The sequence below is a fragment of the Pseudomonas sp. NPDC087612 genome, from assembly GCF_044743505.1.
Classification (GTDB): Bacteria; Pseudomonadota; Gammaproteobacteria; order Pseudomonadales; family Pseudomonadaceae; genus Aquipseudomonas.
Window position 1 is genome coordinate 543978 of record NZ_JBIUWO010000001.1, and the last position, 112973, is coordinate 656950.

Below are 112973 nucleotides of genomic sequence, written 5' to 3' on the forward strand. Positions count from 1 at the left end.
CGTACGTTCACTGACCGCCAGGCGCTCGGCGATCTGTGCGTAATTCAGGCCTTCAAGTTGCGACCAGAGAAACGCCCGACGCACCGCCGCCGGCAAACCGTCGAGCAGTTCGTCCAGGGCTTGCAGGGTTTCCAGCAGCAACCAACGCTGCTCTGGCGAAGGCATCAGGGCCTCGGGCAGGCTGGCCAGAGCCTCGAGGTAGGCACGCTCCAGGCTGCGGCGCTTGTGGAAATTGACCAGCAAACGCTTGCCGACGGTCAGCAGATAGGCCCGTGGCTCGCGTAACTCGCTCAGCACCTGGGGGCTTGCCAGCACGCGCAGGAAAGTATCCTGGCTGAGGTCGGCGGCATCCCAGCGGTTGCCCAGGCGCTGGTACAGCCAGCGCTCCAGCCAACTGCGATGCTCTCGGTAGAGGCCCTGCAGGGTCTGCTCGGTGGGGCCCGCCGCTTCGCTCATGTCAACGCACCTGGATGGATTAGACTCAAATGAGATTGATTCTAATTAATACCCTGATGCAAACCAAGCGCTATTACATGGCTTTTATCATCTGCCAGCGTTGCCGCACTTCGCGCACGGTACTGGCCGACACCCCGCGCAGCTCGCGCGGATAGTCCACCTGGGGGTTTTCCTCGAAGCGTGTGGCGCAGAACTGGCCGTTGCTGGCACGCAGGATGTAGCCGCTGTCCTGGCAGTCTGCCGAAGCCAGGTACAACACCCCCGGCACGACCCACTCGGGCTTGAGGTCTTCGGGCTCGCCCTGCTGGCCCCACATGCGCGTGCGCGCCACCGGCGAAATCGCGTTGACCGCAATCCCGTGCTCGGCGCCCTCGGCGGCCAGGGCGTTCATGATCCCCAGTTGCGCCATCTTGCCGGCGGCGTAGGCACCCAGGCCGGTTTGTGCATGGCGCAGGTACATGGCCCGGTCCGAGGTAGTGAGCACGATACGCCCGCTGCCAGACGCCTTGAGCGCCGGCCAGGCGTGCTTGCTCAACCACAGCGGCGCGTGGACGTTGATGGCCAGGGCGCGCTCGATGAATACGCTGCTGCAGTCTTCGATGTTCTGGTAACCGACCCAGCCGGCGTTATGGATCAGCGCATCGAGGCCGCCGAACGTGTCGAGCACCTTGCTGATCAACTGTCGGCACGCTTGCTCATCGCCAAGGTCGGCGCTGTGACCAATCACCTGGTGGCCTTCATTGCGCAACAGTTCGGCGGCGCCCTCGGCAATCGAAGCATCGTGGCCACAACCTTCGCGGTCGGTGCCAAGGTCGCTGATTACCACCTGCGCACCGGTTTGTGCCAGGGCGCGGGCATAGGCCAGGCCCAGGCCACGGGCGCCGCCGGTGATGAGTACGGTTCTGAATGGGGTCACAAGCAGTCTCCTGATGGCCGTTCAGCCTAGCCAGTGAGCGCTGCAAAGTTGAATACTATCGAACAGGGTCGCCGATATCCGTGGGATATCGGCGGCTCCCGGGCACTACTCGCTGCGGCGCGCCAGGCCGGAGACGATGGCAACCATCAGCAAGCTGATACCCCAGCCAACCAGAATTTCGAACCAGATCAGCAGGCGCACGAAATGCTTCCAGCCAAATGATGTGAACTCGTCCCAATACCCTTGCTTGGGTGTCGGCACCAGCGGCGCCCAGTCCGACTCCTGCTGCAGGTCGACCAGGGGCATCAGTACATCCAGGGAATAGGCCAGGGGGCTGAAGCCGGTGTATTCCTCACGCAGGGTTTGGCACAGGTACCAGTTGCCTTCACCACGGTAACTGGCTGGGAGTGGACTGCCTGGATTTAGCTTGCGCCAGGCATCTGCGCGATCAGGCCGACATTCAAGATAACTGTCGCTTTGGAACACTATCGGATTGCTGGGTGCGAACACCCCTTTTTGCAAAGCCGCATACCAGTAGATACCCCCGCAGAACAACCAAATGCAGACAAACCAGATCAACAGCTGCATGGGCCTGTAGCCAAAACCGGTCAGCTTTCCGTAAAGAAAATGCAAGCCTCTACCAAAGCCGGAATACAGGGTGCGGACCCAAGGATACCAGTGTGCCGCAGGTTGGCTGACATGGCCGATTTCTCGTAGTTTCTGTTCGTAGGCAATACCCATTTCCCGCGCTTGCTCGGTATGCCCCATTTCCCCCAGTACTTTCTGCAAATGCCGCCAGGGCTGCGGGCGAAAACTGCTCTCGGCATCCATCACATCCCCAACCCGCCGCAGGGTCGGAACTTGACGACTCAACCAATCAGCCCTGAACACAGGGCAAACAGGTGCTCGTGCAGAAAGGGCTTTATAGACCAGGCCGTTGAGCGCTATGTGTTCCCCCCAGCTATTCTCGTCATCATCCAACTCCCCTACTCTGGCCCCCACGAAAGAGGAACTGCAAAGCTTCCTGGCAATGTTACGCAGTGCCAGAGTGCCTTCTATCTGTGCGCCATCAAGGATCAGCGCTCGCCCTTGCTCTGCGCTCAGGCAAGCCCCCTCGCAATTGAAGTCGCCGGCAATTCTGGAACGGGAGAAGTTTACCGAGCGCCGTGCATCAAACCCTTTCCCCAGGTTGACTGTCCCGGTAATCACCGCACCGGAGGCAATGAGAGAATGCCCCTTGTCACCCTCGAGAACAGCGTCCCTGGCGATCAGGTCACCTTCAATTTGTGCGCTATTGAAGCGGACCAGACCTTTTGCCTTGAACCCGCTGGTGAGCAATGCATTTCCAGTCAATACAAGATTGCTGGCAGTCAGGGCAACGCCTCCATTGCCGTCAAATTCAGCCCCCCTGCAGTTGAATTGCCCGATGATATGCGCGGCAATAAACCGTACCTGTCCCACCATCACGCATCCATCGACCAGAAACACTCCTCCGCGGACGACTATTCCGTCCGCAGACAATGCAGTTCCGTGAGTAGACTTCAAGTGGCCCCTGCAGCTCAGTTGCCCTTCGATACGCGCGCAAACCAGACGGACTGCGCCGTTCGCGGTGAATCCCTCACCGATGGTGATATCGCCTTTGACCTGCAGGCCATCGGCGCCCAGCGCATACCCACCGCGACCGTCCAGCCTGGCCCCGGTGAGCTGGAACTGGCCTTCGATCCTGGCCCCGAGACAACGGATGGTCCCCTTTGCATGAGCAGCCTGTGTCAGAAACAGGCTACCGTTGATGTGCGCAGAGTCCAGGATCAATGCTTCATTGCCCTTGCCGTCAAACTTGGCATTGGAGCAATCCAAGGCACCTTGGGTTTTCATCGAAACGCATCTGACCGTTCCCTTAGAGCGAAACCCTTCGCTGAAGTACACATCCGCATTCACGGCAACCTGATCGAGGACCAGGGCAACCCCGCCCTTGCCATTGAATCGCCCCCCTCGACAGTTGATCTGCCCAGAGACACGCGCCCCTTCAAATGACACGCAGCCACGGCTTTTAAAACCGTCGTCCATTGATAGCGCGCCCCGTACATCCACCCGATCGGCCAGCAAGGCATCAGCGCCATTGCCATTCAGGTCGGCGCCGCTCAAGCAAAAGCCGCCACCGATCTGGGCATCTTCAAGATCGATTCTGTCACTGGAGCGAAACCCGCTCAGATCCAAGGCACCGCGTGTGATGAGTCGGTCTGCCCGCAGGCCCGGGCTTTGACAGTTGGCCAGTACCAGCGTCCCGCAAACCTGGGCGTCGGTGAAATCCGGGGCGTGCTCAAACAAGCAATCCTCCAAATTCAGTGGATACGCCAGCGTAGTTCCGCTCAGATCCAACTGCCCCTCGATGCACACGCCCTCAAGACGAACACCGCGTTCATGAGCCGGTGCAGCAGCATCCCCACCCAACAACAGGAATCTGAGTAGTTCTGCGCGTACGCACTGGCCATCTTCAGCACTGACAGGACGATGCTCGAGAATGCGGACAACCTCACCGTCGCGGCACGCTGCCAATAAAGATTCCTCCGCCGAGTTCAAATCGACGAAATCGCTCAGCGACCTCCCTGTAGCTTTCATCAACCCTCTCTCTGCACCGGCCAAAATAGACAGATGTTAGAGAAACCCTCGCATGCCATCAATATGACACTCTTGCGAGTGAGGCATAATCGCAAACTGCTCTGATTCAAGGACACGCTCCGTGATCGAAACCCGCCTGCTGCGCCAGTTCATCGCCGTGGCCGAGGAGTTGCACTTTCACCGCGCCGCCGAGCGCCTGCACATGGCCCAGCCGCCGCTGAGCCAGGCCATCGCCCGGCTTGAGCAGCGCCTGGGCTTTGCCCTGTTTACCCGACACTCCCGAGGCGTGGCGCTGACGGCCGCCGGCGCGAGCTTTGTGCATACCGCGCGGGCGACTCTGGCAACCCTGGAGCACGGCATCGTCCAGGCACGCCAGGTCGCCGAAGGCATCGCCGGCCAACTGCGTATCGGCAGCCTGGCGCTGGCGGGCTATCCGCTGCTGCTCAACGCGCTCAAGCAGTTTCGCAGCGACTGGCCCAAGGTACAGCTGGAGCTGCAGCAGGGGTCGTCGGCGCAGTTGGTCGAACAGTTGCTCGATGATCAACTGGATATTGCCGTGGTCCGCCAATTGCCACTGATGAGCGAACGCCTGAGCAGCCGTTTGTTGCTGGAAGAAGAAATCTTGCTGGCACTGCCGAGTGAGCATCCGCGCGCTGGCGAAGCGGCTGTCAGCCTGGCGGATTTTGCCGAGGAAGATTTTGTCTTCACCCCACAAGCCCTGGGCGCAGGCTATCACCAGCAACTGCTCGACCTGTGCCAAAGCGCGGGTTTTTACCCGCGCATCAGCCAGCAGGCGGCGCAGCTGCAAACGCTGATCAACCTGGTCGGTTGCGGCTTCGGCATCGCCCTGGTGCCGGCCGCAGCCGCCCAGGCCAATGCCCAGCCAGGGCTGCGCTTTTGCCGCTTGCGCGAGGCCAGCCCGCGCCTGGGGCTGTACCTGATGTGGCGCAGCGACGATCCCTCGCCGCTGCCGGGGCGCTTTATCGCGTTGACTGAAAACGCGGGCACTGACCTTCGAGCCGATAACGCAGGGTAACCAGCTGGCCACTGGAATCCTCGAAGGTCATCAGCATCGGCGCCGCTTCGCAGCCGCGGGCCATGGGCGTCTGTTCGATCAGACGGGCGACATCCACAGATTTGCCGTAGGTAAAGTCCTGGATAGTGGGGACGCTCTTGCCGGTTCTTGCTGCATAGGCCTGCACTGCCTGCTCATGGGCAACCAGACGCGCATCCTTTACCTCTGGTGCCGAAGCCTGCGCGCTTTGGCCGGCCAGCAGAACCACTGCGGCCATTACCAAACCTTGCATGCGCTTCATTGGCGGGTACCTCGAATGAAGTGAAATGACAACAGGAACAACGGTTTCGAGCTTACGCCGCTAATGGTATTCCAGCTACAAAGTGATACCGAGGGCCTGACGCAATTGCTCACCGCGGCTGTCAGACGCGGCGCTGACCAGGGCGTAGTTGTAGTCACCTCGCGACCAGTAGCGGGCCTGCAACTGGCCGTCGGTGCGCTCACCACTGGGCATGCGCACGTAGTGCTCACCCGGCGAGCGCAAGAACAGGCTGACCCGCTGACCCTGGGCGTCCTCGAACAGCAGCAGCGCCGCCGGCCCCTGCTCGTTGCTCAGCAGCCGCGCGCCCACCGGGGTGAAGCCGTAGGCCGAGAGGTCCGGCAGGTTGCCGACATGGGCAAAGTGCTGGCCCAGCCAGGCCTGCAGGCGCGCCGGGTCCTGGGCGCTGAGGTCGAGGGCCTTGGCGTCGGCGAACAACCGATGGGCCTGCACGGCATCAGCCATCGGCGGGTTACTGGCCAGCAGAATCGCCTCGCGCCCTTGCCAGCCGCCCAGGCCGCCGATGCCCAGGGTAACCAGCAGCACCGCAGCACTGGCCCAGCGCCGCTGGCGCCGACGGCGCAGCTCACGGCGTACGTTGGCCGGGTCCAGGCGCGGGTTGGGCGCCTGCCCGGCAAAGCCGGACAGCGCCGCGCGCAACTGGCGGGCATCGTTGCGCCAGGCTTCGACCCGCGCCGCCTGTTCGGGGTTGGCCGCCAGGTACAGCTCCACCGCCCGGCGCCGCTCGCTGTCCAGGCGCTCGTCAACATAGGCGTGTAATTCGTGATCAGACGGGATCAAGCTCATTTCAACCTCCGCAGCGCCGCGGGCGGGGTGTTGCCCTCGGCCAGTTCGCGCATGGCCGCACGGGCGCGCGACAAGCGTGACATCACCGTGCCAATCGGCACATCCAGGGCCAGCGCGGCCTCCTTGTAACTCAGGCCTTCGACGCTGACCAACAACAATAAGGCGCGCTGCTCGGTGGGCAACTGCGCAAACGCCGCCAGGCCCGACTGGGCAACAACGATGTCTTCGGTGTTGCTGCCCGCCTCCTCGCCACGGCCGAACCAGGCCAGCCAGCGCGCCTGGCGGCGTTCGCGGCGTTTGCCGTCGATAAACTGCCGGTACAGGATCGAGAACAACCAGGCGCGCAAGCTGCCCTCTTGCCGCTGTTGCCTGCGGCGGCTCAAGGCGCGCTCGACGGTGGCCTGGACCAGGTCATCGGCGCTGCTGGCCTCGCGCGTCAGCCACAGGGCGAAGCGGCGCAGGCGCTGAAGCATTTCGCGCAATTGTTCGTCGTCTAGTTCGTTCATTGCCGCAGTCTTGGCCTGTAGGCGATCAGTGTACGAGGCAGACGCTGGCGGTGAAGAATTATTCCCGGGCGTTGGAATAAATTTCTGCGACCGGCGTCGTACCGGCTCATTCACTGACCCGGATCACCGCCATGAGCACTCCGTTACACGGCCGCCCCCGCGCTCTGCGCCTGGCTGCCATTGGCCTCGGGCTGGCGGCCCTGGCCGCTGGCTTTGCCTACACCGCAGGCTGGATCGGCGCCGAACGCCTGAGCCCCAAGCGCTTTATCGACACCTTCGAAGACCAGGCCGGGCACTATCCCGGCTACCGTAAGAATCACGCCAAGGGCCTGTGCGTCAGCGGCTACTTCCAGAGCAGCGGCGCGGCGGCCAAGCTGTCCACCGCGCGGGCATTCAGCCAGGCCCGGGTGCCGGTGATCGGCCGCTTCGCCATCGGCGGCGCCAACCCCCACAGCGCCGATGCCAGCGTGCCGACCCGTAGCCTGGCGTTGCAACTGAGCAGCGACGATGGCCAACTGTGGCGAACCGGCATGAATACCCCGCCGGTGTTGGCGGTAGGCACGCCCGAAGCCTTCTACCAGCAGGTACTGGCCATAACCCCGGACCCGGCCACCGGCAAACCGGACCCAGCGCGCCTGCAGGCGTTTTTCGCCGCCCATCCGGAAAGCGCCGCCTTTCGCCAATGGGCCAAGGACTACCAAGCTTCGGACAGTTTCGCCAACTCAAGCTACAACAGCATCAATGCCTTTGCCCTGATCGACGCCGCTGGCAAGGCCCGCTACGTGCGTTGGAGCCTGCTGCCGCAAACGCCGTTCGCCGCATTGCCGGCCCAGGTCGATGATCGCGACTACCTGCAACACGACCTGCGCCAGCGCCTGGGCCAGGGCCCGCTGCGCTGGACCTTGCAACTGACCCTGGCCGAAGCCGGCGATGCCGTCGATGACCCCAGCCAGCCCTGGCCCGCGCAACGGCCCACGGTGAACGCCGGCACCCTGGTGATCGACCAGGTCGATGCCGCGGAGCAAGGCGCCTGTCGCGACCTGAACTTCGACCCGCTGATTCTGCCGAGCGGCATCCGGCCGTCCGCAGACCCGATCCTCGCAGCCCGCTCGGCGGCCTACTCGGAATCCTTCAACCGTCGCGCCCGTGAAGCCGCGCAGCTGGGAGCCCGCCCATGAAACCTGTTGCCTTCCACCCCCTGGCCCGCGCCGTGCACTGGCTGATGGCCGTGCTGATCCTGGCCATGCTGTTTGTGGGCGTGAGCATGGTCAGCGACCTGTCGCCGCGCCATACCTGGTTGATCAGCCTGCACAAGGCCATTGGCCTTGCGCTGTTGCTGCTGGTGATTGTGCGCATCGGCCTGCGCCTGAGCCTGCCGCACCCGCCGCTGCCCGCCGACGTGCCAGCACCGCAGCGCTGGGCGGCCAAGGCTTCGCACCTGTTGTTGTACGGGTTGATGCTGGCGATGCCGCTGCTGGGCTGGGGCATGCAGTCTGCCGGTGGCTACCCGCTGCCGTTGCAACTGCCGGCGCTGCTGCCCCACGACCTGCAGCTGTATGCCCTGCTGCGCCAGGCCCACGCTTGGCTGGCCTATGTGCTGTTTGCCACCGTGCTGGTGCACCTGGGCGCAGCGCTGGTGCACGGGCTGATCCGCCGTGATGGCGTGCTGCGCAGCATGTGGCCGGGGCCGCTACCCAAGGATTAATATATTAATTATTTTTCATTCCTGGCCATTTCCACCCTAAAGAGGTCTATTCAAAAATAAAGATAATATGTTAACAATATAGACAGAGACACCTGGCACCCGCCACACACAACAACAACAAAGGTAGCCCTAATGCTTCTGCCCCGTTCGCTGACGGTGAGTGCCGGCCTGTGCGCCGCATTCACCCCCTACCTGGCCCAGGCCGAGTTCATCAAGGACAGCAAGGCCAGCCTTGAGACGCGCAACTTCTATTTCAGCCGCGACTTTCGCCAGAGCGGTGCGCCGCAGAGCCAGGCGCGGGAGTGGGCCCAGGGTTTTATCCTGAAAATGGAGTCGGGTTTTACCGAAGGCACCGTAGGCTTCGGCCTCGATGCCCTGGGTGAGCTGGGGGTCAAGCTCGACTCCAGCCGCGACCGCCGTGGCACCGGCCTGCTGCCCTTTGGCGCCAGCCAGGAGCCGGTCGACGACTACAGCGAGCTGGGCCTGACCGCCAAGCTGCGCGTCAGCAAGACCACCCTCAAGCTCGGCACCCTGCAACCGATGCTGCCGGTGGCGGCGATCAACGACGTACGCCTGCTGCCCTCGACCTACAGCGGCGGCCTGCTGACCTCGCAAGACATCGACGGCCTGACCTTGAACCTCGGTCGCCTGGAAAAGCAGAACCTGCGCGACTCCTCGAGCAACGACGAGATGAGCTATGCCGGGGTCGAAAGCAACCACCTGGACCTGGCCGGCGGCACCTACGCGATCAACCCGCGCCTGGCCGTCAGTTACTACTACGCACAAATGCAGGACATCTACCGCCAGCACTACGCCGGACTGGTCCACGACCTGCCCCTGGCCGAAGGCATCAACCTGCGCAGCGACCTGCGCTACTTCGACACCCGCGAACAGGGTAGCCACGACCTGCGCGCAACCTCACGGGTCGATGGTGGCAAGATCAACAACCGCTTCTTCAACGGCATGCTGACCCTGGGCGTGGGCGCGCACAAGTTCGGCCTCGGTTACCAGAATCTTTCTGGCGACGGCGATTTTGCCTACCCGGGCCTGGACCCTTATTCGGTCAACCTGGTCACCGTCAACGTCTTCACCAAGGCCGAGACCGATGCCTGGCAAGCGCGCTACGACTACAACTTCGCCGCCCTCGGCCTGCCGGGCCTGAGCTTCATGACCCGCTACGTCAACGGCAGCCATATCGAGACCGCCAGTGTCAGCGGCGGCAAGGAATGGGAGCGCGATACCGACATTGCCTACGTGGTGCAAAGCGGGCCGCTGAAGAATGTCAGTGTGCGCCTGCGCAATGCCACCTTCCGCTCCAGTGGCGGCTTGACCACCGATATCGACGAAAACCGCCTGATCGTCGGCTATACCCTGGCCCTCTGGTAACCACGGGTGGCGGCAGTGTGAAAACAACCCTTTATTAGTTTTTTGGGAATGCTTATCATCTGCATCATTTTTTCGGGATGCAGCCAGGATGAGCGCACCGCCGTCACCGCCCAATGCCGAGCTCGGCCAGCTCTACCAGCACCATCACGTGTGGCTGCAACACTGGTTGCGCCGGCGCCTGAGCTGCCCGCAGCGCGCCGCCGACCTGATGCAGGACACCTTCGTGCGCATCCTCGCCTCGTCCGAGGCGCTGGAACTGGTGCGCCTGCTGCGTGAGCCGCGCAATTACCTGGTAACTGTGGCGCGGCGGGTGATGATCGATCATTTCCGCCGTCAGCAACTGGAACGCGCCTACCTCGAAGCCCTGGCCGCGCAGCCGGAAGCCGAGCAGATCTCCACCGAAGAGCAGGTGTTGATTCTGGAAACCCTGCGGGAAATCGACCAACTGCTGGCCGGCTGTGGCGCCAAGGCGCGCAAGGCGTTTCTGATGGCCAACTGGCTGGGCATGACCTACGTGGAAATCGCCGCTGCCTTGGGCGTGTCGCTGACCACGGTGAAAAAATACCTGATCAAGACCACCGAGCGCTGCCTGCTGCTCGCCTTCGATGCCCAGCCATGACTGACCGCGAACGCCAACGCCAGGCCCTCAAAGCCGCTGCCCGCTGGCATGTGCAACTGGCCGCCGGCGATGCCCCGGCCGAGCTGCAGCAGGCCTGGCAGGTGTGGCTGGCCGGCGCCGCCGAGCATCGCTGGGCCTGGGCACGGGTCGAGCAGTTGCAGGGGCGCCTGGCCAGTGTGCCGGGGGCGCTGGCCTTCGACACCTTGCAACGCAGCGAAGCCCAGGGCCTGCCCCGGCGCAGTGTGCTCAAAGGCCTGCTGCTGGCCAGCGGCCTTGGCCTTGGTGGCTGGGCCAGCTACCGCAGCCAGCCGGCGCAGCAGTGGCTGGCGGATGAGCACAGCGCCACCGGCGAAATCCGTCACCTGCGCCTCGCCGATGGCAGCCAATTGGTGCTCGACACCGCCAGCGCCGTGGACATCCGCTTCGACGATCAGCAACGCCTGATTCGCCTGCGCCACGGGCGGATTTTTCTTACTAGCGGCAAAGACGGCCGCCAGCGCCCGTTGCGGGTGGAAACCGCCGAGGGCCTGGTCGAAGCCCTGGGCACACGCTTCAGCGTTGATCAGCGCGAGGCCGCCAGCCGGGTCGAAGTGTTCGAGCATGCGGTGCGCATCAACCCGCGCCAGGCCCCGGCACGACGACTCGAGGCCGGCCAGCGCTGCCAGTTCGACAGCCATGCGGTGCAGGCCGCGCAGGCCGTCGCCAGCAGCGAAGCGGCCTGGACCGGTGGGCACCTGATCGTCGAGGACTGGCGCCTGGGCGAGTTGCTCGACGAACTCGGCCGCTACCGCCCTGGGCTGTTGTCCTACTCCAGCGAGCTTGAAGGGCTACGGGTTTCCGGGACGTTCTCGCTCACCGACAGCGATGCGGCGCTGTCGGCCCTGGCCACCTCGTTCAAGCTCAAGGTGCGTCGTTACAACCGCTTCTGGGTCAGTGTCGACCTGAGTTGAATTTTTTCAGCCAGGGGGGTGCCTGTTTTTTTTCGTTCGTCCGCCTCTGTAGGAAATAATCTCATTTGCGAACGAAGAGGATTTCCATGCAACCCCGCTTCCCCCGTGCCCCCCTTCCCCAGTTGATTGGCCGCCATCTGCTGGCTGCCGCCCTGGCCCTGCCCCTGCTGCCCATCACTGTTGCCCAGGCGGCAGAGAGCGACAGCGCCAGCAGCGGCCAGGTCTTTGCCATCGAAGCAGGTTCCCTGAGCCGGGTGCTGGGCAGCTTTGCCGCAGCCGCCGGGGTCAACCTGTCGTATGACGCGCAGTTGACTGCCAGCCTGCACAGCCCGGGCCTGCAGGGCCGCTTCGGGGTGCTCGAAGGCTTGAGCCGGATCCTCACCGGCAGCGGCCTGCAGGCTTACCGCCAGGCCGATGGCAGCTACTCGCTGCGCCCGCTGCCGGCCAGCAACGGTGCGCTGGAGCTGGGTGCAACCACCATTGGCGCCAGCACCTTGCAGGCGCCGATGGAAACCACCGATAGCTTCACCGCGCGCCAGGTCAGTTTCGCCAAGGGCGAGCATTCGCTGCGCGAAACGCCGCAATCGGTGACGGTCATCACCCGCAAGATGATGGATGAGCAGAACCTCACCACCCTCGAACAGGTGATGGAGAAAACCCCGGGGATCACCGTGCACGATTCGCCCATGGGCGGTAAATACTTCTACTCGCGCGGTTTCATGCTCGCCGGCCAGTACCAGTACGACGGTGTGCCGCTGGACCTGGGTGGCAACTATGTACAGGCCAACAGCTTCGCCAGCGACATGGCTTACTACGACCGCGTCGAAGTGCTGCGCGGCGCCGCTGGCATGCTCAAGGGCTCGGGCAGTTCCGCCGGCGGGGTCAACTTCATTCGCAAACGCGGGCAGGAAAAGGCCGCCACCAGTGTCAGCCTTTCAGCCGGCTCCTGGGACAACTACCGCGCCCAGCTCGACACCGGCGGCCCGCTGAACGAATCCGGCAGCCTGCGCGGCCGCCTGGTGGTCGCCGGCCAGGACCGCCAGTACTTCTACGACATGGGCAAGCGCGACGACCAGGTGGTCTACGGCGCCCTCGACTACGACTTCAACGACGCCACCACCCTGGGCATCGGCGCCGCCTACGAGAAGCTCAATGCCACCCCCTGCTGGCAGGGCCTGCCACGCTACAGCGATGGTTCGGACCTGAAACTGTCGCGTTCCACCTGCCTGGGCGCGACCTGGAACAGCTGGGAAAGCCAGCGGGTCAACCTGTTCGCCGACCTTACCCACCACTTCAACGACCAGTGGCTGCTGAAAGTCGCCGCCATGCACAGCCACAACACCCAGGACATGCAGTACGCCATGACCCTGGGCAGCGTGCCGGTCGGCAGCACTTCGGCCAACAGCCAGCTGTACTCCGGCGTGTTCGACTACGACCAGCACGACTACGGCATGGATGCCTACCTGGACGGCAAATTCACCGCCTGGGGCCTGGAGCACGAGCTGATCGTCGGCGCCAACGCCAGCCGGGCCAAGGGCAGCGACAGCTACGCGCTGATCAACATGACCCAGCTGATGGGCGTGACCATGAACCCCTTCGCCCCCGACCGCGACATTCCCAAGCCGCCAGACAGCCTGTACCAGACGGCCTCCTACCGTGGCGGCCCGCTGCCGGTGGAAAGCGACACCCGGCAGATCGGCACCTATGCAACCTTGCGCCTGAAACTGGCCGAACCCCTGACCCTGGTGCTTGGCAGCCGGGTCAGCTGGTACCGCAGCCAGCGCGACTCCTACACCCAGGCCTGGGACTACTGGCAGCACGACCGCAGCCAGGAAAACGGCCAGGTCACACCGTTCGCCGCACTGATCTACGATCTGGACGAGACCTGGTCGGTGTACGGCAGCTACGCCGACATCTTCCAGCCCCAAGGCACTTACACCGATGCCCAGGGCAGCCCGCTGCAGCCCAAGACCGGCGCCAACTACGAGCTGGGGATCAAGGGCGAATGGCTCGATGGCGGCCTGAACGCGGCGTTCAACCTGTTCCGCACCATCGAGGCGCACCGCGCCGAAGCCGATTACGACTCGGTGTGCGCCGGCTCCTCCGACGGTTACTGCTACAGCGACAAGGGCAAGGTCCGCGCCCAGGGCTTCGAAGCCGAGCTCAGCGGCGAGCTGGCCGAACGCCTGCAGGTGCTGGCCGGCTACACCTACACCGAGCTTGAGTACCTCAAGACCAACAGCACCAGCCAGGACGCCACCTTCACCGCCAGCTACGTGCCACGCCATTTGCTGCGGGTCTGGGCCGACTACCAACTGGACGGCCCGCTGCAACGCTGGAGCCTGGGCGGCGGGGTCAATGCGCAAAGCGACAACCACTACCAGGACCGCGCGGCGAAAACCGAACAGCCCGGCTATGCGATCTGGAACGCGCGCGTGGGTTACAAACTGGACGACAACTGGAGCATTGCCGTCAACGGCAACAATCTGTTCGACAAGCACTACTACTCCAGCGTCGGCGCCCTGGCCTGGGGCAACTTCTACGGTGAGCCGCGCAACTTCATGGTGACCCTGAAGGGCGATTTCTGAGGCCGGCAATTTGCGGTCGACGCCAACCGATGATAATCGTTATCATCTTTTGACGGTCGTCGACCGCTTTGCCCCTCACCTGCCCCGGATAGCCCATGACCACCGCAACGGACCCTGCCGTGCTCGACCATAGCGAGCGCTCCCCCTTTGACCTGCGCCCGCTGCTGGCGGCGAACATGGCCTGCACCATGGCGATGATGGCGTTCGTCTCGTTGATCGGCCCGATTGCCCGCACTCTCGGCCTGGCCACCTGGCAAGCCGGCGCGGCGGTAACGGTTGCCGGGGTGATCTGGATGCTCCTGGCCCGCCCCTGGGGCCGTGCCAGTGATCGCCTGGGGCGGCGCAAGGTGTTGCTGCTCGGCACCGCGGGTTTCACCGTCGCCTACTGGGCGTTGTGCCTGTTCATCGATACCGCCTTGCACCTGCTGCCCAGCGCCGCCCTGGCCTTTGCCGGGCTGGTGCTGGGCCGCGGCCTGATCGGCGCCTTTTACGCGGCGTTGCCGGTCGGTGGCGCGGCGCTGATCGCCGACAATATCGAACCCCGGCACCGCGCCCGGGCCATGGCTTCGCTGGGGGCGGCCAACGCTTTCGGCCTGGTCATCGGCCCGGCCCTGGCGGCGGTGCTGGCGCGCTTCAGCCTGAGCCTGCCGTTCTATGTAATGGCGGTGCTGCCGATGCTGGCGTTTGTGCTGCTGCTCAAGCTCAAGCGCCAGGAACTGCACCTCAAACAGCCGCCACGCCCGGTGCGCCTGGCCGACCCGCGCCTGCGCCGGCCACTGCTGGTGGCCTTCGTGGCGATGCTCAGCGTGTCGGTGGCGCAGATCACCGTCGGTTTCTTCGCCCTCGACCGCCTGGGCATGGCCCCGGCCGATGCTGCGCAAACCGCTGGCGTCGCCCTGACCATGGTCGGCGTGGCGTTGATTCTGGCGCAGATCCTGGTGCGCAAGCTCGAATGGCCACCGCTGCGGATGATCCGCGTCGGCGCCAGCATCGCCGCCGCAGGCTTTGCCGCCAGCGCCCTGGCCACCAGCGCCGTGGGCCTGTGGGCGTGCTTCTTTTTCTCGGCCTGCGGCATGGGCTGGGTGTTCCCGGCGTTTTCGGCGCTGGCGGCCAACGCCATGGACGCCTCCGAGCAAGGCGCCACGGCCGGTTCCATCGGCGCCGTGCAGGGCCTGGGAGTGGTCATCGGGCCGCTGGCCGGGACCCTGATCTACGCCGTCGATCCGCGCCTGCCGTACCTGATTGTCGCGGCGCTGCTGTTGTTGGTCGGGCTGTGGCCGCAGCCGAAAAAGCCCGCCTAACAGGTGGGCCGCTAAAGCCGGTTCGAATGTGTTTTAATGCCTCGCCCAAAATTTTTGACACATAAGGCGGCTATGGACACGGGGACACGACTCAAACTGGTGCGTGAACGCAACAAACTCTCCCAACGGGAGCTGGCTCGGCGCAGTGGCCTGACCAACTCGACGATCTCGCAGATCGAGCAGAATCGCGTCAGCCCTTCGGTCAGTTCCCTGAAAAAGCTGCTTGAAGGCATTCCGATGTCGTTGGCGGAGTTCTTCAGTTTTGACGAGCCGATCCGCGAAGAACGCTTTGTGTTCCGCTCGACCGAACAGCCCGACCTGGGCAACAGCGGCCTGCGCATGCTGCTGGTCGGGGCCAGTGTCGAAGGCCGGCAAATGCGCATGTTGCGCGAGCTGTACGCGCCGGGCGCCGACTCCGGCGAGCCGATCGTGCACGCCGAGGGCGAAGAGTGCGGCCTGGTGACCCGTGGCACCATCGAATTGCGGGTCGATGGCCAGGTCAGCATCCTCAACTCCGGTGACGGCTACTACTTCCCCACCACCCTGCCCCACAGCTTCAAGAATATCGGCCAGGATGAGGCCGAGATCATCAGCGCCAACACCCCGGCGAATTTCTAGATTCGGGGGCTGCTGCCAACCCATCGCCGGCAAGCCGGCTCCCACAGTAGATTTGTGTACACCGGAACTGTGGGAGCTGGCTTGCCAGCGATCGAGCGCGAAGCGGTCGCAATCTTGGCCCTTTACATCCAGCCCAGCCACTGCCACCAGGTCGCGGCAAACACCAGCATCAGCCCATAGCCGATCAAGGTCACCAGGATCCCCACCCGGGCGAACTGTTTGGCGGTGAAGGTCTCGGTGCCCAGGCAGACCATGTTCTGCGGCGCGTTGATCGGCAAGATAAAGCCGTAGCTGACCACAAAGCCCAGGGCCATGGTCATGCCCAGGCGGCTGAAGTCCCCCGGCAAGGTCTGCAACACCGCAATCAAAATCGGCAGCAGCGCCGAGGTCAGGGCGGTGGCGCTGGCAAAGCCCAGGTGAATCAGAATCAAAAAGGCCGCAAGGATCGAGAACACCCCCAGGGTACCCAATTGATCCAGCCCGGTATGGGCCACCACTTGCGCGCCCAGCCATTGCCCGGCCTGGGTGGTAAGCAAGGTAGTACCCAGGCTGATGCCTACCCCGAAGACAATCACCGTGCCCCAGGGAATGCGCGCCTGCACATCTTTCCAGGTCATCACCCCTACCCGTGGCAGCAGCAGGATCACCAGCCCGGCATAGGTGGTCGAAGTGGTGTCAAAGTGATGCAGCTTGCCCTCGGTGGCCCAGGCCAGCAGCAGCAATAGCGACACGCCCAACAGACGTTTCTGCGCGCCGGTCATCGGTCCGAGCTCGGCCAGGGTCTTGCTTACTGCCGCCTTGCCACCCGGAATCGCATCGCTTTCGGGCGGCAGCATTTTCAGCACCAGGACGATCAGCACCACCGACATGATCACTGCCCACGGCGCGCCAGCGATCAGCCAGTCGATCCACGACACCCGCGCACCGAGCATCTTGTCCATGAAGCCGACGGTCAGCAGGTTCTGCGCCGCGGCAGTCTGGATGCCGATATTCCAGATGCTGGTGCCCTGGGCGACGATGATCATGATCCCGGCAGCGATGTTCGAGCGTTTGTCGACACCAAAGGCAGCGATCACCCCCATCATGATCGGCACCACGCAGGCACTGCGCGCAGTGGCGCTGGGCACCACCAGGCTGAGCAGCACGGTGACGGCCACCGCCCCCAGAAGGATGCGCCGGGTGCTGACGCCGATGCTCGACAAGGTCACCAGGGCGATACGCCGGTCCAGCCCGGTGTGGGTCATGGCCGCGGCGATGAACAAGGCACCGACTACCAGGGCCAGGGCACTGTTGGAAAAACCGGTCAGGGCCAGGGTGATGGCGGCCGAGGAGCCGTAGATCACCGAAGGGTCGGCCACCGTCGGCGCCGTGCCGAGCAAAAAGGCCATCAGCGAGGTAATCATGATCGCGCTGGCTTCGTACGACACCGCTTCGCTGATCCACACCACCACGGCAAAAGCCAGAATCGCCAGCACCCGGTGGCCGGCCACTGGCAAGTCGGCGGGCATCGGCAGCAACAGCACCCCGACCAGTGCTGCGATACCGACCAGCAGGCCAATCGGCACGCGGGCTCTGGCGGTTTGTGAGACAGGCACATTGGCCGGCGAATTCATCGGTAACTCCCTTTAGAACATGTGCGGCCATGATCGCGCAGATCGCTTTTGCGCAGACTGATACGCATCAATGCCCCGAATTCGAGGCATTGTCCGACAAGATGTAGTGCCTTGAAAAAAACACTACAAAACCTGTTGACGCCGTTCGTCGCCCCTTGCATGATGAGGTCGTCTCCCCGATCGGGGGTACTGGCAAGGGTGTTCCAGGCAGCTCGACAGATCCATGAGCTGTGTGCGGATGGGTACTGCCCAAAAGGCAGCGTGTAGAAGCCCCCAGTTGTGACGCTGCTGTAGCAGCTTTCATTTAACGCTACATGTTATGCGCCAAGTGCGAACAAACAACGAATGATCAAGGGGGCTTTATGATGAATCTGAACAATCAACCGACTGTTGAAGAACTGGCCCGGCTGTTCGCCGCGCGCAAGGACACTCTCGACAGCCACATCCTCTGGGTTTGCAAAACCGGTGAAGTTCACCTGGACAGCCTGGAAACCATGAGCGACGAAGCCGAGTTCGAAGAACGCAAGCCGAACATGCGTGCCCGCCTGAAGATGTACCGTCGCGGCCAGGGCTACGTTGGCAAAAAGGCCGCCGCCGACACTCAATATGTCGGTCGGGTTCTGCAGACCCTGCAACGCGAGTGGGCTGCGCTGCAGAACAAGCCTGGCGTCGCGGTGATCGACCGTCTCTGCTAAGGGTCGCTGGGGTGCGGCACTGCCCCAGCCACGCTTGAGCCCAATCCACGCGGAGAATGTCCCTCTTTGCGCCAAGAACCCGCTTATGACCCACCCCACTTTCGGAACCGACGATGCATCCTACCAGGCCGCCGGAGGCATCGACGGCCTGCGCCGCCTGGTCGATGACTTCTACCGCTTGATGGATGAAAACCCCGAGGCACGGACCGTGCGCCAGATGCACCCGCAAAGCCTGGAAGCTTCGCGCGACAAGCTGGCGTGTTTTCTCAGTGGCTGGCTCGGCGGCCCGCGGCTGTTCAGTGAGCGCTATGGCCCGATCGCCATCCCGGCCTTCCATGCCCAATGGCCGATCAATGAAAGCCACAGCGCTATCTGGTTGGGCTGTATGCAACAGGCGATTACCCTACAGGGGTATTCTGCAGAATTTGCCGAGTACCTGTTGCGCCAACTGCGCGTGCCGGCCGAACGCATCGTCCAGGCCAGCCGCGCCCGTCACCCTCAGGCCTGACGGCGCAGCGGCGCCTTCTCCAGCGGCAAGGCACCGGTGGCCAGCGCCCTGGCGCGGTCAACGCCCCAGACCATGGCGCGGGTCATGGTCTCGCCGGGGCGATTGTCGTGGTACTCCTCGACCAGCGCCTTGCCCTGGCGTGTATAGATGCCGAGGAACAACTGAGTGGCGCCGGTGCGCGACAGCCTCACCTGAACGTCGATACTGGTGCCGTCGCTGAGCTGTTCGTCATGGCTGCGGCTGTGCAGTTGTGCGTCAGCCCAGTTCCAGTAGGTCTCTTCCCTGATACGCATCGAATGGCTCCTGTATTGATGGCGGCATTAGTAAGGCACACAACCCGGCATCAGGCGAGCGCCAGCCGCGCAACCTTTGCGCAAGGTCAAACAATGCAAAAAAAACCCCGCCGTTGGGCGGGGTGGTGGTCGATTCGTTTACTTCTTCGCTGGCAAGCGCGGGGTGAACTTGCCCTTCTTGCTGCGCTGTAGCGCGTTCAGGCGCACCTGCGCATCATCCAGCGTCATGTTGGCAAAGCCCAGGCGATAACCACTCTGGCCACAGCGCACCACACTGTTGATGGGAAATTCGTCGCCCTGGTCCTCAATGTAGGATTCAATCATGCCCCAGTCTCCCTCCGATGGCGGACCAGTACCGGCAAGCAGATGATTGCCCAGAAAAGTACTGACCCTAGTGACTCTGAGACTAGCCGGTCATTTGTGGACCGCACGGGCAAGAACAAAAAAGCCCGACCAATGGCCGGGCTGTTTTGTCGCACCCCTGGCGTTTACCTGAGCTTCACCGCGGTACCGGTCACGAACACCACGACCATGCCGCCACGGGCCGAGGGCATGCTGATTTCATAGTCCAGGCCGACCACCGCATCGGCCTGCAGGCTGCGCGCGCGGGCGCGGATTTCGTCGGTGGCCTGGATGCGCGCTTCTTTCAACGCACTTTCCAGGGTTTGCGAACGGCCACCGAAAAAGTCGCGGAAACTGGCGAACATATCGCGAACCACGTTGATACCCTGAACCGACTCGGCGCTGACCACATCCAGATAGGCGGAAATTTCCCGGCCTTCGATGGTCCCTGTGGTGGTAATGATCATGCTGCTCTCCTTCGGCCTTGCCTGTCAGCCGCCCGCAGTTGAGCGGGCGGAAAAAGCGCGATGGTAACAAAACCGCCGGCTGCTGCGTGGCCATTTATACAAGCAATAGGTTGTGTAATACATGCCAGCCACCTAGACTCCCCTTCCATTGCCGCCTTACTTGCGAAGGAGTCGCCGATGAACACCGCCCACCCTCAGCCCGCGTCATGGGCCGAACTGCTCCACGGGCGCAATGCCCTGCGCTCGATCGCCCTGGCCGGCGGCGTCGCCCTGCATGCAATCAACGTCTATATCGTCACCACCATCCTGCCCACAGTGATCGCGGATATCGGCGGCCTGGCCTTTTATGCCTGGAGCACCACGCTGTTTGTCGCCACCTCGATCATCGGCTCGACCCTCTCGGCGCAATTGATCGAGCGCCTGGGCGCGCGGGCGGCCTTTCTCCTGGCCCTGGCGGTGTTCAGCCTGGGCTCGGTGATCTGCGCCGCCGCGCCGAGCATGCCGGTGCTGCTGATCGGTCGCAGCGTCCAGGGCCTGGGCGGCGGTATCCTGTTCGCCCTGAGCTATGCCCTGATCCGCTTGATCTTCGATGAGCGCCTGTGGCCCCGGGCCATGGCCATGGTCTCGGGCATGTGGGGCGTGGCCACCCTGTGCGGGCCGGCGGTTGGCGGTATCTTTGCCCAGGGCGGCCACTGGCGCTGGGCGTTCTGGTCACTGTTGCCGGTGGCGGCGCTGCTGGCGCTGATCGTCATCAACCAGTTGCACGGCAAGGTGGCTGCCAGCACCCGGGCCACTCGCCCACCCTATGGCCTGATTGCTTGCCTGGTCGCCTCGGTGCTGGCGATTTCTGCCGCCAGCCTGGCCCAGCAACTGCTGTGGAACCTGCTCGGGATTGGCGCGGGCCTGGCCATCGCAGTGCTCATCGCCCGCCTCGACCACCAGCCCGAGCGCCGCTTGCTGCCTTCTGGCGCTTACTCCCTGGGCACCCCTCTGGGCAAGTTGTATGCGGTGATGTGCCTGTTGATTGCGGCAGTGACCACGGAAATTTTCGTCCCCTACTTCCTCCAGGCCATTCACGGCCTCAGCCCGCTGGCCGCCGGCTACATGACCGCGGCCATGGCGGCGGGCTGGACCCTGGCCGCGCTGTGCAGCGCCAGCCGCACCGGTGAGGCCGCCGAGCGCATGATCCGCGTCGGCCCGGGCATTGTCCTTGCGGCCCTGCTGGGGCTGGCGTTGATGACCGGCCAGCAGGCCTGGCTGGGCAGCACTGGCGGCCTGGCCGTGTATTGCCTGGCGCTGGCCGGCGTGGGCCTGGGAATCGGCCTTGGCTGGCCGCACCTGCTGACCAAGGTGCTCAGCGCCGCGCCACCCGGTGAAGAAAACCTGACCTCGGCATCGATCACCACCGTGCAGCTCTACGCCACGGCGCTGGCGGCAGCCCTGGCCGGGGTGGTCAGCAACAGTGCCGGGCTGGTCGAGCCGGGCGGCGTCGCTGGCGCGCAACAGGCCGCGACCTGGCTGTTCGCGGTGTTTGCCATCGCGCCACTGCTGACCTGGCTGTTGGTCTGGCGCCTGACTGGCACTGCACCCAAGGTCATGGCCCGATGAGCCTCAGCAACCTCGATAGCACCTCAAGCGCCGAGCGCATTCTGTTCTTGCTCAAGACCCGCGGCGCGTTGAAAACCACCGACCTGGCCAGCCTGCTGCAGATCAGCTTCGAGGCCACGCGCCAGCACCTGCAGAAGCTGCAGGCCGCCGGGCAAATCAATGGCATCAGTGTCCCGAGCACTGGCGCCGGGCGGCCTTCGCAAAAGTGGATGTTGACCGACGCCGCCCAGCGGCGCTTTCCCGACACCCACAGTGTGCTGACCCTGCAACTGATCGACAGCGTCGAACAGGTGTTCGGCGCCGAGGGGGTCGACCAGCTCATCAGCCGCATGGAAGCCAGCAGCCGCGCCGAATACCAGCAGGCCTGCAACCAGGCCCAGGGGCTGGAAGACAAAGTGCGGGTGCTGGTGCAACTGCGTGAGCGGGCCGGCTACATGGCCCAGATGCAGGCCTGCGGCGACGGCTGGCTGATCATCGAAAACCACTGCCCGATCTGCGTGGCCGCCAGCCGCTGCCAGGGGTTTTGCCGCTCGGAGCTGCAGGTGTTCCAGGCCGCGCTCGGTGAGCAGGCGCAGGTGGAGCGCTGCGAACACCTGCTGAGCGGTGATCGGCGTTGTGTCTACCGGGTTATGCCGGCGTAATCACCCATTGCTAGGCCATCCGCGCCAGCAACAACTGGCGCAGACGCGGGCCGAAGACGTTGATCAACAGCCCGGCCATCACCAGCAGCGCGCCCCAGCCTTGCAGCGGGGTCAGGCGCTCGTCCAGCAGCAAGGCCGAAGAGCTCAGGCCCACCACCGGCACCAGCAACGAAAACGGCGCCACCTTGCCGGCCGGGTAGCGCGACAGCAGATGGCTCCACAGGCTGTAGCCGAGCATGGTGGCGATAAACGCCAGATAGGCCAGCGCCAGCACCGAGCTCCAGCCGATGCCGCGCAGCGAGCTTTCGATCCGCTCGGGGCCTTCCAGCCACCACGACAGCGCCAGAAACGGCAGCGGCGGTACCAACCCGCCCCAGATCACCAGGGCCACCAGGTCCACCAGGTCGATATTGCCGAAACGCCGGGTGATGATATTGCCCATGGCCCACATCGCGGCGGCGCACAGGGTCAGCAGCAAGGCGAAAAACGGCACGCTGGCGCCGTTTTCGCTGCCGATCAGGGCCAGGCCGCCGGCGGCCACCAGCAGGCCCAGTACGCTGGCCGCGCGCAGCCGCTCGCCGAGGAAGATCGCGGCAAAAAACAGGGTGAAGAACGCCTGGGATTGCAGCACCAGCGACGCCAGCCCCGGCGGCATGCCATTGCCCATGGCCTCGAAGAGAAAGGCGAACTGGCCCAGGGAGATGGTCGCGCCGTAGGCAATCAGCCAGCGCCAGGGCAACTGCGGGCGCTTGACCAGCAGCACCGCCGGAAACGCCACCAGGGCAAAGCGCAAGGCGCCCAGCAACATCGGCGGCAAGCCATCGAGGCCGACCTTGATCACCACGAAATTGACGCCCCAGGCGACAATCACCACCAGCGCCAACAGCAAATCCTTTAACGGCATGCTTCCCTCAACGGCTTTGTAATATTTCGCAACAGCATAACCTTATGCACGAAATCATCGCAGCATCCATCGCGACGGATGGACGCCGCAAAGCCGACACCTCCACTTGACTGTATTTGTATAGACATGCTCATATCTGTTTCAGTCGCCCGCCTGCGTTCGGCTGGCGACCCGACCGCGACAACACAACAATAGGCGGAGATCCCGAGCAATGACCCAGGCCAATGCCTCGCGCAGCAAGCCCCTGATCGAGCGGCGCTCGATCGACTACATCCCGGAAAACGAACGACACGGACGCCTCTACAGCCAGTTCACCCTGTGGCTGGGTGCCAACCTGCAAATCACCGCAATCGTCACCGGGGCCCTGGCCGTGGTGCTCGGTGGCGATGTGTTCTGGTCGCTGATCGGCCTGCTGCTCGGGCAACTGGTCGGCGGCGCGGTCATGGCCCTGCACGCCGCCCAAGGGCCGAAACTCGGCCTGCCGCAGATGATCTCCAGCCGCGTGCAGTTCGGGGTGTACGGCGCGGCCATCCCGATTGCCCTGGTGTGCCTGATGTACCTGGGCTTCACCGCCACCGGCACGGTGCTCTCGGGCCAGGCCATCGGCCAGTTGCTGAGCGTCAGCGACAGCGCCGGCATTCTGATTTTCGCCGGGGTCATCGTCCTTGCCACGGTGTTCGGCTACCGCATGATCCACTGGATCGGCCGGGTGGCCAGCGTGCTGGGAATCATCGCCTTCGTCTACCTGTTCAGCCGCATCATGGTCATCAGCGACATCGGCCAGTTACTGGAGAACCGCCACTTCAGCTGGGCCTCGTTCCTGCTCGCGGTGTCGCTGTCGGCGTCCTGGCAGATCTCGTTCGGCCCTTATGTCGCGGATTATTCGCGCTACCTGCCGAGCAACACCTCATCGTTCAAGACTTTCCTCGCCGCAGGCCTGGGCTCGGTGGTCGGCGCCCAGGCGTCGATGGTCCTCGGGGTGTTTGCCGCGGCGATTGCCAACGGCCAGTTCTCCGGCCGTGAAGTGGCCTACATCGTCGGCCTGGGCGGTACCGGCGCCACCGCCGCGCTGCTGTACTTCAGCATCGCCTTCGGTAAGGTGACCATCTCGACCCTCAACTCCTACGGCAGCTTCATGTGCATCGCCACCATCATCAGTGGCTTTCGCGGGCACATCGAAGTCACCCGCCGTCAGCGGCTGTTCTTCGTCCTCGCCATCGTTGGCGCTTCGACGTTGATCGCCCTGCTCGGCCAGCATTCGTTCCTGGCCGCGTTCAAGTCGTTCATCCTGTTCCTGCTGACCTTCTTCGTGCCCTGGAGCGCGGTCAACCTGGTGGACTACTACTTCATCACCAAGGAGCGCTACGACGTGCCGGCGCTGGCTGACCCCCACGGCCGCTACGGGCGCTGGAACCTGCCTGGCATCATCGTCTATACCATCGGCGTGCTGGTGCAGATGCCGTTCATTTCCACCAAGCTCTACACCGGCCCGATGGTTGCCCACCTGGGCGGCGTCGACCTGTCGTGGATCATCGGCCTGATCGTACCGAGTGTGCTGTATTACCTGGTCGCACGGCGCAAGGCTGCCGATGCCCCGGCGCAGATGATCCTGCCGCAAACCAGCCAGTCCTGAAACAAAAAGGCCGAGCCCCGTCACCGGGGCTCGGCCTGTTTTTGTTCCTGCCCTTCATAGCTTGGCGATCGACACCTCGGTGGATTTGACGAAGGCAATCACTTCGCTGCCGACCCGCAGCTCCAGCTCGTGCACCGAGCGAGTGGTGATCACCGAGGTGACGATGCCGGCGGAGGTCTGTACGTCGATTTCCGATACCACCGGGCCTTCGATGATCTCCTTGACCGTGCCTTTGAACTGATTGCGTACGTTGATCGCCTTGATGGTCATGTGCTGCTTCCTCGTCCTGGGGTGCACTGCCGCGCAGTGCTTGAGGTGCAGATTGCGCTCGAGCGAATAAAATTAAAAAGAATAAATACTTACGAATATAGAACAAAACGAAATATACAAATCGACATATCGAAAGACCTACAAGTTATTTATTTTCAGTTTTTTAGATCCTTTAGCATCGGTACCAATCCTCATCGAGCAAGTGAGCGCCACCTTTGCACCGCACTCCATCGACCCCTTTGCACATCGCCCGGGAACTGGCCAGCGAGTTCGCCCGCAACGCCGTCGAGCGCGACCGCCAGGGCGGCACGCCCAAGGTTGAACGCGATGCCATCCGCAGCAGCGGCCTGCTGGCCTTGAGCATCCCTCGCGAGTTCGGTGGGCTGGGCGCCAACTGGAGGCAAACCTTCGAGGTGGTTCGTGAATTCGCCCGGGTCGACAGTTCCCTGGCCCACGTGTTTGGTTTTCATCACCTGATGCTCGCCACCGTGCGCCTGTTTGCCACGCCCGCGCAGTGGCAGCCATGGTTCGAACTGACCGCGCGCAAGAGCTGGTTCTGGGGCAATGCCCTCAACCCGCTGGACACCCGCACGGTGGTCAAGGACCGTGGCAGCTTTCGCGAGTTCTCCGGTAAAAAAAGCTTCTGCTCCGGCGCCAGCGATTCAGAGATGCTCATCGCCTCGGCGGTGGACGAGAGCGCCGGCGGCAAGCTGTTGATTGCGGCGATCCCCAGCGGGCGCACCGGCATCACCCTGCACAACGACTGGCACAACATGGGCCAGCGCCAGACCGACAGCGGCAGCGCCAGCTTCGAACGGGTGCGGGTGGAAGAAAGCGATCTGCTGCTCGACCCCGGTCCCTTGAGCACGCCGTTCGCCTGCCTGCGGCCGCTGATTGCCCAGCTGCATTTCGCCAATATCTTCCTCGGCATCGCCGAGGGCGCTTTCGAAGAGGCCCGGGATTATGCCCTGCGCGAGTCGCGGCCATGGTTCAAATCGCTCGCCGAACAGAGCAGCGCCGACCCGTATGTACTCAAGCATTTCGGCGACTTCTGGGTGCGCCTGCAGGGTGCGCGGCTGCTGGTTGACCAGGCCGCCCAGGAGCTGGACCAGGCCTGGGCCAAAGGCGCGGCGCTGAGCGCCGAACAACGCGGGCGCCTGGCGGTGAGCATCGCGACCGCCAAGGTCGCCGCCAGCCGCGATGGCCTGGAGATTTGCAGCAAGGTGTTTGAAGTCACCGGCGCCCGCGCCACCCAGGCCTCGGTGGGCCTCGACCGGCACTGGCGCAACCTGCGCACCCAGAGCCTGCACGACCCGCTCGACTACAAGCTGCACGAACTCGGTGAATGGGCCCTGCGCGGGCAATTGCCGACTCCGACCTTCTACTCATAGTGTGACCGCCATGCAATTGTTGACCCTACCGCCCTCCCCGGCCCTGGCCACCTCGATCCGCGCCACCGCGCAGGTGTTCGAAGACCCCAAGTCACGGGCCTTGCTGGCGCACCTGCAGCGGGTCGCGCCGAGTGAAGCCAGCGTGCTGATCATCGGCGAGACCGGCACCGGCAAAGAGCTGGTCGCCCGGCACATCCACAACCTCAGCGGCCGGCGTGACAAGCCTTTCGTGGCGGTCAACTGCGGAGCGTTTTCCGAGTCGCTGGTCGAGGCCGAATTGTTCGGCCACGAAAAAGGCGCGTTCACCGGCGCCCTCAGTGCCAAGGCCGGCTGGTTCGAAGAAGCCAACGGCGGCACCTTGTTCCTCGACGAGATCGGCGACCTGCCGATGCCGATCCAGGTCAAGCTGTTGCGCGTGCTGCAGGAGCGCGAAGTGGTACGCCTGGGCTCGCGCAAGAGCATTGCCATCGATGTGCGGGTACTGGCCGCTACCAACGTGCAGCTGGAAAAAGCCATCAACGCCGGGCACTTTCGCGAAGACCTGTACTACCGCCTCGACGTCGTCAGCCTGGAACTGGTGCCACTGCGTGAACGCCCGGGCGACATCCTGCCGCTGACCCGCCACTTCATCCAGGCCTACAGCCAGCGCCTGGGCTACGGCCAGGTCAGCCTCAGCGGCGAGGCCGAAGCCAAGCTGCGCAGCTACGGCTGGCCGGGCAACATCCGCGAGCTGGAAAACGTCATCCATCACACCTTGCTGATCTGCCGTGACGGCGTGATCCGCCAGGAGGACCTACGCCTGTCGAACATGCGCATCGAACGCGCCGACGACAGCCCCGGCAGCGATGATTCGGCGGAAGGCTTGCTGGCGCGGGCTTTCCAGAAACTCTTCGAACAACCTGGCGGCGCCTTGCACGAGAAGGTTGAGGACGCACTGTTGCGCGCGGCCTACCGCTTCAGTCATTACAACCAGGTGCACACCGCCAACTTGCTCGGCCTGAGCCGCAACGTCACCCGCACCCGGCTGATCAAGATGGGCGAGCTGGCGGTGAATCGCCGGCAGCCCGGGGGCAGTACCCAGGGCGAGCGGGTGCTGAATTTGTCGATCTAATGGCCTTATCACAGGCCCTGCACCCATCCTGTGGGAGCGGGCTCGACCCGCGATCGAGCGCGCAGCGGTCGCAGTCCAGTCGAGAAAAGCTCAGCGGTAGATCTCACTCCCCGCATCCGCCGCCAGCGTGCGAAACACCAGCGCCGAAGCCATGCACAGCAGCGCCCCGACGCCAATCACCAGGGCGATATCCGCCACCGTCACTTGCTGCTCACCTTTCAAGCTCATCAACACACTGAGCAGTGAAGCAGCCACCCCCACCGACAAGCTCATGGTCAACTGCACCGTCGCCGCCGACAGGCTGCTGGCGCGGCTGTGCAGTTCGGCGGGCACGTCGGCATAGCTCAGGCCACCCATGGCGCTGAACTGCAAGGAGCGGATCAGGCCGCTGGCGAACAGGATCAACACCACCAGCCAGTACGGCGTGTCGAGGTTGAAACTGGCGCAGGCGCCCAGGCTCAAACCGGTGAACAACGCATTGATACTCAAGGTGCGGCGAAAGCCAAAGCGGCGCACGATACGCACCGCCAGCAGCTTGACCACAAAGGCACCGACACCCCCGGTGAAGGTCAGCAAACCGGCATGCAAAGGGCTTAAACCAAAGCACAGCTGGAACAACAACACCATCAAGAACGGCTGCGCCGCCGTGCCCAGGCGAAACAGGTTGCCACCCCAGAAACTCACGGCAAAACTGCCTACGCGCAAAGGCGAAAAGTCCAGCAGCGGCTGGGCGCAACGCCGGGCATGGCGCACATAGAGCAGCGCTGTTATTAGCCCGATCAGCAGCAACAGCAGCACCCAGCGCCGCGCCAGCAAACCATGGCCGAGCGCCTCGAAGCCGAACACCAGTGACGCCAGGGCCACACTGGCCAGCAGCAAGCCGTGCAGGTCCAGGCGTTGCTGGCTGTCGCCGGGGTAATCGGGAATATGCCGCAGCACCAGGTACACCCCGAGCACGCCGATGGGCAGGTTAACCAGAAAAATCCATTGCCACGACAGCAGCGTCACCAGCAGACCGCCCAGCGGCGGCCCGAGCATCGGCCCCACCAGTGGCGGGATGGTCAGGTAGGACATGTTGCGCAGCAGCTGCTCGCGCGGCGACCAGCGCAGCAGGATCATCAAGCCCACCGGCACCATCATCGCCCCCGCCGCGCCCTGACACAGGCGCGCCAGGCACAGTTGCAGCAACGACCCGGCCAGGGCGCAAGCCAGCGACGACAGGGTGAACAACACTATCGCCAGCACGAACACCCGCCGCGGCCCGTAGCGGTCCGCCGCCCAGCCGCTGACCGGCACTGCCAGGGCCGCGGCGAGCATGTACAGCGACACCACCAGGTTCATGCGCACACTCGGCGCGCCGAACTCGCTGGCCATCTGTGGCAATGCGGTCATGACCACGGTAGAGTCGATCAGCTCCATCAGCAACGCACAGCCGATGATCATCGGTACCCGCCGTGATTGCCCGGTGCTGTGGGTCAACAGCGGCGCCTGCAAACTGCCCACCTCAGAACAAGCCCGACGTCGGCGGCGGCGTGCCGGTCAGTTGCCAGGCACCCACCGCTGCGGCCTTCCAGTGCCGCGGGTTGTGGTTGGCGACCGTGCGTGCGTTGCGCCAGTGGCGGTCGAGATTGTGGCTGCGGCCGGTGGTCGAGGCGCCGCCGACGTCGAACAGCAACTCGGCAGCCTTGAGCGCGGACTCGGCGGCAATGTACTGGGCCTGGGCCACGTCGATGGCGGCCTGGTCAACCTGATGTGGATCAAGCCCGCTGGCCCAGGCGCGGTCGATCGACGCCGCCGCGCGCAACACCACGGCTTCGGCGGTAAAGGCACGGGCGGCGATCTCGCCGACGCTGAGCTGCACGTAAGGGTCATCCACCGAACGCGCGGCGCTGCTGTGCTTGATCGGCCGCGCATGCTCGCGGGCAAAGCGGCTGGCGTCGTCCAGCGCATTGCGGGCGATGCCGGCCTGCACCGTGGCCAGAAACAACTGCAGGAACGGCGTGACGATGGTGCGCTTGCCCTCCTCCACCGTGCGCGTGCGGATCTCGTCGGCGTACACCACGACATTATTCAGGCGCGTGGTGCCGCTGGCAGTCAGGCGCTGGCCCATGGCGTCGAAATCGTCGAGCAACTCCAGGCCCTGGCGCTCGCGCGGCAGCACGAACGACACCGGCTGATCGTTTTCATCCAGAGCCACGGCGCTGACCCAGTCGGCGTACAGGGAGCCGGTGCTGTAGTACTTGCTGCCGCTGGCGCGGTAATGCTCGCCGTCACGCACGATGCGCGCACTGATCGCGCCATTGGCACCGCCCACTTCCCAACCGGCATTGCCTAGCACCGCGCCTTGCAGGTAGCGGGCGAACCAGCGCTGGCGCTCGGCCTCGGCGCCGTCGGCGGTTGACGACAACAAGCCTTCGACAAAACCGAAGCCAGGGCGCAGCGCCTGGGCGACGTTGGAGTCCACCGAGGCGATGCGCAGCAGCAGGCCGATCACATCGCTGACACTGCCACCCGGGCCGCCATATTGCTCGGGTATGCGGCAGGTGTAGAGCCCGGCCTGGGCAATCTGGCGTACCGCTTCATAGGGCAGCTGGCGTTCGCGTTCACGTTGCGCGGCGCCGGCGGCAATCAGCGCCAGCAGGTTTTCGGTATTGCCTTTGAGGTCGTCGAGGTTGCGACGCTCAATCGGGGGGACTGCGGATAAACCAGGCATGGACTTTCCTTGTGCAAATCAGGCGATCAGATCGCCAGGCGGAGAAATTCGAAACTGACCTTGCGACCGCTTTCCAGGTGTGGAATGGCGTCAAGCAAGGCACGGGTATAGGGGTGTTGCGGACGGTCGAAAACATCGCGCACGGCGCCGCTTTCCACCGCCACGCCGTCTTTCATCACCAGCACCTGGTCGCTGACGTGGTTGATCACCCCCAGGTCGTGAGAGATGAACAGGCAGGCCAGGCCCAGGCGCTGTTTTAGGTCGTCGAGCAGTTCGAGGATCTGCGCCTGTACCGACACATCCAGCGCCGACACCGGCTCGTCGCACACCAGGATCTGCGGCTGCGCGGCCAGGGCGCGGGCAATGGCGATGCGTTGCCGCTGGCCGCCCGACAGCTCGATCGGGCGCCGCTCCAGCAGGCTTTCGTCAAGGCGCACCAGGGTGAGCAACTCGACGGCCTGCGGGCGCCACTGCGCGCGCAGGTGCCCGGCTACTTGCAGCGCCTCGTACAACACCCGCTGCACGGTGTAGCGCGGGTCGAAGGAGCTCAGCGGGTCCTGGAACACCACCTGGATGCTGCGGCGAAGCGCGCGTTTCTCCTGGTCATCGAGTTGCAGCCAGGGCCGGCCCTTGATCTGGATCGCGCCGCTGTCGGGGGTTTCCAGGCCGAGGATCATCCGGGTCAGGGTGGTCTTGCCCGAGCCCGACTCGCCGACAATGCCTAAGGTGCGGCCCTTGTGCAGCTGCAGCGAAACCTTGTCGACCACGGTGCGCAAGGCGCCGTCCGGGCCCTTGAAGGCCTTGCTCAGTTGCTGCACCTGCAACAGCGGCGCGCTGGTTTCCACCACCGGCGGCGCCACGGCCGCAAGTTTTGCTGCCTGCGGCCGGCGAAAATGCACGGCGGCACCGGCCTTGAGCAGGTACTGGGTGTAGGGGTGCTGCGGGTCTTGCAGCACCGCCTCGACACTGCCCTGCTCGACGATCACGCCGTTGTGCATCACTGCCACGCGGTTGGCCAGGCGCGAGACCACCGCCAGGTCGTGGCTGACAATCAGCATCGCCGTGCTGTCGCCGCGCAGGGATTCGAGCAGGCTCAAGACCTGGGCCTGCACCGTGGCATCCAGCGCCGTGGTCGGCTCGTCGGCAATCAGCAGGCGCGGGTTGCAGGCAATCGCCGAGGCGATCAGCGCCCGTTGGCGCAAGCCGCCGGAGAGCTGCCAGGGGTACTGGCGGGCGCGCAGCTCAGGTTCCGGCACGCCGACCGCGCGCAGCAGTTCCAGCACCCGCGCCTGACGCTGCTCGCGGTTCAGTGCGCTGTGCAGTTGCAGCGGCTCGGCAATCTCCTTGCCGACCGGGCGCAGGGGGTCGAGCGAGCCCAGGGCGTCTTGCATGACAAAGCCGATTTGTGCGCCGCGCACCCGGCGCCAGGCGCGCTCGTCGAACTGGCGCAGGTCCTGCCCGGCAAAGGCCAGGCGGCTGGCCTGCAACTGCGCATGGGCTCCGGTGAGCCCGGCCAGGGTGCGCGAAGTGACGCTCTTGCCCGAGCCCGACTCACCCACCAGCGCCAGGCATTCGCCCTGCTGCACGGTGAAGCTGATGCCCTTGAGCACCGGCACGCCCTGGCCGAAGCGCACCTGCAAGTCGCTGACCTCGATCAGCGGCGCGGGGTGTTGAAGAACAGCGTTCATAGGCGTTTACCTTCGTTGCGGCGCAGCAGTTCGCGGCCGATGGCGGTGATCGAAACCACGGTGAGGGTGATGGCCAGGGCCGGCCAGGCCACCAGCCACCAGGCGTTGGCCAGGTAGTTGCGGCCGATGGCGAGCATGCCGCCCCATTCCGGCTGCGGCGGTGGCGCGCCAAAGCCAAGAAAGCTCAGGGCGGCGCCGGCAACGATGGTGCTGCCGATGCCGATGGTGGCGAGAATCAAAATCGGTTTGATCGCATTGGGCAGCACGTGCCGCCAGATCACCTGCCGTCGTGGCAGGCCCAGGGTCGTGGCCGCCTCGACGTAGCCGGCATTGCGCACCACCAGGGTTTGCGCGCGCACCAGGCGCGCATAGCGCGGCACGCTGGCGATGCCCACGGCGATGATGGTGTTGAGCGCGCCCTGGCCAAAAAAGGTGATGATCACCAGCGCCAGCAACAGGTCGGGAAAGGCCAGCAGCACATCGACCAGGCGCATCACCGCGCCGTCGACCAGCCGTGGGCCGAGGCCGGCCAGCAGCCCGAGCACGGTGCCCAGCAGCAATCCCAGCGCCGTGGCACTCAGGCCCAGTACCAGCGACGGGCGCACCGCGTAGACCAACCGCGCGAGGATGTCGCGGCCGTTCTCGTCAGTGCCCAGCCAGTGCAGACTACCCGGTGGCTGGAACGCCTGGCGGGCGTTGGCATCAAGCGGGTCGGCGGCCACCAGCCAGCCTGGCTGCAGCGCCGCCAGCAGCAAAAAGACGACGAACAGCGCCGCCAGCACCAGCCCCGGGCGCACCGCCAGTGGCCGGCGCCTGGCAAAACGCGCCGGGGCCGGGATCAGGCCGCTGACCGGCAGCACCGCTGCCGTTGAATTGATCGGCGCCATCGGGCACCTCCATGAACTGAACGTTAGGGAGCCGGGTTAGGGATCTGCCGGTGGATCTGCTCGATGCGCGCCAAGGCTTCGCTACCCAGCTTCACCTGCAATGCGCCGAGGTTGTCGGCCAGTTGCGCCAGGCTGGTCTGCCCGGTCAGTGCGCTGCTGACAAACGGCTTGTTGATCACATAGGCCAGGGCCAGTTGCGCCGGGCTGATCGAAAGCTCCTGCGCCAGCGCCACATAGGCAGCGATGGCCTGATGGGCGCCGGGGCTGTCGTAGCGGTTGAAGGTGCGGTACACCGACGACAGCCGCGAGCCCTGCGGCAAGGCGCCGTTGAGGTACTTGCCGGTCAGGGCGCCGAAGGCCAGCGGCGAATAGGCCAGCAAGCCGATGTTGTCGCGCTGGCTGAACTCCGACAGGCCGCCCTCGTACAGGCGGTTGAGCAGGCTATAGGGGTTCTGGATGCTGACGATGCGCGGCAGGTTCTGCTCACGCGCCTGGCGCAAAAACTCGGCCACGCCCCACGGGGTTTCGTTGGACACGCCGATATGGCGGATCTTGCCGGCGGCGACCTGATCGGCCAGCACCTGCAAGGTCTCGGCGATGCTCACGGTTTCGCGGTCATCCTCGACATAGGGGTATTCGCGCTGGCCAAAAATATTGGTGGTGCGGTCCGGCCAGTGCAGTTGGTAGAGGTCCAGGTAATCGGTTTGCAGGCGCTTGAGGCTGCCGTCCAGGGCGGCGACGATATTGGCCCGGTCGTGGCGTGTAAGCCCCTCACGGATATGCGCGCCGGCCCCCGGCTGGCGTGCCGGGCCGATGATCTTGCTGGCCAGCACCACCTCGGCACGCCGCCCGCTGTTCGCCAGCCAGCTGCCGATGAAGCGCTCGGTGCTGCCCCAGGTTTCGCCATGGGTCGGCGTTGGGTACATCTCGGCGGTATCGATCAGGTTGATACCAGCGGCCAGCGCCGCGTCGAGCTGGCGGTGGGCATCGCTTTCGCTGTTCTGGTGGCCCCAGGTCATGCTGCCCAGCCCCAGCACGCTGACCTGAATGTCGCTGTGGCCCAATCTACGTTTGATCATGCTCGCTCCGTATCGAAAGTAAAAAGGCTCAAACCGCTTCGGCGGCGCGCCGGTACTGGCTGGTCGGGTACGGCAGGCCCAGGTGCTCGCGCAAGGTGCTGCCCTGGTATTCACGGCGGAACACCCCGCGTTTTTGCAGCAGCGGCACCACCTGGTCGACGAACACCTCGACGCCGGAGGGGAACATGTCCGGCATGATGTTGAAGCCATCGGCGGCGCCGGCACGGAACCAGTGCTCAAGGCTGTCGGCGACCTGTTCCGGGGTGCCGACGATCAGCCGGTGGCCAACCAGGATGCGCCGCGACAGTTCGCGGATGGTCAGGTTTTCGCGCCGCGCCAGGTTCAACTGAGCTTCAAGGAAACCGTGGGAGCCGCGCTCGAAATCCGCCACCGGGCCAATCCGTTCCCAGGGCAACGGCGCATCCAGCTGCAGCTCGCTGACCGCCAGGCCCACCCGCGCCGCCACCTGGTTGATCAGCCCTTCTTCGCCGTACCAGGCGTTGAGCTCGTCGAAACGCGCCTGGGCCTCGGCCTCGCTGCTGCCGATTACCGTTGACAACCCCGGCATGATTTTCAGGTGCTCGGGGTTGCGCCCCCACTGGCGGGCGCGCTGTTTCATTTCCTGATAGAACGCCTGGCCGTCGACCAGGGTGGTCTGGGTGGTGAAGATCGCATCGGCATAGCGCGAGCCGAGGGCCTTGCCGCCTTCGGAAGACCCGGCCTGCACCAGCACCGGCCGGCCCTGGGGCGAGCGCGGCAGGTTGAGCGGGCCCTTGACCGAGAAGTGCTCGCCGACAAAGTCGATGGCATGCACCTTGGCCGGGTCGGCAAAACGCCCACGGCGGGCATCGCCGATCACCGCGTCATCTTCCCAGCTGTCCCACAATTTAAGGGTGACATCGATGAACTCATCGGCCCGGGCATAACGGTCGACGTGCCGCGGCGCACCGGCCAGGCCGAAGTTCTGCGCGGCGGCATCACCGGCATTGGTGACCACGTTCCAGGCCGCACGGCCGCCGCTGATATGGTCCAGCGAACTGAAGCGCCGGGCCAGGTTATACGGGTCGTTATAGCTGCTCGAAGCGGTGGCGATCACGCCGATATGGCGGGTGGCCAGGGCTACGGCGGTGAGCAGCACGGTAGGTTCCAGGCGCCCGGCCGGATGCTGGCCAACATCGCCGATCAGCGCCGGGCCGTCGGCGAGGAAGATCGCATCGAGCTTGCCGCGTTCGGCGATGCGCGCGATGTTGCTGTAGTACTGGTGATCGAGATAGGCATTGGCCGGCACCTCGGCCTGGCGCCAGGCACCGGAGTGGGCGCCGAAACCGAGGATGTTCATGCCGATGCTCATGTGTTTTGCAGGCTGGCTCATGGCAACTCCTTGAGTGGGGTCAGACCGCGCTGGCTTCATCGCGGGCGGCGTTGTCCTGGGCGTGCAACTGGCGCCAGGCGGCACCAGGGCTGATGCCGTTGAGGTAGTAATTGCCCAGCGCCCGCTCGCGGTAGATCGCCGGGTTGTGCGAGGCCAGGGTGCGGGCATTGCGCCAATGCCGATCGAGGCGCCGGGCCTGGCTGGTGGCCGAGGCGCCGCCGACTTCAAACAGCAAGGTGGTGGCTTCGAGCACCTGCTCGAGAACAATCTGCTGGGCCTGGTAGGTGCGAATGTCGGCCTCGACGTAATGCGCCTCGCCGACCGTGCCGTCGAGCTCGGCTTCATGCACGGTCTGCAGCACCTGGGCGACATCCAGCACCAGGGCCTGGGCGGCATAGGCCAGGCTCGACAGACGACCGATCACCCGCTGCACCAGCGGGTCGTCCTTGGGGCTGGACTGGCCCGGCACGCCAAAGGCGCGGGTGCGGCCCTGGACGAAGGCCACGGCATCGCGCTGCGCGGCGCGGGCGATACCGGCCAGGGTCGCCAGGTGGTACAGCTGGTAGAAGGCCGACAGGTAGGATTCGGCGCGCAGCTCGCCGGGCTTGAAGCGCCGCAGCACCTGCTGCGGCGGCACCGCGACATTGGCAAAACGGGTAGTGCCGCTGCCGCTCAGGCGCTGGCCGAAACCGTCCCAGTCATCTTCCAGGCTGACCCCTGGCGCCGTGGTCGGCACCACCACGCTGACAAAATCCTCGTCGAGCATGGCCACCGCCGCCACCCAGTCGGCATAGATGGCGCCAGTGCAGTAGTACTTCTCACCGTGCAGCAGCCAGCCGGCCTCGGGCGCCTGCGGGTCGGCAGCGCGCAGGCGCACTGAATTGCCGGTGGTGTCGGTGCGTTCGGCCATGGCCGCGCCCCACAACTGCCCCGCCGCCACCTTGGCCAGCCAGTGCTGTTGCGAAGCGCCATCACCACTGGACAACCGGCCTTCGACAAAACCGAAGTGGGCGCGAAAGATTTGCGGCAGGTTGGAGTCGGCTTCGGCCAGGTCGATCAGCAGGCGAAACAGCACCGGCAGGCTGACCTGGGCGCCGTTCAATGCCTGGGGCACGCGAAGGGCGCCAAAGCCGGCTTCGCGCAGCCAGGCCACCGGCTCATGGGCCAGGGTGCGCTGCTGCTCGCGCTCGACCGCACCTTCGGCAATGCGGGCAAACACCGGGGCAAAACGCGCCTGCAGGTTTACGTAGTCCTGGCCTGCGTGGTTCGCAGCCAGGGCTGTTGGCAGTTCATGGGCACTCATGGCTGGTCCTTGAAATTCGGGTTCATAGGCTTTTGCTGCGCGGGTCGACCCAGTGGTTGATCAGGTCGACGAGAAAGTTGACGAGCACATAAATCGCCGCCGCCAGCAGGGTGATGCCCAGCAGCAAGGGCATGTCCTTGGTCACGGCGGCGTCGAGCATCAAGCGGCCGATGCCCTGGCGGGCGAAGAGCATTTCGATGATCACCGCACCGCCCAGCAGGCTGGCGAAAACAAAGCCTGACAACGTCACCAGCGGCACCAGGGCATGGCGCAAGGCATGCTTGAGGCGCACGCCGGTCTCGGACATGCCGCGGGCGCGGGCCATGGCGATAAACGGCTGTTCGAGGATGTCTTCCAGCTCCTGGCGCAGTACCTGGGTCAGCACCGCGGCAATCGGCAGGGCCAGGGCCAGGCTCGGCAAAATCAGCGCCTGCCAGCTGTTGGAACCGGATGGCGGCAGCAGGTGCCAGCCGAACGAAAACACCAGCAACAGCACGATGCCGATCACGAACGACGGCGCCGACGACAGCACCAGTTCAGTGCCGGACACCAGCGAGCGCACCCAGCGCGGCCGGTTGGCGGTGAGCACCGCGCAGCTCACCGCCAGCACAATCGACAGCAAGGCGGCGGCCAGCGACAGCTGCACCGTGGCGCCCAGCTGGCTGCCGATTACCTGCAGCACCGGGATGCGCAAACGGTACGACTCGCCCAGATCGCCCTGGGCCAGGCGCGCCAGGTACTGGCCGTACTGCACCCACAACGGCTGGTCGAGGCCGTATTCGGCGCGCACCTGGGCAATCAGCTCGGCGCTGGGCATGGCGTCGGGGCCGCCGAGAATCGCCAGGGCCGGGTCGCCGGCACTGAGGTTGATGGCCAGGAAGGTCAGGGTCGCCGCGCCCCAGAGCACGCCGATGCCGGCCAGCAGGCGCCAGGCCAATCGTTGCAAGCTAGTCATTTGCCCTCCGGGTCGAGCCAGACACTGGTGAAAAACGGGGTGTTGTGCGAAGTGTCGAAAATCAGCCCCTTGACCTGCTTGCGGTAGGCCAGCAGCACATGGCTCTCGAACACCGGCACCGCCGGGATGGTCTGCGCCAGGCGCTGCTGGGCGATGCGATAGAGGTCGTTCAGCGCCACCGGGTCGGTAGTCCGCCGGGCCGCGCTGAGTACCCGGTCGAGCTCGGCATCGCGAAAGCGCCCGGCGTTCTGGCCGATCAGCTTGGCGGTGCTGATTGCCTGGCTGTGATAGAGGATGTACAGGCCATCGGGGGTGTTGGTGTGCCAGTAGCCGCCGCCGATCAGCTGAAAATCACTGGCGTAACGGCGCTGGGTGACCTGGGCCAGGGGCAGCAGGTCGATGTCGATCTTGAGGCCGATCTTCTTCAGGTCGGCCTGGATGGCCACGGCGATGCTGCTCGGGTAGGCCGCGGTTTCGTAGGTCAGCAGGTGCGCGGCCAGGCGCTGGCCGTTCTTGACCCGGTAACCCTCGGCGTCGCGCTCACTCCAGCCGGCCTGGTCGAGAATGCGGTTGGCCTCGGCGACGTCATAGGCCAGTACATCCTTGAATGCCGGGTCGTAGTAGCGGGTGTTGGCGGCAAGAAAATCACCCTTGGCCAGGTACTCGCCAAAACCGGTGATCCAGGCCAGGCCGTCGCGGTCGATGGCCTTGGCCACGGCGCGGCGCACCTGCACGTCGTCGAAGGGAAAGCGCTCGACGTTGAAGGTCAGGCTGCGAAACGGGTTGGCCTTGCGAATGCGGCTGCGCATCTGCAAGTCCGGGTTGTCACGGATAGCCCGGGCGTTCTGGGTCGGGGCGTCGACGGTGAAGTCCGACTGGCCGGCTTCCAGGGTACTGAAGCGGATCATCGGCTCGGGGACGATGCTCAGCTCCAGGCGATCGAGGTAGGCCTCGCCCTGGTGGCGGGTGACTGCGGGCGCCCAGTTGTAGCCCTTGCGCTTGACGAAGTTGGCGCCCTGGTCGCGGGTGTAGCTTTCCAGCACGAAGGGCCCGGAGCCGATCGGGTGTTCGGCGATGGTCTTCGGCGCTTCGAGGATCTGCCGGGGCGAGATCATGCTCAGCCACGACTGCGCCAGCACATCGAGGAACGGCGAATACGGCTCGCGCAAGTGCGCTTCGAAGGTGTACTCATCGACGATGCGCCCGTCGACATATGGGGCGATGTAGGCAGCGGCCAGCGGCGATTTGGTCGCCGGGTCGCGCATGTGTTCAAGGTTGACCTGCACGGCACGGGCGTTGAATTTCTCGCCATCGCTGAAGGTCACGTCATCGCGCAGGTGAAAGGTGTAGGTCTTGCCGTCGTCGGAGATCTCCCAGGACTTGGCCAGCCACGGCGAGATATTGCCCTGCTCGTCCTGGTACAGCAGGCAGTCGAACAGAATGCGCCCCAGCCACTGCACATTGCCGTGGGAAATCGAATGCACGTCCAGCGTCGTGGTGTCGGAGGCCGTCGACACCCGCAGGGTGCCACCGGGCTTGCCCGGGGCGGCCTCGTAATAGTCCTGCGCGGCATAGCTCAAGGTGCCGTTGTGTAGCGTGCCGTCGATGCCACTGCTGCCCTGCCCCGGCGTTGGCTCCACCGGTTTGCAGGCGCCCAGGGCCAGCAGCACGCCAAGCACGGCGGGCACGCCCAGCCTTGCGATTACTCTCATGCGGTTCTCCTGCAGGTGCCGCGCGAACGGCACCCGCCCCTGGCTCAGAAGTTGTAGGCAATCCCGGTGTAGGCGCCGAAGCCGTCACCCGGGTACAGCGAGGCGGTGTCCTGGCCCTTGGCGTCGTAGCTGGGCACCAGGGCGGTGACGTAGTCCTTGTCGGTGAGGTTCTTCAGGTCCAGGTACACCTGCCAGGTCTTGTTCGGCGCGTCATAGCCCAAGCGTGCGCCCCACAGGGTGTAAGACGGCGCATAGAAGCTGTTGGCGTAGTCCACCGCCGTGCTCGATGCCGAGCGCACGTTGATCCCGGCGTAGAAGCCGTTGGCGTACTGGTAGAACAGCTCGCCCTGGTAGATGTGCTTGGGCAGGCCCGGCAGCTCGTTCTTGCTGAACAGCGGGTCGTTGCGGTAGTGAAAGTCGTTGAGGGTGTAGGCCTGGCGCCAGCTCAGCACATCGCCGTTATCGCGTTGCCAGAGCTTGGTGGTCAGCCCCGCCTCGATGCCCTGGTGGATGGTCGGGCTGGCGTTGGAGGTCGAGACCACGGCGGCCGAAGTGTTGGTGGCCGGGAGGATTTCGACGTTGAGCAGTTCGTCCTTGATCCAGGATTTGTACAGGGTCAGGCTGCCGTCGAAAATGTCCGAACGCCCGCGAATCCCCAGTTCAACCGTGTTGGCGCTTTGTGGCACCAGGGTCTTGGCGAAGTTGGTGGTCACCCCCGAGCCGGAACTGGACCAGGAGCTGGGCGGGTCGATCGAGCGGCTGACGTTGCCGAACACCTGCACGTCCGGGGTCAGGTAGTAACGCAGGCCGAGCCGTGGCGCCAGTTTCCATTGCTGATAGCGATAGTGGCTGGGGATGCCGCTGGTGTTGGGCCGGTCGCTGAAATTGACATCGACATTGCGCTTGACCTCAATGGCCGAGAGGCCCGTGGACAGGTACAGGTTGTCGGTCAGGCCAAGGTCGTTGCCCAGCGAGAACACATGGTCGAACGAGCCGTCGTACTCGACCTGCTTCTGCAACCGGCCCAGGTCCTTGTCGCCGCTGTAGGTGCGCACCCCGGAGCGGATGTGCTGGGTGCTGCTCCAGCCGACCGTGGTGGTGCTCGGAAGGCCAAACAGCTGGTCGCTGCGGGTGTACTTGAGCGAATAGTTGATGTCGCGCCAGTCCCAGTAGTTGGGGTTGACCGTGCTCTTCTTGCTAAGGATCTGCGGGTAATTGTGATAGACCAGCCCGGCCACCAGGGTCGAATCGTCATCGAAGGTGTAGGTGGTCTTGCTGCCGACCCAGGTCGAGCCTTCCTTGGTCGAGTCGCCGCGGGTGGCGCGGGTGCTGGGGTTGGTTTGCGAGGAGTTCTTCTTCAGTTGCGCCAGGGTCAGGGCCCCGGAGTTTTCGTGGTATTCCTCGCGGTAGCGGATGTACAGGCGGGTTTCCAGCTTGGGGTTGAAGCGGTAGCCGAAGTTGCTCACCACGCCCTTGGCCTTGGTGAAGGTGAAGTCCTGGTAACCGTCGCGCTTGGAGTTGTCGACACTGATGAAGTAGTCGGCATTGCCAGCCACGCCACCGGTGCTGAGGGTCTGCTTCTGCCAGCCGAAACTGCCGCCTTCGACCTTGATGCGGTTGCCCGGCGCAGTGAGGCCGGAGTTGGTAACGAAGTTGATCGCCCCGCCCAGCGACAAGGCGCCGTATTCGAAGGCGTTGGCACCGCGCAGTACCTCGGTGTAGCTCAGGCCCTGGGTGTCGAGCAGCTCGTAGGGCGTGCCACCGGCGCCAGTCAGGGCCAGGCCGTCGAAGAGAAACTTGGTGCCTTCGCGAAAGTAGCCAGGCGATGTGTTGGCGCCCGAGCCGCGAATGGAAATCTTGATCGCATCGTTGCCGCCGGCCGCCTGCGCATACACCCCCGGCTGATAGGCCAGGGTGTCTTCGAGGGTGGCCGAGCGGCCCTTCTCCACCTCGGCCTGCTGGACCAGCCCGGTACCGCCGGGGATCTCGTCCAGTTGCGCCTGCGCCGCTTCTACCGGGGTGGCTTTGGCGGCCTGGACGGTAACCGTCTCCAGGCGTTTTTCAGTCTGTGCGGCGTCTTCGGCCTGGGCCAGCGGCGCCAGGCTCAACAGGGCGGCGCCGACGCTGGCCAGCTTCCAGTCCTTGCCTACTACTTTGGTCGAAGATTTGGATAAAACGGATGTTGCCCGAGGCACGAAATTCAAGGTCTTGCTCCCCACCTGATTAAAAAATAGGCGAGTTTCTATTGGTATAGTCAATCTCGAAGGGAGCTGTTGCAGCGTCCGTGCCAACCACAAAATCCCTTGAAATCCTTGGGTTTGAGCGGTTTCAACGGTTTAAACAATTGTTCGAATTGCGGGTATCTGTCCAACTGCTGTTGCCTGGCGAACAGTTGATCATGGCCCAGGCCTTGATAGATCCTGTCGATAGACCTATCAACAAGGTCGATTAGTCCCACATTCCGTACGGGAATACACTAGCGCGCATACGTCCGCTTAAAACCCTGCGCCAGACAGGGACCTGCGACACACCGTGCTTCGACACCCCAGCCAACTGCGCTTGCGACGCCTTGTTGCCGGGCATGCCTATGCCCGCAGCTTTGTGCAGCCGATAAGAATGAGGAGATACCCATGGGACTTGGCAGACGACAGTTTTTCAAGCTGTGTACCGCCGGCGTCGCCACCGCCACCTGTGCAAGCCTGGGCTTTGCCCCGGGCGTGGCCCAGGCGACCCAGTCGCGCCAGTACAAGCTGCTGCGCGCCAAGGAAACCCGTAACAACTGCACCTATTGCTCGGTCGGTTGCGGGATTCTCATGTACAGCCTCGGCGACGGCGCCAAGAACGCCAAGGCGCGGATCTTCCATATCGAAGGCGACCCTGATCATCCGGTCAGCCGTGGCTCGCTGTGCCCTAAAGGCGCCGGCCTGGTCGACTATGTGCACAGCGAACAGCGCCTGCTCTACCCCGAATACCGCGCACCGGGCTCGGACAAATGGCAGCGCATCAGCTGGGACCACGCCATCGAACGCATCGCCCGGCTGATGAAAGACGACCGCGACGCCAACTTCATCGAGAAGAACGCCAAGGGCACCACGGTCAACCGCTGGCTCAGCACCGGCATGCTCTGCTCGTCGGCGGCCAGCAGCGAAACCGGCTCGCTCGACCAGCGCTTCACCCGTGCCCTGGGCATTCTCGGCACCGACAGCCAGGCGCGGGTCTGCCACGCGCCGACGGTTTCGGCCCTGGCGCCGACCTTTGGCCGTGGCGCCATGACCAACAACTGGGTCGACATCAAGAACGCCAACGTTGTGCTGATCATGGGCGGCAACCCCGCCGAGGCGCACCCGGTGGGCTTCAAGTGGGTGATCGAGGCGAAGATCCGCAACGGCGCCAAGGTCATCGTCGTCGACCCGCGCTTCAACCGCAGCGCCGCGGTGGCCGACATCTACTCGCCGATCCGCGCAGGCTCCGACGTGACCTTCCTGATGGGCGTGGTCAACTACCTGATCAGCCACGACAAGATCCAGCACGAATACGTACGCCACTACACCAACGCCAGCCTGATCGTGCGCGAGGACTACCATTTCGACGACGGCCTGTTCAGCGGCTACGACGCCAACAAGCGCAGCTACGACCGCAGCTCCTGGACCTACGAGCTCGACAGCAAGGGCTACGCCAAGCGCGACCTGACCCTGCAGCACCCGCGTTGCGTGTGGAACCTGCTCAAGGCCCACGTCAGCCGCTACACCCCGCAGATGGTCACCAACGTCTGCGGCACGCCGAAAGATGACTTCCTGAAGATCTGCGCGATCCTTGGCGAAACCAGCGCCCCGGACAAGACCGCGACCTTCCTCTACGCCCTGGGCTGGACCCACCACACCAACGGCGCGCAGATGATCCGCGGCTCGGGCATGATCCAGCTGCTTTTGGGCAACATCGGCATGGCCGGTGGTGGCGTCAACGCCCTGCGCGGCCACTCCAACATCCAGGGCTACACCGACCTGGGCCTGCTGTCGCTGCGCCTGCCTGGCTACATGAACCTGCCGTCCGACGAGCAGACCGACATGGCCACCTACCTCAAGCAGGTGACGCCGGTGGCGCTGCTGGAGGATCAGGTCAACTACTACAAACACACGCCGAAATTCTTCGTCAGCCTGATGAAAAGCCTTTGGGGCGACAAGGCCACCAAAGACAACGACTGGGGCTTCGACTGGCTGCCCAAGTGGGACGACAGCTACGACGTGCTCAACTTCAGCAACCGCATGTACGAAGGCAAGGTCAACGGCTACATCGCCCAGGGCTTCAACCCGGTGGCGGCCTTCCCCGACAAGAACAAGGCCCAGGCAGCGCTGGCCAAGCTCAAGTTCCTGGTGATCATCGACCCGCTGGCCACCGAGACCTCGAGCTTCTGGCAGAACCACGGCGAGCAGCATGACGTCGACACCGCGGCGATCCAGACCGAAGTGTTCCGCCTGCCCTCCTCGTGCTTTGCCGAGGAAGACGGCTCGATCGTCAACTCCGGGCGCTGGCTGCAGTGGCACTGGGCCGGCGCGGCGCCTCCGGGCGAGGCCTGGCACGATGGCAAGATCCTCGGCCACCTGTTCCTGAAGATCCGCGAGCTGTACGAAAAGGAAGGCGGCGCCAACCCGGCACCGATCCTCAATATGGCCTGGGACTACGCCGACCCGCTGGACCCCAAGCCCGAGGAAGTGGCCAAGGAGTCCAACGGCCGCGCCCTGGCCGACCTGCACGACGAGCAAGGCAAGCTGATTTTGCGCAAGGGCCAGTTGCTCAGCGACTTTTCGCAGTTGCGTGACGACGGCACGACCCAGTGCTTCAACTGGATCTTCGCCGGCTCCTGGACCGAACAGGGCAACCAGATGGCCCGCCGCGACAACGCCGACAGCGGCCTGGGTTGCACCCCGGGCTGGGCCTGGGCCTGGCCGCAGAACCGGCGCATCCTCTATAACCGCGCCTCGGCCGACCCGCAGGGCAAGCCGTGGGATCCGAAACGCAAGCTGATCGGCTGGGACGGTGTGCGCTGGAGCGGCGTCGACGTGCCCGACTTCGCCGTCACCGCCGCCCCCGGTGGCAAGGTCAACCCGTTCATCATGCTGCCCGAAGGCCTGGGCCGGCTGTTCTCGGTCGGCGCCATGAACGACGGGCCGTTCCCCGAGCACTACGAGCCGACCGAAAGCCCGCTGGCGAGCAACCCGCTGCACCCGAACGTGACCTACAGCCCGACCGCGCGGCTGTACGAAAGCGACCGCCAGCGCATGGGCAAGCGCGAAGAGTTCCCCTACGTGGCGACCACCTACTCGATCACCGAGCTGTTCCGCCACTGGACCAAGCACGCGCGGCTGAACGCCATCGTCCAGCCCGAGCAGTTCATCGAGATCGGCGAGAAACTCGCCGCCGACAAGGGCATCGTCCAGGGCGACCTGGTCAAGGTCAGCACCAAGCGTGGCTACATCAAGGCCAAGGCCGTGGTGACCAAGCGCATCCGCCGCCTGGCCGTCGATGGCCAGGATGTCGACACCATCGGCATTCCTTGCCACTGGGGTTACGAAGGCAGCACGCGCAAGGGCTTCCTGGCCAACACCCTGACCCCGGGCATCGGCGAGTCGAACACCCACACGCCGGAGTACAAGGCGTTTCTCGTGAACATTGAAAAGGTCTGAGGGCGAATACCATGTCCATGCAATCCCAAGACATCGTCCGCCGCTCAGCCACCAACGTGCTGACCCCGGCGCCGCACACCCGCGATCACCAGGCCGAAGTGGCCAAGCTGATCGACGTGAGCATCTGCATCGGTTGCAAAGCCTGCCAGGTGGCCTGCAACGAGTGGAACGACCTGCGTGACGAGGTCGGCCACAACGTTGGCGTGTACGACAACCCGGCCGACCTGTCGGCCGAAACCTGGACGCTGATGCGTTTTGATGAAGTCGAAGATGAAAGCGGCAAGCTCGAGTGGCTGATCCGCAAGGACGGCTGCATGCACTGCGCCGACCCCGGCTGCCTGAAAGCCTGCCCGCAACCGGGAGCGATCATCCAGTACGCCAACGGCATCGTCGACTTCCAGTCCGAGCACTGCATCGGCTGCGGCTACTGCATCGCCGGCTGCCCGTTCGATGTGCCGCGCATCAGCAAGAAGGACAACAAGGCCTACAAGTGCACGCTGTGCGTCGACCGCGTGTCGGTCGGCCAGGAGCCGGCCTGCGTCAAGACCTGCCCCACCGGGGCAATCAACTTCGGCAGCAAGCAAGACATGCTGCACCAGGCCAGCGAACGGGTCACCGAGCTGCAGGGCCGCGGCTTTGCCGGGGCCGGCATCTACGACCCGCAAGGCGTTGGCGGCACCCACGTGGTCTACGTGCTGCAGCATGCCGACAAGCCGCAGCTGTACCACAAGCTGCCCACCGACCCGCGCATCAGCAACGCCATCCAGGGCTGGAAAGGCTGGATGAAACCGGTGGCCGCGGCGGCGTTCTTCGCCACCCTGGCCGGCACCCTGTTCCATTACATCGGCGTCGGCCCCAACGAAGTCGATGAACAGGACCAGAAGATCGAAGAGGATACCCACGCATGAACAAGGACAAACTGATCCTGCGTACGCGCTTCATCGAGCGCGCCAGCCACTGGTTCATGGTGATCTGCTTCTTCGCCGTGGCGCTGTCGGGGCTGTCGTGGTTCTTCCCCTCGCTCAACGGCCTCAACGCGGTGTTCGGCACCCCGCAGCTGGCGCGCATCCTCCACCCGTTTTTCGGCGTGGTGGTATTTTTGCTGCTGATGTTTCTGTTCGTGCGCTTCGTGCGCTACAACCTGCCGGAACGCGAAGACCTGCAGTGGTTCAAGAACGTCAAGCAAGTGCTGGCCGGCAAGCATGAGCCGGCGCTGAACATCGGCAAGTACAACGCCGGGCAGAAGATCCTGTTCTGGGGCATCATGGCCCTGATCAGCCTGCTGCTGCTCAGTGGCGTGGTGATCTGGCGGCCGTATTTCGCGCCGCTGTTCAGTATCCCGACCATCCGCATCGGCTTGCTGGTGCATGCACTGGCCGGCATCAGCCTGATTCTGCTGATCATCGGCCATGCCTACCTGGCATTCTGGGTCAAGGGTTCGATCCGCGGCATGGTCACCGGCTACGTCAGCCGCAGCTGGGCCAAGACCCACCACGACCGCTGGTACCGCCAGCTGAACAGCAAGCAAGGTAAAGCCGGGAGCGACAAATGAGCAGCATCCAGATGACCCCGGTGCAGACGCCCAGCGGTGGCGTCAACGAGATCGTCGCGGTGCTGCTGCCGTCGCTCAAGGACCGTTACTCAAAACGCGCGGCGCGCCTGCGCCAGCTGGCCGACGGCCACGCCATGGGCGATTACCTGGGGTTTTGTGCCGGTATCGCCGAGGCTCAGCAGCAACTGCTTGCCACCCTGCCACTGCCTGAAGCGCTGGCGGCCGGGCTGGCGGCACGCCTGGACGCCGGCCGGGCGCCGCTGGCAAGCGCAGAGTACCCGCGCGACGCTTACTGGCAGCAACTGCTCGGCGCCTTGATCGAGGCACTGTACGGCGACGCCACGCCAGCGGTGCGCAGCACCCTCGACGCCTTGCGCGGCTACTCGCCGGTGCAACTGGAAGAGCGCGCCAGCGCCCTGCTGGCCGGTAGCTACGAGCAGGTCGACAGCGGCCAGGCGCTGCTCCTCTGGAGCGCGCTGTCGCTGTACTTCACCCAGCTGGCCCATGCCCTGCCGGCTTCGGCCAGGGCCTCGCTGGGCGAACAGCGCCAGCACTGCCCGGTGTGCGCCAGCGCGCCGGTGGCCAGCGTGATCATGAACGGCGCCCAGGCCGGCCTGCGTTACCTGCATTGCAGTTTGTGCGAGAGCCGCTGGCACATGGTTCGGGTAAAATGCAGCAACTGCGAAGCCACCGGCGCCCTCGACTACTGGTCGCTGGAGCGTCAGGATGCCGCGATCAAGGCCGAGAGCTGCAACGACTGCCACAGCTACCTGAAAGTGCTGTACCCGGAAAAGGACCGCGACCAGGAAGTGCTGGCCGATGACCTCGCTTCCCTGGCGCTGGACGCCGAAGTGGAGCGCGAGGGTTATGGGCGCAGTGGTGTCAGCCCGTTTCTGTTTCCCGGCTGACAGCATCGCTGGCAAGCCAGCTCCCACAGAGTGCATACACCGGCCCCTGTGGGAGCTGGCTTGCCAGCGATGGGCTGCACAGCAGCCCTCTCACAAGCACCACCCCACCAAGAGACTCCCAATGGGCATCAAGAAATCTTCCGCCGAACTCAAGCGCGACCTCAAGGCCGTCGCCGGCAACCTGGAACGCACCGCCGGTGAAATCAGCAAGCTGGCCGAGCGCATCGACGGCGTCGACGTGGTTGCCGTGCTGCACCTGATGAATCGCCTGTACAAAGACTCCGACAAGCTCAAGGCCTACGCCGACGAAATCAAGGTCGGGCGCATCGTGCGTGGCAAGGCCGAGTAGCCAGGCCATGCGCCGACGACTGACTAGCAAAAGCTGCCAGGGCTCTTACACTTGATCTGAACGGTTGACGTCTGTAGACATGCTTGCAGCCAACCTTGACGAGATGGAGCCTGTCGCGATGCCGAGCCTGGATTTTCTCATTACCTCATTGATCGTCGTGCTGATTCCCGGCAGCGGCGTGATCCTGACCATCTCCACCGCCCTGGTGGCCGGCAAGCGCGCCAGCCTCTACACCGCGCTGGGCTGTACGGCGGGGATCGTCCCGCACCTGCTGGCCTCGATCCTCGGCCTGTCGGCGATCCTGCACACCAGCGCCCTGGCCTTCCAGGGCCTGAAGTTCGCCGGCGTCGCCTACCTGCTGTACCTGGCCTACGCCACCTGGCGCGACCGCTCGGCCTTCGCCGTCGACAGCAACAGCGCGGTGGGTAGCGCTGGCAGCCTGATCCTGCGGGCCTGCCTGCTGAACATCCTCAACCCGAAACTGACGATTTTCTTCCTGGCGTTCCTGCCGCAGTTCATCAGCGCCGAGGCGGGCTCGGTGAGCGGGCAGATGCTCAGCCTGAGCGCAGTGTTCATGCTCATGACCTTCGTGGTGTTTGTGCTGTATGGCCTGCTGGCCAACCTGTTCCGTCGCGCGGTGATTGAATCGCCGCGGGTTCAGAACTGGCTGCGCCGCAGTTTTGCTGCCTCTTTTGCCGGCCTGGGCCTGAACCTGGCGTTCGCCCAGCGCTGAGGAGCGCTTGCGATGAACCGCTGTGACGTACTGATTATCGGCGCCGGCCCCACCGGGCTGGTGCTGGCGCTGTGGCTGAGCAAGCTGGGCATCAAGGTGCGGATCATCGACAGGACCAGCGGCCCCGGCACCACGTCCCGGGCCCTGGCGGTGCAGGCACGGACCCTGGAGCTGTACCGCCAGCTGGACCTGACCGAGGCAGTCCTCGCCCAGGGCCACCAGGTGCCGGCGGCCAACCTGTGGGTCAAGGGCGAAACCGCCGCGCGGCTGCCGTTCAACAGCATTGGCGCCGAACTTACGCCCTACCCGTTCCTGCATATCTACCCGCAGGACCAGCACGAGCAACTGCTGATCGAGCGCCTGCAGCGCTTTGCGGTGGCCGTCGAACGGCAAACCGAGCTGCTCGGTTTCAGCCAGGACGCCGAAGGTGTCACCGCCCGCCTGCGCCATGCCGACGGCGTCGAGGAAGTCTGCCAAGCCGATTACATCGCCGGTTGCGACGGCGCCCGCTCGACGGTGCGCAAGGTCCTGGGCATCGGCTTTCCCGGCGGCACTTACGAGCAGGTGTTTTATGTCGCCGATGTCGATGGCGCAGGGCCGGCGTTCAATGGCGAGCTGCACGTCGACCTCGACGAGGCCGACTTTCTCGCCGTATTCCCACTGGCCGGCAGCGGCCGCGCGCGGTTGATCGGCACGGTGCGCGACGCGCGTGCCGAACACCCCCGCGACCTGCGTTTCGAGGATGTCAGCCAGCGCGCCATGGAGCACCTGAAGGTCGAGATCCATCAGGTCAACTGGTTCTCTACCTACCGCGTGCACCACCGGGTGGCCGAGCAGTTTGGCCACCAGCGCGCCTTCCTGCTTGGCGACGCCGCCCACGTGCACAGCCCGGCCGGCGGCCAGGGCATGAACACCGGCATCGGCGATGCCATCAACCTGGCGTGGAAACTGGCGGCGGTGTTGCAAGGCAGCGCCACCGAGGCCCTGCTCGAAACCTACGAAATCGAGCGCAGTGCTTTTGCCCAGCGGCTGGTGGCGACCACCGACCAGGTGTTCAACTTCATCACCGCCGACGGCCGCCTGGCCGCCCTGCTGCGCACCCGCCTGGCCCCCGTGCTGCTGCCGCGGGTGGCGGCGCTCAAAGCTGCGCGGACGTTTTTGTTCCGCACCGTTTCGCAAATCACCCTGAACTACCGCGACATGCCCCTGAGCGTCGGCAGCGCCGGCCAGGTACATGGTGGCGAGCGCCTGCCGTGGGTCAGCGACGGCGCCCACGACAACTTTGCCGGGCTGGCGCGGATGCGCTGGCAGGTTCAGGTGTATGGTGCCGCCAGCGGCAGCCTGGTGGCCTGGTGCAGCGAGCGCGGCATGCCGCTGGAAGTGTTCGAATGGTGCGACGCCCACGAGGCGGCCGGCTTGCAGCGGGACGGCGTGTACCTGCTGCGCCCGGACAGCTACGTCGCGCTGGCCCAGGTCGGCGCCGGGCCAGAGGTGCTCGAAGAGTACTTCAGTGCACGCGGGATGCGCGGATACTAGCGCTGTTGTGCGAGAATGCGCGCAGGTTTCGCTTCTCTATCTGCTAAGGAATGGCATCATCAGAATCCTCACCTCTTTGCTCCTGGCCTCGACCCTGTTCCTGGCCAGTTGCGGCACTTTTCTTGCGCGCGGCTCCAACAGCTACGGCAGCGGCGACTACTACAAAGGCACCCAGGCCAACGTCCAGTTACTGACCACGATTGGCGCCAGCGGCTACGAAGGTTATTCAACGATCTTCTGCTGGGTGACCATCGTCTGCCCGGTGGCTGCGATTGTCACCCTGCCGGCGGACATGGTGGTCGACACCGCCCTGCTGCCCTATGACTCGATGAACTGAAATGCCCCAGCTCGACTACCGCCGCGTAGCGTTTCTGAATATCTACATCAATGACTTCATCATCTATATCGGCGCGCCGCTGATGGTGCTGACCCTGTTCGACTGGATGCCGAAAAGCCTGGGCACCACCATTATCCTGGTGGTTCTGGGCCTTGGCTGCCTGACCTTTCCGTTGTCGATGCTGGTGCGCTGCCCACTGTGCAACGCAGCGATGATGCACTTGTACAAGGATGAGGTCGGCACCGCGCTGTCCCGCCGGGTCGGCTTCAGCGAAGTGCGCAAGCTGAAAAAGGTGCGTTGCCTGGGCTGCGATGGGCTGCTGAAGATTCGCGATTGATCGCGGGGCAAGTCGGGTCGCCGCACCGCCGCTCCCACAGGTTTTGCGCAGTCCGTGTGGGGGCTGGCTTGCCGGCGATGGGCTGCAAAGCAGCCCCTAGGCGCGGGCAAAACGGTAGGTCGTCACCCCGCACAACAGCAACCCCGCCAGGGCCAGCGATCCGCCAACATAGCCGATATTGCCCAGGCCCATGTGCACGCTGACCAGGCTGCCGATCAGCGCCCCGGCACCAATGCCGATGTTATAAATGCCGGAGAACATGGCCATGGCCACGTCGGTGGCGTCCGAGGCGAGGATCAATACCTTGGACTGCAACGCCAGGCTGAAACACATGATCGACACGCCCCAGAACACGCTCAAGGTGCCCAGCAGGCGGAAGTCGCCGGCCAACGGCAGCAACAGCAGCAGACAGGTCGCCAGCATGGCGATCGCGCCGATCAGAAAGCCCTGCGGGAAGCGCTCGCTGTAGCGGCTGAACAGCACCGAGCCGAACACCCCGGCGCCGCCGAACAGCAACAGCAGCACGGTGGTCAGTTCGCCGCCGATCTGCGCGACATTCAGGGCAAACGGCTCGATGTAACTGTAGGCAGTGAACTGCGCGGCAATCACCAGCGCCACCAGCACATACACGGTGACCAGCGCCGGGCGCTTGAACAGCACCGGTACGCTGCGCAACGAGCCGGAGTTCTGGCTCGGCAGCAGCGGCAGCGATTTGACCAGGCACAACAAGGTTGCCAAGGCCACCCCGGCAATCGCCAGGAAGGTGGTGCGCCAGCCCAGGGCCTCACCCACCACCCGCCCCAGCGGAATGCCCATGACCATCGCCAGGGTGGTACCGGTAGCCAGCAGCCCCAGGGCCTTGGCCTGTTGCCCCGGCGGCGCCACGCGCACTGCCAGCGAGGCAGTAATGGCCCAGAACACCGCATGGGCCAGGGCGATGCCGATACGGCTGACCAGCAGCATGCCGAAGCTCTGCGCCACCCCCGAAAGCAAATGGCTGAGGATGAACAAGGCAAAGACGATGATCAGCAACTTGCGCCGCTCGATATTGCGGGTCAGCAGCATCATCGGCAGCGAGGCCAAGGCCACCACCCAGGCATAGATGGTCAGCATCAGGCCGACCTGGGCGGTGGACATGTCGAAGCTGCGGCCGATGTCGCTGAGCAGCGCCACCGGGACGAATTCAGTGGTGTTGAAAATGAAGGCCGCCAGGGCCAGGGCGATGACACTCAGCCAACTGCCGGTTCGCGCATCCACGGATGTATTCATGAGTAAAGCCTTGCTCCGAGTCGTTTGCGGTTGCCGGGAACGAAAACGCGCCCAGCGCCAGACACTCATGCCGGTCGGGCCTGAGTGAAGCGTGTGCGCTGAGGAAAGATTTATAAGTATGCGGGGTATCGCTTGCTGGCAAGGATAGTACGTCAGCACCGAAGCTGTCACAACCGCGCAGGCGTGGAGTACCATGGCCCGATTCGTTCATGGAAGACTCCCCGCTATGTCGCAACCCTCCCAGGCTTTGGCCAACATCCTCGACAATGACAGCCTGATCGGCGCTATCGACCAGGGCCTGGCGCCGCAATACCTGTACTTCTGGGGCCACCGGCAAAAGGTCGAGGGCAAGCCGGACAAAAGCTGCTTCAGCCAGTGGTTCGAGGCCGGCTTCAAGGAGCACGGCCTCCACTACCCCAGCGCCGAGCACTACATGATGGCCGGCAAGGCGCGGCTGTTCGACGACCAGGCAACGTTGGCGAAAATTCTCGCCGCGCGCACGCCCGCCGAGGCCAAGAAGCTGGGCCGCGAAGTCGCCGGCTACGATGACGCCGCCTGGGTGGCCGAGCGCTCGGCGATCGTCGAGCAGGCCAACCTGCTCAAGTTCGAACAGAACCCGGGGCTGCGCACATTTCTACTCTCTACCGCCGGCCAGGTGCTGGTCGAGGCCAGCCCGGTGGACAGCATCTGGGGCATCGGCCTGGACGCCAAGGCCGCGCAAGCGGCCGATCCACGCCAGTGGCAAGGGCTGAACCTGCTCGGTTATGCGCTGATGCGGGTGCGCGAGCGCCTGGCTGGCTGAGGGCCCAGCGCAGGATTTTTCTGCGCTGCTACACTTTATTCGCGCAGATGGAGGATTCCCTCATGTCCGATAAAGAGATCACCACAGCCCTTAACCTGATCAACCAGCGCCAGGCCCGGCTCGCTTCGGCGTGCAAGGAGATTGCCGACTGGATCGACCGCCAGGGCGATGTGCCGGTGGCCGGCAAGATCCGCGACACCCTCAAGGCCGTCGAAGCCGATGATCAGCTGGTCAGAAAAACCCTCACTTCGCTGAGCGTCGAACGCCCGCTGCCGCGTTTCCGCTAGCCCGCAAAGGCGGGTGGCGGGTGCGCGACACGCGTGAGGTCAATCGCCCAAGAGCCTGGGTCGCCAGTGCCAGGTGCTGTTTATCGTCTACGATTTCCAGCAACTTCTGGCACATTCCGGTGACTGGCTGCCAATGAATATCCTTTACGACGAAAACGTCGATGGTGCCCTGCCCGCCGTCGACAAGCAGGCGCTGCTGCAGGCCTTGCAGGCAGAACTGCCCGATCTCGATATCCTCCACGCCGAGGAAGACCTCAAGCCCTACGAATGCGATGGCCTCTCGGCCTACCGCACACTGCCGCTGCTGGTGTTGCTGCCGCATACCCTCGAGCAGGTGCAAGGCATTCTCAGGCTGTGTTTTGCCCGCAAGGTACCGGTGGTCGCCCGTGGCGCCGGCACCGGCCTCTCGGGCGGCGCCCTACCTCTGGAAAAAGGCGTGCTGCTGGTGATGGCGCGTTTTAACAAGATCCTCGCCATCGACCCCGCTGCGCGCACCGCGCGGGTGCAGCCAGGGGTGCGCAACCTGGCGATTTCCCAGGCCGCCGCGCCTTATGAGCTGTACTACGCACCCGACCCGTCGTCGCAGATCGCCTGCTCGATCGGTGGCAACGTCGCCGAAAATGCCGGCGGCGTGCACTGCCTGAAATATGGCCTGACCGTGCACAACCTGCTCAAGGTCGAGATCCTTACCGTTGAAGGCGAATGCCTGGCCCTCGGTGCCGACAGCCTCGACGCCCCGGGCTTTGACCTGCTGGCGCTGTTCACCGGCTCCGAAGGCATGCTCGGGATCATCACCGAAGTAACGGTCAAGCTGCTGCCCAGGCCGCAGGTGGCCAAGGTGCTGCTGGCGGCTTTCGACTCGGTGGAAAAAGCCGGGCGCGCGGTTGGCGACATCATCGCTGCCGGGATCATTCCCAGTGGCCTGGAGATGATGGACAACCTGGCGATCCGCGCCGCTGAAGACTTCATTCATGCCGGCTACCCGGTCGACGCCGAGGCGATTCTGCTGTGCGAGCTGGATGGCGTCGAAGCCGATGTGCACGACGATTGCGAGCGGGTACGTACCCTGTTCGAACAGGCCGGTGCCAGCGAAGTACGCCAGGCCCGTGACGAGGTGGAGCGGGTGAAGTTCTGGGCCGGGCGCAAGAACGCCTTTCCGGCGGTCGGGCGAATTTCAGCCGATTATTACTGCATGGACGGCACCATCCCACGCCGCGAGTTGCCCCATGTGCTGCAACGCATCGCCGCGCTATCGCATAAATACGATCTGCGGGTGGCCAACGTCTTTCATGCCGGCGACGGCAACATGCACCCGCTGATCCTCTTCGATGCCAATCAGCCCGGCGAGCTGGAGCGCGCCGAAGCCTTTGGCGGCGAGATTCTCGAACTGTGCGTGAGTGTCGGTGGCAGCATCACCGGCGAGCATGGCGTCGGCCGCGAGAAGATTAACCAGATGTGCGCGCAGTTCAGCAGCGACGAGCTGACCCTGTTCCACGCAGTCAAGGCCGCCTTCGACCCCCATCGCCTGCTCAATCCCGGCAAGAACATCCCCACCCTGCAGCGCTGCGCCGAGTTTGGCGCCATGCATGTGCACGCCGGGCAACTGCCCTTCCCCGAGCTGGAGCGCTTCTGATGCTGGCGCACAACAACGATGCCAGCCAGGCGCTGCTCGAACAGGTCAACCAGGCCCGCGCCGAGGGCACGCCCTTGCGCATTCGAGGCGGCGCCAGCAAGGCTTATCTCGGCCGCCCGGTAGCCGGGATCGAGCTCGATACCCGCGAGCACCGCGGCATCGTCAACTACGACCCGACGGAGCTGGTGATCACCGCCCGCGCCGGCACGCCGCTGACGGAATTGACGGCGACGCTTGAGGCCGCCGGGCAGATGCTGCCCTGCGAGCCGCCGCACAGTGACGACGGCGCCACCCTCGGCGGCATGCTCGCTGCCGGGCTGTCGGGGCCGCGCCGGCCCTGGGCCGGCTCGGTTCGCGACTACGTGCTCGGCACCCGGGTGATCAGCGGCCTGGGCCTGCACCTGCGTTTTGGCGGCGAGGTGATGAAGAACGTCGCCGGCTACGACCTGTCGCGGCTGATGGCCGGCAGCTTCGGCTGCCTGGGGCTGATCAGCGAGGTGTCGCTCAAAGTGCTGCCCAAGCCGCGCTGCGACGCGCACATCGCCCTGCAGCTCGACCCGCAGCAAGCCCTGCTGAAACTGGCGCAATGGGGCCAGCAACCGCTGCCGATCAGCGCCGCCTGCCATGACGGCAATGTGTTGCGCCTGCGCCTTGAAGGCGGTGAAGGTTCGGTCAAGGCCGCCCGCGACCGGCTCGGCGGCGAGCGCTTCAAGGCTTGCTGGTGGCAAGACCTGAACCACCAGCGCCTGGGGTTTTTCGCCGACCCGCGCCCGCTGTGGCGCATATCCTTGCCCAACCACAGCCCGCTGCTGGAGCTGCCCGGCGAGCAACTGCTGGACTGGGCCGGTGCCCAGCGCTGGCTCAAGTCCGAGGCCCCGGCCGAGGCCATTCGCGCGGCTGCAAGCCGACTGGGCGGCCATGCCACCTGCTACAGCGCCAGCGACAGCCCGTTCCAGCCGCTACCCGCGGCCTTGCTGCGCTATCACCAACAACTCAAGCAGCGCCTCGACCCGCAAGGGATCTTCAACCCCGGGCGGATGTACGCGGAGATCTGAGCCATGCAAACCACCCTGAGCGATGCCGCCAAGCGTCTGGCCCGCGCCGAAGAGGCCGAGCGCATCCTGCGCAGTTGCGTGCACTGCGGCTTTTGCAACGCCACCTGCCCGACCTACCAGTTGCTCGGCGACGAACTGGACGGCCCGCGCGGGCGCATCTACCTGATCAAGCAGGTGCTCGAAGGCCAGCCGGCCAGCGCCAAGACCCAACTGCACCTGGACCGCTGCCTGTCGTGCCGCAACTGCGAAACCACCTGCCCGTCCGGGGTCGATTACCACAACCTGCTGGACATCGGCCGCGCCGTGGTCGACCAGGCGGTGGCCCGCCCGCCGCTGCAGCGGGCCTTGCGCAGCGGCCTGCGTAACCTGGCCAGCCACCCGACAGCGTTCAAGCGCCTGGTGCAACTGGGGCGCAGCGTCGACAGCCTGCTGCCGGCAGCGCTCAAGGCCAAGCTGCCGCGCTCGGCAGCCACGGCCCAGGCGCGCCCGCAAGCGCACCATGAGCGGCGGGTGCTGCTGCTTGAAGGCTGCGTGCAACCGGGCCTGTCGCCCAACACCAACGCCGCCACGGCGCGGGTGCTCGATCGCCTGGGCATCAGCGTCACCGCCACGCCCCAAGCCGGCTGCTGTGGCGCTGTCGACTATCACCTCGATGCCCAAGCCCGTGGCCTTGAACGCGCCCGGCACAACATCGACGCCTGGTGGCCGGCCATCGAGGCCGGCGCCGAAGCCATCGTGCAAACCGCCAGCGGTTGCGGCGCCTTCGTCAAGGACTACGCCAAGCTGCTGCACGGCGATGGGCAGTACGCAAGCAAAGCCCGGCGGGTCAGCGAACTGGCCAGGGACCTGGTCGAGGTCGTCGCGGCCGAGCCCCTGGATAAACTGGCCTGCCACAGCGGCCAGCTGCTGGCGGTGCATTGCCCGTGCAGCCTGCAGCATGCGCAGAAGCTTGGCGGCAGCGTCGAGGCCCTGCTCAAGCGCCTGAATTTCAACCTCAGCAATGTGCCCGACGGCCACCTGTGCTGCGGCTCGGCGGGCACCTATTCGCTGACCCAGCCGCAACTGGCCAGGCAACTGCGCGACAACAAGCTCGATGCCCTGGAAAGCGGCCGGCCGGATGTCATCGTCAGTGCCAATATCGGCTGCCAGACCCACCTTGACGGCGCCGGGCGCACCCCGGTGCGGCACTGGATCGAGCTGGTGGACGAGGCGCTAGCGAAGTCGCCAAGCCTGGCATAAGCTCAAACGGGCACCCCTGTTCGACAACCCGAGGACTCGTCATGCGTCATCTTCTGCTTGTCTCACTGCTGGTCATCAGCCCCGCCGTCCTGGCCAAGACCGAATGCAGCACTGCTGAAAAGAACCAATGGCAGGACCAGAACAACTTTCAGGAAGAACTGAAAAAGCAGGGCTACGAGATCAAGGAGTTCAAGGTCACCAAGGGCAATTGCTACGAGATCTACGGCAAGAACAAAGACGGTAAAAAAGTCGAGATCTACTTCGACCCGGTCACCGGTAAAAAGGTGAAGGAAGAGATCGACTGAGGTGAGCGACGATAGCCTGCGCCTCTGGGACCCGCTGGTGCGCCTGTGCCACTGGTCGCTGGTGGTGGTGTTTGTCGGCGGCTATTTTCTCACCGAAGAAGGCGATGGCTGGCACCGCTGGCTGGGTTATTACGGCCTGGCGATCGTGCTGCTGCGCAGTGTCTGGGGCTTTGTCGGCAGCCCGGCGGCGCGCTGGGCGCACTTCTGGCCAACGCCCACGCGCTTGAAGTGGCACTTGCAGGCCCTGTTCAGCGGCCAAGACTACCACCGCCTCGGCCATTCGCCGTTGGGCGCGCTGGTGATGGTGCTGATGTTGCTGCTGATGGCCGGCCTTGGCGTCAGCGGTTTCATGATGGAAGAGATCTATTACTTCTGGGGCGACGACGGCCTGCGCGATATTCACGAGTTGATGGCCGATGCCCTGTTGGCGCTGGTGTGCCTGCACATTGCGGCGGCGCTGTTCGAGAGCTGGCGGCTGAAGGAGAACCTGCCGCTGTCGATGGTCACCGGCAGGCGCCGGCGGCGCTGAAACGCTCGCGGGTCAAGCCAGCATCCACCGAACTGTGGAACTGGCTTGCCAGCGATGGGCTGCGCAGCAGCCCTCTATCAGTGCTGCATAGGCTGGTGATCATGCCCATGCATGGCTTGCGCATTCAACGCCCGCACCGGCGCGTTCACTTCAATGCGCTGCTTGACGCCCTTGGCATCCTCGACCACCAGAGTCAGCGGCACGTGCTCGCCTTCCTTGAGTTGCTGGTTGAGGTCCATGAGCATCACGTGATAACCGTTGGGGTCAAGGCTCACCGCCTTGCCGGCCGGCAGCGGCAGGCTGTCGACCTCGCCCATTTTCATCACGTCGTTTTCCATGGTCATCTGGTGCACCTGCACGGTCCTGGCCACCGGCGAGGCGACGCTGAGCAGCTTGCTGTCGGTGCTGGCGGTGAGGGTCATGAAAGCACCGCTGGACTTCTGGTTGGGCACGGTAGCACGCGCCCAGGCGTCGCTGACGGTGGTTTCGGCCATGGCCGGCAGGGCCAGGCCGATCAGGGCCAGCGCGGCCAGGGTACGTTTGACAGGGTTGCGAAGCATTAACACACCTCCATGACAGTGAGCAGGTCTTCTGCGCACTCTTTTGCATTGAGCGAATGGGACAGGCCCAGGCGCAGCTGGCCGCGGGAATCGAAGACGTAGCTGGTCGAGGTGTGCGAGATGGTATAGGTATCGCCGGCGGGCACCTTCTCGTAGAACACACCGAACTCGCGGGCGGCTGCCGCGGTTTCTTCGAGGGTGCCGGACAACGCCACGAACGAGGGGTCGAAGGCCTTGACGTAGGCGTCGAGCACCTCGGGGGTATCGCGCTCGGGGTCGAGGCTGATGAACACCACCTGCAAAAAGCCTGCATCGCGGCCCATCAGCTTCTTGATCTGCACCGCGCGCGCCAGGGTGGTCGGGCACACCGCCGGGCACTGGGTGAAACCGAAGAACACCATCGGCATCGAACCCCAGAAACTCGAGAGGGTACGGACGTTGCCTTGGGTATCCTTGAGCTTGAACGAACGGCCGAGGATCTTGTTGCTCATGTCCTTGCCGTACTTGAAGTCCAGCGCGCCACCGGAACGGGGGTCGCAACCTGCAAGGGCGCCGAGGCCCAGCAGGCTGATCCCGGCAACAACCTGGCGCCGGGTCAGTAAATCAGTCATGTAACCATCCTTTCGGGAAGGTGCCAGCCCCTGGATAGAGGGCATGTCGAGAAACCTTCGCATTTTGTCATGGTGGTGGACGCAGGTTCCAGCGCGCAGCGCCCCGTACGTCTGTATCCCAGTAATTACGGGGTGCGGCCTGTTGTCGCAGGCAGTGACAAGAAACATCCGGCAACGTCTACGGTAATAATGACGCATCCTGCTCGCCTCTCACTCGTGGAGCCCTCCCCATGCTCAGCAAGGCCGTACTGACCCAACACGAAGTCGCGCAACTGCTTGCCGCCGCCCGCGTCGAAGCCCAGGCCAACCAGTGGCCGGTGAGCATCGCCGTGGTCGATGACGGCGGCCACCCGCTGGCCCTCGAACGCCTGGACGGCTGCCCGCCGATCAGCGCCTACATCGCCCAGGAAAAAGCCCGCACCGCGGCTCTGGGGCGCAAGGACAGCAAGGTCTACGAAGACATCATCAACGGCGGGCGCACGGCCTTTCTCTCGGTGCCGGTGCTCAACGCCACCCTCGAAGGCGGCGTGCCGCTGCGGGTGGACGGCCAGGTGATCGGCGCGGTGGGTGTTTCCGGGGTCAGGTCCGAGCAGGATGCGCAGGTGGCCAAGGTGGCGATCGCCGCGTTGCTGGCCCAGTTGGCCGGCTAAACACTGACAAACTCGAACTGGGTGTATTGCACCCCTTCGGGCGTCTCAATGGTTTCGGCATGTGCCCCCGCCGGCAAGACCCTTGGCCAGAAGCGCAGGCCGGCGAAGTTGTCCGCCAGTACCGATAGCTCCCACGGGCCACGGTGCAAATCGAACAGCCCCTGCGCCGCAGCATGGCCGACCCCTGCCAGGCGATAGGCACTGACGACATAGAACTCGGCCAGTTCGTACACCGCGCGCTCTGGCTGCTGGCGAACCAGGGCAAACCCTGCTATTTCGTCCTCAACCAGCAGCAGGTAGGCAAATCGCCCTGGCTCCTGCCAGTAGAGCGGTAAATAAGGGTAGTCCCCGTCGACACCGAGTTCGCGCAAATACTCCGGAAGCATCGCCTCAAAGTGTTGTTTTTCACGCTCAAGTGCAGGTTTGATCTGAACCTTCATGCCGTTAATTTCCTACATCAGTCACAAAACGGTACACATCCTGCTTACTGCGAGGCGACGCATCCTATGATGCGCCTTTCGTAACGACACATAAGGAAAAGTGCCGTGTTCAAACCGTTAGCAGTCGCTGTAAGCCTGGGTTGTGCAATGTTGTCCTCCGGCGCCAGCGCCTATGAATATGGGCAATATGCCGGGCAGACCCTGGACCGTCTGATCAACGACTACCCCGGACGTTACCGCGGTACCGCCAGTTTCGAAGGTGCTACCGCCCTGATGCAAACGCAACTGGGCTTCGGCTACCAGACCCGCCGCCAGGACTTCACCTGGGCCGGCAACCGCAGTTCGCAGAACGTCATCGCCTCCGCCGCGGGCCAGAACAGCACCTACGTGGTGCTCGGCGCCCACTACGACACCTACTTCGGCCGCCCTACCCTGCAAGGCCTGGACGACAACGCCTCGGGCGCCGCCGTGCTCACCGAGATCGCCCGCAACCTGGGCGGCGTGGCCCTGGAGAACGGCCTGGAAGTGGTCGGTTTTGGTGCCGAAGAAGAAGGCCTGCGCGGTTCGCGCGCCTATGTCGCGTCATTGAGCGACAGCCAGCGCGCCAACCTGTTGGGCATGATCAACCTCGACAGCCTGATCACCGGCGACAAGATGTACGCCCACGCCGCCAGCAACAGCATCGCCAACCCGGCCCTGGGCGCCTACCGCGACCAGTTGCTGCGCATCGCCCAGGAGATGAACATCGCGCTGTTCACCAACCCCGGCCTGAACCCCGAATACCCGGCCGGCACCGGCTGCTGCAGCGACGGCGAAAGCTTCAACAGCCTCAACGTGCCGGTGCTGTTCATCGAGGCCACCAATTGGGAGCTGGGTGAACTGGACGGCTACGAGCAGACCGACAACCCGGCGATCCCCGGCGGCTCGACCTGGCACGACCCGGCTGAAGACAACCAGCAAGTGCTGACCAACGCCTTCGGCCAGCAGCGCATCGACCAGCGCCTGAGCGACTTCTCGCGGTTGCTGACACGCCTGGTGCTGGAACTGACCAACGCCGACCTGCTCGCCTCTACCGCCTCCGGCGGCGCTATGGCGCGGCAGATGGAAGACCAGTTGCAACGCCAGCACCAGGCCCTGACCCGCCTGCATGACCGCCGCTGGCTGAGCCTGCTGGACGCCACACGGGCGGTCGGCAGCTTTGATGGTGAAGTGGGTGTCGAAGGCGAAGTTTCGCCAGACAGCGGTTTCGATGCGCCGGGCAACCCCGAGTCGAAACGCGTGGGCGTTTATGGCGTTGGCGATTACCGTCTCAATGACGCCCTGACTGTCGGTGCCAGCCTGAGCTTCCAGCGCAGCCGCGACGCCCTCGACCACGACGGGCGCATCGAAGGCGACGCCTGGCAGGCCGGGCTGTTTGCCCTGCTCAACGACGGCGGCCCGCAATGGCTGGCCGGCGAGCTGAGCGCCGGGCATACAAGCTTTGATACCAAGCGCTCGGTGTACATCCAGGCCAGCAACGGCCCGGTGCTGCTCGACCAGCGCCTGTCCGGCGACACCTCGGCGTGGTTCTGGGGCGCGCGGCTCGACGGCGGCTACGACTTCAGCTTCGGCGCCTTGAAGACCGGCCCGGTGGCGGGCCTGGACTACATGCACTATCGCATCGATGACTTCCACGAAGACCAGGCCCTGCGCACTGCCCTGGGCTACGAAAAGCAGAACTACGACGCCCTCGAAGCCAGCCTCGGCTGGCGCCTGCATGGCAGCGTTGGCCTGGGGGCGAACATGGCCCTGCAACCCTACGCCAGCGTGCGCTGGGTACGCGAACTGGCCGATGGCCGCCTGGACGAGATCGACCTCACCAGCAATGCCGACGGCCGTGTGCGGGTAGCGGACATGGGCAGCGTCGACAAGGACTTTGGTCGCGCGCAAGTGGGCGCGCAGTTGATGTTCACCGAGCAGTTGGGGGTGTTTGCCGAGGTCAACAGCCGCTTTGCCCATAGCGAGGGTAATCAGGCTGGCTACTCGCTGGGTGTGCAGTTGCAGTTCTGAATCAATAAAATAAAAGGATATAAAAATAACAAAACAATCTAACAATTTGGAATAAACAAATTGAAGGGCCTGCGCGGGCTCCTTATATTTTCGGGCATGCCTTGCCCTTGAATCCCAGGAGTCCGCCCATGTCGCACACGCCCCATTCCCCTCTGCGTCGCCTGCTCACCGGCGGCCTGTTTGCCGCCCTGGCGGCGCTGATCCTGCCCGCCCCGCTGGCCCATGCCGAAGCGAGCAAGACCTTGCGCATCGGCTACCAGAAGTTCAACAGCATCAACATCCTCAAAGGCAGCGGCGCCCTGGAAAAAGCCCTGGAGCCACAAGGGGTGAAAGTCAGCTGGTACGAATTCGCCGCCGGCCCGCAGCTGCTTGAAGCGCTGAGCACCGGCGCCATCGACCTTGGCCATGCCGCCGATGCACCCTCGGTATTTGCCCAGGCTGCCGGCAAGCCGGTGGTGTACCTGGCCGCCGAGCAGCCCTACCCCAAGGGCATCGGCCTGGTGGTGCGCGACCAGGACCACATCGCCAACGTCGCCGCCCTCAAGGGCCAGCGCGTGGCCACCGGTCGCGGCTGGAACGCCCAGTACCTGCTGGCCGTGGCCCTGCAGGATGCCGGCCTGAGCTACAAGGACATCACCCCGGCCTACGTCAACAATGCCGCCGACGCCGTGGCCGCACTGCAGTCCGGTAGCGTCCAGGCCGTGACCCTGTGGGACCCGTTCCTCGCCGCCGCCGAAAAACAACCGGGCCTGAAGAACCTGCGCGACGGCAGCGGGCTGTCCAACAACCGCACCTTCTACCTGTCCTCGGCGGCCTTTGCCGACGACAACCGCGCGCTGCTGAAGACCTTCTTCAGCGAACTGGCCAAGGTCAGCAGCTGGGCCAACCAGAAGCCCGACGAAGTCGCTGCCCTGCTGGCACCGCAACTGGGTATCGGCGCCGATGTGCTGCAGGTGGCCAGCGAGCGGCGCAACTACAACGCCGTGGCCATTGACGCAAAAATCACCGCCGAGCAGCAGAAGCTTGCCGATACCTTCCAGGGCCTGGGCCTGATCCCCAAAGCGCTGAAGGTGGCCGATGCGGTCTACCCGGTGTCGGTCCTGCCCTGAGTACAGACCATGTCCAAGACCATCCGCTTCAACGCTTTCAGCATGAACGCCGCCACCCACCAGTCCCCCGGGCTGTGGCGCCATCCGCGCAACACCAGCGTCGATTTCAATCGCCTGGGTTACTGGACCGACCTCGCCCGCCTGCTCGAACGCGGGCTGTTCGATGCGCTGTTCATTGCCGATGTGCTGGGTATCTATGACGTCTACCAGGGCAGCGCCGACGGCGCCCTGCGCGGCGGCGTGCAGGTACCGGTCAACGACCCGCTGCTGATCGTCCCGGCCATGGCCGGGGTCACCGAACACCTGGGCTTTGGCATCACCTTTTCGCTGACCTACGAGCACCCGTACCCCTTCGCCCGGCGCATGTCCACGCTCGATCACCTGAGCGCCGGGCGGGTGGGCTGGAACATCGTCACCGGTTACCTCGACAGCGCCGCACGCAACCTCGGCCTGGCGCGGCAACTGGGCCACGACGAGCGCTACGAGCTGGCCGAGGAATACCTGCAGGTGCTGTACAAGCTCTGGGAAAAAAGCTGGGACGACGATGCCGTGGTGCAGGACCGTGCAAGCGGCCAGTTCCTCGACCCGGCCCGGGTGCACCCGATCAACCACCAGGGCGCGCACTTCCAGGTGCCCGGCATTCACCTGAGCCAGCCTTCGCCGCAGCGCACGCCGGTGCTGTTCCAGGCCGGCGCCTCGCCGCGCGGCCTGCGCTTTGCCGCCGACCATGCCGAATGCGTGTTTATCAGCGCGCCGACCCAGGCGGCGCTGAGCGGCTATGTAAAAAGCATCCGCAAGGCCACCCGCGACGCCGGCCGGCCTGAACAGGACGTGCTGATCTACGCCCAGGCGTTGCTGATCGTCGCCGACAGTCGCCAGGCGGCCGAGGCCAGGCTGCAGGAGTACCGCCAGTACGTGGACGTCGAGGCGGCGCTGACCCTGCTGTCGGGCTGGACCGGCATCGACTTCGCAGGGGTCGACCCCGACGCGTTGATCGAATACATCGACAACGACGCCGGCCGCACTGCCCTGGCGGTGTTCACCAAGGCCGACCCGAACCGGCGCTGGACCGTGCGCGAAGCGGCCGAGTTCGTCAGCCTCGGCGGCCGCGGCCCGGTGTTGCTCGGTTCAGCGTCAGAGATTGCCGATCAACTGGAAGACTGGCTCGACCACACCGGTATCGACGGTTTCAACCTCACCTATGCGGTAGTGCCCGACGACCTGCACGCGGTGGTCGAGCAGGTGGTGCCCGAGCTGCAACGCCGTGGCCGTTATCCCACGGCATATGAAGACGGAACCTTGCGCCACAAGCTGTTCGGCCGCGGTGACCGTTTGCAGGCCGAACACAAGGGCCGGCTCGTCCGGATCTGATCCCAGGCACTATGCTCTGAACAGTCGCCCAACCGCTGGAGCCTGTTCATGCGCCTTCGCCTTGTCTTGTGCCTGTTGCTGGCCCTCAGCAGCGGCGCCAGCGCCACTGAACAGTGGCACCTGGCGCAGGATGAAGACGGCATCCAGGTGTACCTCAGCGAGGTGCCGGGTTCGCCCTACCAGCAGTTTCGCGGCGTGGCGTTGATCAAGGCCAGCGTGTCGACCTTGAGCGAGCTGCAGGAAAACCTGCGGGTTGCCTGCAAATGGCTGTACGGCTGCGCCGACATGCGCCTGCTCAAGGTCGAGGGCGACAGCACCTGGGTCTACCTGACCACCGCCCTGCCCTGGCCGGCCAGCACCCGCGACATGGTCATCCAGGTGCAGAGCGAGCGCCGCGACGACGGCAGCCTGGTACGGCGCATCAAGGCCGTGCCGGGCATGGTCAAGCATGTGCCGGGGCAGATCCGCGTGCGCCAGCTCCAGGGCCTGTGGACCTTCGTGCCCAAGGGCGAGCAACTCACCGAAGTGACCTACCAACTGCAGGCCGATCCGGCCGGCGACATTCCCTCGTGGCTGGCCAACCAGTTCGTCCTCGATGCCCCCAGCGTGTCCTTGCGCACCTTGCGCGCGGTGGCCGAGCGCCAGGGTGGCTCAGCGCCCTGAACAGCGCCCTGCATGGTTTTTGTCGTCCGCGGCTTGTTGGCGGCCCGCACCCGAGCCTTAGGCTCGAAAGGGTGTGCCATAACGACAAAAAATGGAGTTGCCATGCCCTTCCCAACCCTGCACCCACGTACCCGCCTGGCCTGCCTGATCACAGCGTGGTGCCTGAGCCAGCCCCTGCACGCCGCCCAGGCCCCGGCCAGCGCCAGCGAACCGACGCGCAGCAGCAATGCCGCTGTGCTGAGCCAACTGCCGTTTGCCGACCGCGCCGATTACCAGGCCGCTACCCGTGGCCTGGTTGCGCCGTTCACCGGCAAGATCAGCGATGCCGCCGGCAAGCCGGTATGGAGCCTTGAGGACTACAAATTTCTCGCCGCCCAAGACAGCCCCGACAGCGTCAACCCCAGCCTCTGGCGCCTGGCACAGCTCAACGCCCATGCCGGCTTGTTCGAGGTCGCGCCACGTTTGTACCAGGTGCGCGGCCTGGACCTGGCCAACATGACGATCATCGAAGGCGACGACGGGCTGATCCTCATCGACCCGCTGACCACCGCCGAAACCGCCCGCGCCGCGCTGCAGCTGTACTACCAGAACCGCCCGCAAAAACCGGTGGTGGCGGTGATCTACAGCCACAGCCACACCGACCATTTTGGCGGCGTGCGCGGGGTCATCGACGAGGCCGACGTCAAGGCCGGCAAGGTCAAGGTGTTCGCCCCCAGCGGCTTCATGGAACACGTGATGAGCGAGAACGTCTATGCCGGCAACGCCATGAGCCGGCGCGCCCAGTACCAGTTCGGCCTGTACCTGCCGCGCGGGCCCCAGGGCCAGGTCGACACCGGGATCGGCAAGGGCTTGACCACCGGTGGCACCATCACCCTGATCGAACCCACCGAGCTGATCAGCAAGCCCTACGAGACCCGCACCGTGGCCGGTATTGAACTTGAGTTCCAGCTGACCCCGGGCACCGAAGCGCCAGCGGAAATGAACCTGTACCTGCCGCAGTTCAAGGCCCTGGGCATTGCCGAAAACGCGGTGCAGACCCTGCACAACATTCTCACCCCGCGCGGCGCCCAGGTACGTGACGCCAAGGCCTGGTCGCAGTACCTGGACGCCAGCCTGAGCCGTTACGGCGACAAGACCGAGGTGCTGTTCGGCCAGCACAACTGGCCGACCTGGGGCGCAGAGCAAGTGCGTACGCTGATCGCCGACCAGCGCGACATGTATGCCTTCCTCAACGACCGCACCTTGCACTTGCTCAACCAGGGCCTGACGCCGATGGAAATCGCGCAGAACATGCAGACCCTGCCCGGGGAGCTGGCGAACAAGTGGTACGCCCGTGGCTACTACGGCTCGCTGAGCTTCAACGCGCGGGCGGTGTACCAGCGCTACATGGGCTTTTACGACGGCAACCCGGCCAACCTCAACCCGCTGCCGCCGGTCGAGAGCGCCCGGCACTATGTCCAGGCCATGGGCGGCGGCGAGGCGGTGCTGGCCAAGGTGCATGCGGCGATGGACAAGGGCGAGTACCGCTGGGCGGTGCAACTGGGCAACCAGCTGCTGTTTGCCGAGCCCGACAACGCCCAGGCGCGCAGCGCTCAGGCGCAAGCGCTGGAACAGCTCGGTTACCAGAGCGAGAACGCCACCTGGCGCAACATGTACCTGACCGGAGCCATGGAACTGCGCGATGGCCCGCCGAGCCAGGCGGGCAGTTCGGTGTCGGTGGACATGGTGCGGGCGCTGACCGCGGACATGTTCTTCGACTACATGGCGGTGCGCGTCGATGTCGACAAGGCGGTGGGCCATGACCTGAACCTGAACTGGAGCTTTACCGACCCGGACCAGGCCTACAACCTGACCTTGCGCAATGGCGTGCTGACCCACCGCGCGGGCCTGAACCCCAAGGCCGATGCCAGCTTGAGCATGAACAAGGCGACCCTTGAACAGATCAGCCTCAAGCAACTGGACTTCCCGACGGCGATGCAAAAAGGCCTGATCAAGGTCGAAGGCAACGGCAAGAAAATCGCCGAACTGCTGGGCACCCTCGACAGCTTCAGCCCGCAGTTCAATATCGTTACGCCTTGAGGGACCCATCGCGGGTCAAGCCCACACACAATGGTTCGGTGTACACCGAACCTGTGGGGGCCGGCCTTGCCGACGATCGAGCTCGGGTCGCATTCCTGCCAACACCTGATGTGCTGACTGGACTGGCCCTATCGCAGGCAAGGCCAGCTCCCACAATAAATCGGGGCACCCCAGTCCAATGGGGCGATCGAGCCCGCAGGGGTCGCATTCCTGCCAACACCTTATGTGCTGACTGGTCTGGCCTCATCGCTGGCAAGGCCAGCTCCCACAATAAATCTGTGTACACCTGTCCTGCCGGCGATCGAGCCCGCAGGGGTCGTAATCCAGTCAGCACCTGAAGTGCTGGCTGCACTGGCCTCATCGCTGGCAAGGCCAGCTCCCACAATAAATCTGTGTACACCTGTCCTGCCGGCGATCGAGCCCGCAGGGCTCGTGTGCTACTTGGCCCAGCGGCGCAATTGCGAAGGGGTGTAATCGTCAGTCCTGGCAGTAAACCCTACGCGCATCGGCGCCTTCTCTTCGTTGCTCAAGCCACCGGCGTAATAACGCCCGGAGATCAGGTCGTACGAAGTCTCCAGCACGTTGTAGGTAAAGTCGTGATCATAGTGCTGGATCGCATGCAGCTCCGAGCTGCGCCACAACTCGCCGCGGCTGTCGTACTGATCCACCTGGGCGATCTGCCAGCTGTCTTCGTCCAGATAAAACCTGCGCTTGCTGTAGATATGCCGGGCACCGGGCTTGAGCGTGGCTTCGACCACCCAGACCCGATGCTTTTCATAGCGGGTATAGGCCGGGTTGATGTGGTTGGGCTTGACCAGTTCATCAAGCTTCACGGCGCGGCTGCCCAGGCGATAGCTGTTGTAGGGAATGTACAACTCCTGCTTGCCGATCAGCTTCCAGTCAAAGCGGTCCGGCGCGCCATTGAAGCCATCGATATTGTCGGCGGTGATCAGGCCGTTGCTGTAGCGCGCGCTGTTGTCATAAGCCAGCATCGGCGCCCGTCGCACTCGCCGTTGCGCCGGCAGGTATTGCCAGGCCGCACGCGGCTCGACGACCTGGTCGAGCGGTTCGTGCACCAGCACGGTCTCGCCGGCCAGGCGCGCCGGCTCCAGCACCCGGCTCTTGAACATGAACAGCACATTGGCGTTGGGCTCAAGGCCGGTGACCGCTTGGGCAAAACTTACCAGCGACTGCGCGCGGATATAGCTGACCGCACCGTTCTCACGCACCAGGGCAATACTGCTGAAGCGCTCAAAGCTGCCACCACGCCAGCGGGTCATGTGGTTCCACATCACCTCCATGCCTTCGGTCGGCAGCAGGAATGGAATACCGCGTGTGTAGTCGTGCAGGCCGTTGCCGCCATCGGCGAGAGTGGTCTTGCTGGCGTTGCTGCGGCTGTCGGCAAGTATCGCAGCGGGCAAACGCGCACTGCGATGGGTCGGGTACACCGGCATCTGGTAGCTGCCCGGGTAGCGCTTGAACATCGCTATCTGGCCGGGGCTGAGCGCACTCTGGTACTGCCCGAGGTTTTGCGCGGTAATGGTGAACAGCGGCTTTTCACTGGCGAACGGGTCACTGTAGCCGCCGTTGCCATCGAGGCTGCCGGCGGTTTTGTCGAGGCCGCCGGTCCAGGCCGGGATGCTGCCGTCGGCATTGCCGGCGCGCTCCGAGCCCATGGGTGTGAGGGTCTTGTCCAACGGGCCGAGGTCTGTGCTCTTGGCCTGGGCCAGGGCGCTGACGCAGGTCAGGGCCAACAACAGGGGATGGATACGCATTTTTATTGTTCTCCTTAGAAATCGACCTTGAAGCTGACCGAGGCAAAATCACGGTCATCAAGGGTGCTGTAGTGGTTGGAACCGAAGAAGCTGTTGTAAGCCAGCTCCACGCTGTAATCGTTGAGGTAGTTGGCGGTAAGACTCAGGCCCAGGGCCTGCTGGCCTTCCTGGAACGGCCCGAGCGGGTCGTAGGAATAGCCCTCGACGTCATGGCGCCAGTTGACCGCCGGAATCAGGTTCACGCCGGGCAACACATCGCTGTATTCAAGGCTGGCACGCAGGCGATAGCCCCAGGACCAGTCGGTGGCAAAGCCCTTGTCGGTGCAGTAGCGGTTGGTCACTGCGGAGGCGACGCTGTTGCATGTGCTGCCGTTGCGCGGCGCGCTGCGGCCAAAGGCGGCATTGCGGCCCAGGCGCTCGTCACCGAGGCCGTCGATATGCACCACGCCGACTTCACCGAACAGGCTCAGGCGGGTGGCGCCGAGCACGTTGTCGATGGCCTGGGTCGCCGAGCTGGTCAGTTGCCACACGCCTTTGCGTTCCCAGCCATCCAGGCGATCGCCAGCGCGGATGTTGAAGCCCTCGGGCAACTGCACCCACGAGTTGCCGGCCGCTCCGGAGACCACCGCGGTGGTGACATCCGGGGCGTTGAAACTCAGCGGCATGTTCGGCCGATAACTTAGCTCGGCCGCCAGCGATATACCGCTGTTGGGCTCGACGCCGTTGATGCTCAGCCCGTACAGGCGGATGTTCTCGGGGAAGGCCGCAGCGTACGAAGGCCCCTGCCCGCCCCCGGGAAAATTCCCTGGCAGCGCGGTGTTGCGCGCATCGAGGGTCAGGTACGGCAGGCGCGAGTGGTAGTTGATGAAGTACAGCGCCGCCTCGGCATCATTGAGCGCCGGCAGCATCTGGCGCAGGGCAAAACCGAACTGGCCGTTGTCGGACGGCGACTCGTTGCCACGCGCACTGGCGTACAGGCCGCTGGCCTGCATCTGCTGGTCAGTGAGCACCTGGCCCAGGTACAGCGGCCCGCAGCCCGGCTGGATGACATCGCTGCCGGCAAAGAAGGTACCGCAGCCATCGAGCACGCTGGGGCGCCAGTTGTACTGGTAGAAACCTTCAAGGTTGAGAGTGTCAGATACGCCGAAGCTGAACGAGAGCATCTCCACCGGCAGCTGGCCTTCCTTGATCTCGACCCCGGGGCGGTTGAAGGCGGTGATGTCCAGCGGGTTGATGACGTTGATACCGTTCTGGATCAGCAGCGCCTCACCCCACGACAGCACCTGCTTGCCAAGCTTGAAACTCAGCGGATGACCGGCCAGCTCGAAGTCTTTCCACAGGTAGGCGTCGAGCACTTGCAGGCCCTGGAACCTGGCCAGGTCATCCCAGCCGCTGTCGTCGAAATCCTTGAAGCGGCCGTCGCCGGTTTCATAGGCATGGTCGTACCAGTACTTCAGGCGCACAAAGGCGCCCTGGCCCTGGCCGTCGAGGCTGAAATCGGTCAGGCCCTTGAAGGTTTGCGAGATCGGGTCGCCCTTCTTGAAGTTCAGGCGGTTATCGTCGGCACTCACGCCCGTGCCATCGGCGTTCACGCCCTGGGCCTGCAGGGCATTGGCGCGGGTCATCAGGTGGCGGTCGGGGCTCTGGGTCGACCAGCTGCTGCCCAGGCTCAAGGTGCTGCGGGTGGTGAAACTCCAGTCTTCATTGATGTCGAAACTGGCGGCCTGTGCCGGTACTGCGCAGGCCGCCAACAAGGTCAGCAGCAAAGGTGATGGGGTTGAGCTTGTTGTTGTCATTATCGAGCTCCAATAGGGATCAAGCCCGATCAAGATGCCCAAGCGCCCGCCGCCACACGCAAGCGGCGCACGACAAAAAACGATCATCAAGGCGTTGCGAAAAATGCCCCTAGGCCGGTTGCAATCCGCTCAGGCGAAACTGCTTGGGCGTGACCCCGAACTGCTTGCGAAAGGCCCGGATGAAATTGCTCGGCTGGCGGTAGCCGAGGCGTTCGGCAATTCGCTCGATGGGCTGGTCGCCCGCCGCCAGCCAGTGGCGAGCCAGGTGCAGGCTGTCTTCGCGTACCTCGGCCAGGCCCGCGCCTTGCCACTGGCGCAGCATGCCCTGGTGCAGAAAAGCATTGGCACCGGGCAACGCCAGTTCGAGCGCGCCCGGCGCCAGTTGCAGGCTCAACCATGGGCCACTGACCACCGCCACGCCCCAGCCCTGCAACCAGCGTCCTGCCGCCTGCTGCGGTAGCACGCTGACCTGAGTGAACACCTGCGCCGGCGTGCGCCCGGCGCGTCGGGCGATGTTGCGCACCAGGCTCAGTACCACGGCGTCGAGCATGTAGTGATGGGGTTGCTGCTGATAGCGGCGCAGGTGCAGGCTCGACGCCTCCAGGCTGACCAGCAGGCAGTTGGTCACCAGTGGCAGGTAGCGGATAAAACACTCAAGGCTGTCGCCGACGGTGGCGGCCGAGTCGAGCAGGATGTTCAACCCCTGCAGCGAATGGGTGGCCATGCCCGGGACCAGCTCGCACCCGAACTCATGACCGGCGCCAGCGGCCTCGCATTCGCGCAACAGCTGCTCGACCTGCGCCGCCCCTATCCGGCTTTGCCCGTGCAACTGCGCAGGCTCCATGCCGGCCCGTTGCAACAGCAGGTTCACAGGCAGCCCGCAGCCCTGGGCATGAGCGACCAGGGTGCGGGTCAAGGCGGCGCAGACATAGGGCGAAGCAAGCATGGCAGGTCACGCAAAATGATCAGGCCCTGAGTTATGCCAGCGGCTACACTATCGATCAAATGCATAAAAAGTATCCGTAGCATGCAAGGGGCGCATGATGGACCTTCGACAACTTCGCCACTTCGTGGCCCTGGCCGATTATCGCGGGTTCGTGCGCGCTGCCGATGCCGTCAACCTTAGCCAGCCGGCCTTCAGCCGCAGCATCCAGACCCTGGAACGCGATCTGGATTGCGCCCTGGTCGAGCGTGGCAGCCGTGAATTTCGCCTGACCGGTCAGGGCCAACTGGTGCTGCAACACGCCCGGCGCCTGCTGGCCAGCAGCCAGAGCCTGCACAACGAGCTGCTGCAATACAACGGCCTGGAAGGCGGCGAGCTGAGTTTCGGCAGCGGCCCCTACCCGGCCCAGTTGCTGGTGCCCGAGGCGCTGGCGCAGTTCATTCACGACCACCCGCTGGTGCGCGCGCGCTTTCACCAGGGCGACTGGGAGCAACTGGGCAGCTGGCTCAAGGAGCAGCAGATCGAGTTCCTGGTGGCCGACTCGCGCTACTTCAAGGACGACCCGCGCTACCAGGTGCAGGCGCTGCGGCCACGGCGCGGGCGGTTTTTCTGCCGGGCCGGGCACCCGCTGGCCGCGCGCGCCGGGCTCACCCTCAGGGCCCTGCTCGACTACCCGTTCGCCGGCACGCGCATCCCGCCGATAATCCGCAAGATCCTCGCCCGCGCCCAGGGTACCCAAGACTTTGTCACCAGCGTCGAATGTGCGCAGTTCGATGCCATTCGCCGGGTGGTGATGCGCTCGGACGCCATTGGCCTGGCCACCGCCGAAGCCCTGCACGAACGGGTCGAGGCCGGTGAGATCCAGCTGCTGAGCTTCGTCGATGTGGATGCCAACGACCCTGACCTGCAGCTGCAGTACGGCATCGTCAGCCGCGCCGGCGACAGCCTGACACCCGCGGCGCAGGCGATGATCGCGGCTATCCTCAGTGTCGATCAACAATTGCTGGTGAGCCGCTCATGAAGCCCGTGCCGCCCAATGCCTTCTACGCCCCGACCCTGCTGCCAGCCATCGAGGAACTGCAGCAACGCGGGGTGAGCCAAACGCTGATCGAGGCAGTGTTTCGCCGTAGCCTGTTCGAGTTGCGCACGCCGTTCCTGCGCGTGCCGTTGCTGCTGTCGCGGCGCTTCTGGACCCTGGCCCTGAGCGAAAGCCACGACCCCTTTATCGGCCTGGCCGCCGGCCGGCGTTTTGTTTCCACCGCCACCAACGGCCTGACCTACCTGTTCGATGTCGCCGCCTCGCTGGACAGCGCCTGCGCCTACTTTGTCGAGTACTTTCCGTTTTTCAACGGCCATTTCCGTGCCCGCATCGAGCGTAAAAATGGCCAGGTCAGCCTGCGCCTGCAGGACTGCGGCAGCCTCAAGGCCACAGCACCGATCACCGATTACATGCTCACCAGCCTGTGCAGCCTACTGCGCCGCAAACTGCTGGCCAGCGGCCTGGAGCAGGACCCGATCATCGCCATCGAGCTGGCCCACCCGGCGCCGGCCGACACCCGCGTGCATCCGCACGCCTGGCGCACGGCGGTGAGCTGGGGCCACGCCGAACATGGCATCGGCCTTGACCCAGGGGTGTTCGAACAGGCGCTGACGCCGGGCAACCAGGCACTGGAACAGTTGCTGGTGGAGCTGCTGCAACAAACCCAGCGCAACAGCCAGCCGACCCTGCTGGAACTGGCCAGCGACCACCTGGCCGTGAGCCTTGCCGACAGCGAGCGCTGGCCGACATTCTGCAGCCACCAGCACCTGCTCGAACGCACCGCGGCCCGGCGCCTGAAAGCACTGGGCTGGAGTTATACCGAGCTATTGGACGAATACCGCCGCTACCGCGCCGAAGACCTGCTGCACGGCAGTGAGCTTGAGTTGGTGCAGATCGCCGACCAGCTCGGCTACAGCGACGTGCAGAGTTTTCACCGCGCCTGCCTGCGCTGGTTCGCCTGCGCGCCCGGGGCCTATCGCGGGCGCTGAGGGTTTCAGAGCACTTCGAACAAGCCGGCGGCGCCCATGCCGCCGCCCACGCACATGCTCACCACCACGTACTTGACGCCACGGCGCCGGCCTTCGAGCAAGGCATGGCCGACCATGCGCGCGCCACTCATGCCGTAGGGGTGGCCGATGGCGATGGCGCCACCATTGACGTTGAGCCGCGCCGGGTCGATGCCCAGGGTTTGCGCGCAATACAGCACCTGGCAGGCAAAGGCTTCGTTGATTTCCCACAGGCCGATGTCATCGACGCGCAAACCGTGCTGACGCAGCAACTTGGGGATCGCCAGCACCGGGCCGATGCCCATCTCCTCGGGGGCCAGGCCGGCCACGGCGATGCCGCGATACAGGCCCAGTGGCCTGACCCCGCTACGCGCCGCCAGCGCCCCACTCATCAGCACGCTGGCACTGGCGCCGTCAGACAACTGGCTGGCGTTGCCGGCGGTGATACAGCCGCCTTCGCGCACCGGCGCCAGGTTTTGCAGGCCCGCCAAGGTGGTTTGCGGGCGGTTGCCTTCATCCTGGGTCAGCTGCACGTCCTGGTAGCTGATCGCCCCGCTGAGCTTGTCGACGACTTTCTTGCGCACGCTGACCGGCACGACCTCATCGGCAAACAGCCCCGCTGCCTGGGCTGCTGCCGTGCGCTGCTGGGATTGCAGGCTATAGGCATCCTGGGCTTCGCGGCTGATGCCGTAGCGCTTGGCGACGAGCTCGGCAGTGAGCAGCATGGGCATGTAGGCATGCTCGGCCATGCGCACTACGCTTGCGTCCTGCTCGGCCGCTGCGGCCTGCATATGGGCGTTCTGCACCAGGCTGATCTGCTCCTGGCCGGCGCCGATCACCACCTGCATGCCGTCGACCATGATCTGTTTGGCGGCAATCGAAATCGCCATCAGCCCCGAGGCGCACTGGCGGTCGATGGTCTGGCCGCTGACCGACAGCGGCAAGCCCGCCGCCAGCGCCGACAGGCGCGCCAGGTTGGTCGCAGCGGTGCCGCTTTGCATGGCGGTGCCCAGCACCAGGTCGTCGATCTCGGCGGGCTCGATGGCGGCGCGTTCGACCGCCGCGCGAATGGCCACGGCACTCATCGACGGCGCCTTGAAGTCATTGAAGGCGCCGCGAAAAGCCTTGGCAATCGGCGTGCGCGCGGTTGAGACAATTACGGCGTCTTGCATGGCGATGTACTCCAGTCAGTCACAACGCAAACGGCCCAATGCCGCCCGCAGGGGTTCAGGGATGGTTAGCGGGCGGTTGCTGGCGCGCTCGACAAATACGTGAACAAAGCGCCCCACTGCGCAGGCCTGCGGCTGCCCGGCCTTGAAGATGCCCAGGCGGTAGTGCACCGAGCTGTTGCCCAGCTTGCTCACCGCCAGGCCGACCTCGATGCGCTCGGGAAAGGCGATCGAGGCGAAGTAGTCGCAGCTGGAATTGACCACCAAGGCGATCACTTCACCCTGGTGGATATCCAGCCCGCCGTGCTCGATCAGGTAGCTGTTCACCGCGCTGTCGAAAAAGCTGTAGTAAACGACGTTATTGACGTGGCCATAGACGTCGTTGTCGTGCCAGCGCGTGGTGATCGGCTGGAAGTGGCTAAAGGCCTCGCGCCCGGGCTGCTCCATCAGAACGCCTCCCGGTAGATCGCCAGGGCATCGGCTTCACTGACCTCGCGCGGGTTGTTGACCAGCAGGCGTTGCTGTTGCATGGCATCGCGGGCCAGCTGTTCGAGGCTGTTTTCGGGCACACCGGCATCGCGCAAACGGCTCGGCAGGCCGCAGCGCGGGCTCAGTTCCGCCAGCTCATCGATCAACTGCGCGGTGAGGCTGTGCACATCGCCGGCGCGCAGGCGCTCACCCAGCAGCAGCGGCGCCAGCTCGGCATACAAGGGCGCCGCCGCTTCAGCGTTGAAGCGCAGCACATGGGGCAGCACCAGGGCGTTGGACAGCCCGTGGGGGATATGAAAATGCCCGCCCAGCGGATAGGCCAGCGCATGCACCGCCGCCACCGGCGCGTTGGCAAACGCCTGGCCGGCCAGGCACGCGCCCAGCAACATGGCCTGGCGCGCCTCGCGGTTGCTGCCCTTGTGCACCGCCTGGTCAAGATTGCCCGCCAGCAACTTCAACGCCTCGCGGGCCAGCAGGTTGGACAACGGGTTGCGCTTGAGCTTGCTGGTGTAGGCTTCGATGGCATGAACCATGGCGTCGATGCCGGTCGCAGCGGTAACGGCTGGCGGCAGGCCGAGGGTCAGGTCGGCGTCGAGCAGCGCAAGATCGGGCAGCAACAGGTTGGAGACCACGCCCATCTTGCTGTGCTCGCCAGTGGTGACGATGGCAATCGGGGTGACTTCCGAACCGGTGCCGGCGGTGGTCGGTACCTGGATCAACGGCAAGCGCCGGCCACGGGCCTGGTCGACGCCATAGATATCGCTGAGCAGTTGCTGGCATTGCGGGTGCGCCAGCAGCGCCACCAGCTTGGCGACGTCCATGGAGCTGCCGCCGCCAAAGCCGACGATCAGGTCGGCGTGCATCGCCCGCGCCTGCAACACCACCTCCAGCACACAGGCTTGCGGCGGGTCGGCCTGCACCTGGTCGAACACCTCTACGGCCAGGCCTTGCTGGGCAAAAGCGGGCAACAGTGGCTCGAGCAAACCCAGGCGGGCAATGCCCGGGTCGGTGACGATCAACACCGCCCGCGCCCCCCGCTCGCGGCACAGGCTGGCCAGGCGCAAGGCGGCGCCGGCTTCGCAGAGGATCTGCGCGGTGGTAGCAAAACTGAATGAGTGCATGCGGCGTCCCTCGTTGTTGTTGTGATGCCCGCAGGTAAATCAGAAAGCGAAATCGGCCTCCGGCAGGCTCATCAGGCAACCAGCACCGGCCAGCAAGGCTTCACGGTGGGCGCCAGCACGGGGCAAGACTCTGCGCAGGTAAAAGTCCGCCGCCTGCAGCTTGGCCTGGTAGAACGCCGCCTCGCTGCTACCGGCCGCCAGGGCCGCGCTGGCGCGCTCTGCCGCTTGCAGCCACAAGGCCGCCAACAACACATAGGCCGAGTAGGCGAGAAAATCCACCGACACCGAGCCGATCTCTTCCGGGTCGTGGCGGCAGGCCTGCAACACCGACTCGCCCAGCGCCCGCCACTGCTGCAGGCACTGCCCTACCCGCTCGGCCATCTGCGCCTGACGGGTAGCCTGGTTTACCTGCGTTGCCAGCTCATCGATCAGCGCATTGAGCTCACTGCCGCCATCGCCAAGCAGCTTGCGCCGAACCAGGTCCAGGGCCTGGATGCCGTTGGTGCCCTCGTACAGCTGGGTGATGCGGCTGTCGCGCATCAACTGCTCCATGCCCCACTCGCGGATAAAGCCATGCCCGCCGTAGAGCTGCACGCCGAGGCTGGCGACTTCCTGGCCGCAGTCGGTGAAGAAGGCTTTGACGATCGGGATCAGCAAGGCGGCGCGGCGTTTTGCAGCGCTGCAATGATGTTCAAGATCGAGCTGGCGCGCGGTGTAGGCGGCGAGCATGCGACAGCCTTCGCTGAGGGTTTTCTGGGTCAGCAGCATGCGCCGCACATCGGGGTGGACGATGATCGGGTCGGCGGCTTTGTTCGGCGCCTTGGCGCCGCTGATGGCCCGCGACTGCAAGCGCTCGCGGGCATACACCAGCCCCCCCTGGAACGCCGCCTCAGCAATGCCCAGGCCCTGCAGGCCGACCTGAAAGCGTGCGTCGTTCATCATGGTGAACATGCAGGCCAGGCCCTGGTTGGCCTCGCCCACCAGCCAGCCGCTGGCGCCGTCGAAGTTCATCACACAGGTGGAAGCGCCCTTGATGCCCATCTTGTGTTCCAGCGCGCCGCAACTCAAAGCGTTGCGCGCGCCGAGGGTGCCGTCGGCGTTGACCAGCCGCTTGGGCACCAGGAACAGGCTGATGCCCTTGACCCCGGGCGGTGCATCGGGCAAACGCGCCAGCACCAGGTGGATGATGTTGGCGCTCAGGTCCTGCTCGCCGCCGCTGATGAAAATCTTGCTGCCACTGAGCTGGTAGCTGCCGTCGGCCTGGGGCATGGCGCGGGTACGCAACAGGGCCAGGTCGGTGCCGGCCTGGGGCTCGGTAAGGCACATAGTGCCGGTCCATTCGCCGCTGACCAGTTGCGCCAGGTAGCGTTGCTTGAGCGCGGCGCTGCCATGGCGATCCAGCGCCAGCACCGTGCCTTCGGTGAGCCCGGAGTAGATGCGAAACGACAGCGACGCGGCCATCAGCATCTCGTGAAAACTGGCCGAAACCATTTGTGGAAAACCCTGGCCGCCGAAATCCAGCGGCCCGGTCATGCTCGCCCAGCCCTGCTCGACGTAGCGTTTGTAGGCCTGGCGAAAGCCATCGGGCGTGGTCACCTGACCGTCGTGCAAACGACACCCCTGCTCGTCACTGTTGCGGTTCAGCGGTGCGACCACTTCGGCGGCAAAACGGGCGCCCTCTTCGAGCACGCCATCGATGGTCTCGCGGTCCAGGCCGTTGCCCAGTTGCTGGCAATGGCCACTGACATCGAACAGCTCGTGCAGCACGAACCGCATGTCGCGTAGCGGTGCCTGATAGCTCATGCCCGGCCCTCCTGGACAACAGCAAAGTCTTTGCCGGCGGCGACCAAGCGGGCAATCAGCGGCGCTGGCCGCCAATGTTCACCCAGCATGCGCTGCAGGCGCTCCAGACGTTCCTGGATCGAGGCCAGGCCCTGGCTGCCAGCCCAGCGCATCGGCCCGCCAACCGCGGCCGGGAAGCCGTAGCCATTGAGGTAGACCCGATCGATGTCGTGGCTGTTGGCGGCAATGTTCTCTTCGAGGATCTTCGCTCCTTCGTTGACCAGCGCCAGCAGGCTGCGCTCGACGATTTCCGGGGCGCTGATCAGCCGGCGGCGATAGCCCAGGCCGGCAGAAACACGCTCGATCAGGGCATCGACCTCTGGGTCGTGCTCGGCCTCGCGGCTGCCCTCGGCGTACTGGTAGTAACCACGACCGGCCTTCTGGCCGAAGCGGCCGAGCTCGCACAGGGCGTTGTCGACTTGCACCAGCGGGCTGTCCATGCCCTGCCCGGCCAATTGGCGCGCGCGCCATTCAAGGTCGACACCGACCACGTCGTACATGCGAAACGGGCCCATGGCAAAACCGAAAGCCTGCAAGGCGCCGTCGACCTGCTGGGGCAGCGCGCCTTCGAGGAGCATCTTGCGCGCCTCGTCGGCGTAGGTTTTGAGCATGCGGTTGCCGATAAAGCCGCGGCAGTTGCCAGCCACCACGGCGATCTTGCCCAGGCGCTGGCCCAAGATTTTGGCCTGCTCGAGCACGGCCGCCGAGGTGTGCTGGCCGCGAACGATTTCCAGCAGTTTCATGATGTGCGCAGGGCTGAAAAAGTGCAGGCCCAGTACCTGCTGCGGGCGCTGGGTGACGGCGGCAATGGCGTCGATATCCAGCGCCGAGGTGTTGCTGGCGAGGATCGCGCCGGGCTTGAGGGTGCGGTCCAGGGTGCGGAAGAGTTCCTGCTTGAGCTCGAGGTTCTCGTACACCGCCTCGATCACCAGGTCGACATCGGCCAGCGCTGCGTAGTCGTCCACCGGCCGAATGCGCGCCAGGTTCTGTTCGGCCTGCGCCTCGCTGATACGGCCCTTGACCACCTGATGGGCCCAGGTGTCGGCAGCCATCTTCAGGCCGGCGCTGACCATCTGCGCGCTGGCATCGAGCCACAACACCGGAATGCCGGCACTGGCCAGGCTGATGACAATCCCCCGGCCCATGGTCCCCGCCCCTATCACTGCGGCCTGCTGCACATCGAAGTCGTTGCTCACACCGGCACCCCTAAGTCGAAAAGAAGGATTGCCGACACCCTAAGCAGCTGCCTACTATTTGAGAAATTTCATTTTCATATGTGTGATATTTGCAATGTGAATATATCTACCTTCGACCTCAACCTGCTGCGCATCCTCGACGTGCTGCTGCGCGAGCAGAATGTCTCACGCGCCGCCGAGCGCCTGGCCCTCAGCCAGCCGACGGTGAGCAATGCCCTGGCGCGCCTGCGCGAACTGCTCGACGACCCGCTGCTGGTGCGCATCGGCCGGCGCATGCAACCGACGCCCAAGGCCCTGGCCCTGGAAGGCCCGATCCGCTCGGCGCTGCAGCAGATCGAGCAAACGCTGAATGTCGGTGAAAGCTTCGACCCGCACCTGAGCCGGCAGACCTTTCGCATTGCCATGACCGACTTCGTCGAACAGCTGTGCATGCCCGGCCTGCTGCGCCGCCTGCAGGAGCGCGCGCCGAACCTGCGCCTGGACATCGCCCCGCTGGCGCCAAGCCTGCCGGTGGATGCCCTCGACCGTGGCCAGCTGGACCTGGTGCTGGGGCGCTTCGATGAAATTCCGGCGCGCTTTGCCCGTCATCACTGGCGCAACGAGACCTTGCAGATTGCCCTGCGCCAGGATCATCCGCTGGTGAACGGCGCACTGGATCTAGACACCTTCCTGCGTCTGCGCCACCTCTGGGTGCATGGCGGCCAGACCCGCGGCATGGTCGATCAATGGCTGGGGGAACAAGGCCTGGCGCGGCAGATCGTCTACACCACGCCCAACTACCTGCAGGCGGCGCACCTGGTGGCGGCGTCGGACTTGTGCGTGGTGCTGCCGACGCAACTGGCACGTCACTTCGCCACGCTGCTGCCGTTGCAGCTGCATGACTTGCCGTTTGCGCTGGAGGTGTTCGAGCTTGAGCTGGTGCACCTGGCCCAGCGCGGGCAGGACCGCGCGCTGGGCTGGTTGGTGGGTGAGATTTTGCGAGTAACTTGAGGGCCTCATCGCGGGTCAAGCCCGCTCCCACAGGTCATGTGTACAGCACAAATCCTGTGGGAGCCGGCATTGCCGGCGATCAGATGGGTCAGGACAGCGCTTTTTTCGCCGCCCGCACGTGCAACACCGCGCCCATCAGGGCCACGACAATCGCCGCCGCACCGGTGGAGAACACCAGCACCTGGTAGTCCGGGACAAAGGCCATGGTTACCAGGCAGCCGATGATGAACACGATCACCAGGTAGGTCAGCCACGGGAACAGCCACATTTTCAGACGGATCGGCTTGCCCTCGGCTTCGAGCTTGCGGCGCATCTTCAGTTGCGAGAAGGCGATCACCAGGTACACCAGCAAGGCGATCATGCCGGTGGTGTTCATCAGCACATCGAGCACGTCTTTCGGGCGCAGGGTTTCGCTGAAGTTGATCAGGGCCACGAACACCGCCACCGAGCACGAGCCGATGATCGAGAACACCGGCACGCCGGTACCGGCACGGGTGATCTTGAAGAACGACGGCGCATCACCACGGGTCGACAGCGAGAACAGCATGCGCGAGGCGGTGTAGTGCGCCGAGATCAGGCAGCTGCTTACCGAAGTCAGCACCACGAAGTTCATCACAAATTCCGCACCCGGAATACCCAGCAGCTCCAGGGTACGACGGTACGAGCCGTAGCCCGAGGTGCCCATCAGCGGGTCGTTCCACGGCACCAGGGCGACGATCAGGAAGATCGAGCCGACGTAGAACAGGCACACCCGCCAGACCACCGAGTTGGTCGCCTTGACGATCTGCTCGGACGGGTTCTTCGACTCGGCGGCAGCAATGGTGACGATTTCGGCGCCGAGGAAGGCGAACATCACCCCGAGCATGGCCACCACCACCGCCTCCATGCCGTTGGGCATGAAGCCTTGCGCGGTGAGGTTGCTCAGGCCGTGGACTTCACCGGTGGGCCACAGGTTGACTACCGCCAACCCGCAGACCACCAGGAAACAGATGATCGCCACCACCTTTATCAAGGCGAACCAGAACTCGAACTCGCCGTAGTGCTTGACGTTGAAGAAGTTGACGCTGATCAGCACCAGGGTGGTGGCCAGGACGAACACGTTGACGCTGATCGACGGGAACCAGCCGTGCAGAATCTTGCCGGCGACGTAGGCTTCCCAGGCCATCAAAATCACCCAGAACCACCAGTACAACCAGCCGATGGTAAAGCCCGCCCAGCGGCCGATGGCGCGCTCGGCGTAGGTGGAGAACGAGCCGGTGTCGGGCGATGAAGTCGCCATTTCACCGAGCATGCGCATGATCAGCACCACCAGGATGCCGCCGGCCAGGTAGGCCAGGATGGCCGCGGGGCCTGCGCTGTGAATCACACTGCCGGAGCCGACGAACAATGCCCCGCCGATAACCCCGGCGATCGACATCATGGTCAGGTGGCGAGACTTGAGCGAAGCGCTGAGCTTGCTCTCGTGCTCCACCTTCGCTGTGGAAGTGGATGTGGATGTTGCGTCCATCAGTAGCTACCTCGTGTTCTTTTTATGCAAGGAAACTCGTGACACCGCCTGCTACAGCGGTCTCACCCATTCGAATCGGTAAAGGTGCGGGCAGCCGCAATCGCCCGGCCCAGGTCATGGGTCGGCGACGCTGCTCACAGGGCCAGCGGATTACCTCTGGTCGGATTGAACGGTGCAATGGCGCGATGGCGGGTCAGTGCCACCTGTGCGCAAGGAGCGGTTGGGCGGTGCCCAAGGGTAAAAGCATGTGTGTCATTGTGATTATTCATACTGCTTCAACGTGCTTTAGCTAGCGATAACAGACCCCTAATGTAAAAATGTCCGACACATAGAGCCATGCACAGCGCGATGAAAAATCCACTGCACTGTACAGGCCGCCGATGCAGTACACCGCGTTTTCCTGCAGGCGCCCGGCGTTACGCACACCTGAAGGCACAGCTTCCCCATGCTTGAATTACGACCCGACGCATCGCCCCCGCTGGTCAACCAGATCATCAACGGGCTGCGGGAGTTGATCGAGAACCAGACCCTCAAACCCGGTGCCAAGGTGCCCTCGATCCGGGCCTTCGCCGCCACCTATTCGGTCAGTACATTCACCGTGGTCGAAGCCTACGACCGCCTGGTCGCCCAGGGTTTGCTGGTCAGCCGCGGCAATGCCGGGTTCTTCGTCAACCGCTCGGCCGTGGAGCTGATCGAAAGCCAGGCCAGTGAGCCGGCGCCGGGCAAGCCGGAATTCAATTCCGAGTGGTACCTGCAGCAAATCTTCGAAAGCCGCCAGCTTGCGTTCAAGCCCGGCTGCGGCTGGCTGCCCAACGACTGGATGTTCGAAGACGGCCTGCGTCGGGGCATGCGCCAGGTCGCCAGCAGCGTGCTGGAATTGAGCGGCTACGGCGACCCCATGGGCCTGCTGGAACTGCGCACCCTCACCGCGCAGAACCTGCAGCAGGACCTGCGCATCGTCGCCAACCCCAACCAGCTGATGCTCACCCACGGCGCCAGCCAGGCCCTGGACCTGGCCGTGCGCACCCTGGTGCGCCCGGGCGACGTGGTGCTGGTGGACGACCCCGGCTACCCCAACCTGATGAGCATTTTGCGCTTTCAGGGCGCGACCCTTCTGGGCGTACCGCGCACGCCCAACGGCTACGACCTCGACCACCTCGAACGGCTGCTCGAACACCACCGGCCGACGGTGTTCTTCACCCAGCCGCACCTGCACAGCCCGACCGCCTCGCGCACGCCGCTGGCGCAACTGCACCGCCTGCTGCAACTGGCTGCGCGCCACAGCTTTCGCCTGGTGGAGAACAACCTCTACGCCGACATGATCAACGAGCCGCTGCCGTGCCTGACCAGCCTCGATCATCTACAGCAGGTGGTGTACGTCGGCAGCTACTCGAAGAGCATCTCGCCGAATGTGCGGGTCGGTTTCATGCTGGCCAACCCCGAACTGATGCAGCAACTGCTGCAACTGAAAATGCGCTCGGGCCTGACCACCTCGCAGGTGATGGAACGGGTAGTGTACGCGGCCATCACCGACGGCCGCTGGCGCAAGCACCTCAAGCGCCTGCGCCAGCGCCTGGCCGATGCGCAGCAGCAGGTCAGCGAACAGCTCACGCGGCTGGGTTTCGAGCGCTTTATCGAAGGCGATGAAGGCATGTACCTGTGGACCCGCCACCCGGCCATCGCCGACAGCGCGGCGCTGGTCGACGACGCCCTGGAGCAAGGCATCATGCTCGGCCCCGGGCAGTTGTTCATGGTCGACTCACAAGCGACCGGGTGGATGCGCTTCAACGTCGCGTTCAGTACCGACGCGGCGTTGTGGGAGAAACTTGAGAAGTTGCTGGTCAAGCATGGGCGGCGTCAGTAGGAGCGGGCTTGCCCCGCGATGGCGACAAGGTAATCGATATAAATCGATTACTTTGAAAAACACAAAGCTCAGCGTCTATTTTATTCAACACGCACTCTTACCCAAAAACCCCGCCATAGAGCCACACAGATCGCTTTTTCGAACCCCGCACCGTACCAACCAGAAATTTCTTGTAAAAATTTAATTGACACACCTCTGTCACTCTTCTTATTTTCCCTCCCTGCCTCACCTTCATAAAAATAATTTCAAACCCTACGGGCAAGCGCCATCCATGCCAGTCTCTTCGCGTGCAGCACACCAGCAGAACACAGGAACGGTTCTCGACTCCGCAGCGGACGCACACTTCAAAAAGACCCTGAAACTCTGGCAAGTGGTCATCATTGGCCTGGCCTACATCGCCCCGATGACCGTGTTCGATACCTTCGGCATCGTCTCCGGCATCACCCATGGGCATGTGCCCAGCGCCTACGTACTGGCGCTGCTGGGCATCCTCTTCACCGCGGTCAGTTATGGCGTGCTGGTTCGGCGCTTTCCCGAGTCTGGTTCGGCCTATACCTACACGCGCCGGGCAATCAACCCGCACGTGGGCTTTCTGGTCGGCTGGTCGTCGCTGCTCGATTACCTGCTGCTGCCGATGGTCAACGCCCTGCTGGCCAAGCTCTACCTGTCGGTGATGTTCCCCGAGGTGCCGGCCTGGGTCTGGGTGGTGGGCTTCGTCACGGTGATGAGCCTGATCAACATGCGCAGCATCAACCTGGTGGCCAACTTCAATACCTTGTTCGTCGCCATCCAGGCGCTGATCATCGGCGTGTTCATCTACCTCACCCTACGCGGCCTGCACAGCGGCGAAGGACTCGGCACTTCGTGGAGCCTGCTGCCGTTTGCCGATCAAGGCACGCACTTCAACGCCCTGGTCGCCGGCGCCACCATCCTCTGCTTTTCGTTCCTGGGTTTCGATGCGGTGACCACCCTGTCGGAAGAAACCGAGAACGCGCAGAAAGTCATCCCACGGGCGATCTTCCTGATTGCTTTGATCGGCGGCCTGGTGTTCATCGTCGTGTCCTACTACATCCAGGCGTTTTTCCCGACCATGGACCGGTTCCAGGACCACGAAGCGGCCCTGCCGGAAATCGCCCTGTATGTCGGCGGCAAGCTGTTCCAGTCGATCTTCATCTGCTGCACCTTCATCAACACCCTGGCCTCGGGCCTGGCTTCGCAAGCCAGTGTGTCGCGCCTGTTGTACGTCATGGGCCGCGACAACGTCATCCCGCGGCGCTACTTCGGCCGCCTGCACGGCAAATGGAAAACCCCGGTGATCAACATCGCCATCGTCGGGCTGATCTCGCTGTCGGCGATCTTCTTCGACCTGGTGACCGCCACCTCGGTGATCAACTTCGGCGCGCTGGTGGCCTTCAGCTTCGTCAACCTCTCGGTGATCGTGCACTGCTACCTGCGCGAAGGCTGCAACAAGACCTGGCTGGACAAGCTCAAGTACCTGGTGGTGCCGACCATCGGCTTTTGTATCATCGCCATCCTCTGGCTGGACCTGGACAGCCACTCGCTGCTGTTCGGCGGGGTGTGGGCGACGCTGGGGGTGTTGTACCTGGCGTACCTGACCAAAGCCTTCAGGGTCGCACCGCCCAGCTTCATTGCCGAGTAACTGCCCGTAGGAAACAGCCCGTCGATACTGACGGGCTTTGTGCATTCAACAACCCGACAGAACAAGGACGCCCTCATGCTGCTGCGCCGCCTGCTGATTCAATGGAAGATCACTTTGCTCGCCGGCCTGTGCCTGCTGGCCATCGTGGTGGTGCTGATGGCGGCCACGCTGATGCAGTCGAGCCGCAGCGCCGCGCTGGTCAACACTGCCAACACGCAGATGCTCGACCACAACGCACGGCTGCGCCTGCACACCTCGGCCCAGCTGCAGGCAGCGAATATCCAGCGTTACTTTCGCGATGCGTACCTGTATGGCGATGGCGTCGCGCAACTGGTGATGTTCTTGAAGGCCCAGGGCAACGTCAACCTGCGCCACGACCTGACCGAACAGACCCGCAAGGCCTTGGGCAAGAACCCCGACCTGCTCGGCCTGTACCTGGTGTTCCTGCCCAACGCCCTGGACGGCAAGGACAGCGCCTTCAGCGATCAGGCCGCGGTCGGCAGCAACGAGAACGGACGCTTCTCGCTGTACTGGTCGCAGCCCAAGCCCGGCGAGCTGGAGTCTGAAGCCATGCCCGAGTCGATGCTTGCCGACACCAGCCTGTCGGCCAACGGCTCGGCCTACAACCGCTGGCTCACCTGCCCGCTGGAAACTGGTGAAGCCTGTGTAGTCGATCCGTACTTCGACAGCGTCGGCGACCGTACGCCATTGATGACCAGCATCGCCTTCCCGCTCAAGCAGGACGGCAAGATCGTCGGCGTCATGGGCCTGGACATCAGCCTCGACAACCTGCAGCAACTGAGCCTGGACGGGCGCAAGGAGCTGTTCGACGGCAACGGCCAGGTCAGCATCGTCAGCCCTGCCGGTTTGCTCGCCGGGCATAGCCGCGATGCCGCGCAGCTAAGCAAGAAATTCGAGCAAGTGTTCGGCCAGCAGGCCAGCGCCGTGGCCGCGCAGATGCGCGCCGGCAAGGCGGCTGAGTTCAGCGACAACGGCGTGCTGCAGGTCAGCCAGTCGTTCGCCCCGGTGCCCGGCGCACAACCGTGGAGCGTGCTGCTGGAAGTGCCCGAACAGGTACTGCAAGCGCCGGCGATTGAACTCAACGCGCGCCTGGACGCGCACAACATCAGCGCCAACCTCAGCAGCCTGCTGATGGCCCTGGCGGCGGCCTTGGTGGGCCTGGTGGTGATCTGGCTGACCGCCCGTGGCGTGACCCGGCCGATTTTAAGTGTGGCGGCGATGCTCAAGGACATCGCCAGCGGCGAAGGCGACCTGACCCGGCGCCTGGACTACGCCAACAAGGACGAGCTCGGCGAATTGACCCACTGGTTCAACCGCTTTCTCGACAAGCTGCAACCGGTGATTGCCGACGTCAAAGCCTCGGTGCAGGACGCGCGCAGCACCGCCGACCAATCGGCGGCGATTGCCAGCCAGACCAGCGCCGGCATGCAGCAGCAATACCGCGAAGTCGACCAGGTGGCCACCGCCTCCCAGGAAATGAGCGCCACCGCCCAGGATGTCGCCCGCAACGCCGCGCAAGCCGCCGAAGCTGCGCGCGGCGCCGACCTTGCCAGCCGCGAAGGCCTGAGCATGATCCGCAACACCACCCAGGCGATCGAACGCCTGGCCAATGAAATGACCGCCGGCATGCAAGAAGTCCAGCAACTGGCCAGCCGCAGCGAGCAGATCGGCTCGGTGCTGGAAGTGATCCGCGCCATCGCCGAGCAGACCAACCTGCTGGCCCTCAACGCCGCCATCGAAGCCGCCCGCGCTGGCGAGGCCGGGCGCGGCTTTGCGGTAGTGGCCGATGAAGTACGCAACCTGGCCAAACGCACCCAGGACTCGGTGGACGAAATCCGCGTGGTGATCGAAGGCCTGCAACAAGGCACCCGCGAAGTGGTCGACACCATGCACAGCAGCCACCGCCAGGCCCAGGACAGCGTCGCCCAGGCCGAACAGGCGCTACCGGCACTGCAGCGAATTGGCGAAGCGGTGACAGTGATCACCGACATGAACCTGCAGATCGCCTCGGCGGCCGAAGAGCAAAGCGCGGTGGCCGAAGAAGTGAACCGCAACGTAGCGGGGATTCGCGATGTGACCGAGTCGCTGTCGGGCCAGGCGCAAGAATCGGCGCAGATCAGCCAGGCGCTGAACCGGCTGGCCAATCATCAGCAGGGGTTGATGCAGATGTTCCGGGTGTAGCGCTCTCCTGTGGGAGCCGGCGTTGCCTGGATTGCGACCGCTGCGCGCTCGATCGCCGGCAAGTCCGGCTCCCACAGTTGATTTGTGTACGCCGGACCTGTGGGAGCTGGCTTGCCAGCGATGAGGCCAGTACAGCCAGCATATTCGGCGCTGCCTGGATTGCGACCGCTGCGCGCTCGATCGCCGGCAAGTCCGGCTCCCACAGGTTGATTTGTGTACGCCGGACCTGTGGGAGCTGGCTTGCCAGCGATGAGGCCAGCAGCCAATGCACCCCTCTCACCGCCGCCGATAACTCTTCTTGCCACTGGGCGTCAGGCAATACACCCCACCCCGCGGCCCCGTGCAGAAGCTTCCGGTCCCACAACCACAGCCCTCACTTGCCCCGCGCAACGGCTGCACCGAAGGCCGCGCAGCACTGCCGCCCGTATACGCCGTGCAACTGCGTTTCGACGCACTGATCGACCCGTCATTACACAAAAACAGATCGCCATCACATCCAGCAATCCCCCCCTTGCGCCCGGAGCAAGGCGTGTTGCCCGCCAACGCCGTGGACGCCGCCAACACCAATACCAGGGCCAGCCCCAGCCGCCCGTAAAAACAACGTGCCACAGCATTCCCTCCGTAGAATATGGCCGAATGCTATCAGCGTTGCCATAGCTCAGCAAAACCCGGCCATCCGTGCTCCCAGGGCAAAGCTGATTGTCCCCGTCGACTATCAACCCGGTGGCGATCCGCTAAAGGCGTAATGAGTAACGTTCACAGCAAAGTCCAGCGGAAAATCTCACTTTAATCGCTAACCGATTGATCTATATCTGTATTTAACCAGTTAACCTATCAACAGATGCCCGCAACTGCCCGTTTAATGCCGAGAATGTCTACACCATTCACGGTGGAGAGTAGAGTTGAAGCGCATCAAGATAGTGTTGTGGTCGTTGTTCATCGGCTTGACCCTGCTATGGGCACTGGCAGATACCTTTGTGCCCACCCCACTGACTTACTTCTCGCTACGTTCAGTGCTGGTGCAATACACCGGCGTCATCGCCATCGCCGCCATGAGCGTGGCGATGATGCTGGCCGTGCGCCCGCGCCGCCCGGAACCGCTGCTGGGCGGGCTCGACAAGATGTACCGGCTGCACAAATGGCTCGGCATCAGCGCCCTGATATTCGCCAGCGTGCACTGGGTCTGGGCCAAGGGCACCAAGTGGGCGGTCGGCTGGGGCTGGCTGGTCAAGCCGGCCAAGGGCGGCGGCGCGGCGCCGGAACTCGGCGCGATCGAGCAGGCACTGCGCAGCCAGCGCGGCCTGGCTGAAACCCTGGGGGAATGGGCGTTCTACGCCATCGGCGTGCTGATCATCCTGGCCCTGGTCAAGCGCTTCCCGTACCACTGGTTTGCCAAGACCCACACGGTGCTGGCTGCGCTCTATCTGGTGCTGGTGTTCCACACCGTGGTGCTGCTCAAGTTCGACTACTGGCTGCAACCCATCGGCATCGTCACCGCACTGCTGCTGGTCGGCGGCACGCTGGCGGCGCTCCAGGCACTGTTCAAGCGCATCGGCAAGCAGCGCAAGGTCCAGGGTCAGATCCAGACCCTGATCCACTACCCGCAGGCGAACCTGCTGGAAACCCACATCGCCCTGCAAGCGGGCTGGCCCGGGCACCAGGCTGGCCAGTTTGCTTTTGTGACCTCATCCGAATCGGAGGGGCCGCACCCGTACACCATCGCCTCGGCCTGGGACCCGCAAGCGGCGCAACTGCGCTTTATCACCAAAGGCCTGGGCGACCACACCCGCCGACTGCCAACGCGCCTGAAAGAAGGCGACCCGGTGACAGTGGAAGGCCCGTACGGCTGCTTCACCTTCGAAGACCAAAAGCCCCGGCAGGTCTGGATTGGCGCCGGCATTGGCATCACGCCCTTCGTGGCCCGGCTCAAGCAACTGGCGCTGGAGCCGGACCGGCAACACAGTATCGACCTGTTCCACCCGTGCGGCGCGGATGCTGCCGACGCCATCGACAACCTGCGCGCCGACGCGGCCGCGGCCGGCGTGCGTTTGCACCTGTGTGTGTCTGGCCAAAATGGCCGGCTCAGTGGCGAACGCCTGCGCAAGGAAATTGCCGACTGGCAGCAGGCGAGCTTCTGGTACTGCGGCCCTGCGGACTTTGGCCAGGCCCTGCGTGACGACCTGGTAGCCCATGGGCTGAAGCCGAAAGACTTCCACCAGGAGTTGTTCCAGATGCGCTGACGATCAGAGCACGTGGCGCGCCAGCAACCCGGGCACGGCCGCTACCAGCATCGCCACCCCGGACAGGGTCAACAGGCCCAGCACCACCCGGCGGAAGGTCACCTCGCTGATGCCGATGTACACCCGCGTACCGATCAGCGTCGGCAGCAGCATCGCCGGCGCCACCACCGCGAACATCGGCAGCATCGACGAGGTCACCAGGCCAGTGCCCAGGTACGTGAGCATGGTCACCATCAACATCGACAGATTGAAGTTCTGGATTACCGCTCGCTGCGCGTCGCGATCAAAGCCGCGCAGCGTGCACCACAGCGTCGGTACCGTACCGGTAAAACCACCGATGCCGCCCAGCGCCCCGCCCGCCATCCCCACCACCCCGTCTGCCAGACGCCCGCCGCGCAACCGCGGCAAGCGCGGTGCGGCCAACATCAACGGGCACCAGAGCACCAGCAAGGTGCCGAACACCGCCTTGAACCAGAGCATATCCAGGTAAGGCAACACCCACACCCCCATGGGAATGCCCGCCAGCCCGCCCAGCACAAACGGCCACAACAATCCCCAGCGAAAGCCCCGGCGCATGCTGAACGCCGCAATCAACTGCCCGGTCAGCCCACCGAACACCGTCAACACCGCCGCCACCTGCGGCTCCAGGCTCCAGGCCCAGAACGACATCGCGACCATGCCGAAGGCAAATCCCGACAGGCCCTGGACAAAGCCGGCGACCATGGCGCCGAGGGCGATCAGGTAAAGAGGGTCCATGAGGAGTGGCGTCCTTTTCGTGATGACGGAGAATCAGAACTGGCACACATGCTATTACAGTGGGAGCGGGCTTGCCCCGCGATAAGGCCGCCAGATCACTTACCAGCCTTACGCAACCGCAACCGCCGCAGCACCGCAAAACGCTTACAAAACTGCCGATGGTGATGACTGTTCAACAAAACCAGCGCCACCGAAGGCAGTGCAATCGACGTCGCGGAAAAAAACAGATGGATACCGCCTCCCAAACTGGCGATGGCCATCAGCAGACTCGTCACCGCAACCGCAACGAGACACCATACCCCCCAGGCATAACCGTTAGCGATCAGACCAGCGCCTACGCCACACACCGCCGCCCCGAGCAAAGTCACAATCAGCACATACCCCATGTTCTCGAGATGCCCGGCAAAGTAGGCGTACTCCAGCTGCACCGTTGCCAGCGCAATAGAGGCCATGGTCAAGAAAAACGCGGCGCAGGAGCGGCCCATGTAACGCCCCAAGAACGCCGCCATCCCCGGATACCGCAGCACATCCACAGGCTGCCCCGGCAAGCGCTTGGCTCGCGGAGCCTTGCTGATCTCGACGAACCTTGCATATACCCGCCGATAGCCCTGGCTGTTGAATACCAGCAGACCAGCCAGGGGACAGAAAAGCGCCAGGTAATAAACCAGCCCAGGTGGACGCTGGGCATACATCCCCAAAGCGACCAGCAAGCAACACACCAGCAGTGCCACCAACCACCAGATCAACCGCGCGCTCCCCCACACCAGCAAGAGGTGCAGCAGGGTCGGGATAACCACACCGTTCTTCACGCCGCGCAGAATGTCGGATGAACTCATGGCGCTCAGAGAGTGTGCGCCGTTAATCACCAGCATCAGGCTCATGAGGGAAGCAACTGACAGCAACCAGCTCAAGGTCAGCAGCGGGAAATTGCGGCGCAGGCAGGCGTTGATTTGTTCTTGGTGATTCATCCGTGAACCTTTGAGGGTGAGGGTTCGATTTTATCGTTTGCCAGACACAGGCTTGAAGTGATTGCGCCGGATATCCGACAGGGTTTTGCTCATCTCTCGATAACGGCGGCTGTTATACGCCAACAGCGCCAACAAGGGGGCAATTACAGAAGCCACTGCCAGGAGTGCATCGTGAGCAAAGGGATAGGTCAGCACGCCTGCAATCAGACAAACGAGCAACAGCCCGACTACTGCACGGTTTCCGGATGAGTAGCCGCGTATTACAGCGAATTGGCCGATGCCGAGGGTGGATGAGCCTAAAATGAGCATGATAACGATGTAGATCGGCCGATTGGGATCACCTGCGAAATAGGTCTCTCCCAAGCGGATGAACGCAGCGGTGAAGGATATAACGGCCAGGAAAAATCCGGTCCATAGCACGGGGTAGTATCGACGTATAAAAGCCGGCAATTGCGCTAGATCTAGCACTGGCTCGTTCTCCTTGCCAGACCTGCTGAACGTATTCGTCCCTTCATCGGTTCTCCCTCTGCCGCAACCTCATCAGCTGTGAAAACCGCAGAAGAATGCTCATCTCAGCGGACGCCACTTTTTACGCTGCTTACGTATCACCACCAGACGTTTGCACATCATCCGGTAGCGGCGGCTGTTGATCGTGAGCAGGGCTAACAATGAAGTGACTAACGAAACAGTGAAAAACACCCGATGGGTGGAGGGTCCGTATGTCGATAGCGTTGCCAGCAAGCTAATCACAACAAATGTGACGGTGAGCCAGACAGCGTTGGTAAAACCGCGTAGCAACATAAAATGACCTGCATTTAACACAAATGTGGCTATCAAGACTGCTAACAGCAACAACTCAAGATCATGTGTATAAACACCAAGAACATGTACCGTCGCAAAAGTCATGGCGAAAAGTGTTAGGAACAAACCGGCTGCGAAGCACGGATAATATCGTTTCATCCGAACAACGACTGCAGGTAGGAGCATGTCGTTTAAAGAGCCCATCTGCCACCGGCTATGGTGAGAGCGGGCTTGCCCCGCGATACGGTCAGCTCTGCTTGCCTCGTCATTCATTTGTTACCACCGCCCGCCGCACAGCGATTACGCATCCTGCGTATGACCACCACACGCTTGCACATCTGACGAAATTTCCGGCTATTGATTAAAAGTAGCGCCGACAGAGGAACCAATAGAGAAAAGATGGCAAATAGCTTATGAGGCGTTCTCTCAAGAGTTGAAATCACGGCGAGAAGACAAGCCAATAGAATTCCAACGATCACCCAGACGCCCCATACCCGTCCCCGGATAAGTATGTAGCTGCCAAAGGACAGCAAAAATGCGGCAGCCACTACAGAGCCGACAGCGTATTCATTTTCATAGGGGTGATTATGGAAGAAGGTATAGGTTACATTCAAAGTGGTAAATGAGAAGGAAGCGGTAGTCATCAAGATTACGGCTATCAGCCGCGGGAAATAGCGGCCTACAAATTCCCTCCATTGCGAAATGCTGATCATGACTCGGTTTCCTCAGTAAGACTCAGTGCCAAGCTTTTAACGGTATCGTTACTAGCCAATCCGAGAGTCGCTCCCAATGCGTCCTTGATCAATGCTGTGGTGGCACGGCTCATCTCGGTTGCCGTGTAACGCTTCGGAAGTTCCCCAAGTTTTTGACGCAGCTTAATTTGTTTGGCCGTCAATGAGGGATGCTTGATCGACAGCACTTCGGACATCAGATTTTTCCGCTGCTGACGAGTCAGCGAATTGAAGAGATCAAGCCAACTACTGCCCGTTGCCGCTTTTCGCACCTGAAGGAATCGCCAAGTGTTGAGAGCAGAGCCGGCTATCCCTAACAAAGACAGTGCATCAAGCAAAGGCATGAGCAATTGATACCACCCTGCCTCATTCATAAGATCATTTTTTTCGGGACTGAAAACCTCGTTGGTCGTTCTGATTACGCCGATCCCACACTGGGCAATCCCAGCTCCCGTAGACACCAAGCCTGCCGCTGAAATCACAAGGCCGGTGCCCCCCGTAAAAGGCACGATCAATCCGCCGGAAAAAATTACCTGCACGCTAAGGACGACACTCCCGCAGGCTAAGGTCGCGGCGCGTGCCTCCTCGAAAAATCGGGAAAGCCTGGTACTCAACTGAAGCTCCTGCACATACTGCTCAGGCGTCAAATACCGCTTCACCTCCTGCAACACCACCCGCTTGGGCAACACACTACAAATCGGCCGAAACTCCCGCAACGTCACCACGTTGTAGTCCGCATCGATGTACACCACCCCTGCCCCGACAATCCCAGGATCGGCGTCAATCGCTGCAAACAACCTCGGCACATTAACCAGGCTTTCAATCCGCTGGCGCGCAAAGTACTGCGACGGGCTCGCGCCAAGCCCGCTCATCCTTGAGTCGTTCATGGGGTCTCCTGAAACGTGAAAGCGCCTGCAAACCCGAAGGTTGCAGGCGCTTGAGCGGCCTAGTTTTAGCAGCTAAAAATCAACGTTTCAGAAGTGTATTTTTGCCAGGTATGTCGTCCTACTTTTCAAAAACCAGAAGAAAAACAATGATATGTAGGAATAGTCCTGCAGAGCGTGAGATAAACATACTTTGCCCTACCCAGCCGGTACTTCCTCGGGCTCAAGCACCCGCAACGCAACGTTGGAGCGCAGTTTGACCAGGCACAAAGTGTGCGATGTACCCTCCGCGCCAAAGAACTTATCCGCCCTCTCGCCCGTCAGGTTTTCCTCGAATTTGAACGGCGTGGTGATCAGCCGTTTGATGTCCCGCGCGAAGCTTTCGGTGTTGGCATCGATCCACTCGACCGCCTTGCGTCGTTCATCGGCAGGCGCCTTGGGTTTACCTGAATTGCGGAGCATCACGGCAGGATAAACATCAAGGTCTTCGGTGTTGTAGCGCATAAACACATGGCACAGCTCTTTATCCTCGCGATCGATCACGGCCACGCGCAAGTTGTAATCGCCCTTCCTGGCCTTGCAGGCTTTGTCGCTCGCATCAATTGCCACCCCCCACTGCGCCTGACCCTTGATTTGACCTTTGTCAACGCCGATCCGATTCTCGATGAACGAATACACGGTCTTGTTCACCCTGACCCAGCCAAGCTTGCCGGCACCGGAGATACACAAATAGCGATGCTGGGGTTTGAGGTCGTGGGTTTTCTTGCCGATAGGCCAGGTCAGCAACTCTTCGCCTTTCAATGAGTGTTGAAGACGTGCGTATTTCTCATCAAAGCGAGAAACGATGCTGCACTTGCGGGGATTGGACTGCGGCCGTTTGGCTAGTTCCGAGCGAACCTCGGCATCGATTGCCCGTTCGCCGCGTTGCGCACTTGCGCGCGATTTTTCAGCAGCAATCAAGTCGCGATCCAGTTCTTCGGCCTGCTTGCGCAACGCATCGTATTTGCCAGCCAGCGCCTTCGCAGCATTGTTAACCGACTCCAAAAAGCCCGACGTCAACAAAGTGGCCTTGCGCTCCATCTTCGCCACTAATGCTTCAACGCCCTTACTGACCCCACGAACGCGAACGTTGGTCTCAAAATTCGCACTCGCACCCCGCTCGGTAAAATTCTGGCTGCCCAAGGTCACAAAGCGGTCCTTGGCAACGACCATCTTCGCGTGAAGATTGGGCAGGTAGTAAACCGGGATCTTTTTCTTCAGAAGGGCTTTGATGGCACTGTAACTGGAGGCGCCAGAGGCAAGCACCTGCACATTGACCACCGTATAAACCTTGGCGCTTTTACCCAGCTGGGCAATTTCCAGCGCGGCCGAACCGGTCAGGTACGGCGAGAAAATCTTCAGATCAACCTTGTCGTTTTGCAGCTGTTCTTTTATCAGCGGCACGATATTGCTAGTGAACTTCAATCGTCGGCTTCCTTGTACGAGTCTCTGCCGATAATACTACATTGCCACTATCAACCGATTAGCCCAAAATCCCGCCCCTCGCACGCTCAAGCCGCCCTACAAGGAAACCGCCATGGCCCAGCCCCTGCTCGATGCCTTCATTGCATGGATGAGCGCCAACCTGGACAACGCCACCCTCGCCCACGGCTACCAGAACCGCATGAGTGGCGAGCCCTGGCACTGCAGCAGCCTGTTCAACGCCTATGAAACCTACCACTGGCCGCACCCGGCGATTGTGCACCTGGACATCGACAAGGGCAGCGACATCACCAGTAACACCCGCGCACTGACGGCGCTTGAGCAGCAACTGCAACGCGCCCTGGCGCCCGCGCCTGAAGACCTCGCGGCCAGCCGCGCAGCCATTGATGTGATGATCTGGGGTGGCGTACAAAACGGTAACGTCAGTTGGCTGACCAACAATGCCGAGGGCTTGGCCCAGCTGTTGATCCACACTCGCGACGCAATCGACAGCGGTGCTCTGAATCATCAACTGCTGCTTGACCCCGAGCTGCGCCTCAATGCCGGCATGACCAAGGTCTACTCGCTGATCTGCAAGCAGTTGGTGATTTACGACAGCCGCGTTGCTGCCGCGCTGGGCTGGGCGGTGGTGAAATTTTGCAAGCAGGTCGAGCCTGAACTTACCCAGGTTCCGCCCGAGCTGGCCTTCCCCTGGGCGTCGGCCAGGCCGAACAAGGGCATATCCAAACAGCGCGATCCGTCCCAGGGCAACTTGCAGTTCCCGCCGCTGCAGGGCGGTACGCTGCACGCGCAGTGGAACATCCGCGCCAGCCAGATACTGGCGGCGGTACTTGCCCATGACAATGCAAAGCACAGCGGCTTCAACCAGGACGACGGTACAGGCAGCAGCCCGTTGCGACGCCTGGAAGCGGCGTTGTTCATGATCGGCTACGACCTGGGCGGCGGTACGGTAACGAATTCGCAGCCAAAGGCTACCAGCCAGAGCGCGATGATCGCACCAACGGTCGGCTGGACTGAAGGCTGGACGCCCAAACAGCGCAAGGCTTTTCTCTATCGCTTGACCGACCAGGGCTTCGAAGCCCGCGGCACGAGTATCACCCGTTACCCGCTGCCGGTAATCAACGACACCCTCAACTACCTGTGGCAGCAGTTCGGTCGCGGGCAATTCCCCCTGGCCAACAGTGCCGACGGCGTGCCGGCCGGCACCAGCGAAGAAGGCATCGGCACCGCTTACTACCAGGCAATCAACCGGCAACCGCGGGTGCCTGAGTCGAGCCGCTTGGCTGCGATCCTTGAGGATCTCGGGGTGATTCAGCTAGTCAGCCGTGGGAAAAAGCACTGGGTGTTGAACCTGGAGTTGCTGGATGCTAACCATAAAGGCACTTTGGATATCGAGCCGCTGGTGCTGCGTTTGCTTGAAGACGAGGCGCAGGACTAGCCCGCGCTGCCCGCCCGCAGTCATCGCCTCGGACTCTTCGGCGAGCGCTGATTCAACGGCTGCGTCATTGCGGCCGGTCCAGCATGGCGTGAGCCACATCCTCCACCAGGGCTTTGGCCATGCCGCTAAGGTAATGCGCCGCCCAGGTCAGCTTGGGATCGTGCTCGATGCCGGCTTGCAGGGTCAGCCGGTTTACGCAGCCCATCAGCAGCGACGACTGCTCCAGAGCGAACGCCGCACTGTGGCCGGGCTCGACGCGGAACAGCCTTTGTGTGGAATGCCCACTTTCGCCTTCACCGAAGGCCGCGATGCCAGCGGTCTTATAGGTGCTGGCTGCTTTCAAATCCTCATCCATTGACAGGTCCTCCTGCTGAAATCGCTAGCCCGCGTTGCCAAGGGATTTCGTCAGCAACGCGGGCGTCTGCTTATTGGCAACTCAGTGGCGTGACTGCACCTTGCTCAAGGCCACTTCGACCAGAGCCCAGGCGTGTTCGATTTCATGCAGGGTCGCCAAGGTGAGGACCTGGTCGGGAGCTTTGGGATGGAGCAGGACGGATTGTCGGGCGATGGTCTGGGCGCGGACCAGGTATTCGGAGGTCTGGACCAGGAGGTCTTCGAGGGATTGGTTGGGGTGGTGAGGTGGGTCGGGGACGATTTTTAACATTACGAACTCCTTTGCTTTACGGAGCCGCCACACATTTGCTGTCAAACAAAAGGTGGCAGCCATACGTGGGTTGACAGACCGGCAAAGCAAAGGAAAACCCGGCGCACACGAAGGTGCCCCACGTACAGCCGCCATAACGCGTGCACATGCGGATTCACTTTGAATTCGGTCTGTCAAAACCGGTCGTTGAATTGGCAACGACTGGCGGAGACTAGAGCGCCAAAGGAACCACTGCAATGGCTTAAAGGCGGTGCGAGTATGATTGGGAAATGGACTACATGGAATCAGGAAATTCTGAAGAATTTGAGGGGCGGATGTTCATCGGCAAGATCATCGAAAAGAACGGCAAAAGCCTGCCAGAGTGCGCAGGCTATTCGCCATTCACTAGCGTTTTGCCATAAAATGGCCGGTTGCCGAAAGAACCGTCATGGCCATAGCCATGAAGGGCTTTCATTCTTTCCAAATAACTGTGGTGAAGATGAACAAGCCTTTCATTTCGCTGTGCCCGGAAATTACTCGGGCACACGCACTGACGCTCATGGATTGGTTGGAAGATGAGCGCGTTACCTGCTACTTGAGCGATTCGCGTCATGTCTCCCGCTCCATCGAGCAAGTTATCGATCGAACTCAATTGCCGATCCTGACCCATCTATTCAACCGGGGCGGCCGATTCTTCATGGCCTACGACCGGCATGACGCCCCGGTGGGCTTTGTCCGCCTGATCAAGACCGGCCCTAATTGCGAGATCGTCCTGGTCATCGGAGACAGCGACAAATGGGGCCGAAACCTTGGCGCGCGCACAATCCGCGAAGGCATGAAACTGGCCTTCCTCGACATGCGCGCCGAGAAGCTCATCGCCAAGATCCACCCCGACAACACCCGTTCGCTGAAAGCCTTTGTGCGCAGCGGTTTTCTGCTTGAAAGCGAAACGCCGACATTGAAGTCATTTTCCATGACCGCGGCGCGCTATCTGCAGTTCTTGCGCGAAGGTGCCGTGGCCGATTCCACTGAGATCTACATCACCGAAATCGACAAGGCCAGGCTCGAGAGCCTGATCGCGCTCGAGCAAGGCCCGGCCGTTGTTGAGCTCGAACATGAGCTTGAGCGAGCCATTGTCGTCAAGCCGCAGCAGGTGGCGCGCAATGTCGTCACAATGAACTCCAGGGCCTTGCTGCAGCTGGACGACGAAGAGATCGAAGTGGCCCTGGTCTACCCTGAAGACGCCGACAGCAGCGCCGGAAAGTACTCCGTGTGCTCCGACATCGGCGCCGCCATCCTCGGCTATCAGGAGGGGGACGCCATCGACTGGCGAGTTTCTGACCGGACCCGCCGGATCGGGATCAGGAAAGTGCTTTACCAGCCGGAGGCTGCGGGCGACTTTCACCTGTAATTGAGCCTTTGGCTAAGTGCTCCATCAGGCACGAAGATCCCCAACGATTTCCGTGCCTGATGCAGCCCCTCTTACTGACCACAAGACTGCGCAGTGTGCTACTCGCAAGATCAACCAGCGCCCTATCCGCCCCCCCCGACTCAACGATCATGGCATGGGCCACATCCTCAACCAGCGCCTTGGCCATCCCCACCAGATAATGCGCTGCCCACGCCGACGTACCGTCCTGCTCAAGGCCGGCTGCAACGTCAGGTGGTGCGCACAGCCCATCATGACCGATACCTGCTCCAGCACAAACGTCGCACCGTGACCTGATTCGACCCGAAACATTTCAAGGGCGACTACCATCAAATTCTGTAGGCGCGGATTCATCCGTGAGCGAGCACAAAGTGCTCGCCTATCTCAGACCAATCCCCTGCACCCGACCACGGAACCTCGCTGTTACTGGCGCCAGGTCAATCCCGCAACTGAACCTTACTCAACGCCACCTCAACCAAAGCGGGGGTGTTGTCGATTTCATGCAGGGTGGACAAAGTCAGGACCTGGCCTGGAGAGCTGGAATGAAGCAGGACAGTCTGCTGTGCCACGGTCATGGCACAGACCAGGTATTCGTAGATTTGGGCGAGGATGTCTTAGAGGGATTGGTTCGGGTTGAGGGGTCGGGGACGATTTTTAACATGGCGAATCTCCTTGCTGGTGGAGCCGCCCCATACCTGCTGTCAAACAGAAAGATGGCAGCTATACGCGGGTTGACAGACCGAGAGCAAGAAAACCCGGCGCACACGAATGTGCCCCACGTACAGCCACCATAAAGCCTGCCGAAAGGGTACTTGCTAATCGGCCTGTCAAAACCGGTCGTTGAATTGGCAACGACTGGGGGAGACTAGAGCGCTAGTGGAAGCACCGCAATGGCTTGAGGCAGGCGGGAGTATGATTCGGAAATGGACTACATGGAATCGGGGAATTCTGAAGACTTCACCAATCCTTCGAAAAGATATTCGTTGGGTCGTGAGCAGACCCCAATTCAATCAAACCTGGAACAGACCGCGTATGGTCAGCAATAGCGGCAGCCAACATGCGCTCACCCACAGCACATTCTTGAACGATGACTTACCTGCTGCAGATTGCGAATCTCCGCAGCAGGTGTGCTTGAAGCATCTGAAGCACCGGTGGAATTCTAGCTTCAGCATGCCTATCGCCTTGCTAGGGGAGTGCTGCACCTACATCGACTTTTGCACGTTGATAGCCATCTACCCCCAAGGTCTTTTCGCAAATCACAGCATGCACCACCGAAGCAATCTTGTGTGCTAACAGGGGAGGAACCGCGTTTCCTACCTGATGGAATTGCTGAGTCCTATTTCCTTGGAAGAAATAGTTGTCGGGGAACGTCTGGAGCCGGGCAGCCTCACGAACGGTCAGGCTACGACACTGCTTCGGGTCGTAATGGATGAAATAGTGCCCATCCTTGGAGATGTGACTGGTAATTGTCGTGGCGGGAAGGTGCTCCAGTTGGACCCTGAAACGATCGCTGAATTTTCCACTTTCCCAATTCTTGTGGGCTGGCGCCAACCCAGAAAGCGAGAACTGCTGATGACCTTTGGGCGATGTCTTGTAAGCTCGAGCGTAAACGCTCGCAAACATGTACCGGCGCAAGTCCGATGGCATATGGCCGCGTGCATCATGATTCAACCAGTACTCTAGGTTGTCATCGCGATACCACTTATCTAGATCCAAATGGCCAGTGGCACCATCCCCCTTCCGACGGGGCACACGGAGCGCACCTACATGAATAGGTGCAGACAATAGACCGCTGCGGATGATATCCATCTCGTACGCGAGCTTGGGCTCGGTACGGCTATCGACCTCGCTTCTCAAGTCGTCAAGCTGATTGGCAACCTCCGCATACCAAGCTTCATTACCGTCAACCTGCTTGGTCAAGCGACTACGCAGCTTGGGAAGTTCATCAAGGACCTGCTTCACACTCACCTGGTCTTGGACTCCTGGAATCCAGCCGTGATTCGGAATGTTTCCTTCTTCATCCAAGGCTATTCCAAGCAGAATCACGCGATGCCTAGCTTGAGGGATACCATGATCCTCCGCCTTGATAATGAACCCGCGCGGATCTACCTCATCGACATTCTCTCCGGGTCCGAAAGACTGACCCGTGACCAACGAGCAAATGCGATATCGGACGCCCGGTTCCTGGTCGCCAAGCGCTTTGTTCGGATCGGTGAGATCCTGCAGAATCTGGGAGAAAATACTTTCACCCCCCACCTTCGAAGAGAGTATTCCTTTGACGTTCTCCATCACGAAGACTGTCGGCTTTCTTTCTTTGATGATCCTTAGGTATTCCTTGTAGAGGAAATGGCGATGATCATTTTCAGCACTGTAGTCTGCCTTGGCTTGGTTACGCGCCCGACCGACAATCGAATACGCCTGACACGGCGGGCCGCCGATGAGCACCCAAGGGCGAGTCTCATCGAGCCGAGCATCAAGAATCTCATCCAGCTCTGTGTCACCCTCTGTAGATCCAAGCGTAATGCAACGGGCCTCAGCATCCGCCTCCCACCATTGTGCTTCACTTGCTTCTGAGTAGGGGATATCTGCCCGCCCGTTACAAAAATTGTAGTAATCGACCAGTCGTGTGGGGTTCTGATGCTTGAGAAGTCGGAAAAACGCCCTCAACCTGAGAGTCTCTCTGGCGATAGGATCCATTTCAGCCGAAACCACGATCTCGAATCGCGTTCCTCCGCCCGAAGAGGCAAAGCCCTCACCTAGCCCTCCTGGACCGGCAAAGAGATCGACAATCTGGATAGGCTTTGGAAGCGTCACGGTACTTTCGAAAGCTTTGTTTTGCCCTAAGGGCAAATTCATCTGTGGTTCAGTCATGGACATAGTCAGTAAGGAAGTCAGATCTCGCATGATGGCTAGCATTCGGAGCAGCAACACCTCACCAGAAATGAGGGTCCGGAGGTTACTGCATCGGCTCGGATTTAGGTATCGCCTGCATCAGCGAAATTTACCAGGTAAACCTGATTTGGTGTTGCCTCGTTTCAGAGTATGTATTTTCGTTCAAGGATGCTTTTGGCACCGTCACCCCGGCTGTAGGTATGCTACGACCCCTAAAACTCGAGAAGCTTTCTGGCGTCTGAAATTTGATCAGAATGCTGCACGGGATCTCAGAAACCGAAATGACTTGCTTCAACGTGGATGGCGCGTCATCGAAATCTGGGAATGTGGAACACGTGCGGGAGAGGCAGCCATGCTCTGGCTGCCGGATGCGATCAGGGATTGTAATCAAAAATATGTCTCTTGGCCTGACTTCTCCTCTCAACTCGCCCTGACAAGCACCTCGTAGTGGCTCCAGATCAAGACTCAGCAGGCGTAATCCAGCCGTTCCAGAGCGGTACGTCAAAGTTCTAACCTTGCGCCGTGCTCATTTAAACCGCCGATGGCGGTGCCTTTGCTTGAGGAGTATTCGCTACAAATGTGATCATTACTCAGAATGGATACCCTTGCAGCGCTGAAAGATCTACATCGTATTCGATGGACACAATACCGGTCGGGACCACTCCCGCCAGGAAGCTTGAGGGAGTGATCCTCGGAAAATTGTCGTCCACTGAATAAACAGTCGACTCCAGCAGACGATACGTTTCCGCACGAGCGGCCCCGCCAGCATAAAGGCCATCTCGGGCAAGTAATTCCTCCAATACCTCACTAAGCATTCCACCATCGACGAGCCGCCGGCTTACTGAATCGATCGACTCCCCTACGGTCGATGGCTCAAACCGTTGGTGTATCAGCTGCAATGGGACATTCGCAGAGCTGTTCAGCTGAAACTGTCCTGCAACATGGACCACCGATGCATACCTGCTCAACGTCGACTTCACTTCGTACGATGCGCCGGCCGCCTCGATGTCCACAGTGCTTCGCAGAGGGCCTAACCATTTAGCATCGATCCCCTGATTCCGAAGACGCTCAAGAACGAGCAACTCGCCAAGAGTACTATATGCTTGGTGATTTCGATTTGCATTTCCCAACAATTGCCGCCAACGGTTCCACCATGCAAGCGGATTCATCGTCAAAGCAATTCTATCCTTTCCATCGGTACCGGGGTCTAAAAACTGGGCACAAACAACTGCGAATTCATTACGCAACGCTTCACAGTCTGAATCCAACCGAAGCAGCGTTCGTAAATGACCGTTTACCTCGCGTTCCACCGTACCAAGTTTTGCGCCCGAGAAAAACTCCAACATATGCATAGCAGCTGCTATAGGCACAGCGACACCAAAACGTCCGTCCTCTCGGAAAACCCACGCCTCAGTGCCTATTTGTCCGGACTTGACCGGCAGCATTGCACCGTCCCAAACATTGGCAAAAGCTTCAAGAATCTCTTGTACTACATTCATTCTATTCCGAACCTAAGCCTTACTTAGTCTGGTCGATCTGCTGATACAGTGCCTGCACGTAACTGGAAACACCCCCACCAAACACCGAGGGCTCCATCATCACTGACATGGCAGTATTGAGCTTCATCAACTGTCGTATCTTGCGTTGCCCTGGAGGCCTCGCTCCTGCGGCACTGACCATTGCGCGATAGAGATCCACACGAAAACCCCGGCGCCCAGGCCGCTCGACTATCTGCACGACGTCATCAGTCGACATTCCAAAGGTGCTGGTGCGAGTCGAAGATTCATCGCCCTGCCATGAAAGATGGACAAACCACCAAAGTGCGCGCAGCCAAATGCGACTGCGATCTCGCCAGAACCGTGCTTCTTGTTGGGATTTTTCCCACCTAGATCTAACATAGTCCGGAAAAACAACTATGGACAGGTAGCGCCATATTCCATCATCAGCAGCTTGACGCACACCGAACCCATACTCGCTCAAATGCTTATAAAGAGTAAGCCCGACCTGAATATCATAGACACCAGCCTCAAGATCACTACTTACAAAAAGCGGGAGAGAATCGCAAATCGCAGCCCTTAGACTTGGATAATCAGCGGCTAAAGTTCCGGGCAGAAATGCATCTTCCTCCTTCATTTCCTCAAACTTCCGGCTCGCAACATTGCGAGTGAGTTTCGCCCAGTTCATTGCACCTCCCGAGGTGTACGAGCGATTGTATCGACCCATGCCTGAATTGATCTGATCAGTTCTCCAGGTGAAGAGCAGTTAAGGTTGCCGCGCTTTACCATTGAGGCCGCAGCATCCACAATACTCCCCCGCTCCGCAGCCATAGATCTACCAAGTGCAATCGCACTGAAGTCCACACCTAGGTCGGCCTGCAGCTCCAATAGAAACGTGGCAAGCCAAGATGCCATGACTTGGCAAAATAGCGGCGTCCATACTTCAGAGTTCTTTTCGCGCAACAAAGGAAAGTCAGGATGCTTGTTATTCAGGGAAAGAGACAACCACGTTGTAGAAAACTCATCTTCTCCTGGATCAGACCAGTCGTGTGTGAACCTCCAGAGCGGTTCGTTGACGCCAAGTTCTTCCTCTATAACTGGAAACAATGAGCCGTCCCCATCTATGATAAGACGGGTCTCAGGGCCCAATAATCCAAACCGGAACCCTGGAATTCTTGCCAGACCTTTTTCCTCCTCATCAGGAGTTCCCGCATCGCTTAAGAAGAGCTGCAGCGAAAGTGTGCCAGTTCCTCGAGCGGTATTGGCCGGTAATTCCAATGTAAGGTGCGCAGGCACTGCCTCGTCGGAGCTGTTTGGTAAGCGAAGCATTACCGGCTCTCCGAGCGTGCGCCAGCCAGAGTCGGAGGAAACCCACTCTAGAGCCAAGGCCAATGTCGAAGACTTCGGAGCCACCCCAGCAGGTCCGAAAAGCAACCAGACGTTCGGCAAATCCTCGATATGGCAAATTACTTCCAGCTCGTCTCTAACAGGATCCCAATCGGAGTCGTGGCCCAGCGTAAACTGCCCCCCCCATTGCCCTCGAGCCCCGGGACTCCCCCTTGATGAGGTGATAGTGATCACTGGATCAAATTCTAACTGCTGAATATGTTCTAGAGTCAGTACTGGATGGGGCGGAATTTGGTGCTGTTTCATACCGCCCCTCCCGTCACCTCTAGTACCGCCGCATGCAGAACCGGCCGCAAATTACCAGCAAGTGATTCGGGCATCCGGACGGCCAATTCACCGTGGACGGTGGCACCATCTATGCCTGACCACCCTTGTTTCAGAACTAGTAGCAGCCCATCAACCTCGAGACCGATTGTGATATACGGCGAGAAGGGCCCTGTAACCGTAGCGTTCCCAATACGTAGCGGGAAGGGCCCAAGCCCCTCCTCAACCCACTTTTTATAACTTATCTTCCTAGACTCTGAGTCCACACTAAGCACTATCTGCCTGCTGGCCTGCCCCTTCCCCCAGTACAATTGCCAGCAAACGCGCATTTCGCCTTTACCATATTGCACATCGGTTACTTCGAGATCCGGAAGCTTATGCTGCCCCCCTTGTCGACGCTGATGTGGATCGCCTGGCTCGGGCATGCCAGGTGGGGCTGGTGGTATCCGTCCATCTTGGCCAAACCCAGCAGGAAGCAATCTATCTGCAAGATTGCGGGCCGCTCGCAGAGAAATGCCTTGAGGCCTCGCAGCTATTGGAGCATTAAATGCTACGATAGCATTACCTACTTTACTGCGAATTCTACTGACAATCGTGAGGCCTGCATGATCTACCCATTGATGGTGGTCTGCTCTCTCGCATGCACGCAGATAGGCTTCTAGTGTGTGGTCTGCAGATCGCAACTTGTCACGGATGGCCTGCTTCAACTCACGATTCTTTTCTGGGACGAATAGCCCGACAAGAAAGCTATCGCCCGCATCCACCAATGCGCCACCGCCCCAACCCTTCGGGTCAGCGCTGTTGTCCCAGCGAATCACCATTCCGGGGCCTCGCATGAAGGCCACCAGCGGCCGACTCCGTTGAGGCTGCTCTTGCGGGTTTAAAATGCTGCGATAGGGATCGGGAGCGTTGTCAGGGGCGGTCATCTTAAGTTGTTCGGCGGTAAGGCGCACCGCTGTGATCCGACCAGCGCTTGTACCCGCTCGGAAAACTCCATTTAAATCTATGGATTTATTAAGGATGCTCGTCACGTCGATGCCGCACTTATCGAGATAGTCGTCGCCCCTCGGCGAAGTACCGCTATCCAGTCGATTGTAGAGGGCTTGCAACACTTGATATACCGGTTGCATCCGCGTGCTCTGCAAGCGCTGGCCATTGACGCTAACTGAAAGTGCTGGCCCTCCTCGAAACCGGGGGTTGTCGATCCTAGCGCAGAACCAGCGCTGCAGCGCTATGCGCACATAAGACGTGTAGTTTTGGAACCACCATGGCAGAGGCTCCCAACATGCGCTTTCATCGGGGTCTTCAGGAGCTGCTTCATTTGGAAGAGGAATAAGGTCTGTTCTCAGGAACGGAATAACAATAACTGTACCAGTATCCCCCCCCTTAAGTGGCTGAACACCGATTGACCCCAGTAGCTCTGCAATTTTCGTAGAGTCGGTGATGGGGGCGCCTTTGGCCCCGCCCCACCAAGCAATGCCCGTCGCCGAGTCTCGCTGGAGCCGGTCCTCATCAGTCTCGTTCTCAACAAGGCAGGCAACCAACCTTTCTTCATAACGGTTGTCCAGATAGATCCGCGAGTAGTAAAAGACCAGTCCTACGCCTACCCGGAAATAGCATGTCTTGCCTAACCCCCAAGAGCCACCAGATGCTCCGTCGCCCCGAGGTTTGCCTACCTCATACACGAGTTTTAGTAGGTTTCCCCGAGGCTCGCCACGACCGACGTCTTCTATCCCGACCGGCCCCGTCAACCCCTCTGTGTCCTTGTCGCGAATCTCTAGCAACTGGCCACCTATTGGAAAGAGGCGAAAAAGCACTTCCTTGTCGATGCCGAACCCCAGAAGTTCAGCAATCACATCGGTCGTATGCTCGCGAATAGCGATATCGACAGATACTTCGCTGCCGGGAACACCCAATGCAGCATCAAGACTGTTCTGGACAGCTTCTCTGATAAGTAGGTCAAGTGGAATCATTGACTCATTTTGCATAGCCCGTAGCAATGCGCTGCCAGACTCTTGCATGAATCCCAAGGGCAATGGAAAGTATCTCACCTATTCTCTCCAACCCCGGTACCAGGAGCATCATCATTTTCGTCAGCCAGTACCGGCGGAATGCGCACGGTAAGATGCGTCGCATAGGATCGTCCGACACTCCTCGCACCAGGAAGTAAGATGCTGACGCCAAGGATGTCCTCTTCCGCATCAAGCGACGCCCTTAACCTCTCTTCCTCCGGTTTACGCAACTGTGAATCGCTTGCTTGACTGCCCTTATCAATCAGATACAAAAGCAACTGAGGAGTGCTTTGCAATTCTGCACTGGCACGCAGTGCGGAGATCGCTTCATTGCTCGGCTGCTTGGGTACTTGGAACTCCTTGCCGATATCCGCCAGAAGATCCAATGGATCCCGAAGTACACCAATGGAAACAGCATCATCACGACTCGCAGCAATAACGCGACTGCGGGTTACAAGCCCAACAGATCTGTCATTGATACGCCATACTCTCCCCGAGCCGGATGACGTGCCTGCAGCAACAACATTCCATTTCTCATAGCCTACAGCGACGGCCTGCCGCTGATACCACTGAAGAAACGGCCCGATGTCTGAAAAAAACTGTGCGTTCGGATGAAACTTCAGATCGCTCAGAAGTTTTGCAACGGCATCGAAGGCCACGCCCCGCCATACAAGAGCGCTTCTCTGTAGAGCAGCTACAGGCCCCTTTTCAATATTCTCCAAAAATTCCGTTGCAATAGATCTATTGTGCAGATGAATTGAGGCACTTTCCTCTCCCGCATGAAAGATCGTTGTCTGCCGGTTGACCGCAGAGAAGTCATATTCTGCCCCCTGAGCCTGGACCATGCGATTTCGAGCGGTAGGGCGCAACCATGATGCCCGGGGATGAGTCCGTACTCTTGGCCCGAACTCAGAGGGGTCGGCGCCCCCATCCATGAATCGTTTGAGGTCGTCACGCAGGTCTTCCTCAGCCAGCGTCAAGAACTCGAACTTGGCCCTAGTTTGTTCTGGCATCCAAATTCTAGGGATAAGTTCGTAACCCTTCCGGTAGCCGAACCAACGCCCCATTTGCATCAAAGAATCTCCGAGCACCGTTGCACGGAGAAAAAAGGTGCTAACTAGGTTCTCAATCGTGAGCCCTCGCGCGAGTGTGCTCCCACCAACCACGATGAAGGCTGCGGCGAAATCTGGATAGTCATCTAAATCTGGGTCGGGGTAAAATAACCGCCGCACTTCGTTTTCATTGCTTATGCCATTATTTGCGCAATTGTCGATACAAATGTGGAGACCTCGATGGTAGGTCATCGTCCCTTCTTCATTGAGCGGAATAGCGGATACTCTCGCAAGTAAATCTTCAATGTGCGGGACCAACGCATCGAACGCTGGATAGTCACGCAAGCTGTCCATCCAACCATAGGTAGAGAATCGATCCTTGAAATCGTCCCTACCGAGTTTCGCGCTCTGCTCGTTCCAGGTTTTCTGGCATGCTGCAAGGAAACTTTCCTTGTTATTGCTAGCCTCAACAAGCATTCTGCTCACAGCGTCGGCTACATTTTGGTGATGCTGCTGCCGCTGGCTAGTATGCACAAGCATGCTGACAGGCTTAGCTATCCCATAAACGCGAAATGCTGCCGCAGCACATACGAACCAACGCAGCGCATCCATTAGGCTACCCGGAATGTTCTCCAAGTGGTTGTCATGTAGATCTGTGATCCCGCCCAAATCGCTGGTTGAAACCGGGCTAATTACTCCTAACGGTTCGATACCGCGATCAGCGGCCCCGAAGATCTGCGGCGGGCCAAAATGTTTATCCGACTGCTGCAGAGAGAGGATGAAGCTCTCGGGATACAACCCCTCGCCTGGCCCCTCATTAAGAAAATTGGCTGCTGGCGTTGCTGTGTAGCCCACATAATTAACGGCAAGCGCCTCAACTTTCGTCAATCTGATGATTGCCTGGTTGATGGTGGTCCGGACCTGTTCACTAGCTGCGGTATTGATACTTGCCTGATCCGCCTCGTCATCAATGATGAGAATGCGCATTTGTCTCAACGAGGCTACGTCTTTCGTAATCCAGCCATAAAGGTTTTCAAGACGAGTTGGATTTTTTAGACAAACAACAAGATAGCGGGACGTGCTTCCCGCTCTAAAATGCTTGTCTTGCGCCCGGTGGCCATGAGGGCTGTCACCTGAGGGTTGATCAAGCGGCTCCCAATGAATGTTGCCAGAGTGATTCAAATCTTTGACTAGTCGACGGAGTGTTTGTCGGCGTAGGTTCTCCAACGTTCCGCTCAGAACAATCACTAGATTCCATCCATGATCAGCAGCCATGGCAGACAATCCCGCAATACTCGCTGTCTTTCCCGACTGAACATGACCGACCACCATCCCACGTACTGGCCCCGTACCTTCCGTCTTCTTTTTCAGCCGTTTCAAAATTTTGAGAGACGACTCCTCAATCGGGGTAATGTCCTCTTCTTTGTCCCACCCCTGTCTTTCTAGATGAGCGCTATACAGCTGCCATGACGAATGCTCATCTTCAGCCACCTTGATATTGGGTTCAGTCTCCTCGCGACCGACGACTACGAGTGGCCGTTTCGCGAGCGTCATCCTTGACTCGGCATCTTGCTTTGCATCTAACAACGCAATCCATTTGGCACGACGCTCTTGCAATGTGGGACCAAGGCTTGGCCATGAGGAGAACATCTCCTGAGAAACGAGCCAAGCGTCCAAGGCATCGGAAGCTTGCTCGACCTGCACTCGAAGATCCGCCCAAGTCTTACCTTCCCGCAACTGCTTTTGAATGTGAGCACGATAAAGGTCGAACTCAGGGTCAATGAGAAAATTCGTCGTCATAGCCTTCCATCCTAGAGGGTCTGAAATCTGGCAAGGGCAAACCTAGACCTCGCCCGTTTTAATCTTATTACCTGTGCCACTCGAACTGGCGATACTGATAACTGACTAGCGCGCACCCACATACTTTCTCATTGCGAATAGCAACCCCGCCCAAGGCAACAATTTAATTCTAAACACCAATTACCGAAACAAAGAAAATTGAAAATTAGCAAGTCAATTGCCAGCGTAAACCTTTATTTTTCACACCAAATAGCAAAGTTTTCGATATCAATACTCGAGCCACACTCAGAACTCTTTCGCAATACACCACAAGCTAAACAGGGGTAGCCTTGTGCCACACGTGCCTACCTTAAACTACAAAAACAAAAAAGCCCAGTCGTCACCGACTGGGCTTCTTCGTTAAATAATGGTCGGGACGGAGTGATTCGAACACTCGACCCCTTGCACCCCATGCAAGTGCGCTACCGGGCTGCGCTACGCCCCGACTGGGCTTGAAGCATGTTCCCCTGGTTGCTGAGAACGTTGAAGAATGTACCCTAACCTTTTGAATTATGGAAGCATTTTTTCCAAAATTCCGGGCCCGGTAGGGGTTACTTCTTCAGCACCACCAACACGTCTTCCAACTCGGCAATCATTTGCCGGATCAGTTGCTTGTACTGGGTGGTGTCGTCCTTGGCTTCGTCGCCAGAGAGGCGCAAACGCGCCCCGCCGATGGTGAAGCCTTGGTCGTAGAGCAGCGCGCGGATCTGGCGGATCATCAGCACGTCCTGGCGCTGATAATACCGCCGGTTGCCGCGGCGCTTTACCGGGTTGAGTTGCGGGAATTCCTGCTCCCAGTAGCGGAGCACGTGCGGTTTTACCGCGCAAAGCTCGCTCACTTCACCAATGGTGAAGTAGCGTTTGCCTGGAATCGGCGGAAGCTCGTCGTTATGACTTGGTTCCAGCATAGGCCTCAACTCGGGCTTTCAACTTCTGCCCTGGACGAAAGGTGACGACCCGACGCGCCGTGATCGGGATTTCTTCCCCGGTCTTGGGGTTGCGGCCCGGCCGCTGGCGCTTGTCGCGCAGGTCGAAATTGCCGAATCCGGACAATTTGACCTGCTCGTTGTCTTCAAGAGCGTGCCTGATTTCCTCAAAGAACAGCTCGACCAATTCCTTGGCCTCGCGCTTGTTCAGGCCCAGCTCCTCGTACAGCCGTTCGGCCATCTCAGCTTTCGTCAGAGCACCCATACGCTATTTCCTTAACGTGGTGTTCAACCTTTGTTCGAGCGAGGTGAGGATGTTCTGGGTTGCAGTATTCACCTCTTCATCATTAAGAGTGCGCGATGGATGCTGCCAGGTCAAGCCGACGGCCAGGCTTTTTCTATCAGGATCAATGCCTTTACCCTGATAAACATCAAACAGCCTGAGGTCTGTGAGCCATTCGCCTGCATTGTCACGAATTACTTCAAGCACCGAGCTCGAAGCAACATCACGTCCTGCGACCAAGGCCAGGTCACGACGCACTTCCGGGAATTTCGACAGTTCGCTGAACTTCGGCAGGCGGCCTTCGGCCACTTCACCCAGCACCAGCTCAAACACGTACACCGGACGATCCAGGCCCAGGGTCTTGGCCAGCTCCGGGTGGATGGCACCCAGGTAGCCGACTTCGCGACCGTCGCGCTCGATGCGTGCGGTTTGGCCCGGGTGCAGCGCCGGGTGTTTGCCCGCAACGAAGCTGAACTCGGCGAGCGAGCCAGAGAAGCCCAGTACCGCTTCAACGTCGGCTTTCACGTCGAAGAAGTCGATGCTGTCACGGCCGTTGGCCCAGCCTTCCGGCAGGCGGCTGCCGCAGACCACACCGGCGAGCATCGGCTGCTGCTTGAGGTCGCCCAGCTGGCCGACGAAGCGCAGGCCGCTTTCGAACATGCGCACGCGGTCTTGCTGGCGGTTGAGGTTGTGCTGCAGCGACTTGACCAGGCCCGGCCACAGCGAGGCACGCATGGCCGCCATGTCGTTGGAGATCGGGTTGGCCAGCAGCAGCGGCTCGACGCCCGGGCTGAACAGTTCGAACAGTTTCGGGTCGATGAAGCTGTAGGTGATGGCTTCCTGGTAACCACGGGCCACCAGCAGGCGGCGCAGGGCTGGCAGTTCGCCACGGGCTTCGGCCTTGGCCTGCGGGGCCAGGCGCGCTTGCGGGTAACGCACTGGCAGGCGGTTGTAGCCGTACAGGCGCGCCAGCTCTTCGATCAGGTCGACTTCCAGGCTGATGTCGAAGCGATGGCTTGGTACTTCAACCTGCCACTGGCCTTCGCCGGCGGTGGTTTTCAGGCCCAGGCCGTTGAGCAGTTGCTCGACCTCGGCGCTGGCCATTTCCATGCCCAGCATCTGGGTCAGGCGCTCGGCACGCAGGGTGACCGGGGCCACCTTGGGCAGGTGCGCTTCGCTGGTGACGTCGATCACCGGGCCCGCTTCGCCGCCGACGATCTCCAGCAGCAGGCCGGTAGCGCGCTCGATGGCTTCGCGGGCCAGTTGCGAGTCGACGCCGCGCTCGTAGCGGTGCGAGGCATCGGTGTGCAGGCCGTAGGAACGGGCCTTGCCAGCCACGGAAATCGGCTCGAAGAAGGCGCTCTCGAGGAAGATGTCGCGGGTGCCAGCAGCAACGCCGCTGTGCTCACCACCCATCACACCGGCGATGGCCAGGGCGCGGCTGTGGTCGGCGATGACCAGGGTGTCGGGGCGCAGGGTGACTTCCTGGCCGTCGAGCAGTACCAGCTTCTCGCCCTCTTCTGCCATGCGCACGCGGATGCCGCCGTTGATTTCGGCGAGATCGAAGGCGTGCATCGGCTGGCCGAGCTCGAGCATCACGTAGTTGGTAATGTCGACGGCAGCGTCGATGCTGCGCAGGTCGGAGCGACGCAGGCGCTCGACCATCCACAGCGGGGTCGGCCGGGTCAGGTCGACGTTACGGATAACGCGGCCCAGGTAGCGTGGGCAGGCAGCCGGTGCCAGCACTTCAACCGGG

General features: G+C 62.6%; 104 protein-coding genes, 1 tRNA gene and 1 pseudogene (2 of these 106 cut by a window edge). 50 read left to right on the forward strand and 56 right to left on the reverse strand.

Features of this window, described 5'->3' with window-relative positions; all coding sequences use genetic code 11:
- The 3 genes from ACIOVF_RS02365 to ACIOVF_RS02375 form a co-directional block, all read right to left on the reverse strand.
- Positions 1-456, reverse strand: partial view of a sigma-70 family RNA polymerase sigma factor gene (locus ACIOVF_RS02365; RefSeq protein ID WP_045194228.1) — the 5' portion only. It extends 54 nt beyond the left edge of the window; the window shows 456 of its 510 coding nt (coding positions 1-456); it begins with the start codon at positions 454-456; its stop codon lies beyond the left edge, outside the window.
- Between the two features lie 73 nt (positions 457-529).
- Positions 530-1372: an SDR family NAD(P)-dependent oxidoreductase gene (locus tag ACIOVF_RS02370; protein ID WP_401287182.1), complete on the reverse strand. Its 843-nt coding sequence runs from the start codon at positions 1370-1372 to the stop codon at positions 530-532.
- 105 nt (positions 1373-1477) lie between these two features.
- On the reverse strand, positions 1478-3991 hold the full coding sequence (locus ACIOVF_RS02375) for a hypothetical protein (protein WP_052676469.1): 2514 nt from the start codon (positions 3989-3991) through the stop codon (positions 1478-1480).
- A 121-nt stretch (positions 3992-4112) separates the two neighbouring features.
- Between ACIOVF_RS02375 and ACIOVF_RS02380 the strand changes: the two genes are divergently transcribed.
- On the forward strand, positions 4113-5027 hold the full coding sequence (locus ACIOVF_RS02380; protein WP_045194232.1) for a LysR substrate-binding domain-containing protein: 915 nt from the start codon (positions 4113-4115) through the stop codon (positions 5025-5027).
- On the opposite strand, the gene ACIOVF_RS02385 is transcribed toward ACIOVF_RS02380, so the two are convergent.
- From ACIOVF_RS02385 to ACIOVF_RS02395, 3 genes are all read right to left on the reverse strand, one after another.
- Complete coding sequence (locus tag ACIOVF_RS02385) at positions 4972-5307, reverse strand: DUF2790 domain-containing protein (protein ID WP_082075387.1); 336 nt, start codon at positions 5305-5307, stop codon at positions 4972-4974. The genes ACIOVF_RS02380 and ACIOVF_RS02385 overlap by 56 nt on opposite strands.
- A 75-nt stretch (positions 5308-5382) precedes the next feature.
- Positions 5383-6132, reverse strand: coding sequence for an anti-sigma factor (locus ACIOVF_RS02390; protein ID WP_045194234.1), 750 nt, complete (start codon positions 6130-6132; stop codon positions 5383-5385).
- Positions 6129-6638 carry a sigma-70 family RNA polymerase sigma factor gene (locus tag ACIOVF_RS02395; RefSeq protein WP_045194236.1) on the reverse strand — a complete coding sequence of 170 codons (510 nt, stop codon included), beginning with the start codon at positions 6636-6638 and terminating at the stop codon, positions 6129-6131. The genes ACIOVF_RS02390 and ACIOVF_RS02395 overlap by 4 nt, the downstream gene beginning before the upstream one ends.
- A 131-nt stretch (positions 6639-6769) precedes the next feature.
- Between ACIOVF_RS02395 and ACIOVF_RS02400 the strand changes: the two genes are divergently transcribed.
- The 8 genes from ACIOVF_RS02400 to ACIOVF_RS02435 all read left to right on the forward strand — a co-directional run bounded on the left by ACIOVF_RS02400 (position 6770) and on the right by ACIOVF_RS02435 (position 15805).
- On the forward strand, positions 6770-7816 hold the full coding sequence (locus tag ACIOVF_RS02400; RefSeq protein ID WP_045194238.1) for a catalase family peroxidase: 1047 nt from the start codon (positions 6770-6772) through the stop codon (positions 7814-7816).
- The gene (locus ACIOVF_RS02405) at positions 7813-8343 is read left to right on the forward strand and encodes a cytochrome b (protein WP_045194240.1); all 531 of its coding nucleotides are present in this window, start codon (positions 7813-7815) and stop codon (positions 8341-8343) included. The genes ACIOVF_RS02400 and ACIOVF_RS02405 overlap by 4 nt, the downstream gene beginning before the upstream one ends.
- Before the next feature lie 132 nt (positions 8344-8475).
- On the forward strand, positions 8476-9729 hold the full coding sequence (locus tag ACIOVF_RS02410) for an OprD family porin (RefSeq protein ID WP_401287189.1): 1254 nt from the start codon (positions 8476-8478) through the stop codon (positions 9727-9729).
- 88 nt (positions 9730-9817) lie between these two features.
- Complete coding sequence (locus tag ACIOVF_RS02415) at positions 9818-10348, forward strand: sigma-70 family RNA polymerase sigma factor (RefSeq protein ID WP_045194244.1); 531 nt, start codon at positions 9818-9820, stop codon at positions 10346-10348.
- Positions 10345-11298, forward strand: a complete 954-nt coding sequence (locus tag ACIOVF_RS02420; protein WP_401287193.1) for a FecR domain-containing protein — start codon at positions 10345-10347, stop codon at positions 11296-11298. The genes ACIOVF_RS02415 and ACIOVF_RS02420 overlap by 4 nt, the downstream gene beginning before the upstream one ends.
- A gap of 86 nt (positions 11299-11384) precedes the next feature.
- A complete protein-coding gene (locus tag ACIOVF_RS02425; protein ID WP_258594013.1) occupies positions 11385-13886 on the forward strand; it encodes a TonB-dependent siderophore receptor in 2502 nt (833 codons plus the stop codon).
- A gap of 95 nt (positions 13887-13981) precedes the next feature.
- Complete coding sequence (locus tag ACIOVF_RS02430; RefSeq protein ID WP_045194250.1) at positions 13982-15187, forward strand: MFS transporter; 1206 nt, start codon at positions 13982-13984, stop codon at positions 15185-15187.
- 72 nt (positions 15188-15259) lie between these two features.
- Positions 15260-15805, forward strand: coding sequence for a cupin domain-containing protein (locus ACIOVF_RS02435; protein WP_010226800.1), 546 nt, complete (start codon positions 15260-15262; stop codon positions 15803-15805).
- 122 nt (positions 15806-15927) lie between these two features.
- Here ACIOVF_RS02435 and ACIOVF_RS02440 read toward each other — a convergent pair whose 3' ends face one another.
- Positions 15928-17418, reverse strand: coding sequence for a DASS family sodium-coupled anion symporter (locus ACIOVF_RS02440; RefSeq protein WP_045194254.1), 1491 nt, complete (start codon positions 17416-17418; stop codon positions 15928-15930).
- A 362-nt stretch (positions 17419-17780) separates the two neighbouring features.
- Between ACIOVF_RS02440 and ACIOVF_RS02445 the strand changes: the two genes are divergently transcribed.
- Together ACIOVF_RS02445 and ACIOVF_RS02450 are read left to right on the forward strand one after the other, a co-directional pair.
- On the forward strand, positions 17781-18113 hold the full coding sequence (locus ACIOVF_RS02445; RefSeq protein ID WP_401287198.1) for a hypothetical protein: 333 nt from the start codon (positions 17781-17783) through the stop codon (positions 18111-18113).
- Between the two features lie 85 nt (positions 18114-18198).
- Complete coding sequence (locus ACIOVF_RS02450; RefSeq protein WP_045194258.1) at positions 18199-18621, forward strand: group II truncated hemoglobin; 423 nt, start codon at positions 18199-18201, stop codon at positions 18619-18621.
- Here ACIOVF_RS02450 and ACIOVF_RS02455 read toward each other — a convergent pair.
- From ACIOVF_RS02455 to ACIOVF_RS02465, 3 genes are all read right to left on the reverse strand, one after another.
- On the reverse strand, positions 18612-18914 hold the full coding sequence (locus ACIOVF_RS02455) for a hypothetical protein (RefSeq protein ID WP_045194260.1): 303 nt from the start codon (positions 18912-18914) through the stop codon (positions 18612-18614). The genes ACIOVF_RS02450 and ACIOVF_RS02455 overlap by 10 nt on opposite strands.
- Positions 18915-19052: 138 nt before the next feature.
- On the reverse strand, positions 19053-19238 hold the full coding sequence (locus ACIOVF_RS02460; protein WP_045194262.1) for a hypothetical protein: 186 nt from the start codon (positions 19236-19238) through the stop codon (positions 19053-19055).
- Between the two features lie 164 nt (positions 19239-19402).
- Positions 19403-19723, reverse strand: coding sequence for a YbjQ family protein (locus ACIOVF_RS02465; protein ID WP_045194264.1), 321 nt, complete (start codon positions 19721-19723; stop codon positions 19403-19405).
- A 177-nt stretch (positions 19724-19900) separates the two neighbouring features.
- Between ACIOVF_RS02465 and ACIOVF_RS02470 the strand changes: the two genes are divergently transcribed.
- Both ACIOVF_RS02470 and ACIOVF_RS02475 read left to right on the forward strand, forming a co-directional pair.
- A complete protein-coding gene (locus ACIOVF_RS02470) occupies positions 19901-21331 on the forward strand; it encodes an MFS transporter (protein ID WP_401287204.1) in 1431 nt (476 codons plus the stop codon).
- The gene (locus tag ACIOVF_RS02475; protein WP_123566207.1) at positions 21328-21972 is read left to right on the forward strand and encodes a metalloregulator ArsR/SmtB family transcription factor; all 645 of its coding nucleotides are present in this window, start codon (positions 21328-21330) and stop codon (positions 21970-21972) included. Before ACIOVF_RS02470 ends, ACIOVF_RS02475 begins: the two co-directional genes overlap by 4 nt.
- A gap of 10 nt (positions 21973-21982) precedes the next feature.
- Here the strand turns inward: ACIOVF_RS02475 and ACIOVF_RS02480 are convergent, their stop codons facing one another.
- Positions 21983-22876 (reverse strand): EamA family transporter, encoded by an 894-nt coding sequence (locus ACIOVF_RS02480; protein ID WP_401287208.1) that lies wholly within the window; start codon positions 22874-22876, stop codon positions 21983-21985.
- 211 nt (positions 22877-23087) lie between these two features.
- Between ACIOVF_RS02480 and ACIOVF_RS02485 the strand changes: the two genes are divergently transcribed.
- The gene (locus ACIOVF_RS02485; protein WP_401287211.1) at positions 23088-24509 is read left to right on the forward strand and encodes a purine-cytosine permease family protein; all 1422 of its coding nucleotides are present in this window, start codon (positions 23088-23090) and stop codon (positions 24507-24509) included.
- Between the two features lie 54 nt (positions 24510-24563).
- On the opposite strand, the gene ACIOVF_RS02490 is transcribed toward ACIOVF_RS02485, so the two are convergent.
- Entirely contained in the window at positions 24564-24779 is a 216-nt protein-coding gene (locus ACIOVF_RS02490; RefSeq protein ID WP_010227092.1) for a molybdopterin-binding protein, read from the reverse strand.
- Between the two features lie 215 nt (positions 24780-24994).
- Between ACIOVF_RS02490 and ACIOVF_RS02495 the strand changes: the two genes are divergently transcribed.
- Entirely contained in the window at positions 24995-26170 is a 1176-nt protein-coding gene (locus ACIOVF_RS02495) for an acyl-CoA dehydrogenase family protein (protein WP_401287215.1), read from the forward strand.
- A gap of 10 nt (positions 26171-26180) precedes the next feature.
- Positions 26181-27281, forward strand: a complete 1101-nt coding sequence (locus ACIOVF_RS02500) for a sigma-54-dependent Fis family transcriptional regulator (RefSeq protein ID WP_045194273.1) — start codon at positions 26181-26183, stop codon at positions 27279-27281.
- Between the two features lie 90 nt (positions 27282-27371).
- Here the strand turns inward: ACIOVF_RS02500 and ACIOVF_RS02505 are convergent, their stop codons facing one another.
- The 10 genes from ACIOVF_RS02505 to ACIOVF_RS02550 all read right to left on the reverse strand — a co-directional run bounded on the left by ACIOVF_RS02505 (position 27372) and on the right by ACIOVF_RS02550 (position 41122).
- Positions 27372-28724: an MFS transporter gene (locus tag ACIOVF_RS02505; protein ID WP_052676499.1), complete on the reverse strand. Its 1353-nt coding sequence runs from the start codon at positions 28722-28724 to the stop codon at positions 27372-27374.
- A 61-nt stretch (positions 28725-28785) separates the two neighbouring features.
- Positions 28786-29994, reverse strand: a complete 1209-nt coding sequence (locus ACIOVF_RS02510; protein ID WP_401287218.1) for an acyl-CoA dehydrogenase family protein — start codon at positions 29992-29994, stop codon at positions 28786-28788.
- 26 nt (positions 29995-30020) lie between these two features.
- Positions 30021-31682: an ABC transporter ATP-binding protein gene (locus tag ACIOVF_RS02515; RefSeq protein ID WP_045194277.1), complete on the reverse strand. Its 1662-nt coding sequence runs from the start codon at positions 31680-31682 to the stop codon at positions 30021-30023.
- On the reverse strand, positions 31679-32569 hold the full coding sequence (locus ACIOVF_RS02520) for an ABC transporter permease (RefSeq protein WP_093381314.1): 891 nt from the start codon (positions 32567-32569) through the stop codon (positions 31679-31681). The genes ACIOVF_RS02515 and ACIOVF_RS02520 overlap by 4 nt, the downstream gene beginning before the upstream one ends.
- A gap of 23 nt (positions 32570-32592) precedes the next feature.
- On the reverse strand, positions 32593-33648 hold the full coding sequence (locus ACIOVF_RS02525) for an NADP(H)-dependent aldo-keto reductase (protein ID WP_195884530.1): 1056 nt from the start codon (positions 33646-33648) through the stop codon (positions 32593-32595).
- A 28-nt stretch (positions 33649-33676) separates the two neighbouring features.
- Positions 33677-35020, reverse strand: coding sequence for an LLM class flavin-dependent oxidoreductase (locus tag ACIOVF_RS02530; RefSeq protein ID WP_401287223.1), 1344 nt, complete (start codon positions 35018-35020; stop codon positions 33677-33679).
- 19 nt (positions 35021-35039) lie between these two features.
- The gene (locus ACIOVF_RS02535; RefSeq protein ID WP_401287225.1) at positions 35040-36323 is read right to left on the reverse strand and encodes an acyl-CoA dehydrogenase family protein; all 1284 of its coding nucleotides are present in this window, start codon (positions 36321-36323) and stop codon (positions 35040-35042) included.
- A gap of 22 nt (positions 36324-36345) precedes the next feature.
- Positions 36346-37278 (reverse strand): ABC transporter permease, encoded by a 933-nt coding sequence (locus ACIOVF_RS02540; protein ID WP_093381307.1) that lies wholly within the window; start codon positions 37276-37278, stop codon positions 36346-36348.
- A complete protein-coding gene (locus tag ACIOVF_RS02545; protein ID WP_401287228.1) occupies positions 37275-38990 on the reverse strand; it encodes an ABC transporter substrate-binding protein in 1716 nt (571 codons plus the stop codon). Before ACIOVF_RS02545 ends, ACIOVF_RS02540 begins: the two co-directional genes overlap by 4 nt.
- 44 nt (positions 38991-39034) lie before the next feature.
- Entirely contained in the window at positions 39035-41122 is a 2088-nt protein-coding gene (locus ACIOVF_RS02550; RefSeq protein ID WP_401287592.1) for a TonB-dependent receptor family protein, read from the reverse strand.
- Positions 41123-41620: 498 nt separating this feature from the next.
- On the opposite strand from ACIOVF_RS02550, the gene fdnG reads away from it, so the two are divergent.
- The 9 genes from fdnG (at position 41621) to ACIOVF_RS02595 (ending at position 50423) form a co-directional block, all read left to right on the forward strand.
- Positions 41621-44671: a formate dehydrogenase-N subunit alpha gene (gene fdnG / locus ACIOVF_RS02555; RefSeq protein WP_258594036.1), complete on the forward strand. Its 3051-nt coding sequence runs from the start codon at positions 41621-41623 to the stop codon at positions 44669-44671.
- 17 nt (positions 44672-44688) lie between these two features.
- A complete protein-coding gene (gene fdxH / locus ACIOVF_RS02560; RefSeq protein ID WP_275559268.1) occupies positions 44689-45579 on the forward strand; it encodes a formate dehydrogenase subunit beta in 891 nt (296 codons plus the stop codon).
- Positions 45576-46223, forward strand: a complete 648-nt coding sequence (locus ACIOVF_RS02565; protein ID WP_045194293.1) for a formate dehydrogenase subunit gamma — start codon at positions 45576-45578, stop codon at positions 46221-46223. The genes fdxH and ACIOVF_RS02565 overlap by 4 nt, the downstream gene beginning before the upstream one ends.
- Positions 46220-47131, forward strand: a complete 912-nt coding sequence (gene fdhE, locus ACIOVF_RS02570) for a formate dehydrogenase accessory protein FdhE (protein ID WP_401287232.1) — start codon at positions 46220-46222, stop codon at positions 47129-47131. The genes ACIOVF_RS02565 and fdhE overlap by 4 nt, the downstream gene beginning before the upstream one ends.
- A 121-nt stretch (positions 47132-47252) precedes the next feature.
- Positions 47253-47480 carry a hypothetical protein gene (locus ACIOVF_RS02575; protein WP_045194298.1) on the forward strand — a complete coding sequence of 76 codons (228 nt, stop codon included), beginning with the start codon at positions 47253-47255 and terminating at the stop codon, positions 47478-47480.
- A 118-nt stretch (positions 47481-47598) separates the two neighbouring features.
- The gene (locus ACIOVF_RS02580; RefSeq protein WP_123565625.1) at positions 47599-48213 is read left to right on the forward strand and encodes a LysE family translocator; all 615 of its coding nucleotides are present in this window, start codon (positions 47599-47601) and stop codon (positions 48211-48213) included.
- A gap of 12 nt (positions 48214-48225) precedes the next feature.
- Positions 48226-49749, forward strand: a complete 1524-nt coding sequence (locus ACIOVF_RS02585) for an FAD-dependent oxidoreductase (protein WP_258715332.1) — start codon at positions 48226-48228, stop codon at positions 49747-49749.
- 76 nt (positions 49750-49825) lie between these two features.
- Positions 49826-50086, forward strand: coding sequence for a YceK/YidQ family lipoprotein (locus ACIOVF_RS02590; RefSeq protein ID WP_306764570.1), 261 nt, complete (start codon positions 49826-49828; stop codon positions 50084-50086).
- Position 50087: 1 nt separating this feature from the next.
- On the forward strand, positions 50088-50423 hold the full coding sequence (locus tag ACIOVF_RS02595) for a hypothetical protein (protein WP_045194304.1): 336 nt from the start codon (positions 50088-50090) through the stop codon (positions 50421-50423).
- A 96-nt stretch (positions 50424-50519) separates the two neighbouring features.
- On the opposite strand, the gene ACIOVF_RS02600 is transcribed toward ACIOVF_RS02595, so the two are convergent.
- Entirely contained in the window at positions 50520-51692 is a 1173-nt protein-coding gene (locus ACIOVF_RS02600) for a sugar transporter (RefSeq protein ID WP_401287237.1), read from the reverse strand.
- Between the two features lie 226 nt (positions 51693-51918).
- Here ACIOVF_RS02600 and ACIOVF_RS02605 point away from each other — a divergent pair, with 226 nt between their 5' ends.
- The 7 genes from ACIOVF_RS02605 (at position 51919) to ACIOVF_RS02635 (ending at position 57542) form a co-directional block, all read left to right on the forward strand.
- Positions 51919-52494: an NADAR family protein gene (locus ACIOVF_RS02605; RefSeq protein ID WP_401287240.1), complete on the forward strand. Its 576-nt coding sequence runs from the start codon at positions 51919-51921 to the stop codon at positions 52492-52494.
- A gap of 62 nt (positions 52495-52556) precedes the next feature.
- On the forward strand, positions 52557-52781 hold the full coding sequence (locus ACIOVF_RS02610) for a hypothetical protein (protein WP_010222367.1): 225 nt from the start codon (positions 52557-52559) through the stop codon (positions 52779-52781).
- Between the two features lie 133 nt (positions 52782-52914).
- Complete coding sequence (glcD, locus tag ACIOVF_RS02615; RefSeq protein WP_401287244.1) at positions 52915-54414, forward strand: glycolate oxidase subunit GlcD; 1500 nt, start codon at positions 52915-52917, stop codon at positions 54412-54414.
- Positions 54414-55469, forward strand: a complete 1056-nt coding sequence (gene glcE, locus ACIOVF_RS02620) for a glycolate oxidase subunit GlcE (RefSeq protein ID WP_401287247.1) — start codon at positions 54414-54416, stop codon at positions 55467-55469. The genes glcD and glcE overlap by 1 nt, the downstream gene beginning before the upstream one ends.
- Positions 55470-55472: 3 nt before the next feature.
- Positions 55473-56708 (forward strand): glycolate oxidase subunit GlcF, encoded by a 1236-nt coding sequence (gene glcF / locus ACIOVF_RS02625; protein ID WP_401287250.1) that lies wholly within the window; start codon positions 55473-55475, stop codon positions 56706-56708.
- A gap of 41 nt (positions 56709-56749) precedes the next feature.
- Positions 56750-57013, forward strand: a complete 264-nt coding sequence (locus tag ACIOVF_RS02630; RefSeq protein WP_045194315.1) for a PepSY domain-containing protein — start codon at positions 56750-56752, stop codon at positions 57011-57013.
- Between the two features lies 1 nt (position 57014).
- The gene (locus ACIOVF_RS02635; protein WP_401287254.1) at positions 57015-57542 is read left to right on the forward strand and encodes a cytochrome b/b6 domain-containing protein; all 528 of its coding nucleotides are present in this window, start codon (positions 57015-57017) and stop codon (positions 57540-57542) included.
- Between the two features lie 77 nt (positions 57543-57619).
- Here ACIOVF_RS02635 and ACIOVF_RS02640 read toward each other — a convergent pair whose 3' ends face one another.
- Together ACIOVF_RS02640 and ACIOVF_RS02645 are read right to left on the reverse strand one after the other, a co-directional pair.
- Complete coding sequence (locus ACIOVF_RS02640; protein WP_093381268.1) at positions 57620-58102, reverse strand: copper chaperone PCu(A)C; 483 nt, start codon at positions 58100-58102, stop codon at positions 57620-57622.
- Positions 58102-58713, reverse strand: coding sequence for an SCO family protein (locus ACIOVF_RS02645; protein WP_038995914.1), 612 nt, complete (start codon positions 58711-58713; stop codon positions 58102-58104). The genes ACIOVF_RS02640 and ACIOVF_RS02645 overlap by 1 nt, the downstream gene beginning before the upstream one ends.
- Before the next feature lie 230 nt (positions 58714-58943).
- Here ACIOVF_RS02645 and ACIOVF_RS02650 point away from each other — a divergent pair, with 230 nt between their 5' ends.
- Positions 58944-59363, forward strand: coding sequence for a heme-binding protein (locus ACIOVF_RS02650; RefSeq protein ID WP_401287257.1), 420 nt, complete (start codon positions 58944-58946; stop codon positions 59361-59363).
- Here the strand turns inward: ACIOVF_RS02650 and ACIOVF_RS02655 are convergent.
- Positions 59360-59803: a GNAT family N-acetyltransferase gene (locus ACIOVF_RS02655; RefSeq protein ID WP_401287260.1), complete on the reverse strand. Its 444-nt coding sequence runs from the start codon at positions 59801-59803 to the stop codon at positions 59360-59362. The two genes, ACIOVF_RS02650 and ACIOVF_RS02655, sit on opposite strands and share 4 nt — an antisense overlap.
- Before the next feature lie 105 nt (positions 59804-59908).
- Between ACIOVF_RS02655 and ACIOVF_RS02660 the strand changes: the two genes are divergently transcribed.
- The 5 genes from ACIOVF_RS02660 (at position 59909) to ACIOVF_RS02680 (ending at position 67074) form a co-directional block, all read left to right on the forward strand.
- The gene (locus tag ACIOVF_RS02660; protein WP_401287263.1) at positions 59909-61852 is read left to right on the forward strand and encodes an autotransporter outer membrane beta-barrel domain-containing protein; all 1944 of its coding nucleotides are present in this window, start codon (positions 59909-59911) and stop codon (positions 61850-61852) included.
- A 128-nt stretch (positions 61853-61980) separates the two neighbouring features.
- Positions 61981-62961 carry an aliphatic sulfonate ABC transporter substrate-binding protein gene (locus tag ACIOVF_RS02665; RefSeq protein WP_401287266.1) on the forward strand — a complete coding sequence of 327 codons (981 nt, stop codon included), beginning with the start codon at positions 61981-61983 and terminating at the stop codon, positions 62959-62961.
- 9 nt (positions 62962-62970) lie between these two features.
- Positions 62971-64332, forward strand: coding sequence for an LLM class flavin-dependent oxidoreductase (locus ACIOVF_RS02670; RefSeq protein WP_401287269.1), 1362 nt, complete (start codon positions 62971-62973; stop codon positions 64330-64332).
- Between the two features lie 48 nt (positions 64333-64380).
- On the forward strand, positions 64381-64995 hold the full coding sequence (locus tag ACIOVF_RS02675) for an START domain-containing protein (RefSeq protein WP_045194331.1): 615 nt from the start codon (positions 64381-64383) through the stop codon (positions 64993-64995).
- 102 nt (positions 64996-65097) lie between these two features.
- The gene (locus ACIOVF_RS02680) at positions 65098-67074 is read left to right on the forward strand and encodes an alkyl/aryl-sulfatase (RefSeq protein WP_401287272.1); all 1977 of its coding nucleotides are present in this window, start codon (positions 65098-65100) and stop codon (positions 67072-67074) included.
- Between the two features lie 437 nt (positions 67075-67511).
- Here the strand turns inward: ACIOVF_RS02680 and ACIOVF_RS02685 are convergent, their stop codons facing one another.
- The 3 genes from ACIOVF_RS02685 to ACIOVF_RS02695 all read right to left on the reverse strand — a co-directional run bounded on the left by ACIOVF_RS02685 (position 67512) and on the right by ACIOVF_RS02695 (position 71591).
- The gene (locus ACIOVF_RS02685; RefSeq protein ID WP_258715344.1) at positions 67512-68849 is read right to left on the reverse strand and encodes a DUF1329 domain-containing protein; all 1338 of its coding nucleotides are present in this window, start codon (positions 68847-68849) and stop codon (positions 67512-67514) included.
- 14 nt (positions 68850-68863) lie between these two features.
- Positions 68864-70645 carry a DUF1302 domain-containing protein gene (locus ACIOVF_RS02690; RefSeq protein ID WP_401287276.1) on the reverse strand — a complete coding sequence of 594 codons (1782 nt, stop codon included), beginning with the start codon at positions 70643-70645 and terminating at the stop codon, positions 68864-68866.
- A 109-nt stretch (positions 70646-70754) separates the two neighbouring features.
- Complete coding sequence (locus tag ACIOVF_RS02695) at positions 70755-71591, reverse strand: AraC family transcriptional regulator (protein WP_093381243.1); 837 nt, start codon at positions 71589-71591, stop codon at positions 70755-70757.
- A 97-nt stretch (positions 71592-71688) separates the two neighbouring features.
- Between ACIOVF_RS02695 and ACIOVF_RS02700 the strand changes: the two genes are divergently transcribed.
- Together ACIOVF_RS02700 and ACIOVF_RS02705 are read left to right on the forward strand one after the other, a co-directional pair.
- Positions 71689-72609 carry a LysR family transcriptional regulator gene (locus ACIOVF_RS02700; RefSeq protein ID WP_401287279.1) on the forward strand — a complete coding sequence of 307 codons (921 nt, stop codon included), beginning with the start codon at positions 71689-71691 and terminating at the stop codon, positions 72607-72609.
- Positions 72606-73616: an AraC family transcriptional regulator gene (locus ACIOVF_RS02705; protein WP_045194343.1), complete on the forward strand. Its 1011-nt coding sequence runs from the start codon at positions 72606-72608 to the stop codon at positions 73614-73616. Before ACIOVF_RS02700 ends, ACIOVF_RS02705 begins: the two co-directional genes overlap by 4 nt.
- Positions 73617-73621: 5 nt before the next feature.
- Here the strand turns inward: ACIOVF_RS02705 and ACIOVF_RS02710 are convergent, their stop codons facing one another.
- The 5 genes from ACIOVF_RS02710 to ACIOVF_RS02730 are packed head-to-tail and all read right to left on the reverse strand — an operon-like array spanning position 73622 to position 79451.
- The gene (locus ACIOVF_RS02710) at positions 73622-74806 is read right to left on the reverse strand and encodes an acetyl-CoA C-acyltransferase (RefSeq protein ID WP_401287283.1); all 1185 of its coding nucleotides are present in this window, start codon (positions 74804-74806) and stop codon (positions 73622-73624) included.
- A gap of 15 nt (positions 74807-74821) precedes the next feature.
- A complete protein-coding gene (locus ACIOVF_RS02715; protein ID WP_401287286.1) occupies positions 74822-75250 on the reverse strand; it encodes an acyl-CoA thioesterase in 429 nt (142 codons plus the stop codon).
- Entirely contained in the window at positions 75250-76413 is a 1164-nt protein-coding gene (locus ACIOVF_RS02720; protein ID WP_401287289.1) for an iron-containing alcohol dehydrogenase, read from the reverse strand. The genes ACIOVF_RS02715 and ACIOVF_RS02720 overlap by 1 nt, the downstream gene beginning before the upstream one ends.
- A 39-nt stretch (positions 76414-76452) precedes the next feature.
- Positions 76453-78216 carry an acyl-CoA dehydrogenase C-terminal domain-containing protein gene (locus ACIOVF_RS02725; RefSeq protein WP_401287292.1) on the reverse strand — a complete coding sequence of 588 codons (1764 nt, stop codon included), beginning with the start codon at positions 78214-78216 and terminating at the stop codon, positions 76453-76455.
- Complete coding sequence (locus ACIOVF_RS02730) at positions 78213-79451, reverse strand: 3-hydroxyacyl-CoA dehydrogenase NAD-binding domain-containing protein (RefSeq protein WP_401287295.1); 1239 nt, start codon at positions 79449-79451, stop codon at positions 78213-78215. The genes ACIOVF_RS02725 and ACIOVF_RS02730 overlap by 4 nt, the downstream gene beginning before the upstream one ends.
- A 78-nt stretch (positions 79452-79529) precedes the next feature.
- Between ACIOVF_RS02730 and ACIOVF_RS02735 the strand changes: the two genes are divergently transcribed.
- The gene (locus ACIOVF_RS02735) at positions 79530-80441 is read left to right on the forward strand and encodes a LysR family transcriptional regulator (RefSeq protein ID WP_401287298.1); all 912 of its coding nucleotides are present in this window, start codon (positions 79530-79532) and stop codon (positions 80439-80441) included.
- Positions 80442-80529: 88 nt separating this feature from the next.
- Here ACIOVF_RS02735 and ACIOVF_RS02740 read toward each other — a convergent pair whose 3' ends face one another.
- Complete coding sequence (locus tag ACIOVF_RS02740; protein ID WP_045194356.1) at positions 80530-81948, reverse strand: amino acid permease; 1419 nt, start codon at positions 81946-81948, stop codon at positions 80530-80532.
- Between the two features lie 445 nt (positions 81949-82393).
- On the opposite strand from ACIOVF_RS02740, the gene ACIOVF_RS02745 reads away from it, so the two are divergent.
- The 4 genes and pseudogenes from ACIOVF_RS02745 (at position 82394) to ACIOVF_RS02760 (ending at position 87674) form a co-directional block, all read left to right on the forward strand.
- The gene (locus ACIOVF_RS02745) at positions 82394-83812 is read left to right on the forward strand and encodes a PLP-dependent aminotransferase family protein (RefSeq protein ID WP_401287302.1); all 1419 of its coding nucleotides are present in this window, start codon (positions 82394-82396) and stop codon (positions 83810-83812) included.
- A gap of 271 nt (positions 83813-84083) precedes the next feature.
- On the forward strand, positions 84084-85472 hold the full coding sequence (locus ACIOVF_RS02750) for an APC family permease (RefSeq protein ID WP_195884554.1): 1389 nt from the start codon (positions 84084-84086) through the stop codon (positions 85470-85472).
- A 336-nt stretch (positions 85473-85808) separates the two neighbouring features.
- Positions 85809-86816, forward strand: a pseudogene (locus tag ACIOVF_RS02755) (HAMP domain-containing protein); the annotation flags it as partial.
- Between the two features lie 102 nt (positions 86817-86918).
- Positions 86919-87674 carry a methyl-accepting chemotaxis protein gene (locus tag ACIOVF_RS02760; RefSeq protein ID WP_371128676.1) on the forward strand — a complete coding sequence of 252 codons (756 nt, stop codon included), beginning with the start codon at positions 86919-86921 and terminating at the stop codon, positions 87672-87674.
- Between the two features lie 276 nt (positions 87675-87950).
- Here the strand turns inward: ACIOVF_RS02760 and ACIOVF_RS02765 are convergent, their stop codons facing one another.
- Complete coding sequence (locus ACIOVF_RS02765; RefSeq protein WP_401287597.1) at positions 87951-88259, reverse strand: hypothetical protein; 309 nt, start codon at positions 88257-88259, stop codon at positions 87951-87953.
- Between the two features lie 317 nt (positions 88260-88576).
- On the opposite strand from ACIOVF_RS02765, the gene ACIOVF_RS02770 reads away from it, so the two are divergent.
- Positions 88577-89914: a ferric reductase-like transmembrane domain-containing protein gene (locus tag ACIOVF_RS02770; protein WP_213603878.1), complete on the forward strand. Its 1338-nt coding sequence runs from the start codon at positions 88577-88579 to the stop codon at positions 89912-89914.
- Between the two features lie 3 nt (positions 89915-89917).
- Here ACIOVF_RS02770 and ACIOVF_RS02775 read toward each other — a convergent pair whose 3' ends face one another.
- From ACIOVF_RS02775 to ACIOVF_RS02805, 7 genes are all read right to left on the reverse strand, one after another.
- Entirely contained in the window at positions 89918-90670 is a 753-nt protein-coding gene (locus ACIOVF_RS02775) for a sulfite exporter TauE/SafE family protein (protein WP_401287307.1), read from the reverse strand.
- Between the two features lie 95 nt (positions 90671-90765).
- Positions 90766-91638: a hypothetical protein gene (locus ACIOVF_RS02780; RefSeq protein ID WP_401287310.1), complete on the reverse strand. Its 873-nt coding sequence runs from the start codon at positions 91636-91638 to the stop codon at positions 90766-90768.
- Positions 91639-91668: 30 nt separating this feature from the next.
- On the reverse strand, positions 91669-92106 hold the full coding sequence (locus tag ACIOVF_RS02785; protein WP_401287312.1) for a hypothetical protein: 438 nt from the start codon (positions 92104-92106) through the stop codon (positions 91669-91671).
- Between the two features lie 99 nt (positions 92107-92205).
- Positions 92206-92712 carry a hypothetical protein gene (locus ACIOVF_RS02790; protein ID WP_401287315.1) on the reverse strand — a complete coding sequence of 169 codons (507 nt, stop codon included), beginning with the start codon at positions 92710-92712 and terminating at the stop codon, positions 92206-92208.
- Positions 92709-93152 carry a hypothetical protein gene (locus ACIOVF_RS02795; protein ID WP_401287318.1) on the reverse strand — a complete coding sequence of 148 codons (444 nt, stop codon included), beginning with the start codon at positions 93150-93152 and terminating at the stop codon, positions 92709-92711. Before ACIOVF_RS02795 ends, ACIOVF_RS02790 begins: the two co-directional genes overlap by 4 nt.
- Complete coding sequence (locus ACIOVF_RS02800) at positions 93149-94057, reverse strand: NAD synthetase (RefSeq protein ID WP_401287321.1); 909 nt, start codon at positions 94055-94057, stop codon at positions 93149-93151. Before ACIOVF_RS02800 ends, ACIOVF_RS02795 begins: the two co-directional genes overlap by 4 nt.
- Positions 94058-94252: 195 nt before the next feature.
- Positions 94253-95518, reverse strand: a complete 1266-nt coding sequence (locus tag ACIOVF_RS02805) for a phosphatidylserine/phosphatidylglycerophosphate/cardiolipin synthase family protein (protein WP_401287324.1) — start codon at positions 95516-95518, stop codon at positions 94253-94255.
- A 112-nt stretch (positions 95519-95630) separates the two neighbouring features.
- On the opposite strand from ACIOVF_RS02805, the gene ACIOVF_RS02810 reads away from it, so the two are divergent.
- A complete protein-coding gene (locus ACIOVF_RS02810; RefSeq protein ID WP_401287326.1) occupies positions 95631-96974 on the forward strand; it encodes a hypothetical protein in 1344 nt (447 codons plus the stop codon).
- Between the two features lie 64 nt (positions 96975-97038).
- Here ACIOVF_RS02810 and ACIOVF_RS02815 read toward each other — a convergent pair whose 3' ends face one another.
- Together ACIOVF_RS02815 and ACIOVF_RS02820 are read right to left on the reverse strand one after the other, a co-directional pair.
- A complete protein-coding gene (locus ACIOVF_RS02815; RefSeq protein WP_213603860.1) occupies positions 97039-97329 on the reverse strand; it encodes a DUF3077 domain-containing protein in 291 nt (96 codons plus the stop codon).
- An 81-nt stretch (positions 97330-97410) separates the two neighbouring features.
- Positions 97411-97638, reverse strand: a complete 228-nt coding sequence (locus ACIOVF_RS02820; RefSeq protein ID WP_401287329.1) for a hypothetical protein — start codon at positions 97636-97638, stop codon at positions 97411-97413.
- A 269-nt stretch (positions 97639-97907) separates the two neighbouring features.
- On the opposite strand from ACIOVF_RS02820, the gene ACIOVF_RS02825 reads away from it, so the two are divergent.
- Positions 97908-98039 (forward strand): hypothetical protein, encoded by a 132-nt coding sequence (locus tag ACIOVF_RS02825; protein WP_401287332.1) that lies wholly within the window; start codon positions 97908-97910, stop codon positions 98037-98039.
- A 26-nt stretch (positions 98040-98065) separates the two neighbouring features.
- Positions 98066-99028: a bifunctional GNAT family N-acetyltransferase/nucleoside diphosphate kinase regulator gene (locus tag ACIOVF_RS02830; protein ID WP_258702740.1), complete on the forward strand. Its 963-nt coding sequence runs from the start codon at positions 98066-98068 to the stop codon at positions 99026-99028.
- Here ACIOVF_RS02830 and ACIOVF_RS02835 read toward each other — a convergent pair.
- Positions 98979-99344, reverse strand: coding sequence for a DUF3077 domain-containing protein (locus tag ACIOVF_RS02835; RefSeq protein ID WP_401287600.1), 366 nt, complete (start codon positions 99342-99344; stop codon positions 98979-98981). The genes ACIOVF_RS02830 and ACIOVF_RS02835 overlap by 50 nt on opposite strands.
- Positions 99345-100231: 887 nt before the next feature.
- Complete coding sequence (locus ACIOVF_RS02840; RefSeq protein WP_401287335.1) at positions 100232-101917, reverse strand: DNA cytosine methyltransferase; 1686 nt, start codon at positions 101915-101917, stop codon at positions 100232-100234.
- 34 nt (positions 101918-101951) lie between these two features.
- Between ACIOVF_RS02840 and ACIOVF_RS02845 the strand changes: the two genes are divergently transcribed.
- The gene (locus ACIOVF_RS02845) at positions 101952-102386 is read left to right on the forward strand and encodes a very short patch repair endonuclease (RefSeq protein ID WP_401287603.1); all 435 of its coding nucleotides are present in this window, start codon (positions 101952-101954) and stop codon (positions 102384-102386) included.
- Positions 102387-102528: 142 nt separating this feature from the next.
- Here the strand turns inward: ACIOVF_RS02845 and ACIOVF_RS02850 are convergent, their stop codons facing one another.
- The 9 genes from ACIOVF_RS02850 to pheT all read right to left on the reverse strand — a co-directional run.
- Positions 102529-103437: a PD-(D/E)XK motif protein gene (locus tag ACIOVF_RS02850; RefSeq protein ID WP_401287338.1), complete on the reverse strand. Its 909-nt coding sequence runs from the start codon at positions 103435-103437 to the stop codon at positions 102529-102531.
- 19 nt (positions 103438-103456) lie between these two features.
- Entirely contained in the window at positions 103457-104122 is a 666-nt protein-coding gene (locus tag ACIOVF_RS02855; RefSeq protein WP_401287341.1) for a DUF6339 family protein, read from the reverse strand.
- Positions 104119-105087, reverse strand: coding sequence for a hypothetical protein (locus tag ACIOVF_RS02860; protein WP_401287344.1), 969 nt, complete (start codon positions 105085-105087; stop codon positions 104119-104121). Before ACIOVF_RS02860 ends, ACIOVF_RS02855 begins: the two co-directional genes overlap by 4 nt.
- Positions 105084-107078 carry a hypothetical protein gene (locus ACIOVF_RS02865; protein ID WP_401287346.1) on the reverse strand — a complete coding sequence of 665 codons (1995 nt, stop codon included), beginning with the start codon at positions 107076-107078 and terminating at the stop codon, positions 105084-105086. Before ACIOVF_RS02865 ends, ACIOVF_RS02860 begins: the two co-directional genes overlap by 4 nt.
- A 74-nt stretch (positions 107079-107152) precedes the next feature.
- The gene (locus ACIOVF_RS02870; RefSeq protein WP_401287349.1) at positions 107153-109969 is read right to left on the reverse strand and encodes a Z1 domain-containing protein; all 2817 of its coding nucleotides are present in this window, start codon (positions 109967-109969) and stop codon (positions 107153-107155) included.
- A gap of 407 nt (positions 109970-110376) precedes the next feature.
- A tRNA-Pro gene (locus ACIOVF_RS02875) sits at positions 110377-110453 on the reverse strand.
- Between the two features lie 106 nt (positions 110454-110559).
- The gene (locus ACIOVF_RS02880) at positions 110560-110916 is read right to left on the reverse strand and encodes a MerR family transcriptional regulator (protein WP_038994582.1); all 357 of its coding nucleotides are present in this window, start codon (positions 110914-110916) and stop codon (positions 110560-110562) included.
- A complete protein-coding gene (gene ihfA, locus ACIOVF_RS02885; RefSeq protein ID WP_002553164.1) occupies positions 110897-111199 on the reverse strand; it encodes an integration host factor subunit alpha in 303 nt (100 codons plus the stop codon). Before ihfA ends, ACIOVF_RS02880 begins: the two co-directional genes overlap by 20 nt.
- A 3-nt stretch (positions 111200-111202) precedes the next feature.
- Positions 111203-112973: the 3' portion of a phenylalanine--tRNA ligase subunit beta gene (gene pheT / locus ACIOVF_RS02890; RefSeq protein ID WP_123565570.1), read on the reverse strand. It continues 605 nt past the right edge of the window; only the last 1771 of its 2376 coding nucleotides appear in the window; the start codon falls outside the window, past its right edge — the gene reads right to left on this strand; it ends in the stop codon at positions 111203-111205.

Bases quoted from the DNA above. Each gene is read 5' to 3' on its own strand.
- ACIOVF_RS02545 (WP_401287228.1), bottom strand. From the start codon at position 38,990: ATGAGAGTAATCGCAAGGCTGGGCGTGCCCGCCGTGCTTGGCGTGCTG.
- glcD (WP_401287244.1), top strand. From the start codon at position 52,915: ATGAATATCCTTTACGACGAAAACGTCGATGGTGCCCTGCCCGCCGTC.
- ACIOVF_RS02705 (WP_045194343.1), top strand. From the start codon at position 72,606: ATGAAGCCCGTGCCGCCCAATGCCTTCTACGCCCCGACCCTGCTGCCA.
- ACIOVF_RS02530 (WP_401287223.1), bottom strand. From the start codon at position 35,020: ATGAGCCAGCCTGCAAAACACATGAGCATCGGCATGAACATCCTCGGT.
- fdnG (WP_258594036.1), top strand. From the start codon at position 41,621: ATGGGACTTGGCAGACGACAGTTTTTCAAGCTGTGTACCGCCGGCGTC.
- ACIOVF_RS02605 (WP_401287240.1), top strand. From the start codon at position 51,919: ATGTCGCAACCCTCCCAGGCTTTGGCCAACATCCTCGACAATGACAGC.
- ACIOVF_RS02630 (WP_045194315.1), top strand. From the start codon at position 56,750: ATGCGTCATCTTCTGCTTGTCTCACTGCTGGTCATCAGCCCCGCCGTC.
- ACIOVF_RS02840 (WP_401287335.1), bottom strand. From the start codon at position 101,917: ATGACTGAACCACAGATGAATTTGCCCTTAGGGCAAAACAAAGCTTTC.
- ACIOVF_RS02740 (WP_045194356.1), bottom strand. From the start codon at position 81,948: ATGGACGCAACATCCACATCCACTTCCACAGCGAAGGTGGAGCACGAG.
- ACIOVF_RS02455 (WP_045194260.1), bottom strand. From the start codon at position 18,914: ATGCGTATCAGGGAAGAGACCTACTGGAACTGGGCTGACGCACAACTG.
- ACIOVF_RS02445 (WP_401287198.1), top strand. From the start codon at position 17,781: ATGATGAATCTGAACAATCAACCGACTGTTGAAGAACTGGCCCGGCTG.
- ACIOVF_RS02385 (WP_082075387.1), bottom strand. From the start codon at position 5,307: ATGAAGCGCATGCAAGGTTTGGTAATGGCCGCAGTGGTTCTGCTGGCC.
- ACIOVF_RS02870 (WP_401287349.1), bottom strand. From the start codon at position 109,969: ATGACGACGAATTTTCTCATTGACCCTGAGTTCGACCTTTATCGTGCT.
- ACIOVF_RS02460 (WP_045194262.1), bottom strand. From the start codon at position 19,238: ATGATTGAATCCTACATTGAGGACCAGGGCGACGAATTTCCCATCAAC.
- ACIOVF_RS02850 (WP_401287338.1), bottom strand. From the start codon at position 103,437: ATGAATGTAGTACAAGAGATTCTTGAAGCTTTTGCCAATGTTTGGGAC.
- ACIOVF_RS02425 (WP_258594013.1), top strand. From the start codon at position 11,385: ATGCAACCCCGCTTCCCCCGTGCCCCCCTTCCCCAGTTGATTGGCCGC.
- ACIOVF_RS02750 (WP_195884554.1), top strand. From the start codon at position 84,084: ATGCCAGTCTCTTCGCGTGCAGCACACCAGCAGAACACAGGAACGGTT.
- ACIOVF_RS02860 (WP_401287344.1), bottom strand. From the start codon at position 105,087: ATGAAACAGCACCAAATTCCGCCCCATCCAGTACTGACTCTAGAACAT.
- ACIOVF_RS02575 (WP_045194298.1), top strand. From the start codon at position 47,253: ATGGGCATCAAGAAATCTTCCGCCGAACTCAAGCGCGACCTCAAGGCC.
- glcF (WP_401287250.1), top strand. From the start codon at position 55,473: ATGCAAACCACCCTGAGCGATGCCGCCAAGCGTCTGGCCCGCGCCGAA.
- ACIOVF_RS02855 (WP_401287341.1), bottom strand. From the start codon at position 104,122: ATGAACTGGGCGAAACTCACTCGCAATGTTGCGAGCCGGAAGTTTGAG.
- ACIOVF_RS02510 (WP_401287218.1), bottom strand. From the start codon at position 29,994: ATGCCTGGTTTATCCGCAGTCCCCCCGATTGAGCGTCGCAACCTCGAC.
- ACIOVF_RS02475 (WP_123566207.1), top strand. From the start codon at position 21,328: ATGAGCCTCAGCAACCTCGATAGCACCTCAAGCGCCGAGCGCATTCTG.
- ACIOVF_RS02375 (WP_052676469.1), bottom strand. From the start codon at position 3,991: ATGAAAGCTACAGGGAGGTCGCTGAGCGATTTCGTCGATTTGAACTCG.
- ACIOVF_RS02670 (WP_401287269.1), top strand. From the start codon at position 62,971: ATGTCCAAGACCATCCGCTTCAACGCTTTCAGCATGAACGCCGCCACC.
- ACIOVF_RS02880 (WP_038994582.1), bottom strand. From the start codon at position 110,916: ATGCTGGAACCAAGTCATAACGACGAGCTTCCGCCGATTCCAGGCAAA.
- ACIOVF_RS02610 (WP_010222367.1), top strand. From the start codon at position 52,557: ATGTCCGATAAAGAGATCACCACAGCCCTTAACCTGATCAACCAGCGC.
- glcE (WP_401287247.1), top strand. From the start codon at position 54,414: ATGCTGGCGCACAACAACGATGCCAGCCAGGCGCTGCTCGAACAGGTC.
- ACIOVF_RS02600 (WP_401287237.1), bottom strand. From the start codon at position 51,692: ATGAATACATCCGTGGATGCGCGAACCGGCAGTTGGCTGAGTGTCATC.
- ACIOVF_RS02695 (WP_093381243.1), bottom strand. From the start codon at position 71,591: ATGCTTGCTTCGCCCTATGTCTGCGCCGCCTTGACCCGCACCCTGGTC.
- ACIOVF_RS02760 (WP_371128676.1), top strand. From the start codon at position 86,919: ATGCAGCAGCAATACCGCGAAGTCGACCAGGTGGCCACCGCCTCCCAG.
- ACIOVF_RS02800 (WP_401287321.1), bottom strand. From the start codon at position 94,057: ATGAACGACTCAAGGATGAGCGGGCTTGGCGCGAGCCCGTCGCAGTAC.
- ACIOVF_RS02540 (WP_093381307.1), bottom strand. From the start codon at position 37,278: ATGACTAGCTTGCAACGATTGGCCTGGCGCCTGCTGGCCGGCATCGGC.
- ACIOVF_RS02450 (WP_045194258.1), top strand. From the start codon at position 18,199: ATGACCCACCCCACTTTCGGAACCGACGATGCATCCTACCAGGCCGCC.
- ACIOVF_RS02810 (WP_401287326.1), top strand. From the start codon at position 95,631: ATGGCCCAGCCCCTGCTCGATGCCTTCATTGCATGGATGAGCGCCAAC.
- ACIOVF_RS02795 (WP_401287318.1), bottom strand. From the start codon at position 93,152: ATGATCAGCATTTCGCAATGGAGGGAATTTGTAGGCCGCTATTTCCCG.
- ACIOVF_RS02645 (WP_038995914.1), bottom strand. From the start codon at position 58,713: ATGACTGATTTACTGACCCGGCGCCAGGTTGTTGCCGGGATCAGCCTG.
- ACIOVF_RS02400 (WP_045194238.1), top strand. From the start codon at position 6,770: ATGAGCACTCCGTTACACGGCCGCCCCCGCGCTCTGCGCCTGGCTGCC.
- ACIOVF_RS02585 (WP_258715332.1), top strand. From the start codon at position 48,226: ATGAACCGCTGTGACGTACTGATTATCGGCGCCGGCCCCACCGGGCTG.
- ACIOVF_RS02680 (WP_401287272.1), top strand. From the start codon at position 65,098: ATGCCCTTCCCAACCCTGCACCCACGTACCCGCCTGGCCTGCCTGATC.
- ACIOVF_RS02520 (WP_093381314.1), bottom strand. From the start codon at position 32,569: ATGGCGCCGATCAATTCAACGGCAGCGGTGCTGCCGGTCAGCGGCCTG.
- ACIOVF_RS02845 (WP_401287603.1), top strand. From the start codon at position 101,952: ATGGCTAGCATTCGGAGCAGCAACACCTCACCAGAAATGAGGGTCCGG.
- ACIOVF_RS02565 (WP_045194293.1), top strand. From the start codon at position 45,576: ATGAACAAGGACAAACTGATCCTGCGTACGCGCTTCATCGAGCGCGCC.
- ACIOVF_RS02485 (WP_401287211.1), top strand. From the start codon at position 23,088: ATGACCCAGGCCAATGCCTCGCGCAGCAAGCCCCTGATCGAGCGGCGC.
- ACIOVF_RS02790 (WP_401287315.1), bottom strand. From the start codon at position 92,712: ATGAATGACGAGGCAAGCAGAGCTGACCGTATCGCGGGGCAAGCCCGC.
- ACIOVF_RS02595 (WP_045194304.1), top strand. From the start codon at position 50,088: ATGCCCCAGCTCGACTACCGCCGCGTAGCGTTTCTGAATATCTACATC.
- ACIOVF_RS02480 (WP_401287208.1), bottom strand. From the start codon at position 22,876: ATGCCGTTAAAGGATTTGCTGTTGGCGCTGGTGGTGATTGTCGCCTGG.
- ACIOVF_RS02465 (WP_045194264.1), bottom strand. From the start codon at position 19,723: ATGATCATTACCACCACAGGGACCATCGAAGGCCGGGAAATTTCCGCC.
- ACIOVF_RS02825 (WP_401287332.1), top strand. From the start codon at position 97,908: ATGGACTACATGGAATCAGGAAATTCTGAAGAATTTGAGGGGCGGATG.
- ihfA (WP_002553164.1), bottom strand. From the start codon at position 111,199: ATGGGTGCTCTGACGAAAGCTGAGATGGCCGAACGGCTGTACGAGGAG.
- ACIOVF_RS02775 (WP_401287307.1), bottom strand. From the start codon at position 90,670: ATGGACCCTCTTTACCTGATCGCCCTCGGCGCCATGGTCGCCGGCTTT.
- ACIOVF_RS02735 (WP_401287298.1), top strand. From the start codon at position 79,530: ATGTGTGATATTTGCAATGTGAATATATCTACCTTCGACCTCAACCTG.
- ACIOVF_RS02440 (WP_045194254.1), bottom strand. From the start codon at position 17,418: ATGAATTCGCCGGCCAATGTGCCTGTCTCACAAACCGCCAGAGCCCGC.
- ACIOVF_RS02515 (WP_045194277.1), bottom strand. From the start codon at position 31,682: ATGAACGCTGTTCTTCAACACCCCGCGCCGCTGATCGAGGTCAGCGAC.
- ACIOVF_RS02815 (WP_213603860.1), bottom strand. From the start codon at position 97,329: ATGGATGAGGATTTGAAAGCAGCCAGCACCTATAAGACCGCTGGCATC.
- fdhE (WP_401287232.1), top strand. From the start codon at position 46,220: ATGAGCAGCATCCAGATGACCCCGGTGCAGACGCCCAGCGGTGGCGTC.
- ACIOVF_RS02690 (WP_401287276.1), bottom strand. From the start codon at position 70,645: ATGACAACAACAAGCTCAACCCCATCACCTTTGCTGCTGACCTTGTTG.
- ACIOVF_RS02830 (WP_258702740.1), top strand. From the start codon at position 98,066: ATGGCCATAGCCATGAAGGGCTTTCATTCTTTCCAAATAACTGTGGTG.
- ACIOVF_RS02715 (WP_401287286.1), bottom strand. From the start codon at position 75,250: ATGGAGCAGCCCGGGCGCGAGGCCTTTAGCCACTTCCAGCCGATCACC.
- ACIOVF_RS02720 (WP_401287289.1), bottom strand. From the start codon at position 76,413: ATGCACTCATTCAGTTTTGCTACCACCGCGCAGATCCTCTGCGAAGCC.
- ACIOVF_RS02640 (WP_093381268.1), bottom strand. From the start codon at position 58,102: ATGCTTCGCAACCCTGTCAAACGTACCCTGGCCGCGCTGGCCCTGATC.
- ACIOVF_RS02655 (WP_401287260.1), bottom strand. From the start codon at position 59,803: ATGAAGGTTCAGATCAAACCTGCACTTGAGCGTGAAAAACAACACTTT.
- ACIOVF_RS02580 (WP_123565625.1), top strand. From the start codon at position 47,599: ATGCCGAGCCTGGATTTTCTCATTACCTCATTGATCGTCGTGCTGATT.
- ACIOVF_RS02535 (WP_401287225.1), bottom strand. From the start codon at position 36,323: ATGAGTGCCCATGAACTGCCAACAGCCCTGGCTGCGAACCACGCAGGC.
- ACIOVF_RS02410 (WP_401287189.1), top strand. From the start codon at position 8,476: ATGCTTCTGCCCCGTTCGCTGACGGTGAGTGCCGGCCTGTGCGCCGCA.
- ACIOVF_RS02430 (WP_045194250.1), top strand. From the start codon at position 13,982: ATGACCACCGCAACGGACCCTGCCGTGCTCGACCATAGCGAGCGCTCC.
- ACIOVF_RS02745 (WP_401287302.1), top strand. From the start codon at position 82,394: ATGCTTGAATTACGACCCGACGCATCGCCCCCGCTGGTCAACCAGATC.
- ACIOVF_RS02500 (WP_045194273.1), top strand. From the start codon at position 26,181: ATGCAATTGTTGACCCTACCGCCCTCCCCGGCCCTGGCCACCTCGATC.
- ACIOVF_RS02700 (WP_401287279.1), top strand. From the start codon at position 71,689: ATGGACCTTCGACAACTTCGCCACTTCGTGGCCCTGGCCGATTATCGC.
- ACIOVF_RS02490 (WP_010227092.1), bottom strand. From the start codon at position 24,779: ATGACCATCAAGGCGATCAACGTACGCAATCAGTTCAAAGGCACGGTC.
- ACIOVF_RS02780 (WP_401287310.1), bottom strand. From the start codon at position 91,638: ATGAATCACCAAGAACAAATCAACGCCTGCCTGCGCCGCAATTTCCCG.
- ACIOVF_RS02725 (WP_401287292.1), bottom strand. From the start codon at position 78,216: ATGAGCTATCAGGCACCGCTACGCGACATGCGGTTCGTGCTGCACGAG.
- ACIOVF_RS02505 (WP_052676499.1), bottom strand. From the start codon at position 28,724: ATGATCATCGGCTGTGCGTTGCTGATGGAGCTGATCGACTCTACCGTG.
- ACIOVF_RS02650 (WP_401287257.1), top strand. From the start codon at position 58,944: ATGCTCAGCAAGGCCGTACTGACCCAACACGAAGTCGCGCAACTGCTT.
- ACIOVF_RS02675 (WP_045194331.1), top strand. From the start codon at position 64,381: ATGCGCCTTCGCCTTGTCTTGTGCCTGTTGCTGGCCCTCAGCAGCGGC.
- ACIOVF_RS02820 (WP_401287329.1), bottom strand. From the start codon at position 97,638: ATGTTAAAAATCGTCCCCGACCCACCTCACCACCCCAACCAATCCCTC.
- ACIOVF_RS02665 (WP_401287266.1), top strand. From the start codon at position 61,981: ATGTCGCACACGCCCCATTCCCCTCTGCGTCGCCTGCTCACCGGCGGC.
- ACIOVF_RS02525 (WP_195884530.1), bottom strand. From the start codon at position 33,648: ATGATCAAACGTAGATTGGGCCACAGCGACATTCAGGTCAGCGTGCTG.
- fdxH (WP_275559268.1), top strand. From the start codon at position 44,689: ATGCAATCCCAAGACATCGTCCGCCGCTCAGCCACCAACGTGCTGACC.
- ACIOVF_RS02865 (WP_401287346.1), bottom strand. From the start codon at position 107,078: ATGATTCCACTTGACCTACTTATCAGAGAAGCTGTCCAGAACAGTCTT.
- ACIOVF_RS02395 (WP_045194236.1), bottom strand. From the start codon at position 6,638: ATGAACGAACTAGACGACGAACAATTGCGCGAAATGCTTCAGCGCCTG.
- ACIOVF_RS02685 (WP_258715344.1), bottom strand. From the start codon at position 68,849: ATGCGTATCCATCCCCTGTTGTTGGCCCTGACCTGCGTCAGCGCCCTG.
- ACIOVF_RS02405 (WP_045194240.1), top strand. From the start codon at position 7,813: ATGAAACCTGTTGCCTTCCACCCCCTGGCCCGCGCCGTGCACTGGCTG.
- ACIOVF_RS02390 (WP_045194234.1), bottom strand. From the start codon at position 6,132: ATGAGCTTGATCCCGTCTGATCACGAATTACACGCCTATGTTGACGAG.
- ACIOVF_RS02710 (WP_401287283.1), bottom strand. From the start codon at position 74,806: ATGCAAGACGCCGTAATTGTCTCAACCGCGCGCACGCCGATTGCCAAG.
- ACIOVF_RS02470 (WP_401287204.1), top strand. From the start codon at position 19,901: ATGAACACCGCCCACCCTCAGCCCGCGTCATGGGCCGAACTGCTCCAC.
- ACIOVF_RS02435 (WP_010226800.1), top strand. From the start codon at position 15,260: ATGGACACGGGGACACGACTCAAACTGGTGCGTGAACGCAACAAACTC.
- ACIOVF_RS02415 (WP_045194244.1), top strand. From the start codon at position 9,818: ATGAGCGCACCGCCGTCACCGCCCAATGCCGAGCTCGGCCAGCTCTAC.
- ACIOVF_RS02420 (WP_401287193.1), top strand. From the start codon at position 10,345: ATGACTGACCGCGAACGCCAACGCCAGGCCCTCAAAGCCGCTGCCCGC.